General features: G+C 60.1%; 98 protein-coding genes and 3 pseudogenes (2 of these 101 cut by a window edge). 56 read left to right on the top strand and 45 right to left on the bottom strand.

Annotated features, from left to right (window positions below):
• The 6 genes from CKV89_RS01950 to modA form a co-directional block, all read right to left on the bottom strand.
• Window positions 1-437 carry the beginning of a DUF4031 domain-containing protein gene (locus CKV89_RS01950; RefSeq protein ID WP_084441041.1) on the bottom strand. It extends 496 nt beyond the left edge of the window, so 437 of the gene's 933 nt are visible here — the first part of the coding sequence; its start codon is at window positions 435-437; its stop codon lies off the left edge, out of view.
• The gene (locus CKV89_RS01945) at window positions 434-1,948 is read right to left on the bottom strand and encodes a gluconokinase (RefSeq protein WP_028327236.1); all 1,515 of its coding nucleotides are present in this window, start codon (window positions 1,946-1,948) and stop codon (window positions 434-436) included. Before CKV89_RS01945 ends, CKV89_RS01950 begins: the two co-directional genes overlap by 4 nt.
• Before the next feature lie 172 nt (window positions 1,949-2,120).
• Window positions 2,121-2,585: a V4R domain-containing protein gene (locus CKV89_RS01940; RefSeq protein ID WP_028327237.1), complete on the bottom strand. Its 465-nt coding sequence runs from the start codon at window positions 2,583-2,585 to the stop codon at window positions 2,121-2,123.
• Between the two features lie 403 nt (window positions 2,586-2,988).
• Window positions 2,989-4,068, bottom strand: coding sequence for an ABC transporter ATP-binding protein (locus CKV89_RS01935; RefSeq protein WP_197697065.1), 1,080 nt, complete (start codon window positions 4,066-4,068; stop codon window positions 2,989-2,991).
• The gene (locus CKV89_RS01930) at window positions 4,065-4,871 is read right to left on the bottom strand and encodes an ABC transporter permease (RefSeq protein WP_324603349.1); all 807 of its coding nucleotides are present in this window, start codon (window positions 4,869-4,871) and stop codon (window positions 4,065-4,067) included. The genes CKV89_RS01935 and CKV89_RS01930 overlap by 4 nt, the downstream gene beginning before the upstream one ends.
• A complete protein-coding gene (gene modA / locus CKV89_RS01925; protein WP_197697064.1) occupies window positions 4,868-5,629 on the bottom strand; it encodes a molybdate ABC transporter substrate-binding protein in 762 nt (253 codons plus the stop codon). Before modA ends, CKV89_RS01930 begins: the two co-directional genes overlap by 4 nt.
• Before the next feature lie 173 nt (window positions 5,630-5,802).
• Here modA and CKV89_RS01920 point away from each other — a divergent pair, with 173 nt between their 5' ends.
• From CKV89_RS01920 to CKV89_RS01860, 13 genes are all read left to right on the top strand, one after another.
• Window positions 5,803-6,807: a LacI family DNA-binding transcriptional regulator gene (locus CKV89_RS01920; RefSeq protein ID WP_034401179.1), complete on the top strand. Its 1,005-nt coding sequence runs from the start codon at window positions 5,803-5,805 to the stop codon at window positions 6,805-6,807.
• Between the two features lie 429 nt (window positions 6,808-7,236).
• Window positions 7,237-8,187: an Fpg/Nei family DNA glycosylase gene (locus CKV89_RS01915; RefSeq protein WP_051277533.1), complete on the top strand. Its 951-nt coding sequence runs from the start codon at window positions 7,237-7,239 to the stop codon at window positions 8,185-8,187.
• 157 nt (window positions 8,188-8,344) lie between these two features.
• Complete coding sequence (locus CKV89_RS01910) at window positions 8,345-9,790, top strand: alanine/glycine:cation symporter family protein (protein ID WP_034401182.1); 1,446 nt, start codon at window positions 8,345-8,347, stop codon at window positions 9,788-9,790.
• Between the two features lie 377 nt (window positions 9,791-10,167).
• Window positions 10,168-10,470 carry an urease subunit gamma gene (locus tag CKV89_RS01905; RefSeq protein ID WP_028327242.1) on the top strand — a complete coding sequence of 101 codons (303 nt, stop codon included), beginning with the start codon at window positions 10,168-10,170 and terminating at the stop codon, window positions 10,468-10,470.
• A 38-nt stretch (window positions 10,471-10,508) separates the two neighbouring features.
• Window positions 10,509-10,880 (top strand): urease subunit beta, encoded by a 372-nt coding sequence (locus CKV89_RS01900; RefSeq protein ID WP_084441046.1) that lies wholly within the window; start codon window positions 10,509-10,511, stop codon window positions 10,878-10,880.
• Complete coding sequence (gene ureC / locus CKV89_RS01895; protein WP_028327243.1) at window positions 10,877-12,589, top strand: urease subunit alpha; 1,713 nt, start codon at window positions 10,877-10,879, stop codon at window positions 12,587-12,589. The genes CKV89_RS01900 and ureC overlap by 4 nt, the downstream gene beginning before the upstream one ends.
• Complete coding sequence (locus CKV89_RS01890) at window positions 12,589-13,158, top strand: urease accessory protein UreE (protein ID WP_051277534.1); 570 nt, start codon at window positions 12,589-12,591, stop codon at window positions 13,156-13,158. Before ureC ends, CKV89_RS01890 begins: the two co-directional genes overlap by 1 nt.
• An 18-nt stretch (window positions 13,159-13,176) precedes the next feature.
• Window positions 13,177-13,926: an urease accessory protein UreF gene (locus CKV89_RS01885; protein ID WP_051277535.1), complete on the top strand. Its 750-nt coding sequence runs from the start codon at window positions 13,177-13,179 to the stop codon at window positions 13,924-13,926.
• Window positions 13,927-13,976: 50 nt separating this feature from the next.
• Window positions 13,977-14,624, top strand: a complete 648-nt coding sequence (ureG, locus tag CKV89_RS01880; protein ID WP_028327246.1) for an urease accessory protein UreG — start codon at window positions 13,977-13,979, stop codon at window positions 14,622-14,624.
• A gap of 86 nt (window positions 14,625-14,710) precedes the next feature.
• On the top strand, window positions 14,711-15,553 hold the full coding sequence (locus CKV89_RS01875; protein WP_051277536.1) for an urease accessory protein UreD: 843 nt from the start codon (window positions 14,711-14,713) through the stop codon (window positions 15,551-15,553).
• A gap of 47 nt (window positions 15,554-15,600) precedes the next feature.
• Window positions 15,601-16,542: an urea transporter gene (locus CKV89_RS01870; protein WP_034401184.1), complete on the top strand. Its 942-nt coding sequence runs from the start codon at window positions 15,601-15,603 to the stop codon at window positions 16,540-16,542.
• A gap of 34 nt (window positions 16,543-16,576) precedes the next feature.
• Window positions 16,577-16,987: a YbgC/FadM family acyl-CoA thioesterase gene (locus CKV89_RS01865; RefSeq protein ID WP_051277537.1), complete on the top strand. Its 411-nt coding sequence runs from the start codon at window positions 16,577-16,579 to the stop codon at window positions 16,985-16,987.
• Window positions 16,988-17,162: 175 nt separating this feature from the next.
• On the top strand, window positions 17,163-18,524 hold the full coding sequence (locus CKV89_RS01860; RefSeq protein WP_028327250.1) for a PAS domain-containing protein: 1,362 nt from the start codon (window positions 17,163-17,165) through the stop codon (window positions 18,522-18,524).
• Window positions 18,525-18,607: 83 nt separating this feature from the next.
• Here the strand turns inward: CKV89_RS01860 and CKV89_RS01855 are convergent, their stop codons facing one another.
• Entirely contained in the window at window positions 18,608-19,222 is a 615-nt protein-coding gene (locus CKV89_RS01855; RefSeq protein ID WP_084441048.1) for a hypothetical protein, read from the bottom strand.
• A gap of 324 nt (window positions 19,223-19,546) precedes the next feature.
• Here CKV89_RS01855 and CKV89_RS01850 point away from each other — a divergent pair, with 324 nt between their 5' ends.
• The 4 genes from CKV89_RS01850 to pflA all read left to right on the top strand — a co-directional run bounded on the left by CKV89_RS01850 (window position 19,547) and on the right by pflA (window position 25,280).
• A complete protein-coding gene (locus CKV89_RS01850; RefSeq protein ID WP_197697063.1) occupies window positions 19,547-21,664 on the top strand; it encodes a neutral/alkaline non-lysosomal ceramidase N-terminal domain-containing protein in 2,118 nt (705 codons plus the stop codon).
• Window positions 21,665-21,927: 263 nt separating this feature from the next.
• Window positions 21,928-24,033 (top strand): pyruvate formate lyase family protein, encoded by a 2,106-nt coding sequence (locus CKV89_RS01845; protein ID WP_028327252.1) that lies wholly within the window; start codon window positions 21,928-21,930, stop codon window positions 24,031-24,033.
• A gap of 41 nt (window positions 24,034-24,074) precedes the next feature.
• On the top strand, window positions 24,075-24,326 hold the full coding sequence (gene grcA2, locus CKV89_RS12475; RefSeq protein ID WP_028327253.1) for an autonomous glycyl radical cofactor GrcA2: 252 nt from the start codon (window positions 24,075-24,077) through the stop codon (window positions 24,324-24,326).
• Between the two features lie 90 nt (window positions 24,327-24,416).
• Entirely contained in the window at window positions 24,417-25,280 is an 864-nt protein-coding gene (pflA, locus tag CKV89_RS01835; protein ID WP_028327254.1) for a pyruvate formate-lyase-activating protein, read from the top strand.
• A gap of 76 nt (window positions 25,281-25,356) precedes the next feature.
• Here pflA and CKV89_RS01830 read toward each other — a convergent pair whose 3' ends face one another.
• Window positions 25,357-26,661, bottom strand: coding sequence for a glycoside hydrolase family 10 protein (locus CKV89_RS01830; RefSeq protein ID WP_084441050.1), 1,305 nt, complete (start codon window positions 26,659-26,661; stop codon window positions 25,357-25,359).
• Between the two features lie 258 nt (window positions 26,662-26,919).
• Here CKV89_RS01830 and CKV89_RS11625 point away from each other — a divergent pair, with 258 nt between their 5' ends.
• From CKV89_RS11625 to CKV89_RS01800, 7 genes and pseudogenes are all read left to right on the top strand, one after another.
• Window positions 26,920-28,020, top strand: coding sequence for a hypothetical protein (locus tag CKV89_RS11625; RefSeq protein WP_028327255.1), 1,101 nt, complete (start codon window positions 26,920-26,922; stop codon window positions 28,018-28,020).
• Window positions 27,915-28,328, top strand: a pseudogene (locus tag CKV89_RS12740) (hypothetical protein); the annotation flags it as partial. The gene CKV89_RS11625 and the pseudogene CKV89_RS12740, both read left to right, overlap by 106 nt.
• 13 nt (window positions 28,329-28,341) lie before the next feature.
• Window positions 28,342-30,831: pseudogene (locus tag CKV89_RS12675) on the top strand (DUF7507 domain-containing protein); the annotation flags it as partial.
• Window positions 30,806-31,438, top strand: coding sequence for a DUF7507 domain-containing protein (locus tag CKV89_RS12670; RefSeq protein ID WP_407919584.1), 633 nt, complete (start codon window positions 30,806-30,808; stop codon window positions 31,436-31,438). The pseudogene CKV89_RS12675 and the gene CKV89_RS12670, both read left to right, overlap by 26 nt.
• A complete protein-coding gene (locus CKV89_RS12000) occupies window positions 31,374-31,667 on the top strand; it encodes a DUF7507 domain-containing protein (RefSeq protein ID WP_456236322.1) in 294 nt (97 codons plus the stop codon). Before CKV89_RS12670 ends, CKV89_RS12000 begins: the two co-directional genes overlap by 65 nt.
• Window positions 31,664-32,254 carry a DUF7507 domain-containing protein gene (locus tag CKV89_RS12665; RefSeq protein ID WP_407919583.1) on the top strand — a complete coding sequence of 197 codons (591 nt, stop codon included), beginning with the start codon at window positions 31,664-31,666 and terminating at the stop codon, window positions 32,252-32,254. The genes CKV89_RS12000 and CKV89_RS12665 overlap by 4 nt, the downstream gene beginning before the upstream one ends.
• Entirely contained in the window at window positions 32,181-32,570 is a 390-nt protein-coding gene (locus CKV89_RS01800) for a hypothetical protein (RefSeq protein ID WP_028327259.1), read from the top strand. Before CKV89_RS12665 ends, CKV89_RS01800 begins: the two co-directional genes overlap by 74 nt.
• Before the next feature lie 54 nt (window positions 32,571-32,624).
• Here the strand turns inward: CKV89_RS01800 and CKV89_RS01795 are convergent, their stop codons facing one another.
• A complete protein-coding gene (locus CKV89_RS01795) occupies window positions 32,625-34,103 on the bottom strand; it encodes a M20/M25/M40 family metallo-hydrolase (RefSeq protein ID WP_028327260.1) in 1,479 nt (492 codons plus the stop codon).
• 349 nt (window positions 34,104-34,452) lie between these two features.
• Between CKV89_RS01795 and CKV89_RS01790 the strand changes: the two genes are divergently transcribed.
• Window positions 34,453-34,743, top strand: coding sequence for a YciI family protein (locus tag CKV89_RS01790; RefSeq protein ID WP_028327261.1), 291 nt, complete (start codon window positions 34,453-34,455; stop codon window positions 34,741-34,743).
• 10 nt (window positions 34,744-34,753) lie between these two features.
• On the opposite strand, the gene CKV89_RS01785 is transcribed toward CKV89_RS01790, so the two are convergent.
• The 4 genes from CKV89_RS01785 to CKV89_RS01770 form a co-directional block, all read right to left on the bottom strand.
• Window positions 34,754-35,296, bottom strand: coding sequence for a hypothetical protein (locus CKV89_RS01785; RefSeq protein WP_154657639.1), 543 nt, complete (start codon window positions 35,294-35,296; stop codon window positions 34,754-34,756).
• A 422-nt stretch (window positions 35,297-35,718) separates the two neighbouring features.
• Window positions 35,719-37,215 (bottom strand): M1 family metallopeptidase, encoded by a 1,497-nt coding sequence (locus CKV89_RS01780; RefSeq protein WP_157728067.1) that lies wholly within the window; start codon window positions 37,213-37,215, stop codon window positions 35,719-35,721.
• Window positions 37,216-37,433: 218 nt separating this feature from the next.
• A complete protein-coding gene (locus CKV89_RS01775) occupies window positions 37,434-38,417 on the bottom strand; it encodes an ATP-binding protein (protein ID WP_169714597.1) in 984 nt (327 codons plus the stop codon).
• 58 nt (window positions 38,418-38,475) lie between these two features.
• A complete protein-coding gene (locus CKV89_RS01770; RefSeq protein WP_197697062.1) occupies window positions 38,476-41,073 on the bottom strand; it encodes a VWA domain-containing protein in 2,598 nt (865 codons plus the stop codon).
• On the opposite strand from CKV89_RS01770, the pseudogene CKV89_RS12660 reads away from it, so the two are divergent.
• Window positions 41,009-41,491, top strand: a pseudogene (locus CKV89_RS12660) (DEAD/DEAH box helicase family protein); the annotation flags it as partial. The gene CKV89_RS01770 and the pseudogene CKV89_RS12660 overlap by 65 nt on opposite strands.
• Window positions 41,492-42,193: 702 nt before the next feature.
• Window positions 42,194-42,397 carry a hypothetical protein gene (locus CKV89_RS01755; protein ID WP_028327267.1) on the top strand — a complete coding sequence of 68 codons (204 nt, stop codon included), beginning with the start codon at window positions 42,194-42,196 and terminating at the stop codon, window positions 42,395-42,397.
• On the opposite strand, the gene CKV89_RS11610 is transcribed toward CKV89_RS01755, so the two are convergent.
• Window positions 42,394-42,858 (bottom strand): hypothetical protein, encoded by a 465-nt coding sequence (locus CKV89_RS11610; protein ID WP_154657641.1) that lies wholly within the window; start codon window positions 42,856-42,858, stop codon window positions 42,394-42,396. The two genes, CKV89_RS01755 and CKV89_RS11610, sit on opposite strands and share 4 nt — an antisense overlap.
• A 318-nt stretch (window positions 42,859-43,176) precedes the next feature.
• On the opposite strand from CKV89_RS11610, the gene CKV89_RS01740 reads away from it, so the two are divergent.
• Window positions 43,177-43,917 (top strand): polysaccharide deacetylase family protein, encoded by a 741-nt coding sequence (locus tag CKV89_RS01740; protein ID WP_084441057.1) that lies wholly within the window; start codon window positions 43,177-43,179, stop codon window positions 43,915-43,917.
• 80 nt (window positions 43,918-43,997) lie between these two features.
• Here the strand turns inward: CKV89_RS01740 and cobN are convergent, their stop codons facing one another.
• Complete coding sequence (gene cobN / locus CKV89_RS01735) at window positions 43,998-47,804, bottom strand: cobaltochelatase subunit CobN (protein ID WP_028327270.1); 3,807 nt, start codon at window positions 47,802-47,804, stop codon at window positions 43,998-44,000.
• Window positions 47,805-47,969: 165 nt separating this feature from the next.
• Here cobN and CKV89_RS01730 point away from each other — a divergent pair, with 165 nt between their 5' ends.
• The gene (locus CKV89_RS01730) at window positions 47,970-49,241 is read left to right on the top strand and encodes a glutaminase (protein WP_028327271.1); all 1,272 of its coding nucleotides are present in this window, start codon (window positions 47,970-47,972) and stop codon (window positions 49,239-49,241) included.
• Here the strand turns inward: CKV89_RS01730 and CKV89_RS01725 are convergent.
• From CKV89_RS01725 to CKV89_RS01715, 4 genes are all read right to left on the bottom strand, one after another.
• Window positions 49,238-50,245 (bottom strand): alpha/beta hydrolase, encoded by a 1,008-nt coding sequence (locus tag CKV89_RS01725; protein ID WP_051277543.1) that lies wholly within the window; start codon window positions 50,243-50,245, stop codon window positions 49,238-49,240. The genes CKV89_RS01730 and CKV89_RS01725 overlap by 4 nt on opposite strands.
• A complete protein-coding gene (locus CKV89_RS01720) occupies window positions 50,242-54,141 on the bottom strand; it encodes an MFS transporter (RefSeq protein WP_095068436.1) in 3,900 nt (1,299 codons plus the stop codon). The genes CKV89_RS01725 and CKV89_RS01720 overlap by 4 nt, the downstream gene beginning before the upstream one ends.
• 336 nt (window positions 54,142-54,477) lie before the next feature.
• Window positions 54,478-54,654: a hypothetical protein gene (locus CKV89_RS11605; RefSeq protein ID WP_154657644.1), complete on the bottom strand. Its 177-nt coding sequence runs from the start codon at window positions 54,652-54,654 to the stop codon at window positions 54,478-54,480.
• A 23-nt stretch (window positions 54,655-54,677) separates the two neighbouring features.
• A complete protein-coding gene (locus tag CKV89_RS01715) occupies window positions 54,678-55,484 on the bottom strand; it encodes a trypsin-like serine peptidase (protein ID WP_231935419.1) in 807 nt (268 codons plus the stop codon).
• A gap of 1,186 nt (window positions 55,485-56,670) precedes the next feature.
• Between CKV89_RS01715 and CKV89_RS01710 the strand changes: the two genes are divergently transcribed.
• From CKV89_RS01710 to CKV89_RS01685, 5 genes are all read left to right on the top strand, one after another.
• The gene (locus CKV89_RS01710) at window positions 56,671-57,609 is read left to right on the top strand and encodes a DUF808 domain-containing protein (RefSeq protein ID WP_028327275.1); all 939 of its coding nucleotides are present in this window, start codon (window positions 56,671-56,673) and stop codon (window positions 57,607-57,609) included.
• Window positions 57,610-57,677: 68 nt separating this feature from the next.
• Entirely contained in the window at window positions 57,678-58,442 is a 765-nt protein-coding gene (locus tag CKV89_RS01705; RefSeq protein WP_051277544.1) for an alpha/beta fold hydrolase, read from the top strand.
• Between the two features lie 484 nt (window positions 58,443-58,926).
• Window positions 58,927-59,442 carry an NUDIX hydrolase gene (locus tag CKV89_RS01695; protein ID WP_231935418.1) on the top strand — a complete coding sequence of 172 codons (516 nt, stop codon included), beginning with the start codon at window positions 58,927-58,929 and terminating at the stop codon, window positions 59,440-59,442.
• Window positions 59,443-59,656: 214 nt separating this feature from the next.
• On the top strand, window positions 59,657-60,826 hold the full coding sequence (locus tag CKV89_RS01690; RefSeq protein WP_028327277.1) for a peptidoglycan-binding domain-containing protein: 1,170 nt from the start codon (window positions 59,657-59,659) through the stop codon (window positions 60,824-60,826).
• Window positions 60,823-62,043: an ABC transporter permease gene (locus tag CKV89_RS01685; RefSeq protein ID WP_034401195.1), complete on the top strand. Its 1,221-nt coding sequence runs from the start codon at window positions 60,823-60,825 to the stop codon at window positions 62,041-62,043. The genes CKV89_RS01690 and CKV89_RS01685 overlap by 4 nt, the downstream gene beginning before the upstream one ends.
• 140 nt (window positions 62,044-62,183) lie before the next feature.
• Here the strand turns inward: CKV89_RS01685 and CKV89_RS01680 are convergent, their stop codons facing one another.
• On the bottom strand, window positions 62,184-64,010 hold the full coding sequence (locus tag CKV89_RS01680) for an ABC transporter ATP-binding protein (protein ID WP_084441136.1): 1,827 nt from the start codon (window positions 64,008-64,010) through the stop codon (window positions 62,184-62,186).
• A 148-nt stretch (window positions 64,011-64,158) separates the two neighbouring features.
• Here CKV89_RS01680 and CKV89_RS01675 point away from each other — a divergent pair, with 148 nt between their 5' ends.
• Both CKV89_RS01675 and CKV89_RS12655 read left to right on the top strand, forming a co-directional pair.
• Window positions 64,159-64,533 carry a FluC/FEX family fluoride channel gene (locus tag CKV89_RS01675; RefSeq protein ID WP_034401198.1) on the top strand — a complete coding sequence of 125 codons (375 nt, stop codon included), beginning with the start codon at window positions 64,159-64,161 and terminating at the stop codon, window positions 64,531-64,533.
• 87 nt (window positions 64,534-64,620) lie between these two features.
• Window positions 64,621-64,899 carry a fluoride efflux transporter FluC gene (locus CKV89_RS12655; RefSeq protein WP_084441137.1) on the top strand — a complete coding sequence of 93 codons (279 nt, stop codon included), beginning with the start codon at window positions 64,621-64,623 and terminating at the stop codon, window positions 64,897-64,899.
• Between the two features lie 23 nt (window positions 64,900-64,922).
• On the opposite strand, the gene CKV89_RS01665 is transcribed toward CKV89_RS12655, so the two are convergent.
• Together CKV89_RS01665 and CKV89_RS01660 are read right to left on the bottom strand one after the other, a co-directional pair.
• Entirely contained in the window at window positions 64,923-65,678 is a 756-nt protein-coding gene (locus tag CKV89_RS01665) for a DUF305 domain-containing protein (protein WP_084441059.1), read from the bottom strand.
• A gap of 149 nt (window positions 65,679-65,827) precedes the next feature.
• Window positions 65,828-67,018 carry a hypothetical protein gene (locus tag CKV89_RS01660; RefSeq protein ID WP_154657645.1) on the bottom strand — a complete coding sequence of 397 codons (1,191 nt, stop codon included), beginning with the start codon at window positions 67,016-67,018 and terminating at the stop codon, window positions 65,828-65,830.
• A gap of 445 nt (window positions 67,019-67,463) precedes the next feature.
• Here CKV89_RS01660 and CKV89_RS01655 point away from each other — a divergent pair, with 445 nt between their 5' ends.
• On the top strand, window positions 67,464-70,115 hold the full coding sequence (locus tag CKV89_RS01655) for an alpha/beta fold hydrolase (protein ID WP_028327285.1): 2,652 nt from the start codon (window positions 67,464-67,466) through the stop codon (window positions 70,113-70,115).
• On the opposite strand, the gene CKV89_RS12465 is transcribed toward CKV89_RS01655, so the two are convergent.
• On the bottom strand, window positions 70,091-71,173 hold the full coding sequence (locus CKV89_RS12465) for a DUF418 domain-containing protein (RefSeq protein WP_028327286.1): 1,083 nt from the start codon (window positions 71,171-71,173) through the stop codon (window positions 70,091-70,093). The two genes, CKV89_RS01655 and CKV89_RS12465, sit on opposite strands and share 25 nt — an antisense overlap.
• 12 nt (window positions 71,174-71,185) lie before the next feature.
• Between CKV89_RS12465 and CKV89_RS11600 the strand changes: the two genes are divergently transcribed.
• Window positions 71,186-72,046 carry a hypothetical protein gene (locus CKV89_RS11600; protein WP_154657646.1) on the top strand — a complete coding sequence of 287 codons (861 nt, stop codon included), beginning with the start codon at window positions 71,186-71,188 and terminating at the stop codon, window positions 72,044-72,046.
• Here CKV89_RS11600 and putP read toward each other — a convergent pair.
• A complete protein-coding gene (gene putP, locus CKV89_RS01635; RefSeq protein ID WP_051277545.1) occupies window positions 72,043-73,545 on the bottom strand; it encodes a sodium/proline symporter PutP in 1,503 nt (500 codons plus the stop codon). The genes CKV89_RS11600 and putP overlap by 4 nt on opposite strands.
• A gap of 22 nt (window positions 73,546-73,567) precedes the next feature.
• On the bottom strand, window positions 73,568-74,029 hold the full coding sequence (locus CKV89_RS01630; protein ID WP_028327289.1) for a PaaI family thioesterase: 462 nt from the start codon (window positions 74,027-74,029) through the stop codon (window positions 73,568-73,570).
• A gap of 385 nt (window positions 74,030-74,414) precedes the next feature.
• On the opposite strand from CKV89_RS01630, the gene CKV89_RS01625 reads away from it, so the two are divergent.
• Window positions 74,415-75,119: an IclR family transcriptional regulator gene (locus tag CKV89_RS01625; protein WP_231935417.1), complete on the top strand. Its 705-nt coding sequence runs from the start codon at window positions 74,415-74,417 to the stop codon at window positions 75,117-75,119.
• A 9-nt stretch (window positions 75,120-75,128) separates the two neighbouring features.
• Entirely contained in the window at window positions 75,129-78,524 is a 3,396-nt protein-coding gene (locus CKV89_RS12460; RefSeq protein ID WP_051277547.1) for a DEAD/DEAH box helicase, read from the top strand.
• Window positions 78,525-78,540: 16 nt separating this feature from the next.
• On the opposite strand, the gene CKV89_RS01615 is transcribed toward CKV89_RS12460, so the two are convergent.
• The 5 genes from CKV89_RS01615 to CKV89_RS01595 form a co-directional block, all read right to left on the bottom strand.
• Entirely contained in the window at window positions 78,541-79,578 is a 1,038-nt protein-coding gene (locus CKV89_RS01615; RefSeq protein ID WP_028327290.1) for a lactonase family protein, read from the bottom strand.
• An 82-nt stretch (window positions 79,579-79,660) separates the two neighbouring features.
• A complete protein-coding gene (locus tag CKV89_RS01610; protein WP_028327291.1) occupies window positions 79,661-80,197 on the bottom strand; it encodes a YdcF family protein in 537 nt (178 codons plus the stop codon).
• Between the two features lie 26 nt (window positions 80,198-80,223).
• Complete coding sequence (locus CKV89_RS01605) at window positions 80,224-80,577, bottom strand: VOC family protein (protein WP_028327292.1); 354 nt, start codon at window positions 80,575-80,577, stop codon at window positions 80,224-80,226.
• A gap of 149 nt (window positions 80,578-80,726) precedes the next feature.
• Window positions 80,727-81,569, bottom strand: a complete 843-nt coding sequence (locus CKV89_RS01600; protein ID WP_028327293.1) for an undecaprenyl-diphosphate phosphatase — start codon at window positions 81,567-81,569, stop codon at window positions 80,727-80,729.
• A gap of 120 nt (window positions 81,570-81,689) precedes the next feature.
• Entirely contained in the window at window positions 81,690-83,354 is a 1,665-nt protein-coding gene (locus tag CKV89_RS01595; RefSeq protein ID WP_028327294.1) for an FAD-binding dehydrogenase, read from the bottom strand.
• 242 nt (window positions 83,355-83,596) lie between these two features.
• Between CKV89_RS01595 and CKV89_RS01590 the strand changes: the two genes are divergently transcribed.
• From CKV89_RS01590 to CKV89_RS12135, 4 genes are all read left to right on the top strand, one after another.
• Complete coding sequence (locus CKV89_RS01590) at window positions 83,597-84,178, top strand: TetR/AcrR family transcriptional regulator (RefSeq protein ID WP_034401203.1); 582 nt, start codon at window positions 83,597-83,599, stop codon at window positions 84,176-84,178.
• The gene (locus CKV89_RS01585; protein WP_028327296.1) at window positions 84,178-85,332 is read left to right on the top strand and encodes an MFS transporter; all 1,155 of its coding nucleotides are present in this window, start codon (window positions 84,178-84,180) and stop codon (window positions 85,330-85,332) included. Before CKV89_RS01590 ends, CKV89_RS01585 begins: the two co-directional genes overlap by 1 nt.
• Window positions 85,329-86,834, top strand: a complete 1,506-nt coding sequence (locus tag CKV89_RS01580) for a PEP/pyruvate-binding domain-containing protein (RefSeq protein WP_051277549.1) — start codon at window positions 85,329-85,331, stop codon at window positions 86,832-86,834. Before CKV89_RS01585 ends, CKV89_RS01580 begins: the two co-directional genes overlap by 4 nt.
• Before the next feature lie 106 nt (window positions 86,835-86,940).
• Window positions 86,941-87,711, top strand: a complete 771-nt coding sequence (locus CKV89_RS12135; protein ID WP_231935416.1) for a PEP-utilizing enzyme — start codon at window positions 86,941-86,943, stop codon at window positions 87,709-87,711.
• Between the two features lie 22 nt (window positions 87,712-87,733).
• Here the strand turns inward: CKV89_RS12135 and CKV89_RS01570 are convergent, their stop codons facing one another.
• Window positions 87,734-88,282, bottom strand: a complete 549-nt coding sequence (locus tag CKV89_RS01570; protein WP_154657647.1) for a hypothetical protein — start codon at window positions 88,280-88,282, stop codon at window positions 87,734-87,736.
• A 133-nt stretch (window positions 88,283-88,415) separates the two neighbouring features.
• Here CKV89_RS01570 and CKV89_RS12455 point away from each other — a divergent pair, with 133 nt between their 5' ends.
• The 4 genes from CKV89_RS12455 to CKV89_RS01550 all read left to right on the top strand — a co-directional run bounded on the left by CKV89_RS12455 (window position 88,416) and on the right by CKV89_RS01550 (window position 90,475).
• Window positions 88,416-88,616 (top strand): ATP-binding cassette domain-containing protein, encoded by a 201-nt coding sequence (locus tag CKV89_RS12455; protein ID WP_051277550.1) that lies wholly within the window; start codon window positions 88,416-88,418, stop codon window positions 88,614-88,616.
• A gap of 7 nt (window positions 88,617-88,623) precedes the next feature.
• On the top strand, window positions 88,624-89,370 hold the full coding sequence (locus CKV89_RS01560; protein ID WP_157728066.1) for an ATP-binding cassette domain-containing protein: 747 nt from the start codon (window positions 88,624-88,626) through the stop codon (window positions 89,368-89,370).
• The gene (locus CKV89_RS01555) at window positions 89,360-89,755 is read left to right on the top strand and encodes an ABC transporter permease (protein ID WP_028327299.1); all 396 of its coding nucleotides are present in this window, start codon (window positions 89,360-89,362) and stop codon (window positions 89,753-89,755) included. The genes CKV89_RS01560 and CKV89_RS01555 overlap by 11 nt, the downstream gene beginning before the upstream one ends.
• A gap of 117 nt (window positions 89,756-89,872) precedes the next feature.
• Complete coding sequence (locus CKV89_RS01550; protein WP_154657648.1) at window positions 89,873-90,475, top strand: GNAT family N-acetyltransferase; 603 nt, start codon at window positions 89,873-89,875, stop codon at window positions 90,473-90,475.
• Here the strand turns inward: CKV89_RS01550 and CKV89_RS01545 are convergent, their stop codons facing one another.
• Window positions 90,476-91,744, bottom strand: a complete 1,269-nt coding sequence (locus CKV89_RS01545; protein WP_028327301.1) for a threonine/serine exporter family protein — start codon at window positions 91,742-91,744, stop codon at window positions 90,476-90,478.
• Between the two features lie 178 nt (window positions 91,745-91,922).
• A complete protein-coding gene (locus tag CKV89_RS01540; protein ID WP_028327302.1) occupies window positions 91,923-92,834 on the bottom strand; it encodes an N-acetylglucosamine kinase in 912 nt (303 codons plus the stop codon).
• A gap of 71 nt (window positions 92,835-92,905) precedes the next feature.
• Between CKV89_RS01540 and CKV89_RS12450 the strand changes: the two genes are divergently transcribed.
• Window positions 92,906-93,625 (top strand): FadR/GntR family transcriptional regulator, encoded by a 720-nt coding sequence (locus CKV89_RS12450; protein ID WP_028327303.1) that lies wholly within the window; start codon window positions 92,906-92,908, stop codon window positions 93,623-93,625.
• Window positions 93,626-93,637: 12 nt separating this feature from the next.
• On the opposite strand, the gene CKV89_RS01530 is transcribed toward CKV89_RS12450, so the two are convergent.
• The 4 genes from CKV89_RS01530 to CKV89_RS01515 form a co-directional block, all read right to left on the bottom strand.
• On the bottom strand, window positions 93,638-94,312 hold the full coding sequence (locus CKV89_RS01530; protein ID WP_231935415.1) for an N-acetylmannosamine-6-phosphate 2-epimerase: 675 nt from the start codon (window positions 94,310-94,312) through the stop codon (window positions 93,638-93,640).
• A 30-nt stretch (window positions 94,313-94,342) separates the two neighbouring features.
• Window positions 94,343-95,263: a dihydrodipicolinate synthase family protein gene (locus tag CKV89_RS01525; RefSeq protein WP_028327305.1), complete on the bottom strand. Its 921-nt coding sequence runs from the start codon at window positions 95,261-95,263 to the stop codon at window positions 94,343-94,345.
• Between the two features lie 43 nt (window positions 95,264-95,306).
• On the bottom strand, window positions 95,307-96,920 hold the full coding sequence (locus CKV89_RS01520; protein WP_028327306.1) for an MFS transporter: 1,614 nt from the start codon (window positions 96,918-96,920) through the stop codon (window positions 95,307-95,309).
• Between the two features lie 297 nt (window positions 96,921-97,217).
• Entirely contained in the window at window positions 97,218-97,961 is a 744-nt protein-coding gene (locus CKV89_RS01515; RefSeq protein WP_028327307.1) for a GntR family transcriptional regulator, read from the bottom strand.
• A 262-nt stretch (window positions 97,962-98,223) separates the two neighbouring features.
• Between CKV89_RS01515 and CKV89_RS01510 the strand changes: the two genes are divergently transcribed.
• The 3 genes from CKV89_RS01510 to CKV89_RS01500 are packed head-to-tail and all read left to right on the top strand — an operon-like array spanning window position 98,224 to window position 101,038.
• Entirely contained in the window at window positions 98,224-99,213 is a 990-nt protein-coding gene (locus CKV89_RS01510) for a substrate-binding domain-containing protein (protein ID WP_028327308.1), read from the top strand.
• Window positions 99,210-100,259, top strand: a complete 1,050-nt coding sequence (locus CKV89_RS01505; RefSeq protein WP_034401208.1) for an ABC transporter permease — start codon at window positions 99,210-99,212, stop codon at window positions 100,257-100,259. The genes CKV89_RS01510 and CKV89_RS01505 overlap by 4 nt, the downstream gene beginning before the upstream one ends.
• Window positions 100,256-101,038, top strand: coding sequence for an ATP-binding cassette domain-containing protein (locus CKV89_RS01500; protein ID WP_051277552.1), 783 nt, complete (start codon window positions 100,256-100,258; stop codon window positions 101,036-101,038). Before CKV89_RS01505 ends, CKV89_RS01500 begins: the two co-directional genes overlap by 4 nt.
• A 743-nt stretch (window positions 101,039-101,781) precedes the next feature.
• Here the strand turns inward: CKV89_RS01500 and CKV89_RS01495 are convergent.
• A complete protein-coding gene (locus tag CKV89_RS01495) occupies window positions 101,782-102,279 on the bottom strand; it encodes a hypothetical protein (protein ID WP_028327311.1) in 498 nt (165 codons plus the stop codon).
• 162 nt (window positions 102,280-102,441) lie between these two features.
• Here CKV89_RS01495 and CKV89_RS01490 point away from each other — a divergent pair, with 162 nt between their 5' ends.
• Window positions 102,442-103,059 carry an ATP-binding cassette domain-containing protein gene (locus CKV89_RS01490; RefSeq protein WP_084441064.1) on the top strand — a complete coding sequence of 206 codons (618 nt, stop codon included), beginning with the start codon at window positions 102,442-102,444 and terminating at the stop codon, window positions 103,057-103,059.
• Window positions 103,060-103,081: 22 nt separating this feature from the next.
• Here the strand turns inward: CKV89_RS01490 and CKV89_RS01485 are convergent, their stop codons facing one another.
• Entirely contained in the window at window positions 103,082-104,554 is a 1,473-nt protein-coding gene (locus CKV89_RS01485; RefSeq protein WP_028327313.1) for an NAD-dependent succinate-semialdehyde dehydrogenase, read from the bottom strand.
• 426 nt (window positions 104,555-104,980) lie between these two features.
• Here CKV89_RS01485 and CKV89_RS01480 point away from each other — a divergent pair, with 426 nt between their 5' ends.
• Window positions 104,981-106,687: a substrate-binding domain-containing protein gene (locus tag CKV89_RS01480; RefSeq protein ID WP_169714596.1), complete on the top strand. Its 1,707-nt coding sequence runs from the start codon at window positions 104,981-104,983 to the stop codon at window positions 106,685-106,687.
• A 37-nt stretch (window positions 106,688-106,724) separates the two neighbouring features.
• On the opposite strand, the gene nagA is transcribed toward CKV89_RS01480, so the two are convergent.
• Genes nagA through CKV89_RS01465 form a run of 3 tightly spaced genes read right to left on the bottom strand, consistent with a single transcriptional unit; the run spans window position 106,725 to window position 110,754 of the window.
• On the bottom strand, window positions 106,725-107,879 hold the full coding sequence (gene nagA / locus CKV89_RS01475) for an N-acetylglucosamine-6-phosphate deacetylase (RefSeq protein ID WP_034401278.1): 1,155 nt from the start codon (window positions 107,877-107,879) through the stop codon (window positions 106,725-106,727).
• Complete coding sequence (gene nagB, locus CKV89_RS01470) at window positions 107,879-108,664, bottom strand: glucosamine-6-phosphate deaminase (protein ID WP_028327316.1); 786 nt, start codon at window positions 108,662-108,664, stop codon at window positions 107,879-107,881. Before nagB ends, nagA begins: the two co-directional genes overlap by 1 nt.
• Window positions 108,665-108,684: 20 nt before the next feature.
• Window positions 108,685-110,754 (bottom strand): glucose PTS transporter subunit IIA, encoded by a 2,070-nt coding sequence (locus CKV89_RS01465; protein ID WP_028327317.1) that lies wholly within the window; start codon window positions 110,752-110,754, stop codon window positions 108,685-108,687.
• 175 nt (window positions 110,755-110,929) lie between these two features.
• Between CKV89_RS01465 and CKV89_RS01460 the strand changes: the two genes are divergently transcribed.
• Window positions 110,930-111,634, top strand: a complete 705-nt coding sequence (locus CKV89_RS01460; protein WP_231935414.1) for a GntR family transcriptional regulator — start codon at window positions 110,930-110,932, stop codon at window positions 111,632-111,634.
• 55 nt (window positions 111,635-111,689) lie between these two features.
• Here the strand turns inward: CKV89_RS01460 and ald are convergent, their stop codons facing one another.
• Window positions 111,690-112,805, bottom strand: a complete 1,116-nt coding sequence (ald, locus tag CKV89_RS01455; RefSeq protein ID WP_028327320.1) for an alanine dehydrogenase — start codon at window positions 112,803-112,805, stop codon at window positions 111,690-111,692.
• Window positions 112,806-112,997: 192 nt separating this feature from the next.
• Window positions 112,998-114,197 carry a globin domain-containing protein gene (locus CKV89_RS01445; RefSeq protein ID WP_028327321.1) on the bottom strand — a complete coding sequence of 400 codons (1,200 nt, stop codon included), beginning with the start codon at window positions 114,195-114,197 and terminating at the stop codon, window positions 112,998-113,000.
• A gap of 162 nt (window positions 114,198-114,359) precedes the next feature.
• Here CKV89_RS01445 and CKV89_RS01440 point away from each other — a divergent pair, with 162 nt between their 5' ends.
• Complete coding sequence (locus tag CKV89_RS01440) at window positions 114,360-115,004, top strand: HAD family hydrolase (protein WP_028327322.1); 645 nt, start codon at window positions 114,360-114,362, stop codon at window positions 115,002-115,004.
• Between the two features lie 20 nt (window positions 115,005-115,024).
• Here the strand turns inward: CKV89_RS01440 and CKV89_RS01435 are convergent, their stop codons facing one another.
• Window positions 115,025-115,343, bottom strand: partial view of a S41 family peptidase gene (locus tag CKV89_RS01435; protein WP_154657649.1) — the end only. Its footprint extends 671 nt past the window's final position; the window shows 319 of its 990 coding nt (coding positions 672-990); its start codon lies off the right edge, out of view; the stop codon is at window positions 115,025-115,027.

Raw genomic sequence — 115,343 nt, 5'->3', positions numbered from 1 at the left:
AAATGATCAAGGTCGTGATAATGCCGATGAGGCTCTGAGCACCGCTGCAAGACCTGCTCACCAAGAGAAAACCAGCGATCACGCCAATCCGACGAGCGTGAAAGTACCGGAACCACATCACCAAGCACAGCCCACCGCTGCCACAGATCCCGTTGCCGATATCGGAACCTCTCAATATCCCGACGATGCGCTGGCACCCGCAAACCAGAGGTAACCAGAGCGCGCAGCAGCTCCTTAGAAGAAACCTGCCTGGCTCCCGCAGCGATTAACCCCTCGATGCTCTCAGCAGCGACATCGTAGTGATCCAGATCAAAAGCACGCGGAGAAAGCGCATTGGCGCGAGCAAAAGCATGAAGCTCATCGACAGACGTATCGGAAATGAGATGCGCCCACAAAAATCCGTGCGCAGGCCACTGGGGCCAGTCAACAAGGATCACAAATTTACTCCTCCAACGTTCCGCACGATGGTGGCCTCATAAAGAACCTCAAAACGCCGCATCCGGTCTGCGTAGTACTGCTCGCGGTGCACAAACGGCTTAGCCGCAGTGTCAACAAAAACCTCACAACGAGGAACCTCAGGCGCTAACGACGCCAAGCCATACAAAGCAGCTCCATGCATAGTGGAGCGTTTAATGGCTACAGGCTCAACCGGCACCCCAGTTGCATCGGCAACAAGCTGCAGCAGAGCCGGAACACTGGTAGAGACGCGCCCTGCAGCGCGCAGCTGATCAGGTGCACCAACCACCTCAAAAAGCTGCCGCGCCAAACGCGCATACGTAAGAGCAACCCCTTCAAAACAGCCACGGTAAAGAGCTGCAGGAGTGTCGGTGTAACTCACATCGCGCAGCGCGCCCCGAGCATGGCCCGCCCACCCAGTAGAGCGTTCACCCGTCAGGAAAGGCAATACCAAGGGAGTCATGGCCGCAGGATCGGCCATGAGGATGTCGTGACAGGCCCTTGGGTCGGGTAACCGCAGAACATTTTCTAACCACGTATTCATACGGCCTACATCGTTGAGTGCACCACCAAGGATGCTGCGCTGTTGATCAACGCGGTAACACCACAGTCCAGAAGGAAGAACTGTAGGAGTGTTGCCGGTGATGACACGTATTGCTCCAGAAGTAGCGAATGACGCTAGAGGAGTGGCGGTGCTCGTGGCGTCAGCCCCAAGATTGGCGGCAAGACCATCAGGGATAACTGGGTACCAAGGAACCTGCGCCAGGGCTGGCCACCGGTTGGGCACATAAGAGGTGTTAGGGAAGCTGGGTTGGTCAGGGTCTGCAATGGCAGACAGGTGTTCCTCGACGATTCCTGCGGCCTCTAAAAGAGGAGCGTCCCACTGGCAAGTGTGACGGTTGAGCAGACCAGTCCAGGCAGCCGTGGAGGTTGCGATATTGGTGACTCCGAGCAGGTGGAGCCAGATGTATTCGCCGAGGGTCACCCAGCGGTGGACGCGGTGCGCGACCTGCGGGTCATTGTCATGCCACCAACGAATGGTCGCTGCCCAGTGAGCGGTGTGCAGGTGGGCTCCGCTGCGTTGAGTGATTTCGTGAGGATCAAGATCACGGCGCAGGGCAGTAGCTTGGCTGCTGGCGCGGGAATCGGCGTACGTAAGACAAGGGGTGATGGCGTAGTTATTGGTGTCGATGCCGATGAGAGTAGGGGCGAAAGTGTCCATAGCGACGCCAGCGATATGAGGTGCGATGTTACTGCTCGTGAGGGCGTCGATGATGTCGATGACTTCGTGAAGAGTGTGGTTGGGGTCCAGGGTGCAGTGTCCGTTGGGGGCGGTAGTGAAGGCGTGGCGGACTTTAATGCGGTGTTTATTGACGGGGCGTCCGGTTGCGTCGTAGATACAGCCACGGCTGCCAGTGGATCCGATATCGATGGCCAGGATGAGGGGAGTGGTTGCCTCAAGGGGCTGGACGCTGAAGCTCTCTTCCGCCATGGTGACTCAGTCTAGTGAGGAGTTGAGGTGCGGCTGGGTGGTGAGGATCTGATGTGTTGGCGCAGGCATGCGTGAACCGAGTGAGCACAGGAGGGCGGTCCGTGCTGACTCGGTTCAGCAGTTGTCGTGGTGGAGAGCAAATAAAAAGAGGGGGGAGGGGATTGAGGGTTTTTCAGTCCAGGGCGATGTGGCGCTTGATGCGGTAGACGCACTGTGAGTCGCCCATGGCCTCGCATTCGAGTTCTTTGCCGGTCATGGTTGCGCCGTAAAGACTGCCGATAGCGCCGACGAAAACACCGAGGGTGTAAGCGCACATTGGCTCGTCGGACTTACGGTCAAAAGAGCAGGCGCCTTCGTGGATGCGCACGGTGTAGGTGCCGTTGTCTTCGGTGATGTCATCGACAATGGCCAGACGGGTGCCGTCCAGGCCCAGAGCTTTCTGCAGGATGTCGGTGGCGTCATCAATAGAGGGGGAAGCGCCAGTTTTTCCCAAAAGCTCTACCAGTCCAGCGCCGCGCATACGGCCAGCGCCGAGGACGGGGCCTGGGCCAGCGAGGTCTTCGACGTGCAGACGCATCTGCTGGAGGCATTCGGCTGCGACAAACTTGCCAAGGGTGGGGCGTGTGTTGGTGGGCATGTAGGTAGTACCTCGTGATCTGCGTGTTGTGTCGTGTGAGGTGTTCCTGACACACGGATTGGCCCGGCAGGGCAGTGCACCCAGTCGGCGGGCCTGTTCACGGTTCAGACTAGAAGCGCAGCGGTGACCCACGGTGTGGGCTGCGTATACGTCCATGCTCTTTGAGTGGGTATTTCGTTGGAGCAGAAAGAATGTGAATCTGAACGGTTGTCCGGCCACGTGATATGCGCGTCTGCGTTAAGGCGAAGCAGAAAAGACAAACGCGCCGAGCTTGATAAGAAAAGCACGCTAAATCAGTGCCCTAGAAAATCAATATCTGCGCACGTGGTTACTGTCACAGAAAATTCCGTTAAATCCGTACGCCACAATCTGCTGGGCCGGTACACCACAGAAAAAAGACCTTTTAGACCTCTGGAAAATACACAGACACTTCTGTAGCTTTCACCGAAAGCCATACCTGCATGCCAGGAGATAATCCCAGTTCAACCAACGCAGCAGCAGTCACTTCAACCCGAACATCAGGCGGCCCAGCAACATGAAGCCGCACCCGCGCACCCACCATGTCGACCGTGAGCACTCGGCCACGCCACACATTCCGCGGCGAGCCCACCCCCGGACGCTCCCCAAACACCGACACCGACTCTGGCCGAACCGCAGCAAACACACGTGCCCCATCCGGAAAACTCACCCCGGCCGCCGCATGCAACATCCCACCCCCGGCAAGCCGTATCGCACCGTCCTGCCCCCAAACCCCCTCAAAGAGATTCACCCCCACCAGATCCGCCACAAACTCTGTTGCCGGATGCTCTGCTACCTGCACCGTGGGGCCGTACTGAACTACTCTGCCCTCCTCCACAACCATCACTGCATCGGCCATCACCATCGCCTCCACCGGATCATGAGTGACCAGCAAAACCGGCCCACGAAACTGCGCCACATGCTCGCGCACACATCCCTGTACCTCCCGCCGCGTAGCTGAATCCAATGCAGCAGTCGGTTCATCCAGCACCAGCACATCCGGTTCACAAGCCAACGCCCTTGCCAGCGCCACCCGCTGAGCCTGCCCTCCTGACAATTCCCCTGGACGCCTGCGCCCAAGATCCCCAATCCCCAACCGCTGCAGCCACTGCAACGCACGCGCCGTTGCCTCCCGCCCAGACACCCCTCGCATCCGCAGCCCAAAAGCAACATTGCCCACCACGCTCATATGCCCAAACAGCCGGTAATCCTGGAACATCACCCCCACATTCCGCTGCTGCGCAGACACAAACACGCCCGCTTGCGGATTATCTACCGTCACTGCACCTAGCCGCAGCTGCCCACTCTCCAGTACCTCCAGACCCGCCACTGCACGCAGCACACTGCTCTTGCCAGCACCATTGGGCCCCAATAACGCCAACACCTGCCCCGGAAACACCTCAAAAGAAGCTTCCACCACAAACCCACCACGACGAACCCGCCCATCAAAAAACAACTCTTTCACCGCCCCACCCCCGGCCACCAATACGAACGCAACCCCACCAACACAGACACGCACACCCCCAGCAACACCAGCGACAACGCAATCGCCGCCTGCGGATCTGACTGCATCGCCAAATACACCGCCAACGGCATCGTCTGCGTACTGCCTGGCAAACTGCCCGCAAACGTGACCGTGGCGCCAAACTCACCCAACGCCCGCGCCCAGCACAACACCGTTCCAGCCACCAACGATGGCGCCACCGACGGCAAAGACACAGACCAAAAAACCTGCCACCTCGAGGCCCCCAACGTCACCGCAGCCTCCTCTAACCCCCGATCCACCGCCGCAAACGCACCAGCCACGGTCACCACCAAAAACGGCATCGCAACAAACATTTCGGCCACCACCACCGCCACCATCGTGAAAGGAAGACTCACCTCCCACCACACATCCAGCCACCGCCCCACCAAACCTGCACGCCCATACGCCAACAACAACGCCACACCCCCCACCACCGGCGGTAGCACCAACGGCAACGTCACCAACGCACGCAAAACCCCCACACCACGGCGCTGCGACCGCGCCAACACCCACGCCAACGGCACCCCCACAACCAACGACAGCGCTGTCGCAACCGAGGCACTCACCAACGAAAGCCGCAGAGCCACTAAAACCGCCGGCGCAAACACCAACGAAAACAACTCTCCCCACGGCACCCGCGCCACCAATGCCACAACCGGAAGCAACAAAAACGCCGCCCCCACCAGCGCAACCCCACGCACTGGCCACGGCGTACCCCCCATCGGCGAACGACCGTTACTCACGGTGCACCAAACCCCGCCGACGTCAAGATCTTTTTACCCATTTCTCCCCGCACCGACTGCACAAATGCCTGCGCGGCAGGCCCATTCTGCGCCCGGCGTACCACTGCCAACGGATATGAAGTCCACGCATTCATCTGCTCGGGAATCTCCACACCTTTGATCTTTCCAGCAGCGGCAACTACATCCGTCCCGTACACCAACCCAGCATCCACCTCCCCCAAAATAACTTTCGTCACCACTGCCTTCACATCGACCTCACGCGTAACCGGCTGCACATCTACAGATGCCTTTTCCAACACCTTCGCCGCTAAAACCCCACACGGAACCGACTGTTCACACAGGGCAACCTTGACATCTGCGCGCCCAAGATCCTCCACCTTTCCCACCTGACCAGCGCTATCAACAGGAACAGCAATACGCAAAGAATTGCGCGCAAACGACACCGGCTCATCAACGAGGCCAGCCCCACGAACCTGTTCCATCGGAACTGGACTAGCCGAAGCAAAAACATCCGCAGGCGCCCCCGCTTCAATCTGCTGTGCCAAGCCAGAGCTAGGACCGAAATTGAACCGCACCTGCACCCCCGGATGCGTACGCGAGAACTCTTCACCGATATGCGTAAACGACTCCTTCAACGAGGCTGCAGCGAACACAGTCACCACCCCCGATGAACCATCCGACTCCACCACCGCCCCACCACACCCAGCCATGCACATCGCCACCACCACACCACCGATCAGCCAACGAGCTTTCACCACACAACCCACCCATCAACACAAACCAGCAAATACCTGCGACTTCACACCCCCATCAAACCGCAAACACACAACACAACACGCTCACACCAGCGCACACCAATACATCGCCTAGTCACGCCCTTGTCTTGTGGGGCGTAACCAGGCATCCCGCAGCCCCTTTAGGCTCATACTCGATGACCACTATTCGTGACGTGGCGGCACTAGCCGGAGTGTCCGTAGCAACCGTCTCCCGCGCACTGTCCGGCAGTGATCGAGTCACCCCTGCCACTCGTCAACGTGTCCAAGCCGCAGCCGCTGAGCTGCATTACCACCCCAACGCTGTTGCAGCAGCCATGCGCACAGGACGCACCGGCACCATCGGACTCGTTGTTGCCTCGCTAGCTAACCCCTTTATCACCCGCCTGGCTGCCAGCATTGAAGCCCAATGTCGTGCCCGAGGATGGACGCTGACCATCGCCACCGGCAGTGAAGACCCTGACGAGCAAGCTCGCGTGACTTCCATACTGCTCAGACAACAAGTTGACGGACTTTTCATCGTCCTAGCAGACAACAGCACCGGCAGCCTGGACCGCATTGCTCAATCAGGAACCCCCATCGTCGCCATCGACCGGCGCACCACCATCGAAGCCCACGCCAGCATCCTCAACGACCCCACCTGTGCGCTGGAAGACCTCGCCACCCACCTGTACGAACAGGGATACCAGCGCCCCGCAATCATCAGCGGCCCCACCTCCGTATCCACCGGTCACGGCCGCGCCCACATCGCCCTCCAAGCGTTAACCCGTGCTGGCTATAACGACTTTCCCATCCCTATCCACCACGGGGACTTCACCGCAGAGCACGGAACCCAAGCAACCACAAAACTCCTCGAATCCCCACAGCCACCAGATGTCATCGTGGCGCTATCGAACCTCGTCGCCCAAGGAGCCCTACACGAGCTTCAACGCCGCAACATCGACGTCGGCCCCCAAATCGGCCTCACCGCCTACGACGATGAACCCTGGTTCGAACTAACCAACCCGCCACTGACCTGCGTCACCCAGCCCGTGACCGAAATGGCACAAGCTGGCATCGAAACCCTCGCAGCCCTCATTGAGCACAAAGCCCGCCACATCGAACCCGCCCCGCTCACCGGATCCCGCCTCATCATTCGCCAATCAACCTGCCGCAGAACCTAACCGGAGCCAGGAACACCCAACCTGGACAATCGGCCAAAAAAATCAGCCAAAAGTTCAAGTCACCCGTCCGGAAACCGATAAGACACGTGACACGAAAGAACACCACTACACGGCAGCCGCAACAGCGAGGAAAAGACGAACGGGGGTCCGTCCACACCTTGGCTGAGGCACGACAACCGTGAAACCGGTGCACACGGCACCGACAACGCTTCACGACCAAGGCGGGTAATGAAGCGTCCCAGCAGGCCGAACGCGTTATCGGGGGATTCGCGACAGGCCACCGCCGACGGCTAACGGGAACCGACGGCGAACCGCAGGGGAACGGTGGCGGCGCACCAGTCACATGCGTCGCCACCCACCCACACACCTACCAACCGAGGCCCAGGCCTGGCCAGCATCAGCGCACCACTGAATCACTACAGTTAACCCATGCCCGAGGGACACGTCATTCACCGCATGGCCAGCGCCTACGACCGAGCATTCGCCGGCACCATTACCCGCTCCAGTAGTCCCCAAGGACGCTTCAGCGACGGCGCAGCCAGCATCGACGGCCTCGAACTCATCTGTGCTGAAGCAGTCGGTAAACACTTTTTCGCCCACTTCGGCCCACGCACCATCCACGTTCACCTCGGCATGGCCGGACGCATCAGCGTTCACCACACCACAGACGCCACCGAACGCCTCGGCGAAAAAATCACTCTCGACCTTCAAACCACCCCTGCCTTCTCTGGCGAAACGGACCGTCCCGTTCTCGGGGCGATTAGGTGGCGACTAGAAAACGACACTGCCTGGGCTGACCTATCCGGCCCCGCCATCTGCGAAATCCTCGATTCTGACGGATTCAACAAAGTTCTTAAACGCCTGGGCCCTGACCCACTGCGCGAGGACGCAGACCCCGATCGCGCCTGGAACCTAGTTCGCAAATCCAAACAACCCATTGCCCTGCTCCTCATGGACCAAAAAATCTTCGCCGGAGTCGGCAACATCTTCCGCGCTGAAGCTCTCTACCGGGCAGGCCTAGACCCCATGCTGCCGGGCCTGGCCCTTAAAAAGAGCGAATTCGACGACCTCTGGGCAGACCTGGTCCAGCTCATGCGTTATGCCGTCAACCATGGACAAATCGACACCGTCCGCCCAGAACACACCCCCGAAGCCATGAACCGGCCACCTCGAGAAGACCCCCACGGCGGCGAAGTCTATGTCTACCGCCGCGCCGAACAAGCCTGCTACATCTGTCACACCCAGGTGCGCAGCACTGTCATCGGCAACCGCAACCTCTTCTGGTGCCCCGTATGCCAGCCACTTTCTCGGCGCCGACCTGCCGTCGAAGCACGCAAAAAACTGCGTGAACAGTCTCTACTGGGACGTCTGGCGCACTGACTAAAACCCTGCAACGCAGACCCCCGACCAGCATCTCGCTCAAAGGACTACACCCAGCTCGAGATTCAAAGGGTGACAGGGTAAGCGCGTAATCATCACAACAACCTCAACACAGCAACACTGATTTGCCCACAACAACACAGGGACCCGCCGCCTCATGATTGACGCCCTCACCGCCTACCTTGGCGCCCTCAACGGCTTCGTATACACCTACTTCCTTGTCGCCCTCCTTATCGGCGGAGGCCTATATTTCACCTTGCGCACCCGTGCTGTGCAGATACGTCACTTTCCCCACCTACTGAGTCACTCGCTAGCTTCACGCAAAGGAGCCAACGGAGGGATCTCCTCATTTCAGGCATTCGCCATGGGCATGGCCACCCGTATCGGCATCGGCAACATCACCGGTGTGGCCTTGGCGCTCGTGCTCGGCGGCCCCGGAGCGATCTTCTGGATGTGGGTGATCGCCGCTGTTGGCATGGCCACCTCGTTCTTTGAAGCCACCCTGGCCCAGGTATTTAAAGTCTCCAACACAGACGGCACCTACCGTGGCGGCACCGCCTACTACCTCTCCTATGGCTTGCAATCTCGCTCATGGGGAGTAGGTATCGCGGCTGCACTCGTGTTCTGCATGGTCATCGCCATGCCCATGGTTCAAGGCAACACCATCGCCCTCGCTCTGGAAAACGCTCACGGTATTCCGGTATGGGCTACTGGCCTATTGCTCATGGCCCTAACAGCGCTCGTGGTTTTTGCAGGGGTGCGCGGCGTAGCCCGCACGACAGAAATCCTCAGCCCCTTGATGGCTATCGGATACGTATGTATCGCTGTGACAGTTGTTGTCATGAACATCGGCAGTGTTCCGGGGTTCCTATCTGACATCATCTCCGGTGCCTTTGGGATTCGACCTGGCCTGGCCGGGGTGGCAGGCGGTGTCACCGCAGCTGTGCTTAACGGCGCTCAACGCGGGCTTTTCACCAATGAAGCAGGTATGGCGACCAACCCCAACGCGGCTGCCACTGCCACGGTTGCTCATCCGGTGCAGCAGGGGTTCATTCAATCTCTCGGTGTTCTCGTCGACTCAATGATCATCTGCACTGCCACTGCGTTCATCATTTTGTCCAGCGGATCAAGCGTGTACGTGCCAGGTGTAGTGCCGGCTGCATCGGAAGCTGAAAATGCTGCCGCCAGCCTGACCGTTAACGCGGTTACTTCACAGCTGGGCAGCTGGGCAGTGTGGCCTATGTCGATCATGATTTTTTTCTTCGGATTCAGCTCGATTCTGGGCGCTTACGCGTATGCCTCCGTCAACGTCGACTTCTTGCGTGGTTACAACACGCGTAACCGCCTAGCTGCCGCCTTGGTGGTGTTGACCACCGGAGTCGGCTCTGTGCTGGCGTTGAAAACAGTGTGGGCGCTCATGGACACCGCGATGGCTTTGACAACGCTCATCAACATCATCGGTCTCATCGCGCTCTCGAAGTGGGTTGTTGGAGCGCTTCGTGACTACGAAGCTCAAAAGGCGGCTGGTATCGATGAGCCACGCTTCCGCGGTGAAGGTAACTCGAATTTGCCGCGTGATATCCCTACTGATGTCTGGAAATAGTCGCAAATACCACGCTTTTCAGTGAGGTGGCTGTGAATAGTTTTTATTGATGCTTCTTTAAGGAAGGAGTGGGCTGCATTGCAGCCCACTCCTTCCTTTTGTTTGAAGATCTGCAGAGGTTTGGTTGATAGGATCTTATTCGCGAAAAATCCAGCCAAATGAGTCTTTTGGTGATTTTTGAAGTGGATTCAATTTTCTGCTCTCACCGGGTTATTGGTGAATATCCCTAATATCTATTCCTGCATGTGGAACTACTGAGTCCTTGCTGAATAAATGCGCAAATATTGCGAAAATAATTTGCGCTTATTGCGTGCCATAGGTACCCCCCACCGGGTTTACGGTCTGAACGAACTACCGTCCCGCCCCATAGGAGCACCATGCGCCTGACCCCACGAGAGCAAGACAAACTGCTCATCGTCGTAGCCGCCGACCTCGCCCGCAGACGCCAAGCCCGCGGCCTCAAACTCAACTACCCCGAAGCCGTCGCCATCATCAGCTACGAACTCATCGAAGGGGCCCGCGATGGCCGCACCGTCGATGACCTCATGAGCTGGGGAACAACCATCCTCACCCGCGAAGACGTCATGGAAGGAGTGCCCGAAATGATCCATGACGTACAAATCGAAGCGACCTTCCCCGACGGCACCAAACTCGTCACCGTTCACGACCCCATCCGCTAAACCCCACCCGCCGTAACACACCCCCAGCAAGGACAACCATGACCCCTGGCGAAATCGTGGCCAGCGACGAAGAAATCGTTGCCAACCACGGCAGAGAAACAAAAACCATCGATGTCGTAAACATCGGCGACCGACCAGTCCAAGTCGGCTCCCACCACCACTTCTACGAAGTTAACCGCGCCCTGGAATTTGACCGCCCCGCTACTCGCGGCTTCCGCCTCAATATTCCTTCAGGCACCGCCGTGCGATTCGAACCCGGCGACCACAAAAATGTCGAACTCGTTGCCCTGGCAGGACTGCGCCGCGTCTACGGCTTCCGCAACCGCGTGAACGGCCCCCTCGACGCACCCGAAATCATCGAAGAACAAGCCTGGGCCCACCCAACCACCCTGAAAGGGGCAGAAAAATGACCCTCAGGATCCCCCGCCGCCAATACAACGACCTCTACGGCCCCACCACCGGCGACTCGGTCCGCCTCGCCGACACAGACCTGTTCGTCAAAGTCGAAAAAGACCTCACCGGATACGGAGACGAAGCCGTCTTCGGCGGCGGAAAAACCATCCGCGACGGCATGGGCCAAGACGGCAACGTCAACCGCGCCGAAATGATCCCCGACACCGTCATCACCGGTGCCCTCATCATCGACTACACCGGCATCTACAAAGCCGACATCGGCATCCGAGACGGACGCATTTGCGCCATCGGCAAAGCCGGAAACAACAACATCATGGACGACGTTGACATGACGATCGGCCCATCAACAGAAATCATCGCCGGCGAACACAAAATCCTCACCGCTGGCGGCATCGACACTCACATCCACTTCATCAGCCCAGAACAAGTCCCCACTGCGCTCGCCGGAGGAGTCACCACCTTCGTTGGCGGAGGCACCGGCCCCGCCGAAGGAACCAAAGCCACCACCATCACCCCCGGTGCCTGGCATATCGGCCGCATGCTGCAAGCCTTTGAAGGACTACCCATCAACGTGGGAATCCTCGGCAAAGGGCACGCCTCCATGACCTCCCCCTTGGCAGAACAAATCGTCATGGGCGCCTGCGGCCTAAAAATTCACGAAGACTGGGGAGCCACCCACGCCTCCATCGACAACTCCCTCAAAGTTGCTGATGAGTATGACGTCCAAGTAGCCATCCACACCGACACCCTCAACGAAGGTGGCTTTGTCGAAGACACCATTCGTGCCATCGATGGACGCGTCATTCACACCTTCCACACCGAAGGCGCAGGCGGTGGCCACGCCCCCGACATCATCACGATGGCCGGGCTGAAAAACGTGCTTCCCGCATCCACAAACCCCACAATGCCCTTCACACGTAACACCATCGACGAGCACATGGACATGCTCATGGTGTGCCACCACCTCTCCCGAGAAATCCCCGAAGACGTCGCATTCGCCGACTCTCGCATCCGCCCAGAAACCATCGCTGCCGAAGACGTCCTGCACGACATGGGCGTGTTCTCCATGATGAGCTCCGACAGCCAAGCCATGGGCCGCGTCGGTGAAGTCGTGCTTCGCACCTGGCAAGCCGCCGACCACATGCTCAAAACCCGCGGCCACCTGCCTGGAGACTGCGAATACAACGACAACAACCGCGTCAAGCGATACATCAGCAAGTACACGATCAACCCAGCTATCGCCCAAGGCATGTCCCGCCTCATCGGATCAGTTGAAGTCGGAAAATGGGCAGACCTAGTGCTCTGGGAACCCGCCTTCTTCGGCGTCAAACCCGACCTGGTTATTAAAGGCGGACTCATCCTTGGCGCCATGCAAGGCGACCCCAACGGATCCATCCCCACCCCCCAACCACAAACCTTCCGCCAACAATTCGCCAGCTACGGCGGCGCACTGGCCGAATCCTCCATTTCCTTCATGTCCATGGCAGCAGTCAACGCTGGCGTCGCCCGCAGACTCCGTCTCAAACGGCACGTCGCGCCCGTTGAAGACATCCGCCAGCTCACCAAAGCGGACATGAAATTCAACAACGCCACCCCCAGCATCGAAGTCGATGCACAAACATACGAAGTTCGAGTAGACGGCGAACGCATCACATCCACCCCCGCCACCACCCTGGCAGGCGCACAAAGGTATTGGCTCTTCTAATGACTGACACAACACCCAACACCCCAGCAGCGGAGAGCCAGGAATCACTACCCCCCATCCACTCAACCGCTGTCATCTTCAACATCACTGACGGCACACCTGAACACCTCATCCACACTCCCGGAGAGCATCACGGTCACCGAGAGCGCGAAACCATTCGCCTCCACAACGAAGCTCTCGCCAAACGAATCCAGCGACTACGCACTGACAAAGGCCGAGAAATATCCCTACGTCTGCCCTCCGGATCGCCAGCTCTACGCCCCGGAGATGTCATCGCCGTCACTGACACCAGCTTCATCACTATCGAAACCACCACCACACGAGTCATCGTTGTGCGGCCCAGCTGCATCCGTCAGATGGGAGAAGCCGCACACGCCCTGGGAAACCGGCACCGTCAAGTCCAGTTCTTCGACGACAGCACGCAATTCGGGGCACAGTTCGGCCAAGTCGTCTTCCTCACTCCCTACGACCACACCGTCACCGACCACCTCGAAAGCCTCCACGTCGACTACACCATCGAAGATGTCGAACTCGACACCCCCTTCCGCCACGCCGAACACCAACACTGACCGGAACCCATAAAACCCGTGATCACACCCACGACGAGGCGATCCCGACGCCATGCCCCCAGACTGACGCCCACTGCTATCCACCCCCACCTGGCCCTCATCCAACTCGCTGACTCCGCCCTGCCGGTAGGAACATTCGCGCACTCCTTCGGTATGGAGACAGCCCTGGCGGATGGAACAGTCACAGACGAGGTAGAGGTAGCGGCATGGCTGGCTTCCTTCCTGAAAACGCAAGTCCTAACCACTGACCTACTAGTCGTGCGAGAAACATTCGCTCTGGTTAAGGAAGGAAACGTCGATAAGCGAAAGCTTCTCGACCTGGATGCCACGATGACCGCCGTGTCCTTGGCATCCCAAGTACGAGAAGCATCCTGGTCAATGGGTGCACGACTGCTAGAGCTAGCCCTCGAGTGCTTCCCTACCCCCGCGCTCACCACATACGACGAGTTAGTTCGACAAAAACACGCGGACGGGCACTATGCCATCGCATACGCCCTAGCAGTCGCGGGTATGGGGGTCGGTCTTGCTGAAACACTGCACACCTACGCCACCTCCCTGAGCATCGGACTTGCGCAGAACGCAGTACGTGCGGTCCCGCTCGGGCAGGTGGCAGGCCAACGTGTCATTGCCTACCTTCACCCAGTAATCACCGCAGTATGCGAAGAAGCTCTCAATCTGCCCACCGATCTGCTGGGAGCTGCCTGCCCGCATCTGGAAATCGACCAAATGAGGCACGAACGCCAGCATGCTCGAATGTTCACCAGCTGACGGTGAGCAGCCACACCCGAGAACAACAACCACATGACGCAGGAAGACCTATGACAGACACACACACCGAACCTCTAGAACAAGACCCCATCATCATCGGTGTCGGCGGCCCCGTCGGAGCCGGGAAAACCCAGCTAGTAGAACGCCTCACCCGCGCGATGAGTCACCGCGTATCGATGGCAGCGGTCACCAACGACATTTACACCATCGAAGACGCGAAAATCCTCGCCCGTAACTCCGTTCTGCCCGAAGACCGCATCATCGGAGTGGAAACAGGAGGGTGCCCGCACACAGCAATCCGGGAAGACACCTCACTGAACACCGCCGCGATCGAAGAGCTACGGCGCCGACACCCTGACCTAGAAATCATTTTTGTTGAGTCCGGCGGCGACAACTTGTCTGCCACGTTCTCCCCCGAACTAGTGGACTTTTCTATCTATGTCATTGACGTAGCTCAAGGGGAAAAAATCCCCCGAAAAGCAGGGCAGGGAATGATCAAATCTGACCTGTTCGTCATCAACAAAACAGACCTGGCTCCCCACGTAGGCGCGAACTTGTCTGTCATGGAGGAAGACTCAGCAAAGTTCCGCGGTGATCGCCCCTTCTGCTTCACCAATCTGCGCACCGATGAAGGGCTAGAAAAAGTCATTGAGTGGATTGACCACGACATCCTCATGACCGACCTCACCGACGCATGACGCTCACATCTGACTCAGCACAGGCCTGCTTACTTTCACTAGCCCCAGCATCTGCGGAACCTGAAAAAACAACAGGCAGTCTTGACGTGACATTCGCGGTGCGAAACGAACGCACCATCCTGTCCCGCCAGCATCATCGGGGAGCGCTGAAAGTAATTCGCCCCTTCTATCTTTCCGATGGTGCTGCTGCCGCAGAAGCAACACTGACCGTGCTCAACCCTGGCGGCGGCTACGTCGGCGGAGATGTGTATCGGCAGCACATAACCCTCCAAGCCGGGGCCAAAGCAGTGATGACAACCCAGTCCGCGACTCGGGTCTACCGCACACCACACAGCGAAGTGACTCAAGACACCGATCTCATCGTGGAAGACAACGCCGTGTTGACCTACGTGCCAGATGAACTCATTGGTTATGCCGATGCCCGATATGTTCAGCGCACACGTGCCCAACTGGCCAAAACAGCAACATTATTCGCCAAAGATGTCGTCACTCCTGGATGGGCTCCAGATGGTCGACTCTTCCAATACCGAAAACTGCACACAATTTTCGACGTAGTTGGCATGCCTACGCCAGAGCACCATCGAGGCAAGCTGCTAGCTCGCGACAACCTTTTCTTGGCACCGGAGCGATTCGGGATTTCTCCTGAACACACAGCGCTCGCAGAAACCTTTACTCACGTGGGAAGTCTTCTTATCGTCTCGCCCCACGTGGATGCCGGGACCGTCGATGTGATTCGTGACGTTTTATCTATTCACGAAGGTAAGCATCTGCATTTGCGTACAGGGGTGAGCCGGATGCCTATCAACGGTGTGCTCATCCGTGCTTTGGGCGTCAACACGGCTGTGATTGATGGCGCTATTGGGGCGGTGATTGACCAGCTCCGCGCAGACTGGTTCGGATGGGGGCCGCTACCGCGGCGCAAATACTGACATTTTTGGCCGCGTGATACAGCGGCCGGGTAAGAAAGGTTTTCTTCATGTCTCTTCCGACGCAGGCTGCTCCTCGTCACGACTATGTGCGCTGGATACGGGCCGTGTTGCGCGGGCAGGGGCAGGTGTTTTTTATCGACAAACCGATAGCAGGTCTGCTCATGCTGATCGGTGTAGGCATAGCCGATGCGCAACTGGCCCTGTTTACGCTGCTCGGCATTCTCGTTGGTATGTCCACCGCATGGGTGATGGGCGTTGACCGTAATGAGATCGAGAACGGCTTATGGGGGTATTGCCCTGCACTGGTTGGCGCTGCCGCGTTCATGACCTGGGGTAGCGGAGTCAGTGGCATCGTTGCGGCCGTGCTGGGGTCAGTTGTGGTGGTGCCGGTCCAGGTTGGATTGGCTCGTCTGCTGCGGTCGGGCAAGTTGTCAGCGTATGGGCTACCGGTTCTGACAGCACCGTTCTGCATTGTCAGCGGCATCAGCGCGATTATTGCGCGCGGATTTCCGCACCCGCCAGCTTCACCGTTGCAGATGCTGGGGGTCAGTGGTGTTGTTGAGCTGGTAGAAGAAGCACTTGAAGGGATTGGGCAAGTCCATTTCGCTGATTCCTATGTAGCTGGGGCGTTGATTCTCCTGGGACTTTTCGTGGGGTCTTGGCGCGCTGCGGCCGGAGCAGTGGTGGGCGCGGTGGTCATGACATTGGTGTCGCCGATTTTCGGGATCGACCCGAACGTGGTGGCGCACGGGTTGAGCCAATATTCGGGTGTGCTGGTGGGGATTGCTGCGTTGGCGGTTTTCACCGCTGACCTCAGGCCTGCGTGGATTCCATGGGTACTGGCAGCAGTAGGAGCAGTGGTGACGTTGCCGCTGGAAGAGCTATTTGAAGCAGCGCATTTTCCGATGTACACCTGGCCGTTTGTCATCGTGACTTGGGTGATTGTTGCTGTACGTGCATATGTGGTGCAGCGGTCAGAAAGATCGTGAATTCTTGACTTCCAGCCCCCTTTAGGGTGTACGAATGGGAAGTCAATCCAACAAAATTCACGAAAGTGAGCGCAGCTCTGTCTTCTATAAGGTCTATTACGAGGACACAGATTGCCTCGGCATGGTCTACTACGCGAACTACTTTCGGTTTCTCGAACGTGGCCGCACTGAGTATCTCGCCGAACGGGGCTATGCGATTTCGTCACTCAACGAAGCGGGTATCGTCTTTGTGGTCGCTAAGGTTGAAGCTGACTTCAAAGCGTCTGCGCGCCTGGGAGACACCATAGAGGTGCTTTCTTCTCTCACTACCCCATCACCGTTCAAGATTCTCTTCCATCAGAAGATCTGCCTGGATGGAAAAGTCCTGGTCAAAGCTCTCACGACGTTGGCATGTATTGAGGAAGCAGGTTCCCTGCGCCGTATACCGGCAGAACTGAGGAGTTAGGGAAGGGCACCAAAAACCATGAAAGTGCGCTGCGTTAACCCACAGCGACGCGCAACTTTGGGGTGAAAACCCCTAACGTGGAGTACGTAGTAGGACACTCGTCCATGACCGGTGCATCTGGGGACACCGGGACGAGCCGCGCCGCGTGTAGCGGCGGGAAAGAGGGGAACACGGCATGGCGCATCATGAAGCACCGCAACCGACCAACGTTGGCGAGAGCGATTACTTCTTCTCCACCACTGATCGCAAGGGCATCATCGAACTCGCGAACGCCGTGTTCGTCCGTCTTTCGCAGTATGAACATGATCAGCTGCAAGGTTCGCCGCACAACATCGTTCGGCACCCCGATATGCCCGCCGGTGTGTTCAAGTCTATTTGGGGCCAGCTCAAAGCAGGCCGACCTGCGTGTGCCTACATGAAAAACATGGCTGCAGACGGCAGCACGTACTGGCTTATTTCTACGTTGATCCCGGTGGGGGAGACCTTCCTTTCGGTGCGCATGGGCACGCTTGTTCATGAGTCCAAGAAAGCTGCCGAAAAGCTGTACGCCGATATTCGTGCTGCTGAGCGTGAGGCTCGCGAAAACGGGGCTAGCGCTGATGAGGCAGCCACGATGGGGCTAGAGCTCATGACTGCTGAGCTATCGAAGACGGGTATTAGGTCCCCTGAAGACCTCGCATACCGCATTCTTCCCGCCGAAGTTGCAGCTCACGAGCAGGTGGGGCGCATTCCTCAGCGCCCTGAGGCAACTGGCTATGCGGCTGAAATGCTGCACCTTATGCATGAGATTGACGACATGACCGCTGGGTCTGTTGCACAGCTCGATGAGTACGCCTCACTCATTTCTGTCCTGGAAGCTTCTGCTGCGGATGCAGGCCCTGCCTCTGACCGGCTCACCATCATCGCTGATGCTGCACAAAACGGAGCAAACATTGAAGATGTTCCGGAGATGATCGCTACTTTCACCACGCGTCTGACGGAGAAAGTCGAATCGGCCATCGATAAACTCGCTGGGCTGGATGAAGCACTGACCGCCCTAGCTACCGATGTTGCGCGGCTTCGGTTCCGGATTGCACTGCTGCGCTTGCACAACCGCATGATCGGCAGCTTCTGCGTTGAGGTCATTGATAGCCAGGAATCTTTCGACGCTCTCCCCTCGCTGCGGATTCTCACCCAGGCCCTGGGAGAAGAGGCTGATGAGCTTGCTGCGGCAATCACCCAGGTGCGTGGGGCATTGGCAGCTGTTCCTGACCAAGTTCAGGACGCTGTGCGTGATGCTGACCGTACTTTGCGCCTTTCCACGAAATGGCGCGGTGAAGCTGTTGAAGCCGAGGGAGACGTTGCAGCTGCACTTGCTCCAGCCTTGGCCGCCCTCACGGAAAACTCGGCCTCCGGTTTCGCTGAGCTTGGCCGCTTCTACGATGTTGCAGCGCGTTGCTTCCATCTGCCCGACCGCCACGACGACGCTGGCCTTGCTGCCCTCATCGGCCGCATGCACTCCATCATCGATAACTTCAACGAGAGCGAAGCTGCCTAACGCCTCTGGCGTCAGCCGTTTCTTCAGCCCCAGAGCGTGGATGCTCTGGGGCTGAACTCTGTTAGTGATGCGATCACTGATCGTTAATTTGCGTCAATGATCGTTGTCGTTACTGACGTCATTGCAGGACGTGGGGGAGTGGACCCAAAACCAAAACGCACCGGGGGAGTCACCCGCTGCAACGAACCCAGATCTTGCCCCTGCCACGAAGCAATCGAATCGGTGATGGCATGCACATCACACGCCCCATAGAATTCTCGGCGCCCGCGACCGGCCGTACCTGCAGTACGCAACCCGACAAGACGAGCAGGCACGTCAGTTACACGACAAAATGCTGGACTCGTGGCGATGGAGGTGGGGATCAGATGCAGCAGCCACCCCAACGGAGTGCGTTCTCCCGTCGTCATCGACAGTTCCAAAGGCCCGGCCTTCAGGCTCCAATGCTCCACACCTGGTGAAACGGTGGTCACTTCACAGGAAACCGGCACTGTGACAACCTCGTCGAATGTGTAGGTGGCTGTCACAAAATCAGCCACTTCAGCTGAGGGAGCAAGCAACATTCGCCAACCATCGGCGCGCTCCACCATCACATCAGTGAACGTTCCTAAAGGAGAATCCACCCATCGGCCAACAACGAGCCGAGTGCCTTCTTGCGTGCCAACCCCAGCGATATGACCGCGAAAAACATGACGCCCCATATGCATGCCTTCCTTTCTTAGCTGCTCATGGGAGATGTTCGCCTCCTAGAACAATCACCCAAAAAATCTTATTTAAAAGAAAACTCACCCCCTCTTAATTTGTGAAATTTTTAAAACATTCACCAGAGATATGCGGGCATCCTTGAGTGCCTCTAACGCCAATTTCTCAGCTTGAAGCAAGAGCCTACGGCGAACTTCTTCTGCTTCCTGGCACATCAAAAAACCTGAATTCCTGTGGGGCACCACACAGCTCGAACCACACACCGGACGATGTATTCCCGATCTGAGATCGCCCTCATGCCCACAGGAATTGAAAGGCCCGCAATGACGCGACGTACTCGAAAAATCACCCTGTCAAAAATCATGGCTCCAGCAGTGGTCGTCGCGCTCGCCTTACCGGCAGGAACAGCTTTTGCTGCACAACCACATGTTGTGCACACGCCTGCGGTGAAGACTGATGGGTCAGGCGCCTATCTCGTTGGTTCAGGCATGTACGACATCACCGGTGCTGCCGCGGAAACAGGAATGTTTGGGTATGCGGCATCGCAAGAAGTCGATGGCCTGCATATGCGCTTGTACTCACGTGCTTTCGTTGTGGCTGACCAAAAATCAGGAAAACGAGTGGCGATGGTGACCACAGACATGGGGGCTATGTTCCCATCGATCACCTCTGCTGTGGTTGCCAAACTGCAGCAAAAGTTCGGGGACAAGTACACCTCTCAAAATGTCCTCATCGCAGCGACGCACACTCACGTAGGTAATTCAGGGATGTCCGGTGATCGGCTGTATCAGGTAGCTGGCGCCGACTCGACCTCGGCTGGCTACGACAAGAAAAACTTCGACACCGTAGTGAACGGCATTGTTGAGTCGATTAGTCGTGCGCACACGAGCCTGGCCCCGGGCACGGTGCAGCGCTCGGAAGGGGAGCTTAAAGGGGCCACGCGTAACCGCTCTCTTCCTGCACACCGAGCTAATAAAAACCCAGGTAGCGAAGTGGATTCGTCCATGACACAGCTGGAGTTTCGAAGGTCTAATGGACAAGCGGTTGGGGTGTTGAACTGGTTCGCGATCCACCCGACGAGCTTCAGCAGAAAATTCACCAAGCTCAGTGGCGACAACAAGGGCTATGCCTCGTACATGTTCGAGAAGCAGATGGGAGGCGACCCGAACAAAGCAGGATCGTTTGTGGCTGCGTTCGCCAACAGTGCGGTAGGCGATGTTGTTCCGGCGCAGGGCAATGCTCACTCGGCCCCCGGATACGGTGGTAGCTCCGATGAGTACCACAACACTCACGTTGCTGGAGAAGCACAGTTAGGGAAAGCACGTCAGCTGTGGGCAGCGCAGGGGCACGCGCAGGGTGGGCCAGTTGATTTCCGTTCCAGGCACATTGACCTGCGTAACTACATCGTGTATGCCAAATATGCTGGCGGTAAGTCTGTGCAGTTGTGCAAGGCCGCGCGGGGGTTCTCGTTTGCATCCGGTGGTGAGAATGGTCCATCGAAGATTCCGGGGATGTACGAGGGGATGACGCGTGACTCGTTCTCTATTTCCGACAAGATCAAGAAGGTTGATACCTCTGCGTTGGGTGGACTGACGAGGCTAGCGTTTGCCGGGATTTCAGCGCTGCATCAAGACAAGTGCCATGCAGAGAAACCTATTCTTTTGCCTACGGGGGCCTGGAAGATGGTGAGCTCGGTGGTGCAGGTGCAGCTAGTCCGGGTGGGGAACACAGCGGTTTTGGCATTGCCGGTCGAGCCGACCACGGTGGCTTCGCGCAGGTTGCAGGAGCGGGTTGCTGCTGAGCTAGCGGGAACAGGTGTCAATCGGGTGGTGATTGCAGGTGTGGCTAACGGTTATAACGGCTATTTGGCCACTCGTGAGGAGTATGCGGCGCAGCATTACGAAGGTGCTTCGACAGAGTTTGGTCCGTTTGAGTTTGCTGCTTTCGAGCAAGAGGCTGCTGGTTTGGCCTCGGCGATGAAGAAGGGCGCTGCGGTCAGTGATGCAGCTTCTCCGGCAGGAAGTTTCACGGCTAAGACTCCTGCTCGTCCGGGAGTGCTGTTTGACAGTAAGCCGGCAGGTCAGCAGTTTGGGCAGGTGTTGGAGCAGCCATCGCAGTCATATTCCGCTGGTCAGGTGGCTTCGGCGGTGTTCCGTGCGGGTCATCCAAAGAATGACTACCGAACGATGGGGTCGTTCTTGCAGGTTCAGCGTCAAGAAGGTGGTCAGTGGAAGACGGTGAGGACGGACCGGGATTGGGATACGACGTATGCGTGGAAGCGAGAAGGTGTTGCTTTTTCGCGGGCGACGGTGCAGTGGCGTATTCCGAAAGGAACTCCGGCGGGAACATATCGACTTGTTCAGACCGGTGATTGGAAGAATGCTCGCGGCGGGAAAGTGTCGCCGTATGTAGGAATGTCGCGGTCTTTTACGGTGCGTTAATTTTCAGTGATTTCTGTCACTTTGTTAGTGGGTTTTGTGGGGGTGGAAGGTGCGTCACGTCGCTGTGTCTGCCCCCACATGGCCTGCGTCACGGAAATGCGAGGGGTGTCACATACACACATAAGGGGTGTAAACGATTTCAGCACCGATGGCATTTCGTAGATTCAAAAGAAAGGGCGTGTCCGAGATAGGCACACCTGACACGAGGCCGATAAGACAGACAATCGACCTCTTGAAGCCGACCACTTTGGAGGGCACCCGACGTGACCGCGACAGCAGAGACCCCGACAACCACAGCGTGGGAAGGGTTCAAAACAGGCCCGTGGAGCGAAGGTATCGACGTCCGCGACTTCGTCCAACGCAACTACACGCCCTACACCGGTGACGCCTCCTTCCTAGCCGGCCCCACCGCTAAAACCTTGCGCGTATGGGAAACCCTCGAAAAGGAATACCTCAGCGTTGAACGCCGCAAACGCGTCTTCGACGTTGACACCCACACCCCCTCCGACATCGACGCCTTCCCCGCCGGATACATCAGCGAAGACGACGACGTCATCGTCGGTCTCCAAACAGACACCCCACTCAAACGTGCCATGATGCCCTCCGGCGGCTGGCGCATGGTCGAAACCGCCATCAAAGAAGCAGGTCTCGAGCCCGACGAAGACGTGAAGAAAATCTTCACGAAATACCGCAAAACCCACAACGACGCAGTATTCGACATCTACACCCCCCGCATCCGCGCCGCGCGCTCCTCACACGTCATCACCGGACTACCCGACGCCTACGGACGTGGCCGCATCATCGGTGACTACCGCCGAGTCGCCCTGTACGGTGTGGACGCCCTCATCGCCGAAAAAATGGCAGCCAAAGACGCCGTCACCGGCGCAGAGTTCTCCGAACACTGGGCCCGATACCGCGAAGAGCACGCCGAACAAATCAAAGCGCTCAAAAAACTCAAAGTGATGGCCGCCTCCTACGGCGTTGACATCTCCGGCCCCGCAACCAATGCCCACGAAGCCGTCCAATGGACCTACTTCGGCTACCTCGGCGCCATCAAGAGCCAAGACGGCGCAGCCATGAGCATCGGCCGCCTATCGCCCTTCTTCGACATCTACTTCGAACGCGACCTAGCCAACGGCACCCTCACCGAAGAACAAGCCCAAGAAATCATCGACTCGCTCGTGCTCAAACTGCGCATCGTGCGGTTCCTGCGCACGATCGACTACGACCAAATCTTCTCCGGTGACCCCTACTGGGCAACCTGGTCCGATGCCGGCTTCTCCGTCGACGGGCGCCCCCAGGTCACAAAAACCTCGTTCCGCCTGCTGCAGACACTGCGCAACCTCGGACCAGCCCCAGAACCCAACATCACCATCTTCTGGGACCCCGAACTACCCGAGGGGTACAAAGAATTCTGCGCCGCGATCTCAGTAGAGACCAGCTCCATCCAGTACGAATCCGACAAGCAAATCCGCGACAAATGGGGCGACGACGCCGCCATCGCATGCTGTGTTTCCCCCATGGCAGTCGGTAAGCAGATGCAGTTCTTCGGAGCCCGCGTCAACGCAGCCAAATCACTGCTCTACGCAATCAACGGCGGCCGCGACGAAGTATCCGGCAAACAGATCACCAGCCCCGAATACGGCTTCGAACCCGTCACAGGTGATGGCCCGCTGGACTTCGAAGACGTCTGGCACAAATACGAGCTCATGCTCGACTGGGTAGTCGGAACCTATGTTGAAGCGCTCAACATCATCCACTACTGCCACGACCGATACGCCTACGAAGCCATCGAAATGGCACTGCACGACTCCGACATCATCCGCACCCTCGGATGCGGTATCGCAGGCCTGTCGATTGTCGCCGACTCCCTCTCGGCCATCAAATACGCCAAGGTCTACCCAGTCCGCGACGAAACCGGACTCATCGTGGACTACCGCACCGAAGGAGAATTCCCGGTCTACGGCAACGACGACGACCGCGCCGATGACATCGCCGCCACCATCGTCCACACCGTAATGAGCAAGATCAAAGAACAACCGCTCTACCGCGATGCCATCCCCACCCAATCCGTGCTGACCATCACCAGCAACGTCGTCTACGGCAAAGCCACCGGATCCTTCCCGTCCGGACACAAAGCTGGCACCCCCTTCGCCCCAGGCGCCAACCCAGAAAACGGCATGGACAGCCACGGCATGGTCGCCTCCATGCTCTCCGTCGGAAAACTCGACTACAACGACGCCCTCGACGGCATCTCCCTGACCAACACGATCTCGCCAGCCGGCCTTGGCCGCACCAAAGACGAGCAGGTCAGCAACCTCGTCGGCATCCTCGACGCCGGTTTCATCATGGACCAGTGCCAGAGCTGAACCGACGATAAAAGTCACACGACAGTAAGGAGATTCAATCAATGAGCGCGAAAACCTTCGAAGAACGTCTTTCCTCCATGAAAGAAAACCGCAGCAAAAACAACATGGCCTCAGGCCTCTACCACGCCAACATCAACGTCCTCGACGAAGCCACCCTCACCGACGCGATGGACCACCCCGAGAAATACCCCAACCTCACGGTCCGCGTTTCGGGATACGCAGTGAACTTCGTCAAACTCACCGCTGAGCAGCAGCGCGACGTCATCTCCCGCACCTTCCACCAAGGCGCCTGAGACACCAATAGATAAAACCATCGAGCCCCGGCTGGAACACTCCAGCCGGGACTCGACATATCCAGCAACACACAGAGGACACCACCACACATGGCCGACGGAATCACCGGCACAGTCACCCTCGAACCCACCGACGGTGACCGCGTCCGCGGAATCGCCGCAGGAATCGGATACGACCGAATCGAACTTGGCCGACCCGAACTGCTCGAAGCCCGCCGCACCGGCGAAGTCGCACTCGTACACTCCTGGGAACTAGTCACCGCCGTAGACGGTCCCGGAACACGAATGACGCTATTCCTCACCGGCTGCCCGCTGCGCTGCCAGTACTGCCACAACCCCGACACGATGGCCATGAAAACCGGCACTGTCGAGCGGATCGAAGAAATCATCGCCAAAGTAAAGCGATACAAATCAGTCTTCCGCGCCTCTCACGGCGGACTAACCATCTCCGGCGGAGAACCCCTCCTCCAGATCGAATTCACCCGCCGCCTACTGCAAGCAATCCACGCCGAAGGCATTCACACCTGCATCGACACCTCCGGCTACCTCGGAGCACGCCTCAGCGACGAAGACCTCAGCAACATCGACCTTGTCCTCCTCGACGTCAAATCAGGCCTACCCGACCTGTACAAAACCGTCACCGGCCGCGACCTGGCCCCAACCATCGCATTCGGAGACCGGTTCCACGCCCTGGGCAAACCCACCTGGATCAGATTCGTCATGGTCCCAGGCCTGACCGACACACCAGAAAACGTCACCGCCGTCGCCGACATCGTTCAACGCTGGAAAGGCACCGTAGAACGCATCGAAGTGCTGCCCTTCCACAACATGGGCGTAGACAAATGGCGTGAACTAGGCATGCGCTACAACCTGGAAAACACCCAACCGCCCACGCCCGAAGCCATCGAAAAAGTACGAAACGTGTTCCGTGAACGCGGATTCCAGGTGCATTAAAAACACCCCACACCCGGGCTGGCGCTAAGAACAGGAAAACCAACACAAATGCCAGCAGCCAGCCCGGCAGAACCAATTATTTGAGCTTCTTCCACGGCATCGAAGGCACCGCAGCCTTAACGCGGAACGGACCATTACCGAACGTCCCAGCCACCAACGCACGCTGCGCCGAGACCCCAACCTGCGGATTGGGAATCGTCATAGTGCTGTAGGCATAACCAGCCCACCCCACACCGGCCCGCGCTGCCTCCTGATACTGCGCGATAGACTGCGCGATAGTGTTATTCCACATCGCATTACCGCTGACCATCGTGCGCCCATCACGCTTTTGCAAAGCAGCCATTCCCTGCACCCAACTCGTGAAATACCGGCGCTGAGTCGCATCAGAAGCCGACCGATAATTCATGACAAAAACGCTGTCCACGATCTTTTGATGGGTCCAGCGAGGAATGTCCTGAACCGTTTGCCGGAACCCATCCGTACGCGTCCAATTCGTTGAAGCCCCTGGTCCCTGACCGAACGCAATCGCATTCACAGACAATCGGTCCCTCTTATCCCGCCGCATCATCTGATCATGCACACCGCGAACAACAGCCGTGACCTGATCCCTGCGGAACCGATGCCACAACGGATCACCAGGAGCAGGCGTACCCGTGGTCTTAAAAGTTCGCCTAAACGCAGCTAAAGCAACCGGCGTATAACCCCAGTCATTATCCAACCGGCCTGAAGCCGTCTGATCGGGGTAACGGATGTAATCCAAATTCACACCATCAATGGCGTAATTCTTTTGAATCGAATCCACCGTGGCCACCACGTGCTTACGAGCAGCAGGATTCCCCAGATCCAAAAACGTCGTTCCATCAGCCGACACCGTGCCGTCATAACGGCGATCCGACCAACTATCTTTCGTGCCCGGGCCATGCACATTAAAAACATGCCGCGGATCCGAGGGCGCACTGGCGCCACTCCATATCTTGCCCACAACCACCCACGCATGCACCTGCAGCCCCGCCGCATGCCCCTTAGCAACCACATCCGCTAACGGATCAAACTGCGCCGCACCCGTACCCGCCGCCCGCGGAAGAATCGACTTATTACACAAGCAATCCGAACGGCGCACCGTCTGCACCACCAAAGTATTCACACCCATCTGCTTGGCCGTGGCCACTAACGAAGACACTTCCGCCCCCGAAAACAAGCCCGGCTCCCACGCATCCACCCACAACGCCCTCATCTGCTGAGGCACCCCAGCCGAAACCACCCCAGCCTCAGACGAAACCGGTGCCGCCGCCACCGGCGCAGCACCGCCCAGCCCCACAGCAGCCACCACAGCACCAGCAACAACCAACGACCCACACCGACGACGCATAACCAACCCCACAACCTTTCACCCGTCAGCAGGGCACGCCCCACCAGATATCGAACGGCGCTATGCACCGCCGCGCCACACAGCGCACTCACCCATAAAACCCCCGCCACCGCCACAACAGCGAGCCTGCTCGGACACAACAAAACCCGCCAATAAACAACAACAAAAACCCCTACACACCAGCACAAAACTGCCGATAAGAAACTGAATAAGGGCCCACGCCCGGCTCAAGCCTCGCCCCGTCGTGCGTCGAGAAAGCGGACCCCCTCCATGACCCAGCTGCTATCTAACCCCTCACTGCGGCGCACCCTTGCAAACATCACCGCCCTCAAAACAACCCTGGCCCTCATCACACTCACCGTTCTCTGCGGCATCCACGCCCCCACCCCAGCCGCACACGCAGCCCCCACCAACACCGGCACCTCCAGCGACAACGCCATCACCGTCACCACCACCGCCACCCCAGCAAGCATCCCCCCAGGCGGCTCCCAAGTCAGCATGGCCTACACCGTCACCAACAACACTGCTGAACGCGCCTACCTCGTCAGCATGCTCGACAACAAATGCCCCGCAGTCCGGCAAACCAGCGGCCTGAAAACCGACTCCATCCGCTGGTACATAGAACCAGGAAAAACCGCCAACTTCAGCTGCAACTTCTTCGCAGGCATCGCCCTGGACGCCACCATCACCGCAACTTTCACCACCTACAACACCACCAACACTTGGCACGAATCCAGCGCCCAAGCCACAACCACCGTCACCCTGGCCACCAACCAATGCGACACCCTCTGGTACTCATCCCTACTCAACAACAGCGACACCGGCCGCATCGGCACCCTCGGCACCCAACCCAACTCCGCCATGCAACCCCGCTGGACCATCTCCCAACTCACCAACAGCGTCTACGACTCCTCTGCAGCCCTAGACGTCAACCCCGTCAACCCCAACCACATCTACTTCATACCCAGCAAAGCAGGAAACAGCTACGGCGGACTCTGGCGCCTAGACACCAACACCGGAACCGCCACCCGCATCACCACCAACACCACCGCCACCACCAGCGTCCGCCTCGCCGCCGACCGAAACGGCACCCTATGGTCCTGGGCCACCAACGGCATCCTTTACTCCCTAGCCCCAGGAACCACCACCTGGACAGCCCACACCCTCACCGCAGCCAGCAGCACCGACGGAAGAACAACCCTCACCGCCGACCAAACCAAAAACCTCGGCGCTGGCGACCTCGTCACCAGCGGCAACGGCGACCTATGGCTACTTGCCGCCAACACCGGAACCAACACCACCTACCTACTGAGCATCAACGCCAACGAAAGCACCAAACCCACCCCACCCCCGTCATCGTCGGCCTCATGAACCGCCCCACCGACGGCGGCTTCTACACTGGCCTAGCCTTCAGCTCCACAGGAAAACTACTCGCCTCCGCCGGAGCCGCATCCTCCACCACCGCCACCAACACCCTCTACGAAGTCGACATCGCCACCGGCCAAGCCACCCGCATCTCCGCCGCTCCCAGCGCAGGCAACGGATCCATCGGCGACCTCGGCTCCTGTGCACAACCCCTGTCCCGACTCCACCTCATCAAACGCGCCGACACCCCAAACCCTGCCGTCAAACCCGGCGACACCATCACCTACGAAATCGAAGCCCGCAACCTCGGCGGCATGGCAGCAGTCGATGTACGACTCCAAGAAAGCATCCCCGCCGGAACCACCTACCTACCTACCCGGCAGCACCACCCTCAACGGCACCAAAATCGCCGACACCAACGGCACCATGCCTTACACCAACACCCGCGAAATCCACGCCAACAACACCACCCGCGCTGGCATCATCCCCGCCTTCTCCACCGCCACCATCAGATTCACCGTCACCGTCAACAACACCAGCCCCCAGACCACCAACATCACCAACCAAGCCACCCTCACCAGCACCACCTACACCAACGGCCTCCTCTCAGACGACCCCTCCGCCCCCGGCTCCACCGACCCCACCTCAGTACGCATCGCCCGACCCGCCATCACAATCGACAAAACCGCCAACACCCCCGCCATCACCGGCAGCGGACCCATCACCTACACCTACACAGTCGCCAACATCGGAGCCGAACCCCTAGCCGGAATCACCCTCACCGACAACGCCACTCGCGGCGCCACTCCCATCACCCCCTACGCCTGCACCAGCCCCACACTCACCAACGGTGACGCCAACAAAGACACCATCCTCGACATCTACGAAACCTGGACCTACACCTGCACCGACACCCTCACCTGGAGCACAACCGACACCGACAGCGGCACCACCATCACCAACACCGCCACCGTCACGGGAACCGGCGAAACCTCCGGAAGCACCGTCACCTCCACCTCCGCCCTCACCACCGCCCTAAAACCACAACCGGCCTACATCAACATCACCAAACAACCCGGAACCGTCGTCGGACCCGACTCCGACACCGGTGAAATGGTCGCCTCCTACTCCGTCCTCGTGAGCAACACCGGCCAAGCCAACGGCAGCTACAGCACCCTCACCGACACCCCAAACCCACCAGCCGGCATGAAAGTCACCGCAGTCGAATGGGTACGCCTCGACGGCGAAACCGTCACCGGCAGCGGCATCGCCCCCAGCGACGGCAACGGCGGCTACCTACTCAACACCACGCCGCGCCCCCTACCCGGCGGAGCCACCGAACGCTACCGCGTTCGCATACGACTCCTGTGGACAAACAGCACCATCCCACTCCTGACCTGCGACCAAGGCAGCGGCATCCGCAACACCGCCGCCCTGCCCACCGGAGAAGAAAACGCACCCACTAACGACAACACCACTTGCCTCGACGCACCCCACCCACCCCAACCAGCCATCGCACTAGTAAAAACCGGAACCCCACCAGCTGCCGCCACCGCCGGATCCACCATCCCCTACACCTTCACCGTCACCAACAACAGCCCCAACATCTTCCTCACCGACCTCACTATCACCGACCCCCTCATCAGCGACATCACCTGCGACAACAACCGCCTATCCGCCGGAACAACCACCACCTGCCGCGGCAACTACACCATCACCACCACCGACCTCAACGCCGGAAAAATCACCAACACCGCAACCGCCAGCGCCCTGCCCGCCGGATTCGACCCCACCAACCGCATCACCACCACCGCCACCAACACCCTGCCCGTCAACTCCACCGCCGCACTCACCCTGAACAAAACCGCCACCGCCCAAGACCCCAGCGCCCTGACCACCAACGCCGCCGTCGGCGACCGCATCACCTACACCTTCACCATCACCAACTCCGGCAACAAAACCCTGCACCAACCCACCATCGATGACCCCATCCTGGGAATCACCAACAAACCATGCGGCACCGGCGACCTGGCCATCGGCGACACAACCAGCTGCACCGCCACCTACGCCCTCACCAAAGCCGACATCGACCGAGGCCGACTCACCAACATCGCCACCGCCACCGCACTAGGCACCGCCGGCGGCACTGACGACCCCGCACCCATCACCGACTCAGCCACCGCAACCCTGACCGGAATCGCCGGAAAAACAGGACTCTGGCTCGAAAAATCCCAACTAGGCACCGTCATTGACGCCGACAACTCCGGCGACCACTCCGCCGGCGACACCCTCTGGTACACCTTCCGCGTACGCAACCTCACCACCGCCACCATCACCGGCATCACCGTCACCGACACCAAAGCCGGAAGCACCGTCACCTGCGACGAAACCACCCTCGAAGTCGGCGCATCCACCGCATGCCGCCTCAGCAACCCATACCGCATCACCACCGCCGACCTCACAGCCGGAAAAGTCATCAACGTCGCCACCGCCACCGCCGACGGTGGATTGACTTCCAACCAACCCAGCGTCACCACCCTCCTCACCTACAACCCCACCCTCACCCTCACCAAAATCGCCGGCGCCCTCACCGAAGCCACCATCACCCCCGACACCCCCGCAGGCCCCAGCAAAGGCGACACCATCACCTACTCCTTCACCGTCACCAACCCCACCGCCCTACCCATGACCAACCTCACCATCACCGACCCCCTCCTACCCTCCATCACCTGCACCAACCCCACCGGCGCCACAACCACCACCATCCAAGCCCGCGAAACCCTCACCTGCACTGCAGCAGCCCCATACACCATCACCCGACCCGACATCGACGCCCGCCACATCACCAACACCGCCACCGCCACCCCCGCACAAGGAACCCTCACCCCACCCACCGCCAGCACCACCACCCCCCCTCATCCCCCTACCACGCCTGAGCATCACCAAAACCCACACCGGCCCACCCAACGGCAGCATCAACCTCGGCGACACCATCACCTACACCATCACCCTGACCAACGAAGGCGCCGGAACCCTACGCAACCTCACCATCACCGACCCCATGCTTGGCCTCGACCACGCCTGGTGCCAAGAGGCCACCACCACCCTGGCCCCCGGAGCCAGCATCACCTGCACCACCCCCACTCACACCGTCACCCAACGCGAACTCGACCTACTCGGCGCCACCAACACCGCCATCGGACACGCCCTGTCCGGAAGCGACGACACCCCTGCCCTCCTCGAAGCCACCACCACCGACACCTTCACCACCATCACACCCATCGGAAAACTCACCGTCACCAAACACTTCGACCAACTCGACGACACCGACAACTCCACCACCCCCCACCCCAGGAGACCTGCTCCACTACCGATTCGTCGTCACCAACACCGGAAACGCCACCCTGCGCTTCCTCACCGTTGACGACGCCACCATCCAAATGAACTCCTACTCCTGCGGAAACATCGACATCGCCCCCGGCGCATCCACCACCTGCCTCGCCCCCGTCTACACCCTCACCAGCAGCGATATCACCAACAGCACCACCATCACTAACACCGCCACCGCCACCGCCATCACCTACCGAGGCGACATCATCACCGGACAAGACACAAACACCACAAACTTGGCAACCGCCCCCGCGCCTCCCTGACCCTGACTAAAACAGCCCAACTCGACCACGACCCCAACCACAACCACCTCGCCGACCCCAACGACACCGCCCGCTACACCTTCACCGCTACCAACACCGGCACCACCACCATCAACAACCTCAGCATCAACGACCCCATGCTGCAAGGCGCTAAAACCGCCGTTACCTGCGCCGAAACAGCCCTGCCACCCGCAGAGGCAACCACCTGCACCACCGACACCCCAATGACCATCAACCCAGAAAACATCACCCCATTCATCACCCCCGGAAACCACACCCTGCCCAACACAGCAGCAGCCCACGGCACCACCCCACCAGAACCAACCACCGGTAAACCAGCTATCGACGTGTTCTCACCCTCAGCCCGCGCCACCATCCCCCTCGTTGATGCCCTCATCGCCACACCCGCACCCCCCACTGACCCCGGCGCTCCCATCCCAACACCCACCGACCCTCCAGCCCCCACTCCTGCTCCCAATCAACCCACCCCTACCCCCCTCACCCATACCACCCTTGCCCGAAGACGGCCCCACAAACCCACCAAACAGCCCCGGACACCAATACCGCCCAAACCACCCCACCAATAACTCCACCAGCACAAACCCATCCCTCATCCCGCCACGAAACATCATCGATGTCCCTACACAACGATGGGGAAAAGGCAACGCAGAAGGCACCCCCAGCAGTGCCTGGCATCTCCCCACACCCGGCCCCACCTGGCGCACCGGCCACGTCAGCCCGCACACAGCAACTGTGCCCAACACCCCCACCTCAGCACACCACCAACCCACCGCAGAAACACGCCCAGAACCACCCATAGCTGCAACACTGCTGACCCTCATCGTGACCAGCAGCGCAATCGCCTACATACTGCGCAGCCGACGAAAACGCACCCGCCCATAAAAGAGCGGCTCTTGTGATCAGCAGATCACAAGAGCCGCTCGAAGCCGCCAGGTATCAGCGACCGTTAATGTCCTTTGTGCTGTTGGCCATCGTGAAAACAGTGTGCGCAATCGCGTCAGAAATCACATCCACCGCGTGCATATTCACGTTCGCCATCGAATCCTTAGGGGTGTGGTAGTTGCCGTCATACGGGGCACCTTCAACGCCACCAAACATCAAAACCTCACCTTTGGACTTCTTCCCATCAGCACCGGTGTCAATACCAGAAGCTGGGATGCCGTTCTCAATGAAGGCTTGATAATCAGAACGCCCATTGAACTCTGAATCAATCCACGGCTGCCCCACCGAGTCGAAATAGTCCGTGAAAATGCTCTCCGTTTGAATAGAGCCCTCAGGAACATTCACCGGTGCCTCATGGGTGGACTGGTCAGCGTCATACACACCGATGGAGTAGTTCGGCGAACCAACCATGTCGAAGTTCAGATACGCAGCGATCTTCTTCAGCGACTCAGGATCTTTCTTCTTCATGTCCTCCACATAGTGAGTCGACCCCAGTAGGCCAATCTCCTCGGCACCCCACCAAGCGAAACGCACCTTATTGGTGATGCCCTTCTGTTTAGCCATCTGCACAGCTACCTCAAGGATGCTGGCAGAACCCGAGGCATTATCATTAATGCCCGGACCTTGCGGGACGCTATCCAAATGTGCACCGACCAAAGCGACATTGTCTGCCCGACCAGCTTTAGTCTCGGCAAGAATGTTAAAAGTGCGTCGCTTCTCAGTGAGCTTGTCCAAAACAAGGGTGGCCTCAACCTGCGGGCCAGACTCTTTGATTAAGTCAGCGCCCACCGCTTTCGTGACGGTGATGGTAGGCACATGAGTTTGATCAACTTTGCCAAGAGTGCCGTTGAGCTCGCCATCACCATTGTTGTAGACAATCAGAGCAGCCGCTCCAGCCGCCCCTGCAGCGCTGGACTTAGCAGAGAAAGAACAACCCCCACGCTGCACAACAGCGATTTTTTCTTTCGCGTTGATCCCAGACCATGCTGCAGCATCACAGCCGGTAATTACCTTGGGTTGGACAAACTGACCAGTGATGCCCTCTTTAGCTGCTGGGCTATAACTCAGCACCTGATGCGCAACAGTCTTTCCTGCCACCGTGAGCTTTGAAGATTTCACCTCGTCATGCGTGTACTCGAAATGCTGGCGCTGAGTGCGATACCCGGCCTTACGAAGGACAGCTTCAACATAGCGAGCCGAATGCTCATACCCACTCGTGCCGACGGCACGGTTTCCATTGTTTTTATCGGCAATCTCCTGAAAAGCGCGTAGGTGAGCCTCAATATTTTCCGGCCGGACCTGTTTACGAATTTTCTGAGATGCCTGCGTGGGATTCTTTGGTGCTGGTGTAGCAGTAGGAGGTTCAGGCGGTGTGGGAGCCGCCGAAGCCATCAAACCTGCTGGCCCCAGCGTGGCAGCAGTTAATCCAATAACGGCCAAGGCAGCCGTCGCGGTGCGTCGATGAACTCGCACGACAATCCTCCTGAAACTATTCGGCTCATAGGCACTGGAGTGTGCTCAATCTGAACTGAAGCATGGAGGACCCTGATAGTCACGGAAGAGAAAAAAGCTGAGGTGCAAATATTTTTCAGAAACGTTCGGAATTAGGGGTATGAAGTGGGAAAGGATCCAATAAGTAAAAGTCAAGTAAAAAATTCGTGTCGCCCTAACGGCCATTAGTAAGGGAAGTGAAACCTCAACCCATCTTCAAAAAAATAAGTGAACCATCCTGCGGATACGGCCCAACCCACCGCACAACTACCTGCGGCGAGCACCAACGAACCCGCCCCATCACGGCCACAGACCTCGTAGTGTCAACAACATGCCGTACTACGCCGTCGAATATCACTACGACCCCGCTACCGCAGCACAACAAGACGAGCTACGCCCATCTCACCGAGCTCACCTGCAGCACCTCGCCGACAATGGCCTGCTCATCGCTTCTGGCCCCCTAAGTACCAGCCCGGCCTCTGCCCTGCTCATCTTCCGCGCCGAGAGCGAAAATCACATCCGAGAAGCCCTCGCAAACGACCCGTTCCAGGTGCACGGTTACGTCACCGACTGGACCATCACCCCCTGGGCACCAGTCATCGGCGTATTCGCCGAAAAATAATCCGCCTCTCTCACACAGAATCATCAGAGCCCACTGACGCCTGTTCCTGCGCGCGGCGCTTGTTCTCTAAAGCACGCAGCGCCGCCGCTACTTTGGCTCGCTCCTTCCGGCGTGCCATCGGAGTATCCGCAGCCCGCGCATCAAGCTGATCTAGCCACCTATGAAATCGCGTTTTCTCCAGCTCAGCATTCGGATCATCCGCAACGCCAGCCTCACGTTGCTTTCGCTGCTTACGCTGACGCCGCATCTCTCCAAGAGCCAACAACAGCCCAATCAATAACGGCTTGATGATTTCTTCATGCTCAGCTAGCCACCCAAGCACCACCTGCAGCCACCATGGCAACGTGATCTGCGGCCACGGAATCTGAATATCAGGCCACGGGATACGCGGAAGATGTATCTCAGGCCACGGGATCTGCGGCAAATGAATCTCTGGCCACGAGATACGTGGCATATGGTCAGCAATCCATTCAATCACCGGCGCCAAAAGCCACTTCACAAACGCCGTTACCCCAAGAAAAGCAATGAGGATTCCACCAGCTTTAAAAGCCACGTGCCGTAACGCAAACAACACCGGGTGCTTCCGACCCCATGACTGCGTTTTCTCTGCACGGCTCCCCACTGGAGCGTCAAAATCTAACTCAGCGTCACCATCATAGGCAGTGGCATCTTTTACCCTGCCTAAAAAGCTAAGGCGAACCCGAACTCGACAATCTCTACCAACGGTAATAGACCGGTTATCGGTACTGTTTTTCTTGTCGTAAATCTGCTTTCCATCAACACGCAACACAAGTCGTGCTTCCCTGCTCGGATACACATCAAGCTCGTACGAGACTCCCCGAAGCAGGCACGTCCACGTCTGCTTCACTGGACTATCGCCACTTGGCTCAAAAGTCTCTGTTGTATCCGATGACATAAGTAAAGTTAATCAGCCCGAGAGAGGCAACAGCCATCTCTCGGGCTGAATAACCGCTATCAGCGAATCATGGACTTCGGGAAGCCAAGATCAGCCGAAGGCTTTGGCTTACCCGGAGTGAACAACCACGCCTCAAAGAACGGGCGCAAATCCTGTGAGGTGTGTTTATTGGCGTACGCCATGAACTCCTGGACACTGCCATGCCCATGTCGGTGTGAAGCCACCCAGCCTCGAACAATCTTCCAGAAAGCTTCCTCGCCAACCTTGTTCCGCAATGCCTGCACAGTCATAGCGCCACGGTCATAGACAGCCCGGTTGAAAATCTGCTTCGGGCCAGGATCACCAATCTTGATCTTCCAGAAGGAAGAATCCTGCGCATAGTCTTTCCAGGCTTGAGCGAAAGCCTCATCAGCATTGGGGCCATCGTGCTTCTCGGCGTACAGCCACTCAGTCCACGTCGCGAAACCCTCATTGATCCAGATATCTTTCCAGTCCTGCACCGACGTGGAGTCACCAAACCACTGGTGAGACTGCTCATGGACAATGAGTGACAAGTCATGTCCCTTAGCCCAGAACTTGTTCGAGTACACCGGACGTGACTGGTTCTCCAATGCGAAACCCATGTCAGCGTTAGCTGCAATACCACCAGTCGTTGTAAACGGGTAAGGGCCGTACGTCTTCGACAGCCAATCAATCACCGATGGAGTCTTCGCCAAATCTTCCTTGGCGCGCTTCACCCACGGTTCTTTGCTCTGCGGCGTCGCCGTCAACCACGGGATCCCCGAGCTTGTCTTCCCGCGCAAAATGTCATAACGGCCAATCACGGCGAAAGCCAGATAAGGCGCCATCGGTGTGGACTCCTGCCACGACCACGTATCTGTACTTCCCTGGTTCGTTACCTTCTGCAATGAGCCATTACTCAAAGCCTTCAAGCCCTTAGGTACATTCAAAGAAATAGAGAAGGTTGCCTTATCTCGAGGGTGATCATTGCTCGGGAACCACCACGAAGCGATATACGGCTGACCAACAGCAACAGCCCCATCAGAAGTCGTTATCCACGGCTTCTCGCCATCAATCTCGATCTTCTCAGGAACGCCTTTATAGGTAACAACAATGTTCGTCTTCGCGCCCTTAGTCAAAGCCTGCGCCGGGCGAACTACCAGCTCATGAGCGTCCTGACGAGAAAAAGAAGCTGGCTTCCCATCCACTGACACCTTTTCAGGAGTTAAAGCCAAATCAAGATTAAACTGCGTGAGATTCTGCGTAGTCAAAGCAGTGATAGATGTTGTTCCTGTGACGGTTCGCGTCTTCGGCTCGTACGAAACGTTCACATCGTAATGCTGAACGTCATAACCGCCATTGCCATGATCAGGGAAATACGAATCACCAATACCAGGAGCACCCACAGTGCCATCCTTGCTCGGCACGGCAGCCGTATGAGCAGAAGAAGGCTGCGCCATGGCAGGAAGAGAAACTGCAGCCATCGCTGAACCCGACAAAGCGAGCGCGGCAGCTAACGACAGGGCAATAGGTCGACGGAAAGAAAAATTCGTCATGATGGTCCTCGACGGTGCGAAGGGATCGGACGCGACCAGCATCCTCCTACGCAAAGCCCCCCATCGTGACCAAAAAAGACGAAAAGCATTACCTAAGTAAGAGACACATCAACAAAATGGCAGGGAGAAGGGACTGTTAGAGCCGCGAAACACCTCGCCAGAAACACTCCTGCATTCGGGCGTGTCGCCACCACTGGACTGCCCCTACCCCTGACAGCTCACCCAGTCACGCTCTCAAACGGGCGCCGCCGCATCCGGTGCGGCAACACAAAACCTGCAGCACGGTCCACATCCGCAACAGAAGACTCCAACCTGCCCTCCCACGCAGCCAAAGCACTGGCCGCCCGAAGCATCATCAAATCCGCCCGATGCCCATCCACCCCCACCGACAAACTCGTATTCGCGATGTGCAACATCACCTCCCGAGAAGTAGTGACTTTCGGCAACAAATCCATCGCAGCCGTCACCCGAGCAGCCAAATCCGCATCCGAAGGCGCATACTCCGCAGCGAACCCCACCGGATCACTCTCGAAAGCAAAACGCCGCTCCATCACCTCAATCCGCTCCTGCGGATCATGAGAACCCTCCACCGTGACAACCATCCCGAAACGATCAAGCAACTGCGGACGCAACTCACCCTCCTCAGGGTTCATCGTCCCCACAAGAGAAAAACGCGCCGGATGAGCCAATGAAACCCCTTCACGCTCAACCGTGTTCACACCCATCGCGGCTGAGTCAAGAAGCAAATCCACCACATGGTCATCAAGCAAATTCACCTCATCCACATACAAAATTCCCCGGTTCGCCGCAGCCAACAAACCCGGCTCAAAATGCCGCTCACCCTCCCGAAGTGCCCGCTCCAAATCAAGCGTGCCCGCCACCCGATCCTCCGTCGCACCCACCGGCAACTCCACCACCGGCACCGGCGAAAACACCACCTGCTCATCACCCGTACACGACAAACCCAACTCACGACACAACCCACCCTGCTCACCAGGAGCCAAACGGAACGGACATCCAGCCACCACCTCCTGCTCAGGCAAAATCGAAGCTAACGCCCGCACCGCCGTCGACTTAGCAGTGCCCTTCTCACCACGAATCAACACACCAGAAAGAGCAGGATTAACGATGGCGAGAATAAGACCAAGCTTCATATCCTCCTGACCCACAATTGCAGTAAAAGGAAAAGCAGGGCGGCTCATCGACAAACCTTTCGTACAGAAAGAAAACGCAAAAACCCACAAAAAATTAGCAAGACGATCACAAACGATCCCTCACAAGAGAAACAAGCTCCTCAGCGCGCAAATCCTCGACACTGTGACACGTAGCCCCCAACGCATCAGCCAAACGCGAAGCCAAACCAAGACGAATACCGCGACGCCCCCGCGATGCCTCACTGGGCTCAGTATCAACAACTATCCACTCAACACGTGAATCCTGCCCCAACTCACGCGCAACCCGCTCAGCCTCGCCCAACCCATTACCCCTACTGCCATCAAGACGCACATTCCCGCGACCATCAGAAATAAGCAACACAAGAGGCCGCAAATTAGGTTCCTTAATCAGCAAAGGCCGCAAAACCTCCCCAGCTGCCACAAGACCGGACGCCAACGGAGTACGACCCCCCGTAGGCATCTCCTCCAAAAGATCCGCAGCACGCTCCACCGAAGCAGTCGGCGGCAAAAGAACCTGCGCACCCTGCCCACGAAAAGACACCAACGCGACCTTGTCCCGCTTCTGATACGCATCCATCAACAGCGACAACACCGCACCCTTAGTGGCACTCATACGCCCACGCGCACCCATAGAACCCGACGCATCAACAAGAAAAAGAAGACACGTCCCCACCTGACGCTCACGAACCTTCACCTGCCAATCACTACGGCGAATAAACACCCCAGACCCCACCCCAGCAGCCTCACGACGCGAACGCTGATAAGGAGCCGCCGCCCGCAACGTGGCATCCACCGCCACATCCAAACCCACACCACTGACATCACGATCCATCGCTGGGCGCGCACGCACATACCGCCCCTGACGACCCGCACTACGCGTCCGCATCCGCCGCCCAGACCCCTTACGCGCCAACCTATCCTGCGTCGGCGCCAACGGCTTTACCCGCAACGAAGCCCCCACTGGCGCCACCATCGGAGCAACCTGCCCACCAGCCTCACCAGCCTCACCAGCCTCACCAGCCTCACCAGCCTCAGCCCCTCCACCATCAACACCCGCCCCCGAAGACGACGAAGAAGAATCCTCCACACCCTCATCAGCAGAAGACGGCGAACCTTGCGACTGCGGAACATCCTGAGACTGCTGCAAATCAGGCTGCGAACCCGGTTGCGAATCCGACTGCGAACCCCCCTCCTGCTCAGCAGACGCACTAGGAGGCGGCCCCACCTCACGCCGACGATGCACCAACACCATCTCCGCCACCACATCAACATCACCCACCGACACCACCGAACGCCCCTCCAACGCCGCCAACGCCCGCGCCGCATCAGCCATCACCACATCAGCCCGATGCCCCGCCACACACGCCTGCTGCGACAACCCCACAATGTGCGACTCCACATCCCGCGGAACCACCACCCCATCAAACGCCACCCGCGCCGCAGCCACCCGCGCCGCCAACAACTCCTCCTCCTGCGCAAAACCAGCACAAAAACCCACCGGATCGGCATCAAACGCCGCCCGCGCCACCATCAAATCCACCCGACGCTGCGGATCCCGCTCCGCCTGCACCTCCACACACAAACCAAACCGATCCAACACCTGAGGACGCAACGCCCCCTCCTCAGGATTCATCGTCCCCACCAACGCAAAACGACTCGGGTGAGACAACGACAACCCCTCGCGCTCAACCCGATTCACGCCACTGGCGGCAGCATCCAACACCAAATCCGCCACATGATCATCAAGCAGATTCACCTCATCCACATACAAAACCCCACCATCAACCTCAGCCAACAACCCCGGCTGCAACGACGGCACCCCCGTCCGCATCGTCACCTCCGAATCCAAACCACCCACCACCCGATCCTCCGTAACCCCCAACGGCAACGTCCTCATCGGAGCAACCCCACCATCCACACCAGGCAACAACGACGCCAACGACCGCACCGCCGTCGACTTCGCAGTCCCCTTCTCACCCCGCAACAACACCCCACCCAGCCGCGGAGCCACCGCCACCAACAACAACGCCGTACACATCCGCTCCTGCCCCACCAACGCAGAAAACGGAAACACACCACCGACACCGCCACCAACAACCCCAGACACACCCCCATCCTCCCACCCAACACCCGTCCACGACACCCAACCAAACCCCCAACAAACACACGAATTCACTTGAAAAAACGCCCCAACCCGCCGATGAGACACCACAAGCACCACAACACAAACACTCGTACGACCAAGACACCACCGCGGCCCCCTCACCGCACCCACCAAGGAGGCGAGACCCATCGCGGGCAAAAACGGAAAAAACAGGGCCGACGCCGCCACCCAAGTACAAGCCCTCGCAGTAGCCGTCATCGACATCGCCGCGGCCGTCTCCGACCTGCAACAACGCATCGCCGCACTCCAAGCCACCCTCAACAAACCCCCCACCGACGAAACCCCAGATCTACGCCTAGTCCCGCCCCACACCGAAACCCGAGAAAACCGCGCCCGCGTCCGCGCCAACCATCCCTCCAACACCCCACCCACTCTCACCCGCGCCGCCCAAGCCCAAGCCACCGACGCCCAACGCGCCACCAACGCCACCCTCACCAAAAACACCACACCCCCCATCCCCAACCTCCTCGCCCGCGTACTGGCCAACACCGAAACCACCACCACCGACGAAACCACCACCGAAACCACCCCCCCACCAACCCAACCCACCTACCAACCCGCCGCAACCAACACCCCCACTCTCCCCAACCCCCACCTCAAACCCTGGCAACACACCGCCATCACCGCCTGGAACAACGCCGGACACATCGGCGTCATCGAAACCGTCGACACCGACCGCACCCCCCTAGCCCTCGCCGCCATCACCGACGCCCTACGCGAAGGCCTACGCACCGTCCTCATCACCCCCAGCGACGCCCTCGCCAACCAATGGCACCAACGCATCCACCACGCCTACCCCCAACTCACCCTCGGCGACACCACCACCCCCAACGCCCACGTCACCATCACCACCGCCACCAACCTCGCCACACACAACCCCCTCAACCCCAACGAAGCCGCCCTCCTCATCGCCGACGAAGTCCACCGATACGCCACCGACGACACCACCCCCGCCCTCACCCCCCAATACATCCGACGCCTCGGCCTCACCGCCGAATACAAACGCGGCGATACCGGCGACGCCCAACACCTCTGGCCCTACTTCCGCCACGTCGTCCACCGCCTGGGCTACCGCGACGCCCTCAACAACAACCTCATCACCCCCTATCGCATCGCCCGCATCGGCATCCACCTCACCCCCGAAGAACACACTCAATACACCCACGCCATCCAACAACTCCACACCACCACAACCGACCTCATCACCCACCACGGCGCCCGCCCCAATACCAACCTCCACGCCTACGCCACCACCCTGACCACACAACCCGACCACCCCGGACACGCCAGCGCCACCACATACCTCAACACCCTCACCAACATTCGCACCACCCTGACCACAGCCCAAGCAAAACTCGACGTCATCACCGCCCTTGCCCCCATCATCACCAGCCAAGACGACCTCATCATCTTCACCGAAGGCACCGAAACCACCCCCCGCATCACCCAAGCCCTCACCACCATCCACCCCCACAGCCTGGCCATCCACACCGCCAACCCAGGCGACTCCAACATCCAACGCACCACACTGCATGCACCCCCCGAGGCCAACACCACAACCGAAACCATCTACGAAGGCATCACCTCCCCCACCGCAAACATCGGCATCGTCCTGAGCCCCACCCGCAGCAAACGACAAATGACCAGACGCCTCGCCTGCCTAGTCACCCCCAACACCAATCAACGCACCGCTCGCGGCATCGTCCTCTACGCCCTCGAGACCATCGAAGACACCCCCCAGCAACACGCCGTCTACAACGAAATGCTCCGCAACGCCCAAGCCACCGAACAATTCACCTTTCCTGCAGGACTGGCCGCCGCCCGCGAATTCCTCACCCCCTAAACCTCACCAACCACCGTCACAGACCACCCCGTCAACCCCGCCAACGACGCACCCACCTCACCCAACGCCGCCTGCCGCTGCGGCACCAACGCCATCAATACCACCGCCAACGGCAACCCCCGCAACGGCCGACACGCATCCACCAGCCTCGAAGAGGCCAACACATCCTTACCCTGATCCAACTGCGCCCGACTCACCAACGACTTACCCACCTCATCAGCCCCCCGCACACCCCCCAACGCCAAAGCCACCCCCAACAACAACACTCCCGACTCCGTGGCACCAAAAGCTGGCCGCAATGACCACGACGGATGCGCCACTGGCCCCTCACCCCGCGGCGCATCAGCAACACACCGAAACGTCCACCCACCTGGAGTCAGCAACTGACCCAGCACATCCGCATGATGCGGCAACGACCCCACCCGATCCCGAGGACCAGCAACCAACGAACACGCAAGCACGCGAAAACCTCCACATCGACAGGGCATTGGGCAACCAACACGCCCAGACCCCCATCGACCCACCCCCAACGCCCCAACAGCACATATCGAAAAAAGAGACAGAAGCTCCCACAAAACGAAAAATCACTGTCCATACTTCGGATCAGAAGGGGATTGTGAGTCAAATGTGAGACCCCCTGAACAAGAGGCCCTTTTTCATCACCCCACCCACCCCACGGTGAGGCATTCATCACCGATGTCCCACATAAAAGCCCTCTGGCCTGCGTGGACAAAGAACTCCACTTGTCCCACACCAGTGAACGATAGATAGTTCTAAACATGCGTACATCAGGGGGACGCCGCAAAGCGATTACCGCAGCGGCAATAACAGGACTGGTCGTCGCCAGCATCGGGACGGCTACTACAAGCCAAGCAGCTCCAAAAGAAACACGTAAACCAACTGCCACCACATCGGCCGCGGCCGCAAAGCCAGTAGCCAAGCCCAGCAGCAAAACGAAAAAGAACAGCAAAGTCGTCTACCTCACATTTGACGACGGCCCCAGCCCCAAATACACACCCCAGGTTCTGAACCTGCTCAAACAGCACAATGCCAAAGCCACCTTCTTCGTGCTCGGCGGCAACGCGAAAAACAACCCGAGCCTGATCAAACAGATCCGAGCTGGCGGCCACGCCATCGGCAACCACACCTACACACACCCATGGCTGACAAAAATCGCACCAAATCGCATTGCCAACGAACTCACCAGCACCGATGCCGCGATTGGTAGCCGCACCAGCTGCATGCGCCCCCCAGGCGGATTCGTTAACCAAACAGTCCGTAACGCCGTTGCTAAGCAAGGTAAAAAGGTGGTCATGTGGACTGTTGACGCCTCCGACTGGTCCCGCCCAGGCGTCAACACCATCGTCAACCGCGTCATGAAAAACACCCGCAACGGAAGCATCGTGCTCATGCACGACGGTGGCGGCCCGCGCAGCCAATCCGTCGCCGCCCTCGGGCAGGTCTTGCCGAAGCTAGCCAAAGCTGGCTACCGGTTTGAGACTTTGCCTCAGTGCCGCTGAGACACCCCGTCAGATAGGGCTCTGCCCGGGAACGTTTACGTAAACGTTCCCGGGCAGAGCCCTATCTCTAGCTCGTCTACCTAGCTTTGAGAATCCTCTAGGTCTCCCTCAACATCCATGTACACCTCGAGCAGCTGATCCATCAGATCCGAGTCCGGGTTCTCCCATAGCCCTCTATCTGCAGCCTCTTTCAGCCGTTCAACAATGCCGTGCAGCGCCCATGGGTTCGCGTGTTTCAAGAATTCCTGGTTCTTCTCATCTAGCACGTAGGACTCTGCGAGTTTCTCGTACATCCAGTCCTCAACCACGCCAGCGGTGGCATCGAATCCGAACATGTAGTCCACGGTGGCGGCCATCTCAAAGGCACCTTTGTAGCCGTGCCGCTGCATCGCGCCGATCCATCGTGGATTGACTACACGGGCGCGGAAAACACGAGCAGTTTCTTCTGCCAAGGAACGGGTACGCACCGCATCAGGAGTTGTTGAGTCACCGACGTAACTCTTCGGTGAGCTACCTGTTAGCGCACGCACCGTGGCGATCATTCCGCCGTGGTACTGGAAATAGTCATCAGAGTCGGCGATGTCATGTTCACGAGTATCGACATTTTTCGCAGCTACCGTGATGCGTCGATAAGCACGTTCCATATCGCCACGTGCAGGCACGCCATCGAGTTCACGGCCATAGGCATATCCACCCCACGTGGCGTACACCTCGGCCAGATCGGCATCGCTGCGCCAGTTACCTGACTCAAGCAGAGGCAACAGCCCTGCCCCATAGGTGCCAGGCTTGGAGCCGAAAATGCGGCTTGTGGCGCGGCGTTTTTCGGTGCCTTCGGCTACATCGGCGTGTACATGCGCACGAACATAGTTCTGATCAGCAGGTTCTTCTAGCTCTGCCACTAAGGAGATGGCGTCATCGAGCATGGTGACGACATAGGGGAAGGCATCACGGAAGAAGCCACTGATACGAACGGTGACGTCAATGCGCGGACGACCGAGTTCCTCCAAAGGAATCGGTTCAACGCCGGTGACGCGGCGGGAAGCTTCGTCCCACACAGGGCGCACACCAATCAGCGCGAGTACCTCGGCGATGTCGTCACCGCTGGTACGCATGGCTGAGGTTCCCCACATGGACAGGCCGACGCTCGGCGGGTATTCGCCAGTTTCGGCCAGGTAACGCTCGAGAAGAGTGTCTGCGAGCTGGCGGCCGGTTTCCCATGCCAGGCGCGAAGGGATAGCGCGCGGGTCGACTGCGTAGAAGTTACGCCCGGTTGGCAAGACGTTGATAAGGCCACGCAGCGGGGAACCGGATGGTCCCGCTTTGATGAATCCACCATCGAGGGCGTGCATGACCGCCTCGATCTCCTCTGCAGTGCCTGCGAGGCGGGGAACGACTTCGGTGCATGCGAATACCAAGGAGGCACGGACTGCGTCGATGTCGATGGGGGAGTCATTGGCGCTGATGTCGAGAACGCTAGTGATTGCCTCGTCGATAGCGGTGATGCCCCAGTTGGCGTCTTCGAGTGCTTGGACGAGGGCACGTGCTTGTTTTTCGATGGTGTCAACGCAGCTGCGGGCGCCGCCGCGGTCTGCGCCTTCATCGAGGCCGAGGGCGACTCGTAGGCCGGGGATAGCGCCGATGGTACCGCCGAACATTTGGTTGGCGCGCAGGATTGCTAGGACGAGGTTGACGCGTGCTTCGCCGGTGGGGGCTTGGCCGAGGGTGTGGAGTCCGTCGCGGATTTGGGCGTCTTTGATTTCGCAGAGCCAGCCGTCGACGTGCAGGAGCATGTCGTCGAATTCGTCTTCGCTGGGGCGCGATTCCAGGCCAAGGTCGCGGTCCATTTTGGCTGCTTGGAGCAGGGTCCAGATCTCGCCTTGGAGGGCGGGTGCTTTGGCCGGGTCCATGACTGACACGGAGCTGTATTCGTCGAGGAGTTGTTCGAGCCGGGCGATGTCGCCGTAGGTTTCGGCGCGTGCCATCGGGGGGACGAGGTGGTCGATGAGGGTGGCGTGGGCGCGGCGTTTGGCTTGGGTTCCTTCACCGGGGTCGTTGACGAGGAAAGGGTAGATGAGTGGCATGGAGCCGAGGGCGGCGTCGGGACCTGCGGTGGCATCTAGAGCCAGGGATTTACCGGAGAGCCATTCGAGGTTTCCGTGTTTGCCGACGTGGACGACGGCGTGGGCGCCGAAGATTTCGTCAATCCAGCGGTATACAGCCAGGTAGTGGTGCGTGGGGGGCAGATCGGGATCGTGGTAGATGGCGATGGGGTTTTCCCCGAAGCCGCGTGGTGGTTGGACGAGCAGGACGACGTTGCCGGCGCGTAGCGCGGCGCCGACGATTTCGCCGTCGGGGTCTTGGCAGTTGGGGTTGTTGTGGTCGACGTAGATTTTTCCGGGTGCTTCTCCCCAGTGCTGGGTCATGTCGTTTTGGAGTGGTTCGGGCAGGTTTGCGAACCATTGCCGGTACGTGGCGGCTGGGATGCGAATGGGCTGTCCGGAGAGTTGTTCGGCGGTGAGCCAGTCTGGGTCTTGTCCGCCTGCGTCGATGAGGGCGTGTATGAGGGCGTTTCCGCTGGTCGTTTCTGGGTTTTCGTGTTCGGGGGCGGCTGCGAGTTCGGTGTCGGTGGGGGGTTGGATGCCGGGGATGTCGCCGGGGTTCCCGACGTTGTATCCGGCTTGGGCCATGCGTCGTAGTAGTCGTACGACGGACACGGGGGTGTCGAGGCCGACGGCGTTGCCGATGCGGGAGTGTTTGGTGGGGTAGGCGGATAGGACGATGGCGATGCGGCGTTCGTGGGGTGGGATGTGGCGTAGGAGGCCGTGGCGGACGGCGATGCCGGCGACGCGGGCGCAGCGTTCTGGGTCGGGTACGTAGTGGGGGAGGCCGTCGTTGTCTATTTCTTTGAAAGAGAACGCGGTGCTGATGAGGCGGCCATCGAATTCGGGGATGGCGACTTGGGTGGCGACGTCGAGGGGGCTCATGCCGTCATCGCTGTTTTCCCAGCTGTTGCGGCTCCAGGTGAGGCAGAGGCCCTGGATGATGGGTAGGTCTAGGCGGGCGAGGGCTTCGACGTTCCAGGCTTCGTCGTCGCCGCCGGCGGTGACGTTGGCGGTGTTGGTTGCTGCTCCGCCGGAGGCTAGGACGGTGGTGATGAGGGTGTCGTAGGTGCTTAGGTGTTCGAGGAGGTCTTCGGGGGCTTCGCGTAGGGAGGCGGCGAAGATGGGGGTTCCGATGCCGCCTGCGTTGTCGATGGCGTCGGCGAGGGCATGGACGTAGGTGGTGTTTCCAGCGGTGTATTGGGCTCGGTAGAAGATGATGCCGATGCGAGGGCGTGGGTGTCCATCGGAGCGGGGTGTGGTGGGTTGGGTGCGCGGGAGAGTTCCCCAGAAGGGTTGTTGTGTGGGGGGTTCGAAGGCGTCGCCGGTGAGTAGGACGGTGTCGGCGAGGAAGGCGTGGAGGTTGGTGAGGTTTTCTGGGCCGCCTTGGGCTAGGTAGATGTGTGCTTGGGCGGCGACTCCGGTGGGGACGGTCGAGTAGGCCATGAGGGAGGCGTCGGGGGCTTGTTCTCCGCCGAGGACGATGAGGGGGGTGTTGGTGTGGTTGAGGTGGTTTTGGAGGTGGGTGAAGTGTTCGGGCATGCCGGCTGCGGAGCCGAGGTATCGGTAGATGACGAGGTCGGCGTCGTTGGTGAGTTGGTGGAGTTGTTGGGTGATGTGGTTGGTGGCTTTGCGGGTGTCTTCGTGGTGGTTGCCGCTGCCTTCTCCGATGTGGTGCCAGGCTTCGCGTTCAAGGCGACTGGGGTTGGCGTAGATGTAGTTGGCTCCGCTGCCACGGGCGGCGAGGAGGTCGGTGTCGGAGGTAGAGAGTAGGGCGATGCGGGTCACGAAGGCTCCTCGCTTGGGGGTGTTGCTGTGGGGTGCAACGCGGTTCTGACCATCTTAGTGAGGTAGGTGGTGGTGCGGTTTGGTTGTTTGGGTGGTGTTGGTGGGTGGTGGGTTTGGGGGTGTCGAGGTGGGGTTGTTTGTGGTTGGTGGGGTCAGGATGGGGGGATGAGGTCAATGATTCCGGATTACGTTCGGCAGATTTGTGAGACGTGTTCGGATGCGTGGTTGGCGGGTGAGAACGCGCATTACATTCCGGAGTTGGCTAAGCAGGATCCGTCGTTGTTTGGGGTGGCTTTGTCGACGGTGGATGGGCAGGTGTATGCGGTGGGGGATACGGAGGTGGAGTTCACGATTCAGTCGATTTCGAAGCCGTTTGTGTATGCGATGGCGTTGGTGGATCGGGGGTTGCCGGAGTTGGCTGCGTATATCGGGGTGGAGCCTTCGGGGGAGGCTTTTAATGAGTTGTCGTTGGATTTGGGGTCTAAGCGGCCGTTGAATCCGATGATTAATGCGGGAGCGTTGACTGCTCATGCGTTGGTGGGTGGGGTTGGTGATGGGGCGGATGCGCGTTTTGAGCGGATTCGTGCGGGGATGAGTGCTTTTGCTGGGCGGGAGTTGTCGTTGGATCAGGCTGTGTTTGAGTCTGAGTTGCAGACGGCGTATCGCAATCGTGCGTTGGCGAATATGTTGCGGGGGTATGAGGTTCTCCCGGATGAGCCGGAGGATGTGGTGCGTGGGTACACGATGCAGTGTGCGTTGCGGGTGACGGTGCGTGATTTGGCGTTGATGGCGGCGACGTTGGCCAATGGTGGTGTGCCGCCGTTGACGGGGGAGCAGGTGGTGTTGGCTCCGGTGGTGCGTCAGGTGATGTCGGTGATGTTTGCGTGTGGCATGTATGACGAGGCGGGGGAGTGGATTACGTCGGTGGGGATTCCGGCTAAGTCAGGTGTGGGTGGGGGGATTATTGGGGCGTTGCCGGGGCAGTTGGGGGTGGCGACGTTGTCTCCGCCGTTGGATGCGCATGGGAACAGTGTGCGTGGGGTGGAGGTGTTTCAGCGGTTGTCTGGCGATATGGGGATGCATTTGATGGAGGTGCCGCCGCCGGCGATGTCGGTGGTGAGGTTTGCTGGGCCGGTGCGGGTCGTTGGTGGGGTGGTGTTTGTGTATGACTTGCAAGGGGCGCTTCGGTTTGCTGCGGTGGAGCGGGTGGTACGGATGGTTTCTGAAGCGGGCCCCTCGGAGCGGACGGTGGTGTTTGACCTTATTGATGTGCCGCAGCTGGATGATGTTGCGCGGCGGATGTTGTTGGAGTTGGCGCGGCGGATGACGTTGGAGGGGTATGACGTGTGGTGGGTGGGGTGGCGTGGTCCGGTGCCGTGGCCGGGGGAAGGGGGCTCGTTGCGGTTGGCGGACAGTTTGGATGAGGTGGTGCTTTAGCGGTTCGTGGGGGTGGTGAAGTGGTGTTTGAGGAAGGTGATGATGTGTGCGCGTATTTCGGGGGTGGTGTAGAAGGTGGGGTCGGCGTGACCGGCGTCGATGAGGTGGACCTCGGTGTTGACTTGGTTGTTGCGTAGGGCCGTGGCGGCGCGTTCGGATTGGGCTTGGGGGACGATGCAGTCGTGGGTGCCGTGGAGGAAGAGGGTGGGGGCAGAGTTGCGTGAGGTTTGGGTGATGGGGCTGGCGGCGTCTGCGGCGTCAGCATTGGCTGCATCGGCAGGGTCTTTACCGCCGATGAGTTTTCCTTCGGGGGAGTCTGGGCCGTGGTCGCCAGGGCCGCATCCGGCGTCGACGCGGTGTTTGACGAGGGTGATCAGGTCAGAGACGCCGTAGAGGCTCACTACTGCGGCGACGCTGCTGGAGGCTTTGGAGATGCCGATGGTGCCTTCGGCTGAGGGGTTTCCGCGGGTGGTTCCCAGGAGTTGGGCGAGGTGTCCGCCGGCGGATTCACCGATGACGGCGATGCGTTGGGGGTCTAGTCCGTAGCGTCCGGCGTGGGCGTGGAGCCAACGGGTGGCAGCCTTGACGTCGTGGAGTTGGGCGGGCATCACAGCTTCGGGGGTGAGCCGATAGCCGATGGACGCGGTCGCCCATCCTTGTGCCAGCAGGGCTGATCGTAGGGCAGCGAAGTTAGCGTTTTTGGAAGATTCGAAGCTGCGAGGGTCACCGCCGGACCAGGCGCCGCCGTGGATGAACATGACGACGGGAATGCGTCCTTTTTGTCCTGGGGGGACGGTCAGGTCGAGTCGTTGCCGGGGATCACCTTTGGCTACGTAGGGCTGATCAAGGAGGTGTTGGGGGGTGATAGGGGTGGGTTGGGCGGTGACTGTTGGGTGCTGGGAGGCGTACTCCTGCGGGGTGAGCGGCACCGCGCAGGCACTGGTGAGCAGGATGCCTGCCAGAGCAGCAACGGCACGGACCCGGCGGGGCGGGGCCGTGCTCACCGCAGGCTCCGCGGGTTGGCTGGCATGAGTAGCACGGCAAGAGTGCCTAGCAGCGCGATACCTGAGAACACGTAGAAACCCCATGGGTGCCCCAGCCCTGCAGATAGCAGGGTGCCGGTGATGGCTGGTCCGGTGATGGCGCCGATACGGCCGATACCGCTGGCCAAGCCCAGGGCGGTGCCTCGTTTGCTGGGGATGATGAGGTGGGCGATGTGGGCGTAGATGAGTCCTTGGGCGCTGAACACGAAGAGTCCAGTGATGAACATGAGGATGTGCAGGATGAATTCGTTCTCCCAGTGGATGGACAGGAGAGCGAGGAATACCGCGGAGGCTGCGAACCAGATGGCGGTGGAGCGTTTGATTCCGCCGCGGTCGGCGACGATGCCTGCGATGGCCAGACCAGTGATGGCTCCTGCATTCATGATGAACAGCAAAGACAGGGAAGCATCCAGTGAGTAGCCTGCGCTGCGCATCAGTTGAGGTAGCCAAATGTTGAGGCCATAGACGAGCAGCAGACTCAGGAAGGAAGCTACCCAGGAGCCAAGGATGGCGCCTTTGTGGTTGCTGAGTAAGTCACCGAAAGTGCTGCGGTTGTGGCGAGGCACGAGCACGGTGTGCGAGTCGTGGAAGAACAGCCACACGAGCGGGATGAGTGGTAGCCCTGCAGCACCACCGATGTAGAACAGCAGTTGCCAGTGCGGAAGCACTGTCATAGCGACGATGGAGATCAGCACGGCCCCGACGTGATAGCCGGTCATGGTCATTGTGGTTGATGAGGCCTTGCGATCGTGACGGCCGCTTTCGGTGGCGGTTGCGATCGCGATCGGCATGCTGGCGCCTAGGCCAATACCGGCCAGGAATCTGGCTGCGGCGAAGAAGGGGATGCTGGGGGCTAAGGGCACAGCGATAGTGGAGAAGCTGAAAAGGGCGATGGCTGCCATGAGCCCTCCTCGTCGCCCGAATTTGTCGGTGAGTGGTCCACCCAGGATGGATCCGATTGCTACACCGATCAAGGAGACAGTGGCGATGAGGGTGGCATCGCCAGGGGTCATGCCGAGGTATTTGTTCTCGAAGAGAGTGGGGATGGCTGCACCAAAAGCAACCAAGTCGAACCCTTCAAGAGCGATGGTCAACCAGCACAGCAGCACAGTGAGTTTGTGTGAGGCACGGCCAGCGAGTATGCGGGGGCCGCGGCTGGTGTATTCCTCGTAACTGTCATTGTCGTAGTCCTCCTCGTAGTCATCGCGGGCATTACGAGGCTGGGGTTCTTGGTACTGACGAAGCCGCCTGCTGGTGATCCCATGAGGTTCGGGACGTTCTGGCCGGACCTGGATAGCTTGGGTTTTTGCTTGGTCCAAGCGTGCACGGATCGCTTCGGTGCGGGCTTCGTGAGGGTTGAACGGCTGCTCGCGCTCGCGGCTACGTTCGCGAGATCGGTCGCGGTCGTCATGGTGGGTTTGACGGTTGCGGTTATCTCGGGGGGCTACCTGTGTTTGTAGCGCCTGGGTACGTGCTTGGTCTGGTGGCTCTTCTTCGTCGTCAGGGTCTTCGTCCCAGTAGTTGTGAGGTAGTTCCCGTTCGTGGGTGCGGGCGCGTTCGCGTTCGTCGTTTTCTCCCCAGTGGGGGTGGCGTGGGTTGCCGGTGGGGCCCCACTCTTCGGGGCGGCGTGGGCGTCGTCGTTGTGCCCAGTTGTCGTCGTCGCTGCTGGGGATGCGGGTGGTGCGTGCAGAATCGTCGTGCTCGTACTCGTGTTCGTTGCGGCGGGAGTGGGGTTGCTCTTGGCGTTGGCGAGGGTCGGGTTCGTTGTGGTGTTGGTCCCAGGAGCTCTGGCGCGGGGGTTGACGGTTTTCTTGGCCCCAACGGTCACGGCTGTTGGGGGCGTCCCAGTCGTCGTGGGTGTTGTCGGTGTCGCGGGCGTTGCGGCGTGCAGGGATGGGTGGGGTGGCCGGTTCGGTCCACTGTTCTTTTTCGGTGTGGTGGGGGCGTGCCTCAGGGGCGGGTTTTTCTTTGGCTGGTGCTGGTGCTGGTGCTGGTGCTGGTGCTGGGGTGTGTTCTTCGGACTTTTTCTTGATGGTCCCGAATGCGGAGCTGGATGGCCATCCCCAGTTCGCCCCTGGGCGCGAAGTTTCGGGGGTTTCTTCTGGGGGTGCTGCTTCGGTGGGAGTGCTGGTGATGCCGCGGGCACGGTCCCAGGCTTCTTGAGCACTGGTGGCGCGGCTTTCGGGGCGTGGGGTGGAGGGGGTGTGTTGTTTTTGGGGTTGTGGGTCTGGGGTTTGGGTATGTTGTGGCGCTGGGCGCTGGGGGGTTTGGGTGCGCTGGCTGGGGGAGGGGGTTACCGGACCAAAGTCGGATCGGGAAGGCCATCCCCAGTTAGCGCCGGGGCGAGGAGAGCTGCTGGTGGTTTCGGGTTGGTTCCAGCTGTTGTTACTGCTGGACCATCCCTCGCTACTGCTACTGCTACTGCTACTGCTACTGCCGTTGCTACCGCCGCTGCTGCTGGACCAGTTGTTGTTTTTGTTGGTTTCGGGGGTGCTGGTTTTTCCCCAGGTGTCGGTGGTGCTGGTGGAGCTGGTGGGTTGGTCCCAGTTCCAGTTCCAGTTCCAGTTCTCGGCTGGTGGTGTGCTGGTGCGTTGTTCGGCGGCGCGTTGTTCGCGGCGGCTGCGGCGACTGGGAGTTTCGGGGGTGCTGCTGGGTGATGCCCATGCATCACTGCTGGTGGTGGACCAGCCATTGCTGCCACTAGTGCTGGTGGTAGACCAACCGTTGGTACTGCCGTTGGCGCTGCCGCTGGTGGAGGGTGCGTTACTGCTGCTGGTTTTTCCCCAGGTGTCGGTGGTGCTGGTGGAGCTGGTGGGTTGGTCCCAGTTCCAGTTCTCGGCTGGTGGTGTGCTGGTGCGTTGTTCGGCGGCGCGTTGTTCGCGGCGGCTGCGGCGACTGGGAGTTTCGGGGGTGCTGCTGGTGCTGCTGGGTGATGCCCATGCATCACTGCTGGTGGTGGACCAGCCATTGCTGCCACTAGTGCTGGTGGTAGACCAACCGTTGGTACTGCCGTTGGCGCTGCCGCTGGTGGAGGGTGCGTTACTGCTGCTGGTTTTTCCCCAGGTGTCGGTGGTGTTCGAGTTGTTGGTGGAGGTTGAGTCCCACTGTTCGGCGGCGCGTTGTTCGCGGCGGCTGCGGCGACTGGGAGTTTCGGGGGTGCTGGTTTTTCCCCAGGCGTCGGTGGTGCTGGTAGAGCTGGTGGGTTGGTCCCAGTTCCAGTTCTCGGCTGGTGGTGTGCTGGTGCGTTGTTCGGCGGCGCGTTGTTCGCGGCGGCTGCGGCGACTGGGAGTTTCAGGTGGGGATGATGCGTTTGAGGTCGAAGCAGTACCCCCGTTGGGGGCAGAACTGCTCCAGCTACTGCCAGAAGTTCCGTACGAGCTGGAAGAGGTACGTGACTCCCAGCTGTTTGAGGTGTTTTCCCACCCGTTTGAGGTGCTACCTGTTCCCCATGTTGAAGAAGTAGAGGTGCCGCTATTCCAGGAAGAGGCGGCACCGGGAGTCGATGATTGGGAGCCGGATACTTCTTTGTTGTTGGCCAGTGCGGCGTTCCACGCATCTGCAGCTGAAGCGTACCCACCAGAAGTAGACGAGGAAGACGAGGGAGAGGACCAATCGCTCGATGGTGCTGCGTGCCTAGCAGGTGTGGCTTGATCCCATTGAGCGTTCTGTTGTTCGCGGCGGCTGCGGCGGGTGGGAAGGTCAGATTGGGTAGCCGATGTGTGCTGCTGTTGGCTATCTGCGAGGTTGCGTTGCTCGCGGCGGCTGCGGCGGCTAGGAAGTTCGGGACGCTCGCCCTGATTGCGCTGCCGTTCGCCCCGTGGAGGCACGGGGATCGGTCCGGTAGGTGCTTTGTACATGGCAAGTCTCCCGAGGGGTTTCTCTCGTGATGAGTTCGGGGGAGACGGACATCGTTGCAGGTTGTGACCTGCACCGATGTGACCGAGTAGTGCGGCGTGTGCGCGGATCACCTTCCCCCGATAGGTGTGACCGCCACGTCGAGGCTACGGAAAATGAGCGTGTGGCGTCGGTGACCACGTGCCGATAAGGGGCCGTGGAGGTGGTGGACCGGGGGAGAGACTGTCGTTTAACCCAGTGATTCTCTCTCCAGGTCCCGACGCATTTGTGTGAATACGCCGCCGCCTCGCCCGCCGGGAATTGGCGGGCGAGGCGGGGGTCATTCTGCTGTGTTGCCGTTACGGGCGCTGTTCGGTCTTTTCAGATGAATGCTCGTCAGCATCATCTGGAAGATCCTGTAGCAGCGGGGCCGGCTCGGCTGCAGCTTGACGGGCAGCGGTGAAGTATTCACGAGTGCCCTGAGCTTCGGCCATTTCCCCCATGGAGGTCTGGTGGTCTTTTTCGGGGCTGCTCATGGTTACTCCTTATCGCTGGGTTGTCACTTCTTGTTGGTGTTGTTGTCCGCAGAAGCGTCTTCGTAGGCCTGCTGGATTTCTTTACCCCAGTACGGGCCGTACATGTCGGTGCCGGTGTTCTTGTAACCGTAGGAGTTCACGGAGTTCTGCACGGACTTGGCCGGGTCGTAGCCGTTGCCGACGAACCAGGGGCCACCGGAGGAGCCACCGGTCATGTCGCAGGGGATGCCCTGCGAGGTGCGCTTGCTGTTGTGGCGGTCATCCTGGGCCTTGCCGTGGCAGGACTTCAGGGTCTGGCCGTCGAAGGGCTTGGCTGCCGGGTAGCCGAATGCGGAGTACTCCTGGCCGCGGGGCTGGTTGAAGGCGACACCGGTAGCGCCGACCTTGTCAGCCAGCTTGCTGCCGTCTTCAGCCGGAGCGATGACCACGAACGCGGTGTCCATGTTCATTTCGCCACGCTGCACCCAGTCGGTGGGGGTGTAGGCGCGAACGCCGACCCACTCGCCGAGGGGGGCTTTGCCGTTCTCGTAGGCCGGGACGAACATGAAGCTGTCCGCGTACTGGCCCTTGTCGTTGGCGCAGTGGCCAGCGGTGGCCACAACGGACTTGTTCTTGGACTGCACGGAGTTCGCGGAGCAGACGTAGTCCTTGCCGCGCATCTTGAAGAAGACCTTGCCGATGGTGGGGCGGGGAGCCTCAGCGGCGGCGCGGGGAACCGTGGTGCCAGCGTAGGACATCGGCTGAGCGTTCTGCTGCTTCGGCGGGTCGGTCGGCTTAGCCGTGGGAGCAGCTGTTGGGCTGTTCTGGTCAGAGTTGAAGTCCTGCGTCATGTCGATCGCAGCCTTCATGCGCTCCGGGGTCCAGTAGTCCGTGACAGCTTTCTTCTGCTGCGTGAACTCGTGGGTGATGAACGGCTTGCTCGGGTCCTGGTGGCCCGTGGGGGTGGACGCGCCCGGGCCGGCCGGTGCGCTGGCCGAAGGCTGGTTCTGGTCACCGGGGTTTGCGCTGGCCGTGAAGGCAAGCGCAGGGGTGGCGAGAGTCGTGAGGGCGATTGCGGCGGCGATCAGGGGACGCCGTGCTGCTCTTGTGGTGAAAGACTTCATCAACCTACTCGTACTTTCTGCTGGAGAAGGGTTGGGCGTACCCCCTGGTGAAAGGGGGTTGACGGTCCAGTCGCGTGCAGGGGGGAGGACGTGTTGCGGATGTCCTATGCGTGCGCTGGTGTCAGTCGCCAGGCGGAGAGATCCGACCAGTGGGGACAGTAGTCGTTCGCGACAGCAAATGAGATGCGTAGTAACGGTTTGATAACGGTGTGTTTGCTTGTCGGCGTGTCAGATTCAGCTGGCATTCACGTATATATGAATTGAACTGGACAGGTGTTGGTGGTGTGGGTGAGGTCCCTGAAGAACCGCTGCTTCTGGCAAGTTGTTGGGCGTATTGGGTGACATTGAGCTCACTCAAAAAGTTAAGTTCCGATGATCTCGCAAACTGAGACAAAACTGTGACAATCCGCAAACAAACCTCCATTCGCCGCCTGCGGGTCCCTAAGTCAGATGTGTCCCCCCTCGCTGGTGCAGTGCAGTCGGATAGCTGCGGGCGATCTACTGTGCCCAAGCAAGGGTGGTCTGCAGCTGCTGTGAAGCCAGCAAGGGTAGGGGTGGGTGCCTGTGCTCCAGAAGGGGAAGGGTGAGGGGGGGTGCTAGGCCACCAAAACGCGTAAGCACTACTTCACTCATGGGCTCTGTATAGAAACCCTGTGGTTTTCAATGAAGATTTTGTCAGCAAGCCCCCAAAGGACAGGAGGGGGTGATCCAGCGGTGGCAAACGCTAATTCAGGAATCTTTTCCTAGAACGCCAAGAATCTGAGTGCTTAGTGCCCGGGTCTGGGTGTGTCTACAAGCCCGCTGTAGTCACAGCAACATTCCGTTAGTGCGATCGGTACGGTAGGACAGCGGTGGTAAATTCCCCGCTTCATCGGGCAGCGCTTCGGTGCCTGCCGCATGCTCAGGAGGTTTCATGGCTGGTGGTCTGGTTGCTTTGCTCGATGATGTCGCTATGCTCGCCAAGCTTGCTGCCGCTTCCGTTGATGATGTAGCCGCTGCCGCAGGTAAAGCCAGCATCAAAGCTGCCGGAGTCGTTGTTGATGACACCGCAGTGACACCCCGATATGTCACCGGATTCACTCCAGACCGGGAACTTCCAGCTATCTGGCGAATTGCCAAAGGATCCCTGGTAAACAAAATTGTTTTTATTCTCCCAGCAATCCTTATTCTGAGTCAGTTTGCACCGTTCCTGCTCACCCCACTGCTCATGCTTGGTGGGTTATATCTGTCATTCGAAGGCGCAGAAAAAATTTGGGCCAAAGTGACAGGTTGCGAGGAAGAAAAAGAAGAATCTCCCGCAGTTCTGCAAGGCCCAGAAATGGAGGATAAGATGGTGAAAAGTGCAATCCGCACAGATTTCATCCTCTCGGCAGAAATCATGGTGATCTCCCTCAATGAAGTCGTTCACCAAACATTCTGGGAAAGAGCGATCATCCTCATAGTCGTAGCTCTGCTCATCACTGCAGGCGTATATGGATTCGTCGGCCTACTCGTGAAAATGGACGACATCGGCATCGCCATGACCACTCAACGATCCGCAGCGGCGCAAACACTCGGCCGCGCCCTGGTCACCGGAATGCCTAAAGTGCTCGCCGCGCTGGGCGCCGTAGGTACCGTCGCCATGCTGTGGGTTGGTGGTCACATTCTGCTCTCCGGAGCCGCTGAGCTCGGACTGACAGCACCCTACGCAGTGGTGCACCACCTCGAAGAAGCCGTCACTGCAGCAACCGGCCCACTAGGCGGACTGCTCGGATGGGCAACTAACACAGCTTTCTCTGCCCTCGCTGGACTAATCGTTGGGGTGCTCGTTGCGCTCATCACGCACTTCATCCCCGGCAAAACCGCTCACTAATCCGCGCTCGGCGGCGTGTGTCGATAGCAGAGTCGCCACACGCCGGGAGCGCCTGAGATCATGAAACCGTGAGCGATCTTCCCGGCAACTTCCCAGGCGACCTCCCCGACAACGAAGCCCTCGAAGCGATGTTCGCTGCCGAGTCTGCCCCCGACCCCCAAGCACGCCCCTGGGATGGCCGCGCCCGCCACCTCACCTTCCTCCACGGCCTCGGCGGGTCACCCCTGACCTGGGAAAACCAAGTCGCAAAACTCCCACCCGTAGGAGTCCGTGCTCAGGCGCCCTGGCTACGCGGAATGCGCCCAGCCGCCAACGAAAACTTCGACTTCTCCGCAGCCGCCGGAGATCTCCTCATGAACCTCCAACTCGAAGGGGCACCCCGCACCGCCGTCATCGGACACACCCTTGGCGGCATGGTCGGCATGCAAATGGCCGTCGATTCCCCCGAAACCATCTCCCACCTCGTCCTCATCGGCGCGCAAATCCGCCCACCCGCCGCAGCCCTCAAAGCACAAAAAATGGCCCTCAAAATGACCCCACGCTCCCGCTTCGAAGCGATGGGGGTCTCCAAAAACCGGGTCGCCTCCGCCCTGGACATGATCGCCACCTTCGAAGCAGGCGACCACCTCGATGCAATCACCGCAAAAACACTGCTCGTTGCCGGTGAACGAGACCGAGCAGGACGCGCCGCTGCCGAACACATCGCATCCAACATCGCGCAAGCCGACGTCTTCATCGTCCCCGGCGCTAGCACTGAACCCATGAACGAAAATGTCGAAGAGTTCAATACCCGCCTATGGGACTTCCTCGGCGTTGAACCGCACACCTACTAAATACAAAGCCGGGAAGCCCACCAAGTACGGAACAGGCAACCCACCGACATGGTTGACACACCTATGACCTCCCCAAGCCGGTCACACCAAGCAGGGCAACTGCGCCGCACAAACCACAAAGAAACAAAACACAGCCCTGCCTCAGAACAGGGGCAGAACGCGCACACCCCCGACCATCCCGAGGGCACAAACCCTTTCCGCATGGTGATAGATCAGCCAACCAGCGCTGAACCCCCACCCACCTGCGGCCCTCACGGCTGCTCACCCACCACAGGCACATAGCGCCGTGTCCCACACTGCCAGCACCCCACAAATCCCCACCTGGCTCACGCGCGCCAGCATCCAAATCACCACCGAAAAACCTGCCTGGTTCACGCAATTCACGCCACCGCCACAGCCGCAACGAAGAGCATCTGTGCTGATGCTCTTCGGTCCCGCCCCACACACAACTGGCGAGCCACACGACCCGGCAAACATCGAAATCGTGCTGACGGAACGCGCGCACTCAATGCGCTCACATGCCGCACAAGTTGCCTTCCCAGGCGGCCATGAAGAATCAACCGACAACGGACCAATCGCAGCCGCACTGCGAGAAGCCCACGAAGAAGTAGGAATACAACCAGCATCCGTAGAGATCATCTCAACGCTACCGGCACTATTCATGCGGCCACGACGCAACTGCGTCACCCCAGTAATAGGCTGGTGGCACACCCCACACCACCTAGAGGCACGCGACCCCCGCGAAGTCGCCCGCGTTGAACGAATAGCAATAGCTGACCTGGTCAACCCGGCAAACCGATTCTCGGTCATATCACCAAGTGGCCACCGCGGCCCAGGATTCACAGCTCAGGGATTATTCATCTGGGGATTCACTGCCATGCTGCTCGATGCAATGATCACCGCTGCAGGCCTAACCCTGCCCTACGACCACAGCATCGTGCGCCCTCTACCCGAAGCGCAACTAGCTGCTAGGCGCCGCGCAACACCCCCAGAAAAGTGATCTGCGCCACATTATGCGTGTGAGTGAATGCATAAACACACACACCCGGCCACAAACCCGGCATCCACAGGTTGCACGATGACCACGTGCCCGACAAGCATGCTCAAACCAGAGCAACCAACCCAGCCTAAAAAGCCAGCGACGTTGCGCCCCAATTAACCTCCCCCGAACACCCCGCTGCACCCACCCTCAACGCCGGCGAAACCACCCCCACGTGAGGACCACCAAAATCAAAAAACTACCTTCCCCGCTAACGAGCCTATCCCTCATCCTCGTAGCCGGACTCAGCACCGCCTTCGCCACCGGCTACCTCACCATCGGCACCCCCACCCCAGCCGACCCCGAAGACACCCCACCCCCCACCGCCAAAATCGGCAAAGGATCAGTCGCCCAACTCGCCGACGTCCCCCTCACCCAAGTCAGCGAATGGACCACCAACGCCGAAGCACCCATCGAAGCATCCCGCCGCGTCATCACCCGCCTCACCCTCCGCGAAGGTGCCCACACCCCCCGCTGCACCTCACCCATCTCCGTCAACGACGTCCCCGTCCTCCTCATCCCCGGACAACGCCCCTTCTTCCGCGACCTCGCCCCCGGCGCCACCGGCAGCGACGTCGCCGCCCTCCAACGCGGACTCACCGCCTGCGGCCACCGCGTCACCGACCCCCCAGGCAAATTCGGCAAATCCACAGCAGCCGCATGGGCCGCCATCATGCGCCCCTACAAACCCATCCCCGAGACCATCCACTGGCGACAACTGGTCCCCGTACCCGACAAAGTCAAAAAACTCCGAATCGCTAAACTCGGCGCCACCCTCGGCCAAGTCCTGCCCGAAGGCGCACCCCTGATGAAACTCGACGGCGGCCCCCTCACCGCCATCGGCGGACTCGAACCTGCCCTCGCCAACGAACTCCACATGGGCCAAAGCATCAAAGTCACCATGGCATCAGGAAAAAACATCGTCGCCTCCGTCGCCGCCGTCACCATGCCCACCCATACCAACCCAGCCGCAGGAAACTCACCCATCCAAGGCCTACCCAACCCACCCGGCGGCAACGAAAATCCCGAAGCAACTCGACTAGAACCAGGCAACATCAAACCCGGCTTCTACAAGCTACAACTCACCCTGCCCTCCAGCGACGACCCCAACGACAAACCCATCAAAGCCGCCATCAAACTCAACGCATCCCCAGCCGACAGCCTCCACGTCCCCCTTGCCGCCATCACCACCTGCAACGGCAAACCGTGCATCCGCCTGGCCAAAAATACCCAAAACCGCGACATCCCCGTCCAAACAGGCATCTCAGACGGAAACCTCGTCACCATCACCCCCCTCGAAGGACGCCTCTCAGTAGGTGATGAAGTCCTGGTGAGCGAGAAGTGAACACCCCCCACACCGCACCCCCCAGCCGCCGCGAACGCCGACGCCACACCAACGGCCACCGCACCAACATCCTGCGCACCATCACCACAGAAGCCCTACGACCTATCCGCCACAATCCCCTCAGTGCCCTCATACCCGCCCTCACCATCGCCATCGCAAGCGCCGCATTCATCCTCTCCACAGGCATGCAAGGCATCAACGACGCCGCCGCCGCGCACCGCCTGGACTCAATGCTCACCAACCACGTCACCGTCTCCATCAACACCGAAGAACTCCCCCCGGCCCTGGCCCAACCCGCCAACATCACCCAAGCCAGCGCCCGCATCGGCCTACGAGAACCACTCATCACCTGGCAAATACACGACGCCAAAACCACCCGAAACATGCCCAACGGCACCCAAACCACCCACACCTGGCCCATCGCCGCAGCCACCGAACACATCGCCCAACGCAGCGACATCCACGCCCGTCACGCCCTCGCCCCCATGTTCTCCACCGACGGCGCCGCAGCCGTAGGAAAAACTCTGGCCACCACCGAAAAACTCCGCGTAGGCGACCACATCAGCATCAACAACCATCCCATCACCATCACCGACATCATCGAAGACGCAGGAAAACGCCCCGAACTCCTACGCTCCATCCTCGTCTCAGACAAAACAGCAGTAACCCTCGGCGGCAACCCCACCCACATGAACCTCACCGGCTTCACCCCACCAGCCGGAGCAACCACCTACGCCAAACTGCTCCCACATGCCATCGCCCCCGGCTACGAAAACTCCATCCACCCCACCACCGCCACCACCAACCACCCCACCGATTCCCCCATCACCCCCGAACTACTCACCCCCACCCACTACCTCACTATCACCGCAGCCCTCCTCGGCGCACTCCTCATCGGCATCATCCAATACGCAGCCGTTGCAGAACACCTCAACGAATACGCACTCAAAAAAGCACTCGGCGCCCGCGGCAAACACCTCTTCCTCGAACTGCTCCTACGCTCCAGCACCATCGGCCTAGTCGGCGGAACACTCGGCCTCATCATCGGCATGATCACCCTGGCCATCACCGCCGTACTCATCGACCAACCCGCCTACATCACCCCCTGGGCACTTCCCACAGCCCTAGCCGCTACAACCATCCTCGGCGGACTCGGCGGAACCGCAGCAGCAACCCGAGCAGCCCGCATCAGCCCCACCACCGTCATCCACCCCTAACCCCACACCACTAGAGGGCCTACGAGATACCCGACCCCCTCCAGTCGTGCCTCTCGTAGGCCCTCCCACATCACACTAAGCGCACATACAGCCCAACTCACCCCCAAAACCACCAACACCACCCACCCCCACACCATCACCTACCCCACAGCACCTCCACCATCACCAGCAACAAGAGCCGCATACGCACCCCCCAATGCCATCAACTCCGCATGCGAACCCCGCTCCACCACCCGCCCAGCATCCAGAACCACAATCACATCAGCATCCCGAATCGTGGAAAGACGATGCGCAATCACCAACGTCGTCCGCCCCGCCATCATCCCATCCAACGCCACCTGCAACTCACGCTCAGTCGTGTTATCCAACGCACTCGTCGCCTCATCCAGCACCAACACCCGCGGATCCCGCAACACCGTCCGCGCCACCGCAATACGCTGCTGCTCCCCACCAGAAAACCGATAACCCCGCGCACCCACAACCGTGTCCAACCCCAACGGCAACCCCCGCACCACATCCGCGATCTGCGCCACCTCCAACGCCGCCCACAACTCACCCTCACTCGCATCCGGACGCGCCAACAACAAATTCGCCCGAATTGAGTCATGCACCAAATACGTCTCCTGCAAAACAATCCCCACCAAAGCAGCCAAATTCTCCTCAGCAATATCCCGCACATCCACCCCATCAATCATCACCCGCCCCTGCGAAGGATCCACCAACCTGCGCACCAACGACGCCACCGTCGACTTACCCGACCCCGTAGCCCCCACCAACGCAACCGTCCCACCCGCAGGAATAAACAAATCCACCCCAGAAACCGCATCACGATCACTACCCGGATACCGCAACGACACCCCCTCCAAACACACCTCACCCCGCGCCGCCACCGGATCAACAAACACCGGACTCACCGGCTCCGGAACATCAGACTCCACATCCACATACGCAAAAATCCGACCAAACAACGCCATCGAACTAATCCACTCCGCCGACACATTCAAAATGCTCATCAACGGACGAAAAAGCCCCGCCTGCAACCCCGTAAACGCAATCAACGTCCCAATCGTCATCCCCCCAGACGTCGCCGGTAAACCCGCCACCAAATACACCAACGCCGGAATCACCGCAAAAACAATCTGCATCACCGCCAACCGCCACCGCCCCGCCAACTGCGACCGCACCTCAAGATCCACCAAAGCACCAGAAGTCACCCCAAAAAGCTCAGACCGAGCCCGCGAAGCCCCCAACGTACGGATAAGCCGCATCCCCGACAACGACAAACCCTCCTCGATCTGCGTATGCAAATCAGCCATCGTCTCCTGACGACGATCCACAAGAGCCCGCCGCGCCAACGCCACCTTGCGCGTAATCCACACCGCCGGAGGAACCACCAAAAGACTCAACAACGACAAACGCCAACTCAACGCAACCATCGCCACCACTGTCGCAATCGTCGTCGTCGCATTAGCCGCAATCGACGTCGCCGTATTCGTCACCACCGACTGCATCCCACCCACATCATTCACCAGACGCGACTGCGCCTCCCCCGTACGCGTACGCGTAAAAAAAGCCAACGACTGACGCTGCAAATTCTCAAACACCGCAACCCGCAAGTCATGCATCACCCGCTGGCCAACCATCGTCGCCCACAACGTCTGCAAAACACCCAGCAACTGCGTCACCACCGTCGCCGCAACCATCCCACCCACCAACACCAACAACAACGGAACCCGCTGCAACGGAATCGCCACATCCACCACCTCCCGCACCAAAAACGGCTGCACCACCCCCACCAACGAACTAGCCACAATCACCGCCATCACAGCCAACAAACGCCCCCGATACGGCGCAAACAACATCAACACCCGCCGCAACGGCACCGGATGACGACGCAACTGCTCCCGCTCAGCCTCATCCGCAGCCCGCACCAAACCCGCCGGTCCGCCCCACGCCCGCTTCACCATGCACGCCCTCTCCGCCAGAAAAACCCAACGTGACCCAGTCTCCGACAACCCACCCCCAACACCCCCAACACAACACCAACACCCCCAAACACAGAACCACCCCCACCCCGAACTACCGTGAACACGTGAACAGCACCACCCCACCGCAATCACCGCCACCATCGGCGCAGGAGGCGCACTAGGCGCCCTCATCCGCTGGACACTCACCACCACCTGGCCCACCACCCCCGGAACCCTGCCCACCACCACCCTGCTCATCAACACCACCGGATGCCTCCTCATGGGAGCCCTCACCGGCACCCTCACCCACCGCGTCACCTCCCCCTACCTACGCCCCTTCCTCGGCACCGGCCTCCTCGGCGGCTACACCACCTTCTCTACCTACGCCCACGAAAACACCCATCTCCTCACCACCCCCACCACCTGGCCCACCGCCGCCCTCTACCTCATCCTCACCCCCACCCTGGCCATCAGCGCCGCAGCACTCGGACACCACCTCACCACCAAAAAACCCACCCCATGAACGCCCTCCTCGTCGCCATCGGAGGCGCAATAGGCGCCATCACCCGACACCTCATCACCACCCACACCCCACACCTTCCCCTGGGGAATCCTCACCGCCAACACCCTCGGCTCACTCCTGATCAACCTCATCACCACCATCACCACCCAACACACCCTCACCCCCCTGACCCCAACCCAATGGCAACTCCTCCTCACCACCGGCTACTGCGGCGCACTCACCACCTACTCCACCTTCGCCGCAGACACCACCAGCCAGCTACGCCATCACCGCTACGCCACCGCCTGCATCAACACCGCCGCCAACCTCACCTGCGCCCTTGCCGCAGCAGCCATCGGCACAGCACTAGGCACCAGCCTCAGCTGAATGACACCAACCTGCCACACCACTCAACGCTTGCCCTTAGCGCCACGAGAATCATCCGGACCACCAGTCAACAACGCCCGCAGCTGCCGCACCTCCTGAGTGTGCTGCTTAGCCGCCTGCAACGCGAACTCACGCAACTCCGGATTCTCCGTGGTCTCCGCAGCATTCTCCGCCAAATCAATATGCGTCGTATCCAGATCAATCATGTGCTGCAGCCACAACGCATCAAACTGCGTACCCGAGGCCGCCGCCAGCCCCTCCAAATCATCCGGATCAGCGCCATCCCTCTCCTCATCACCCATGTCTTCATCCGAAGACAACTGCGAGGAACTCGCTGAGGCAGCCCCATGGCGCCCAGCAGATGGCTTACCCGGACTCTTCGCAGGATCAGTCGCCTTCGTCGGTGCCGCAGTCTGCTCAGCATTCTGCGTCCACTCATCACGCCAACTCGTCAACATCGCCGCACGCACCTCAGCCGTACGCCGAATCTGCGTCGCCGCGGCCTGCACCTTCGCGCTGGCCCGATGCCGCGGATCCAACGCCAAACGCGCCGCCTCAACAATTTCGTCATTCAACGGAATCGTTGCAGCCACATACCCCAAATCCTCTGCATCACCCGTCGAATCAGCCGTTGCCGCCCCCGAAGTAGCAGCAGAAGCATGTGACGATGCAGGCCGACTCGTGTTAGCGGGCGACGGCGAGGGCGCAGACTTACCGCAGCCAGCCAGCGCCAAGGCACACGTCAGCGACACGGCGGCAGCAAAGCGATGATGTGTCACGGTGACTCCCCACGAATCGAGTCAAAACAGTGATCTCATCCTAGAACCGCTGAAGACCCAAAGAATTCACCGTGGAGGGTGAAACCACCCAACCACACGGCCAAGCCGGGTGCGCCCCAACAACAGACGCCCCGACTCCAGCCATAACCTCACCCCCGATAACGCTGCAAAACCAGATCCTCACCATCACCAGTGACCGCCCACGCAGCACTGCCAACCAACGATCCCGCCATCGCGTAAACACCCCCACCAAGATCCCCAGACAACTGCACCTCAGTGTCCTCACCCGAGGCAGGGCGCTGAGTAAAAGACCCCGTCACCACGCGTCCATCAGCCAACAACGCTGCCTTACCCGAACCCGCCGTCGACGTACAGGACACCCCCGAACCAGCCGCAGTATCCCCGTTCCACCCATTGCAATACGGCTTCAACTCACCGCGAGGAAAAGACGCCAACCCCAACGTGATATGCCGATCTGCCTTAGGCGTCAACCATGTAAAACTCCGCACCCCACCACCAGCAAAAAAGTGAGCTGCCTCATACCGGGAAACCCACGCATCCTTGCCCATCTCAAACACAGTGAACGGCAAGTATCCATTCACCTCAGTGCTGTCCATACCGAACAACGTCCCCCCGGCGTAGTTCAGCTTGTGAAACGTATACGTTTCCCCAGGATGATCAGGCCGAGACGCCACCGGCAAACGCCGCCACCCCACACCACAATCGCGCACCACCGCCCGATACACCTGACCACCCTTATCGCCACCCAACGAAACAAAAGCCCCAGGGCCAGGCACATCCTTAACCGCCTGCGTAGTCCTCATTCCTTCAGGCAGCTTCACTGACGTGAAACGATGCCCATCAAAATGATGTAGCTGCGACCCCGTAGTCACCCACACATCTTCAGGAGAACTCGCATCAACCACACCTGTATTCGTGCGCCCCGGCTGATAGTCACCCAAACGCCACATCGAAATACACGGTTTCCCATCCTCTTTCGTCACGATTCGCTGCACCACGGCCTGACCATCTACGGCATACAAAACAAACACAGTTTGCTCATCAGGACTGGCCGCAGAGATCGCTCGCCCCAGCTCAGCAGAAGACCCAAGCGTGACCAGCGGAGTAAACCCACCCACCTCCTGCGAACGCCTCACCCCCGCTGAAGCTGTGCCACCTACCTGACTACCCCGACCGCCAGCCTGAGCCAACGCACTGACCTGCCGGGCGGCGAAAACATCAGACCCAGCAGCAGGTGGCGCCGCCACGGCGGGAGCTACAAACGAATACAAACCCACCCCCACGGCAATGAACGCAGATACACCACTACGACTGATCACAGATATGTTGTTCCCCTTATGGGTAGAAGCGTGTGTCAATAAGCGGCCAACGCCCTCACCCCTGCAGGGCCGCTACGCGCGCGGCCCTGCCACCCCCCCAACAAGTACCGTCACGTGAGCCGGTCTTCGAGACCGGCAAAATAATTGGATCACTCCATCTAGTGCGTTTGTCAGCTGACAGCGATAACGATTCGGCCACGAACTCCCCCCATCCCAGCCACCCCACTCTGATGTCGACACCCACCCACCCAACACGCCGCATCAACCCAACAAGGCCACAACCACATTCACAACACACCCATTTCTCCTATCTGTGGAAGCACGCCCACACCCCGACTCACCCCTAACCCCGTTGGACATACTCGCTCGTGCCGAACTAAGCGGCCTTGAAAAAACAGGGGAACCGGTGGGGACACCACAACCACCGCGGGGGAGAGGTCCAATAATGAAAAACACGCTGCGGAATATCCCGGCACTCACCAGCGAAGACGCAGAACGCGGTGTCATCGCACGCATCGCCACAATCGTCAAAGCCGCACCAGAAGCACTGGCCATCACCGACGCCACCCGCAACGTCACCTACAATACCCTGGCCGCCGAAGCAGCCAGCATCCGCGCCCTTATCGAAACCAACCTCGGACCACTAGCCAACGCCATCGATGACACCGGACGCCCAGTCCCCGTGGCCGTCCTCCAAGGCCACACCGCCCGCGCCGTCGCCACCATCCTCGGCGTCATCGGCTCCGGACACCCCGTTGTCGTCCTAGACTCCCGCACCCCAGCCCCCCGCCTAGCCGACCAGATCGAACGCACCGGAGCCCGCTGCGTCCTACACGCCGACGGACTCGCCAAAGTCGCCGCCGACCTCGGCACCACCACCATCGACGTCACCACCCTCCCCAACGCCCGCGCACGCCACCTCTGGCGCAACCCCACCGACCCCGCCCTTCCTGCCGTTCTCGCCCTGACCTCTGGCTCCACCGGCACCCCCAAAATCGTGGTCAACGACCAGCGCATGTTGGTCATGGATGCCTGGGACAACTCCCTAGCTACCGGCTGCTACGACGCCAACGACGTCATCGCCCACAACCTCCCCATGGCATTCCACGCCGGCCTCATGGCCACCATCGCCGGCATCACGGTCGGAGCCATCACCCGACTCTTCGATACCCGCGAACACGGCATCGCCCCCCTGGCAGCCTGGCTACACAAGAACAAATGCACCGTCATGCAGGCCAGCCCAGCCATCTGTCGCGCATTCGCCGCCACCGGGCCCGACCCAGCGCTGCTAGAACGTCTTCGCTCAGTAACAATCGCAGGAGAGGCAGCCCAAGGCTGCGACGTAGAGCGAATCCGGGCGCTGCTATCACCCGAATGCGTAGTGCGGAACCGATACGGATCCTCCGAGACCGGCCTCATCGCTGAATACGTTGTTGCTGCAGACCACCCCACGCTCGAAGGTGCGCTGCCAGTAGGGCGCCCGGTCGGTTTCACCCGTGTGGAACTCGTGGACGCAGCAACAGCTGCACATATCACTGGCGGCCAAGACGAGCTACCTCCACTGGCGCCAGGCACAGGATTAGTGGCTGTTCACCGCAAATACGTGGCGAGTGGGTATTGGGGAGACGAATCAGCCTCGGCGGCTGCGTTCGGCCATGACGCGATCGGAGACGCATGGTTCCTCAGTCGGGATATCGGCACGTTCGACGAATCCGGCAACCTACGGCTGTTGGGACGGCGAGACCACTCAGTGAAAGTGCGTGGCTACCTCGTCGAGCCCGGTGAAGTTGATGCGGTGTTGTCCACGCTACCCGAGGTCATCGAGTCGGTAACTGTGGGCATGCCTCGACCAGAAGGCAACGGCCAGTACCGGCTGGTGTCCTACGTGGTGAGCTCTGCAGAGCGCCCCGGGGCCGCCGCAGTACGTGCTCAGCTGCGCACACGCCTTTCGAACCACCTTGTTCCCGAAGCTGTCGTGTTCGTCGATGCGTTGCCGCGCACAGAGCGTGGCAAGCTTGATCGTGCCGCTTTGCCACCGGTTCCGGCTCCAGCGGTGGGAGAAGCACCCAAGACAGAGTGGGAACGGTTAGTTGCTGGCATCTGGGAAGAAATACTTGGCACTGACCAGATTGGGCGCGATAGTGACTTCTTTGAACTCGGTGGTGACTCACTAGCAGCGGAGGAGCTGCTGACCCGAGTTATCGAGGACCTGAGTATTCGGCCTGATCAGGTGACATCACGAACATTGGTGGAGGCGCCGACGTTGGCGCAGTATGCGCGGCAGCTTCGGCGCCGTCCGCAGCGGCGTCACCAGATTGTCAGCGAATTACGTACCACTGGTGACCAAGAGCCGATTTTCTTCATCGCTGGTGGCGGTGGCTTGGGTGTGGGGTTTGTGCCGGTGGTGCGTCATCTGCCGCAAGGACGCCCGGTATATGCATTGCAATCCCATGCGTTGGAAGTGCGTGGGCTGCCGGACTGGTCGGTGGAGGCGGTAGCGCGTCGTGATGTGCGTGCGATTCGCAGCATCCAGCCACACGGCCCGTATTTCATCGCGGGACACAGCTTTGGTGGCTTGGTGGCCCTGGAAGTTGCTAAGCAATTGGAAGCCGCGGGGGAGAAAGTGGCCACGTTGATGGTGCTGGATTCTTTTCCCCCGGACCCGCAGTGGCAGCCGGAAACTCCGCAGAAGTCGTTGAAGCGGCGGGCCCGTGACTTGGTGGGGCTGGCTGTGACTGGTTTGGTACCTACGCCAGGGCTGGGTCAGTACTGGCGTTTCCACGCTCAGAGCCAAGTATTAACTGCACGGTATCGGACGGACCCGTATGCGGGGCGGGCGTTAGTGGTGGTGGCGGATAGTCCTGAGCAGGCTATGCGTCGTCATTGGTCGGACTTTTTGTCCGGTTCGTGGAAGTTGGTGGAGACCGGGGGTGATCACATGACGATGTTGCGTGATCCGAATGCGCAGGGGTTGGCGCAGCTGATCGCTGCGGAGGTTGATCAGGCTGCGCAGGCATGTGGCCCGCTAGAGCGTGAGGTGTTGCGTGAGGCGAGTTCTGTTGGCCAGCAGGATCAGTCGCGGGGAACGCCTGCGTAGATGAGGCGTCGTGTTACCCATTCGGCCGGGCCGGGAATTCCGGCTCGGCCGAAGATGGTGGCGATAAATGCCGTGATGAGCCAGATGATCACGGCGATGGTGGCGGCGTGGATTTCGGTGACAGGAGCGCTGTTAGCGGGCAGTAGCAGGGCGAACAGCGCGCTTTGGAGCAGGTAGCAGGTCATAGAACGTTTGCCGATGGCGGTGAGGATGCTGCGGGGGCTGTAGCCGCTGGTGGTGGGCTGGTGTGTGGGGTTGGTGTAGCTGAGGATCAGGGCGATAAGAGCGAGCCAGCCTAGGCCGCCGAAGTAGCTGCCCAGGGTGTCGAGGGCGATAGCCCAGGGGGCCAGTGGGCTGATGGTGATGCCGATGTAAGTCAGGGTCAGGGGGAGGGCGGTGACTGCGCCGATGAGCAGTCCGGTGGCTGCGCTCGCAGCTAGGAGACGCCGGTGGCGGTGGGGGTGGCTCAGGAGGGTGGTGCGTTGGATGAATATGCCGATGATGACGCAGGGGATGACGGCGGTGGTGGGTATCGAGGAGATGGTTTTCCCGATCCATTCGAGCAGGTAAGGGCCGTTGGATTCGGGATTTTGGTCGGTGGGGTTGAAGCCGATGATGGTGGTGGTGGTCAGCGCGAGGGCGGTGAAGCCAAAGGCGGTGATGGTCAGTGCGGTGGTGTTGGGGTGTTTGGTGGCGATGAGGGGGGTGAGTAGGGCGATGGTGAGGCCGTAGGCGGCTAGGACGTCTCCGGAGAAGAGGAAGCTGTGGAGCAGGCCAATGAGGGCAAGGACGGCGGCGCGGCGGTAGAGGGTGGCGCTGGTGGTGGTTGCTCGGCTGGCGATGGTGGCGATACCGAATCCGACGAGGATGGAGAAGAGGGGGTAGGCGCGTGCATCGATGAGGAGTCCGCGGATGAGGACCCATAGTTCGTTGGGGCCGATGGTGGGGGTGGTGTTGGTGGGGATCCGGGGGGCCCAGCTGGTGGCGTTGGCTAAGGCGATGAGTAGGAGCATGGCGCCGCGGGCGATGTCGGGTGTGGGCAGTCGGCGTGGCGTCATGAGGAAAGGGTAATGAGGGAGTTTGGCTCAGGGTTGGGGTGGGGGTGCCGACGTGATGTCGGTCTGCCGTTGGTGGGCTGTGTTGTGTTGGGTGTCTCCGTTGGGGGCGTGAGTTGGGAGCGGGTTGTTTTGGTCAGTAGTGAGGTTGTGGCGCGGCGGAGTTCGGTGGTGCGGTTGCCGTCGGTGCGGGGGATGCGTGTGGTGAGTGAGGGTGTGTATGGGGTGGCGTTGGAGTCGGTGATCTCGTCGTTGGTTTCTGGTCCGCGGGTGGCGGGGCGTGCGGGGCGGGTGGGTGTGACGGCGTGGTTGGTGGCGTTGGAGGGCCGTGGTGGTGTGGTGGTTGAGGTTGATGGTGTGGTGGTGGGGGAGTTGCCGCCGGGGCAGGCGCCGTTGTGGCGGGGGACGTTGTTGCGGGCTCAGCAGGAGGGGGTGCGGGTTTCGTGTGAGGGGGTGGTGACCTTTGGTGAGGGGCCTGGTTTTGTGCCGGTGTTGTCGTTGCGGGTGGTGGAGCCGGAGCATTTGCGGTTGATGTTGGGGGTTCCTGAGGGTGTGGAGCCGTTGGTGCCGGAGTGTGTGGTGACAGTTCCGGCGCGGTCGATGAGTGCTGATGCGGTGGCTCGGGTGGCGCGTGAGGTGGTGGAGTGGGTGACGTTGCATCCGACGACGTTGAGTTGTAGTCGGCATGTGGGGGAGCCGGGTGTTGAGGTGCGGGTTGCTGGGGAGCGGGTGGGTGAGTTTTCGTCGTTGTCGAGTGCCCGGTACCGCCCGGTGGTGGATGCGTTGGTGCAGGTGGAGAAGACGCCGTTGGCGCGTGCTCGCCTCCGGGACGGTACCGGTGAGTTGGAGGTGTTGTTGCCTCGGGTTGGGGGTTAGGTGGTGGGTTGGGCCGGTTGGGTGAAGTTGTTTGCCCGGCGTTTGTGTTCGTCGAATTCGGTGTCGATGGTGGGGTTGGGTTTGTGGGTGGCCAGGCTGACGGCGTAAGCGATGAGTAGGTGTCCGAGGAAGCCGGGGATGATCTCGTAGATGTCGAAGATTCCGCCGCTGAGGGGGCGCCAGATGGCTACGAGGGTGGCGCCGGTGATCATGCCGGCGAGGGCTCCTGCGGTGGTGAGTTTTCGCCAGTAGAGGGACAACAGGATGGTGGGGCCGAAGGCGGCGCCGAATCCGGCCCAGGCGAAGGCGACGAGTTCGAGGATGGTGGATTTGGGGTCGAGGGCTAGGAGTGCGGCGATGATGGATACGGCTAGGACGGCGAGGCGTCCGAGGCGTACGTAGTGGGTGTCGTGGTGGGGTGTTTTTCCGAGGGCTTTGTAGATGTCTTCGATGAGTGCTGAGGAGGTGACGATGAGTTGGCTGGCGATGGTGCTCATGATGGCGGCTAGGACTGCGGCGAGCATGAACCCGGCGATGAGGGGGTGGAAGAGGAGTTGGCCTAGGCGGATGAAGACGGTTTCGGGGTTGGTGATGGCTAGGTCGGGGTTGCGGCTGAAGTAGGCGATGCCGACGAGGCCGGTGATGATTGCGCCGCCGACGGAGAAGAGCATCCAGCCGATGCCGATGCGGCGTCCGGCGATGGCTTCGGCGGGGCTGCGTAGGGCCATGAAGCGGGTGACGATGTGGGGTTGTCCGAAGTAGCCCAGGCCCCAGGCTAGTGAGGAGATGACGCCGATGGTGGTGGCGCCGTGGGTGAAGGACAGGGCGGTGGGGTTGGCTGCGTTGATTTCGGTGGTGAAGTTGCCGGTGCCGATGGCGATGAGGGCGGCGACGGGGACGGCGATGAGGGCCAGGACCATCATGAGGCCTTGGACGAAGTCGGTGTAGGAGACGGCGAGGAAGCCGCCGAAGAGGGAGTAGGTGACGGTGACGGCGGCGATGATGAGCATGCCGGTGAGGTAGTCGGTGCCGAAGGAGCTTTCCATGAAGGTGCCGCCGGCGACCATTCCGGAGGAGACGTAGAAGGTGAAGAAGATGAGGATGATCAGGCCTGAGGCTATGCGTAGGGCGTGGCTGTGGTCGCGGAGGCGGTTTTCCAGGAAGCTGGGGACGGTGATGGAGTCTCCGGAGACTTCGGTGTAGGCGCGTAGTCGTGGGGCGATGAGTTTCCAGTTGATCCAGGCGCCGAGGGTCAGGCCGACGGCGATCCAGGCTTCGACGAGGCCTTTGAGGTAGATGGCTCCGGGTAGGCCCATGAGGAGCCATCCGGACATGTCGGCGGCGCCGGCGGATAGGGCTGCGACGGCGGGGTGGAGGTCGCGCCCGCCGAGCATGTAGTCGCCGAGGTCGTTGGTGCGGTGGTAGGAGTACCAGCCGATGCCTAGCATTGCTGCCAGGTAGATCACCATGGCGACGATTTGGAACGCGGTGTCGGTCATTGCGTCAAAGTAGCTCAGGTGATTATCGGTTTTGGTGTGGTTTGGGTGTTGAGTTACGCAGATTTGTGAGCAACGTCGCAGTGCAGATGAGGTTTTGGTCTTCGTCTGTGATGCTGATGTGGCAGGTAGCGGTGTTGCGGCTGTAAGCGATTGGTGTTGCTGTTGCGGTGATGTTGCCGTGGGTGGCGGCGCGGTGGTGTGTTGCGTTGATATTGATTCCCACAGCGATGCGGTTGGGGCCAGCTAGGTGCATGGCCAGGGCGGAGCCGACGGTTTCGGCCAGGGTGGCTGATGCTCCGCCGTGGAGGAGCCCGTAGGGCTGAGTGTTGCCTTCGACGGGCATGGTGGCGGTGAAGCGGGTGGGGGTTGCTTCGGTGAAGGTGATGCCCATGCGGTGGCAGAGGGCTCCTGAGCGACCGTTGAGGGTGGCTAGGTCGAGGGGGTTGAAGCTGTCGGGGTTGGTGGGTGTGTCGGTGTGTGACATGGGCTCACGGTACGTGGGGTGGCGGGGTGGTTGAGGTTTCCGCTGAGCGGAAGGTTTGTGCGTGTGGATGAACGTGGGCCGCATAGTTGTATCGCCATGATCAGGTTGGACGTGGATGTGTCTGCATGTGCGGACGGGTTGGGTATTCACCGGACACCTGATAAACGTGAGCCACGTCACAGTCGACATTGATCCCGTTGTGTTACAGGTGAATTCATAGCGACTTCGGGGCGTGAACGCATCCGGGTAGCCGGGGCAAGCCTCGGAAACCACCCACCGGCCTTGTCGGGAAAACACAGAAAGAGTTCGGTTGTCGTTTATGGCGTATCTGGAGTCCGTAGACAATTCGCTTCGCTTACTGGCACTGCTCAGCGATGGTCGGAGTGTGACGGTCACCGCGGTAGCCCACGAACTCGGCGTGGCACCGTCGACTGCACACCGACTCTTATCAACACTCATGTACCGACAATTCGCAGTCCAAGCCCCCGACCGCACCTACATGGCAGGCCCAGCCATGTTCCGCATGGGCGGAATGGTAGGAAACAGAGCAAGCCTGCTACGCCTAGCCCGACCCATCGTGCGCGAAGTCGCCCACGCCCTTGAAGAATCAGCCTTCCTAGGCATCCTCGTCGAACGAAACCTTCACGTCCTCATCTCCGAATCAGCAACACCCACCCGCGTCGAAAAACCACTCCTAACCGCACACGAAAGCGCCGGCGGAAAAGCACTCCTCGCCGGCATGAACAGCACCGATCTCGAAAACCTCTACCCCCACACCGGGCTACCAGACCTCAACATCACCCCCACCGACATCCACCGCCTCAAAGAAGAACTCGAATCCACCCGACGCCGCGGCTACGCCCTCCACCGATTCAACGAAAACCCACCCACCATCTCCATCGCCATGCCCGTACTCGGCGCCGACCGCACCGCCCTCGGATCACTCATCGTTGCCATGCCCATGTCCCACTACTCCACCGGCCGCCTAGCCCCCACCCTCACCCACATGCGCCACGGCGCCGAACGCATCACCGAATCCCTACGCACCCTACGAACCCCCGAACCAAACCCCGTCACCATCCGCCGCTAGTTTGTCCCCATGGCGACGCGTCGAAACCACCACCCCCACACCTTCGACCGCACCGACCTGCAATGGCTAGACCACTGGGACGACACCCACCTACGCAACCGCTACGGAACCACCACCCTCCAACGCGCACACTCCTACGCCCACCTCAACAAAGTCACCGACCTATGGACCGACGGCCACACCACCATCGGCGCCCTCGTCACCGGAAACCGCCCAGAACCCTACGAAACACACATCCGCCACCACACCCACGACACCACCACCTGGCTCACCTGCACCTGCACCTGCCCCCTACGCAAAGACTGCAAACACACCCTCGCCACCATCATCACCGCCCGCAACACCCGCACCCGCCCCGGCAACGAAAACATCAACCTCGGCAGAACAACCACCCCCACCCCACCCGAACCACCCCACACCACCACCCCCGAATGGGAACAACTCCTCCACCCCCTCACCACCACCCACCACACCCCCACCCCCACCAACCACACCCCCGCAGCCCTACGCTTCACCCAAGCCCGCCCCACCTACAAACGCTTCGGCGCCACCACTCCCACCACCACCCCAGACATCACCATCCGACCCATGAAAAAAGGCCCCTCAGGCCGCTGGGTCAAAACCGGCATCACCTGGGAAAACCTCGACAACCACCGCAACACCCTCATCCCTGCCCACTACAACGCCCTCATGGCCATCCGCCGCCTACGCCTAACCAACCGCTACTCCTACCAAAACATCCCCGACGAACTCCCCCTAGCCACCCTCAGCGAAAACATCTGGCCCGCACTCACCGCCGCCACCAACGCAGGCATCAACCTCATCGGCCACGACCTACCCACCCCCCACATCCTCACCACCCCCGCCACCGTGCACATGCACGCCACCCCCGCCCAACCCACCACCCCCACCGACATCCTCCTCAACCTGCGCATACACCACCACGAACTCAACCTCAACGAAAACCTCCCCGGCGCCCTCACCACCCCCACCCCACCCACCACATACCCCTGGCTCATCGGCACATCCCCCCACGGAATGGCCCTATGGGCCGACACCCAACTCCTCCTAGCCCCCCTCACCACACAACTCACCCCCACCATCGGCCAACTCGCCACCGGCCCCCTACCCATCCGCATCCCCGCCACCGACATCCCCCGATTCACCACCCACTTCCTACCCGCCCTACGCCAACACATCACCCTCACCACCGACACCACCATCAACCTGCCCCACAACGAACACCCCACCCTGCACATCCACGCCCGCTTCACCACCAACCACCGCGTCACCCTGACCACCACCATCACCTACGGAAACACCCCCGCCACCACCTACCCCCACCGTGACACCACCGCCGAACAACACCTCATCAACACCATCCCCACCACCAAAACACCCCCAGGATTCATCACCAACACCGCAGGACACCCCACAATCACCCCCACCCAGTCCTACAGCGGCACTGACCTCATCACCGTCGCCACCCAACTCCTACCCACCCTCACCACCCTGCCCAACATCCACATCACCACCGAAGGAAACCCACCCGAATACCACCCCAACCCCACCACCCCCACCATCGAATTCCGCATAGACGACCACCTCGGCACCACCACCAACCCCACCCGCGGCGCCCAACGCCTCAAACACACCGACTGGTTCAACCTCGGCATCACCGTCCGCGTCGAAAACCACACCATCACCTTCACCGAACTATTCCGCGCCCTCGCCACCGGCGAAACCCACATGATGCTCCCTAACGGCGCTTGGTTCCCCCTCGACCTACCCGAACTCACACAACTGCGCACACTCATCGACGAATCCCGCCACCTCATCGACCCCGGCCGCACCACCCTGCACATCACCCCAGCCCACATAGGCCTCTATGAACACCTCACCGCCCTCGGCATCATCACCCACGAAGCAACCACTTGGCGCGAACGCATCAACACCCTCACCACCACCCAACCCACACCCCCACTACCAGCCACCCTCCACGCCAACCTACGCCCCTACCAAATCCACGGATACACCTGGATGCGCCGCCTCTGGAACGCCAAACTCGGAGGCATCCTCGCCGACGACATGGGACTAGGAAAAACCCTCCAAGTCCTCGCCGTCGCCGCAGCCGCCCACGACAACGGCGAACTCGACCACAACCCCCTCCTGGTCATCGCCCCCACCAGCGTCGTCAACACCTGGGTACACGAAGCAACCACCTTCACCCCCGACCTACGCATCACCACCCTGACTAGCACCACCGGAAAATCCAAACACACCATCACCGACCGCATCGCCGGCGCACACCTAGTCATCACCACCTACACAATCGCCCGCATCGACGACAAAGAATTCGCCCAGATCCCCTGGAGCGGCATGATCCTCGACGAAGCCCACATCGCGAAAAACCACCAATCCAAAACCTACAGCGCACTACGCCACATCAAAGCCCCCATCCGATTCGCCATCACCGGCACCCCAGTCGAAAACTCCCTCATGGACCTATGGGCACTACTGTCCATCACCTCACCAGGCCTCCTACCCGACCCAGCAACCTTCACCGACACATACCGCCGACCCATCGAAGAAGGCACCGACCCCACCCGCGCAGAACACCTCCTCAAACGCATCGGCCCCATGCTGCTACGCCGCACCAAAGAAGACGTCGCCGCCGACCTACCACCCAAACAAGAACAAACCGTGCGCGTAGCGCTCGCACCAGCACACCGCCGCGCTTACGACACCCGCCTAGCCCGCGAACGCCGCCGTGTCCTCAAACTCAGCGAAGACCTGGCCCGCAACAAAGTAGCGATCTTCTCGTCATTGACGATGCTGCGTCAGCTCGCCCTCGCACCAGCATTAGTCGCCCCCGAAGACCCAGCTATGACGTCAATATCCTCAACAAAGATCGACGTACTGGTGGACCTGCTTCGCGAAGTCATCGACGGAGGTCACCGGGCCCTGGTGTTCAGCCAGTTCACCCGATACCTGCACATGGTGCAGACACGGCTGCGCGAGGAAAAAATCACAACAACATACCTAGATGGAGCAACCCGAAACCGCGCCGCAGTCATCGAAGAATTCCGTGAGGGCGATGCGCCCGTGTTCCTCATCAGCCTCAAAGCAGGCGGAGTCGGACTCACCCTCACCGAAGCCGATTACGTGTTCTTAATGGACCCCTGGTGGAACCCAGCCGCTGAGCAACAAGCGATCGACCGCACGCACCGTATCGGCCAACACCGTCAAGTGATGGTGTACCGACTGGTCGCCACAGACACCATTGAGGACAAAGTGATCGCCCTGGGAGAACACAAACGCCACATCGCAGACACAATCCTCAACGATCCAGCTTCACTCGGCGGCGCACTCACCGCCGAAGACCTACGCAACCTCCTCGACTGAAACGACCAACAACAGATCAGGCATCGACGAAACTGACCCAGTTCGCGCCAGCCCCGACCGGCACAGACCCAATATCGAGCAGCGATCCTTCTTCACTCACGCGGTACAGCCGCGCCGTCGTCGATTTTTCTCCCACTGCCACCACAAACCGGCCATCTGGCGTCACACCGAAACCACGAGGCTGCTTCTCGGTGGTCACTATGTCCACCACCTCACCCAAAACGCCCTGCTCATCCCGGCTGATCACCGCCAACGTCGAGGCATTCCGCTCCGATGCCAACAGCCAACGACCCGCAACATGCACATCTGCACCCCACACCAGCCCCTCTGCCAACGGATCGGCCCCAAACCGGCTGTGCCGCAACCCCGAATCAGGGCGCACCTGCAACGTCGCCTCCCCTGGCGACAGCGCACCATCTACCCCCACCGAAAGGCGCATCACTTCACCCGAAAACTCCGTCACCACATACGCGTTCGCCCCGTCAACTACCAGATGGCGAGGCCCGCTACCGAAAGGCAGCACCACGGTTTCCCCACCCAAAGCCACCAGCGACCCATTGGGCAACAACTGATACTGCGCCACCAAATCATCACCCAACGCAACGAAATACACTCGGTCACCCACTACCCGGCTGCAGTGCACATTCGCGAACTCCACCCGGGAGGTCTGCTCACCAATCACCCCATCACGTACTCGCCACACGGCACCAAAACCACCGTGATAGCTCGCACCTACGAGAAACTCACCATCATCAGACAGATCCAGATATGCCAAACCTGCATCAACATCGAACCGGTGCAATTCAGTCAGTGCGCCGCAGGAACGGTCCAGCCCAAGCACCGCAATACCAGCCTGGTCCTTGTCTGTAGCGGGCTTATAAGTTGTGTACACCAAGTTACGACGCGCATCGACCGCGATAGTCGAGTTGCCTTTACCGCCTGGGCTTGTCGCAAGCACATCCATCGCCGCGGCAGAACCATCCTCACTTGGAGTCAGTCGCAAAGTCGAGATGGTGCCATCACCAGCATTGGCTACGAGAACCAGGTATGTCATGCAACCAGGCTATGCCGCCCCAGCAACTCTTTGTGCTCATCCAACATCTGATGATGCAAGAGCAGAACGAGATTGAAGCTGATCAGCAGCTCCAATAGGTCAGCATCTTGGCCCAGCCGCCCATATGGTGCAGTACCTCATGGGCGCCCACACGGTCTTGGGCGACAAGAACATCAACCTTGCCGTCAAAACACCGATTCACAAGAGTGCGTACCCGATTCGCGTGTGGCCAGAACGTGATCACCTGCACCGAATGCCAGTTATTTCGCTGCGCCATCTGCGAGAAGTTCTGCGCCTCACCGCGCGTGGTGTAAGGCGAAGGAACAAAGCATTCAACCGGGTAAGGCTGCTTCTGGTTGCAGATGGTTACGCCTTGACGACGTTCTTGACCAGCAAAAGTCGCCACAACCAGGGTGCGGGCTTTCCCTTCACGCATGAGCTTGTCAGCTAAAGCAACTCGTCCCGGAAACGGGGGGCCTACGACGAGGATCGCATCCGATGTTGCGGGCTCATCAGCAACAGGAAAGAAAACAAGGCCAGCAGGGACAGCCACGATGAGGGCCAGCGCAGCAGCGACAGCGGCCGCGATGATGCGTTTGATGCGCAGGCGAGGTGGCATCAGGGCGCTTCTCCTTTGCTCGCAGATCAGGCCGGGGGTGGCTCGGGGTCTTCGGTGATGCCGATGACGTTACCGGCAGGATCAGAGACCCTGGCAATGAGACGTCCACCACCCACATCGAACGGCGTAGTCAAAACGGTTCCGCCGTTGTCGGCGAGGACGCGCAGCAGGTTGGTGATGTTTTCGGTGGACCAGTAGGGGGTGATCCCTTTAGGGGAGGGGGTGCCGTGAGGGTCAAGGCCAAGGTGCATGTTTTCGATTTGGAAGCCGACATATTCATCGTTGGTGACTACGGGGTCGGTTCCGGTCAGAGCGGTGTAGAAGGCACGGGAGGCAGCTAGGTCAGGGGCAGGGACGATAGTCACGTGGAAGCCGAGCATGGTGGTCCTTCCTTCTCGCTGCCGCGGGGCGTGTTATTCATTCCTCATCGGGCAGGTGACGGTGGATCGCTGGAGTTTGGGTTCCCTTTGCTGGGGCATGGGTGTTTACCCGCGCAGCGGGGTAGAAGGGGCCAGGCCTCCGGGGGAGGTCAGGATTGGCTGGTTCCGGGGTCGATGGCGGGGATTGTGCCGGTGCTCAGGGCGATGATGAGGCCGATGGCCAAGGCGATGCGATAGATAACGAAGGGGGTGAAGTTGTGGGTGGAGACGTAACGCAGCAGCCATGCGATGACGGCGTATCCGATGAAGAAAGACACGGCTGTGGCGCCCATGATGGGGCCCCAGGCTGGTGGGGTTGGGTCAGAGCTGATGTCGAACAGCTGTTGGAACCCTGAGGCCAGAACGGCGGGGACGGCGAGGAGGAACGAGTAGCGAGTGGCTGCTTCGCGGCTGTATCCCATGAGTAGTCCGCCGGAGATGGTGCCGCCGGAGCGGGAGACGCCGGGGATGAGTGCGCAGGCTTGCCAGAGTCCGTAGCGCAGTCCGTCGCTGATGGTGAGGTTGGTGAGGTCTTTGGTTTGGCGTGCGTTGCGGTCAGCGAACCAAATGACAGCGGAGAAGACGATCAGCATGGTTGCGGTGACCCAAAGGCTGCGGAAGGGGCCTTTGATCAGGTCAGACAGGACGATGCCTAGGGCGCCGATTGGGATGGAGCCGACGATGACGAGCCAACCCATGCGGGCGTCGGGGTCGGAGTGGGGGATTTTTCCGGTGACGGCTTTGCACCAGCGTTTGGCGATACGGCCGATGTCTTTACGGAAGTAGAGGAGGACGGCGGCTTCGGTGCCTAGCTGGGTGATGGCGGTGAATGCTGCGCCGGGGTCTTTGCCGAAGAAGCGGCCAGCGAGGGACACGTGTGCGCTGGAGGAGATGGGGAGGAATTCGGTGAGTCCTTGTACAACGCCGAGAGAGAGCGCTTGGCCCCAGTCCATACGTGTCCTTACGGGTTGGGTGTTCGGTGGGTGTTGGCGGCGCCCGTGAGGTGTTGTTTCGGGGCGCCGCCTGTGCAGGATGCTAACAATCGTGCCGGTGGGGGACGGTTGGTGGTGGTGTTAGGCCAGGGCTTGGGCCATCGCTTTTCCTGCTTGCCGGCCGGAGAATAGGCACCCGCCCAGGAAGGTGCCTTCGAGGGCGTTGTATCCCATCATGCCGCCGCCGCCGAATCCGCTGACTTCGCCGGCTGCGTAGAGGCCGGGTACTGCTGTTCCGTCGTGGCGTAGGCAGCGTCCTTGGAGGTCGGTTTCGAGTCCGCCGAGGGTTTTGCGGGTGAGGATGTGCAGGCGCACGGCGATGAGGGGGCCGTTGGCTGGGTTGCTGAAGGCGTGGGGGACGGCGGTGCGTAGGACGTGGTCTCCCCAGCCGCGGCGGTGTTCGCGGATGAAGGTGAGTTGGGTGTCTTTGGTGACTTCGTTGTTGAGTTCTCGGTCGCGGCAGGTGATGAGGTGGGTGAGGGCTTCTTCGTCGATGAGGCCGGTGCCGTTAGGGCCTGGTTCGAGGGTGTTCATACCGGTGACGAGGTCATGGATGGTGTCGGCGACGATGAAGTCGGCTCCGTGTTTTTTGAAGGCTTCGACGGGGCCGGGGGCGCCGCGGCTGGCGATGCGGGAGAGCATGAGCCCGATTTTTTGGTTGGTGAGGTCAGGGTTTTGTTCGGATCCGGAGAGGGCGAATTCTTTTTCGATGACTTTTTGGGTGAGGACGAACCAGCTGTGGTCGTGTCCGGTGGCGCGTAGGTGGCGCAGGGTTCCGAGTGTGTCGAAGCCGGGGAAGTAGGGGGCGGGGAGTCGGTTTCCGGTGGCGTCGAGCCAGAGGCTGGAAGGGCCGGGGAGGATACGGATTCCGTGGTTGGGCCAGATGGAGTCCCAGTTTTGCAGGCCCTCGGTGTAGTGCCACATGCGGTCGGGGTTGATGATGCGTCCGCCGCTGCGTTCGGCGATGGCGAGCATGCGTCCGTCGACGTGCGCGGGAACACCGGTGACCATGTGTTCTGGTGGGGTTCCGAGGCGCTGTGGCCAGGCGCGGCGGACGAGGTCGTGGTTGCCGCCGATGCCGCCAGAAGAGACGAGGACGGCCGGTGCGTGGAATTCGGTTTCGCCGGTGATGTCGCGGTTGGTGGCGGCGCCGCGGAGGGCGTCGTCGGGGGCGAGGATGGCGCAGCGGACGCCGGTGACGGCTCCGTTGGTGGTGATGAGTTCGTCGACGCGGTGGCGGAAGGCGAAGCGGATGCGGTCGTTTTTGGCGTGTTTGCGGATGCGGCGTTCGAAGATTTTGACCAGGGCGGGGCCGGTGCCTCGGGTGATGTGGAAGCGGGGGACGGAGTTTCCGTGGCCTTCGGCGCGGCCGTCGCCGCGTTCGGCCCATCCGACGATGGGGAAGATGCGGTGTCCAAGGGAGCGGAGCCAGGCGCGTTTTTCACCTGCGGCGAAGTCGAGGTAGGCGTTGGCCCATTGGCGTGGCCAGTAGTCCTCTTCGCGGTCGAATTGTGCACTGCCGAACCAGTCTTGGGTTGCTAGTTCGTGTGAGTCGTTGATGCCCATGCGGCGTTGTTCGGGTGAGTCGATGAAGAACAGTCCGCCGAGGGACCAGAAGGCTTGTCCGCCGAGGTTTTGTTCGCCTTCTTGGTCGATGATCAGGACGCGTCGGCCGGCATCTGCTGCTTCTGTTGCGGCTACGAGGCCGGCTAGTCCGGCTCCTACGACGATGATGTCCGCGTCCACGTTGTTATCTACCTCTCGCCCAAATGTATTCGCTGCCTTTTCAGGCAGTTTCTGTCTGTTGGAACAGTAACCCCGTGGTTGGGTGCTGCTGGGCGCGGGTGTGGTGGCTGGTGGGCGTTGTGGGGAGCCGTTGATGTCTTCACTGCAGACCCGGCATGCATGAACGGTGCACAACATCGGCGGTTGATTGACTCACCTACATCAATATTGACCGCGGTCATAAATAGAGTAACCATAATATTATGGTTACGAGCGCGCGGGTAGCGCGGCGCAAAGAGTCCACACGACAACGAATCGTCGAAGCAGCGATGACCCTGTTCCTAGCCCAAGGATTCGAACGGACATCCGTGGCACAGATCTCCGAGGCAGCCGACATCGGCAAGGGAACCTTCTTCACATACTTCGCGACCAAACAAGACGTGCTGTCCTTCCTGGGAGAACAGGTCCTCGACACAATGAAAGCCGCGGATCGACCCGAGGCATCGGCGCCCGAGCGACTGCGGTCCATCTTCACCGCTGCCGCCAACTGGTTCGCAGCAAACGAGGAGCCAGCTCGGCAGATGTGCATCGCGCGCCTGTCCACACTGGCCAATCGAGACGTGACATCCTCTCGCGAACCCCTCCTGCACCTGCTCGCCACGATCCTTAACGACGGAATGGCCGCCAATGAGCTCCGCCCCGTCGACCTCGACTCCGCAGTGATGCTGGTCGCCTCTGCCTACTTCGCCCCGGTCGCCGCCTGGGCCTGGAACCAGAGCAACCGCCCCCTGACAGACCAGTTATCGGCGCAGCTGGAATTAGCGCTGTCGGCGCTGGCGGTCTAATGACCACCCCATCCCTGCACCCGAAGGCCGCCTTGACGACGGCCCTGTTAGGGATGGTGGCCTCCACACTGCAACAAACCCTGCTGGCAACCGCGACACCAACGATCGTCACCGAACTCGGTCACACCGCCTGTTACGCCTGGGTGACCAGCGCCTATCTACTGACATCCACTCTCGTCCTGCCGGTCGCCGGAGTCTTCACCGATCGCCTGGGAGCTCGGCGAATGTACGCCTGGGGACTGGCAGTCTTCGGCATGGGCACATGCGGAGTCATGGCATCCACATCAATGGGCTCCCTCATCGCATGCCGTGCAGTACAGGGCTTCGGAGCTGGCATGATCATCCCCGCAGCGCTCGCAGTCATGGGGCTGTTCAAGCAGGACCAGGCTCGTGGACGTGCGTTCGGGGTGATGGGCGCAGCTCAAGCGCTCGCGAATATCGCCGGACCTCTCGTGGGTGGCTGGTTCACCAGCGGGCCCGGGTGGCGTTGGATGATGGCGGCGACGATGCCATTCATCCTCACCGGATGGGTACTCGCCGGGAGCTCGATGCCTACCGCCGCCCCTGATGCGCGCCGCGGGCGGTTCCGCTGGAGAAATATGCGCGCCACAGCGGAAACGGGGTCGTTGATCTCCCTCCTATGCATGTCGTTTCTCGTGGGTGGAATGACGGTCGCCGTCGTGACCTACCTGCCGTGGGCCTTGGCGACTGTGCACCACAGCGATGCCGAATCGATCGGTCGCAGCCTGGTGCCAGTTCTTCTCGCGGCCGCAGCAGGCAGCGCTGCCGGTGGGGTGCTGGCCAGCCGTAGATGCGCGCTGACCTGGTGTTGGGTCGTCGTTGGGGCATCGTTGCTGTTGGCGTTTGGAGCGGGGCAGACATGGCTCATCGCCGCAGGGGTGGGGGTCGGCTTCGGCTGCGGTGCAGCCCTTCCTCTGGTGTTGACGCAGGTCCAGGTTATGGCCGATGAGAGCCGTCTCGCCTCGACATCGTCCCTCGTCCAACTGGCACGGCACGGTGGCGCGGCCATCGTGGTACTCCTCATCGGGCTCTGGCCCGCCAATATTTCAGGCCCCGCCGCGAGCAGAGGCGTGCTCGCTTCCCTTCTACTAGTTGCGGCGTGCGGACTGCTTGTCTCCTGGAGGACCGCATGATCATCGGTTTTGACAACGCCACCCTGGCGACCGCAGGCGGCAAAGCCGCGAACCTCGGTGAGCTGTACCGCGCGGGGTTTCCCGTGCCAGAAGGCTTCGTGATCGCCGCGGCCACGTATCGCGACGTGGTGCGGAACCTCGACGTGGCCCGGTTGCTCACCGATGGCGTGCCTGCCGTGCGGCAGGCCGTTGAAGCGCAGTCCGTTCCCGACGGGTTTCGTGAGGTGGTCAGCACACTTCTCGATGCCTGGGGTAAGCAGGTCGCGGTGGCGGTGCGCTCCTCCGCGACGGCCGAAGATCTCCCCGAGGCTTCCTTTGCGGGACAGCAGGAGACCGTTCTCGGTGTCATCGGCGTTGATGCGGTCATTGACGCCGTGCGACGGTGCTGGGGGTCGATGTGGACCGAGCGGGCCGTGGATTACCGGCAACGCAGCGGTTTCGACCACGCCGAGGTTGCGTTGGCCGTGGTGGTGCAGCGCCTCGTTGATGCTCAGACCTCCGGGGTGATGTTCACTCGAAACCCTGTCACCGGCGCCGATGAGGCCTTGATCGATGCCTCGTGGGGGTTGGGTGAGAGTGTCGTATCCGGCGCTGTGACGCCCGACGAGTTCCGCGTCGCCGACGGCACGATTCTCGAACGCCGCGTCGGCGCTAAGCAGACTCGCATCGATCGTGACGGCGCGGCCACACGCACGACCGACGTTTCTGTGGCCGACCGTGAGCGCGCGTGCCTGACGGAAGAGCAGGTTCTGCGTCTCGCCTCGCTCGGGCGGCAGGTGGAAGAGCACTTCGGGATGCCGATGGATGTCGAATGGGCATTTGTCGATGACAAACTGTGGGTTCTGCAGGCTCGCCCGATCACGACTGCTCCAGCGCAGGGCGAGACATTCGAGGCTGCGACGGTGACTGCGCTCACGAGGACGGTGAGCGGGCGTCGTATCGGCAGGCTCTCCCGGGGCTTCCACCAAGATCTCATCGAGCACTACCCTGGCCCGTACCCGTTAGATGTCGCCGCGATCGTCCCCGTACACCGGCAGCTGCAGGCCGGGATGGCCACGATCGGCATCAGATCCACTCCGATCGAGCAGCTCGTGAACGTCGCCGCCGACGGAACAGTCACGGTCGCTCACCCCGATGTGCGCGTCGGGTGGGGCGTACTCCGACTCCTGCGCTACCAGGCGCCAGATCCCTCCGACTGGCCCGCTGTCGAGGAGGCCTTCCGGGGGCGGCTGCGTGCTGTGCTGCCCGCCGATCTGACAACGACTGCTGACACGGGACTGGCCGAACATCTTCAAGCAGTGTTGGGAATCGTCGACGACATCGCCCGCGTCCGATTCCTTGACTACGTCGGTCCTGCCCAACTGACCGGAGTGCGTCTGGGCTGGTACCTGCGTCTCGCTCGCCGGGCCGACCTGGACGCCCATGACCTACTCGGTGACCTCGACTTCACCACGGCTGTCATCGACCGCGAACTGCGACGTCTAGCGCTCCTTGACCCTTGATCCGGTGTACCGCCGCGCCGTTGAGGCGTTCCTCGCCGCCTACGGTGCACGCACGACCAAGCTGTATCTGCCCTTCTCGAACCGCTCGTGGCGAGAAGAGCCGACTGTGCTCGAGGCCACCGTCGCCGCGATGAGGCGGGCCGACCTCGGCGGAAACCTGGCGAAATCTGGGCCGCAGCACGAGAACCTCGTCGCCGAAGTCCGTCGACGTCTACCTCGCCTGATGCGCCGCGGGTTTGACCGCGCGGTGACGGACTGGCGACACGGCCACGTCGCGCGGGAGGCATCCGTCTACCTCATCGAGGAGGCCTACCTCCTTGCGCGTCGCGTCACCGACGAGATGGCAGAACGCCTCCGCACCCGGGGTGTGCTGGAGCGGATCGATGACGTCAAGTACTTGATGCTGGAGGAGATCGCCGCAGGTCTACGGGGTGAGCTGCCGATCGAGCAGATCCGCCAGGTCATTGCGGCGCGAACGGCTGCCAGACCGCGGGCAGCCGCAGCCTGGTGGGCCTCGGGCGCTGACGCGAGCAAAGAAGCGATCACCGGCACACCCGGGAGCCCCGGAACCGCCACCGGACCGGTACGACTCATCACTGGACCGGAAACATTTGACCGCCTCCAACCCGGTGACGTCTTGGTCTGCCAGTACAACGACCCGTCATGGACACCGCTGTTCGCGTTGGCCTCCGCTGTCGTCGCGGACACTGGTGGTCGCTTGTCTCACGCGGCGATCGTCGCCCGCGAGTACGGCATCCCCGCGGTCATGGGCGCCGGTAACGCCACCACGACGCTGCGGGACGACGACGTCGTTACTGTCGACGGCAGCTCCGGCACCGTCGCACTAGCCGAGCGTTCTCATTCGGGCTGTCGTTGATGCTCGGTCATTGACGGACTCTTCACAGTTGAGCATGGGTGAGGGCGGTGAGGTCTTCTTCCAGGAGGGTGAGGAGGATTTCGTGTTGGGTGAGGGTGAATCCTTCGGGGGCGTCGGTGGGTGTGGTGCCTTCTTCTTCGAGGAGGGCTTGTGCGTGGTGGGCGAGGTCGGGCAGGTGGGTTTCGAGGCTGGTGGTGATGGTGGTCCACCAGTCCAGGGTGGTGGCGGGTAGGGATTGGAGTTGGGGGTTGTCGCGGGTGGTGATGTGGAGGTTGTCGCCGATGGTGGTGATGGTGGCGTCGGGGGTGTCGAGCAGGGTTTGTGTGGGTGGTGTGGAGGGGTGCCAGGTGTAGGTGTGCCAGATGCCCAGGGGGCCGTCGGGGTCTAGGACGTGTAGGCCGGGTAGGGCTTGTGCTGCCTGGTGGTAAGTGGGGTCGATATGGGTGAGTTGTTCGGGGGTGAGGTGTGGCAGGGGGATGACGATGTCGGGCCAGGTGCGGGCGAGGTGCTGTAGGCGTGTGTTGAGTGTGGTGTAGGGGGTGGGGTCTGCGAATGTTGTGGTGGGATTCATGGCGCTGGCGTTCATGTTCGTTAACTCACGGTCTTTTCACAGTTGAGCGTGGGTGAGGGCGGTGAGGTCTTCTTCGAGGAAGATGAGGAGGATTACCAACCCGCCCTAACAGCTCTTTCACCACATACACATCATGAGCAGCCCGAATCCCAGTGAGGCAGAGGTCGTCAAGGTGAGGGGCGCGGTCAAGCGATACGACGGCGTTCCAGTGTTAGACGGACTAGATGTGACGGTCCACGACGGCGAAACCTTTGGGATCCTCGGAGTCAACGGCGCCGGGAAAACCACTCTCATGGAGTCCATCGTGGGGGGCGCGGCAGCTAGATTCGGGTGAGATCTGGGTGTGCGGCCACTCGCCATGCCGGGATCGTCTCGCAGTCGCGAGGCAGCTCTCTTTACAGCCGCAGTCGTCGGCTCTGTACAAGCACTTGACGGTGCGAGAGTCGGTCCAGATGTGGGCTAGCTTCTACCCCGATCCCGTGGATCCTGACGTGGCGATCAACGACGTCGGACTTCTTGACGAGGCCAAGAAAACGGTCGGCAAGCTCTCGGGAGGGCAACTTCAGAGGCTGCGTCTGGCGCATGCGCTTGTCGGCAATACCGAGGTGGTTCTCTTCGATGAGCCAACAGTCGGGCTGGATCCCCTGGTCCGGGAGCAGGTATGGGAGATCATCCTCAATCGCGCCGGCCGAGGGGCAGTGCTGCTCGCGACGCAGATGATGGACGAGGCAGAGGCCCTGTGTGATCGCGTCGCCATCCTTCACCGCGGCAAGCTGCTAGCTCAGGGAACCATCGAAGAATTACTTACCTCCTACGCGTTCGAAGGCAGCATCTCCTTCAAAACGAGCAGCACTGTGAGCAAGGAGATGCTGAATGCCCTACCCGGCGTGGTGTGGAGCAGCGTCGTCGAGCATCGTGGCCTGAGCACGGTCCGCCTCATTACACGGGACAAAGAGGCGAGCCTGCGCGCGCTACGCAGCACACGCATTATTCGTCCCGATTCCGTGCGCACACGCCCACCCAGCCTCACCGATGTCTTCTTGTCCACCGCAGGGGCAACGTCACCGATCAACGAGGATGAAGAATGAAAGCCTTCCGCGCGCTGAGTTCCGCGAGCCTGAAGGAGCTGCTCCGCAACCCGCTGACGACGTTCCTGTCGCTGGTCTTTCCCATGACGGGCTGCTCCTGGGCGCACGTTCCAATAACCCTGCATTGATCGGCACGCTTGCCGGCTTTGTGAGCCCGGGCCTTCTTTTCCTTTGTGGTGTCTTCTTGCCCTACCGAATGATGCCTGGCTGGGTTGAGGCCATCGGGCTTGCCCTTCCGTTCACTTACATCGCCGACATGCTGCGCTTCGGGCTCACCGGAATCAGCCCTTCCTACTCGTTTCTCACCGATGTCTTGGTGTCGTTGGTGTGGGCAGTCGCTATGTTCGTGGCCGCTTTCGTGATCTTCCGCTGGGATGGGAGGTAGCAGTCTCTATGTTTGAGTTTTTCTGAACAGGACGTTAGGCCCTGGAAGCCATGGTCTTGACCACATGCGGTGTTGGTTTGGTTCGCGGGGAGTGGGGGTGTCGCGGAAGATCGGGGTATGGCCGATTCCGTCATCGAGATCCGATCTGCCCGTGCTGATGAGATGCCTATCGTGGCTGCCGTGTTGGCGAGGGCGTTCGCCGATGATCCTGTGACGAGGGGGATGCTCGGCGGCGCGAAAAATCAGGAGCCGCTGTTCAGCGCGTGGATGGAGCGCCTGTTGCCGCAGCATCACCTGAGGCGAGGGGCTGTCGACGTCGCTGTCGAGGACGGGACGGTTGTGGGGGCGGCGGCGTGGTTGGCGCCGGGTGAACTCGACCTGTCTGTGCGGGAGCGGGCCCGGATTTATGGTCCTCTCGTGCCGGTGTTGGGGTGGCGCATCGGCACTATCTTCCTTCAGGAGGTCCGCGATGCCCGGACGCACCCGAGCGCCCCGCACTGGTATCTGCACTTCATGGGAGTGAGCGCGCCCGGTAAGGGGATCGGGGGCATGCTTCTCGATCACGGCATCGACCGTGCAAGCCAGATGCCCTGTTACCTGGAGGCCACGACCCCCGGCAGTGTGCGCTTGTACGCCCGTAAGGGGTTCGTCGACATCGGTACCTCTCCGGCAGCTGGTGGTGCCGAGGCGCAGGTCCGCATGTGGCGCAGTGCGGGCTGATCAGCAGGTCTGGGCTGATCGGCGTCGTTTCGCGGCGTGGCGGCGCCGTTGGGCGATGGTGATGCCGCGGGCGGCGGTGGAGCCGAGCATGATGCCCAGCGCGATGGAGGAAAAGATCTCCGCGGACATCAGGAGTGTCGCGCCAGCAGAGGCGGGGGCTAGCCCGAGTTGTGCCACCGACACCAGGCCCAGAGAACCGGGCACGAGCAGCCAGAAAGCGGGCAGGAAGATGACGAGGCGGGGAAGTTGTGGCCGGTAAAGCTCGATGACGGCGGCGCCGAAGCTGGCGACCATCGCGCCGAGCAGGGCACCGAACCAGGGTGCTCCTGAAAGGTTTTGGCCGATCATCTGGGCAGTCAAGGTGATTGTCAGCATGAAGGCGATCCAGCCGATGAGGCGCGGCGGGACGGATTCCATCGCGCTGATGCCGACAGTCAGGAGCAGCACACCGACGAATGGTGCCCACAGGCCGAGGTCGCCGCGGATGCTCGTGTCGAGTAGCGATGGTGGGATGTGCAGGATCCACGCCGCCCCCGCGATGCCCAGGGAGAAGAGAAGGAGCTGGCCCGCGCCGAACACGAGGCGGGAGGTGCCGGCTGTCATGGCGCCGCTGGCGAGTTCGGAGATGCCGGTGGTGATGAGCGCGCCGGGCAGGAGAACGGCGATTGGTGGCAGAAGACTGCGGACGGGGTTGTCGATGAGGCCGGCCATTGCGGCTGCGAAGGCGCCGGTAGCGACGATGAACGCGACGAGGAAGGGGAGCATGGTTCCCAGGGCGGGGCGCCCACGGGATGCGCGCATGAGGGTGGCGGTGACTTGGCCTGCGAGGACGGCGAAGATGATGCTTGGCCAGGCGGGTTGGAGGATGAGGGCAATGCCGGCGCCGACGCAGAGCATGCCGCCGTTGAATTCGCCGAAGCCGTATCGGTGGGGCATGGCGCGCAGGCGGGAGAGGCGTTCGAGGGCTTGGCTGGGGGTGAGGTCGCCGCGCATGAGTCCGGCTCGGATGTCGTGGACGTCGGCGCTCTGGTCCAGGCGCAGGGTGCCTTCGACGGTTTCGAATGTGGCAGGTGTGCCTCTGCCGAGGGAGAGGATGATGCCGGTGGGTGAGGCTGTCACTTGGACGCCGTCGTGTCCGAGTCGTTTTGCGAGGCGGCGGATGTCGGTTTCCACCTCGTGGACGGGTTGGCCGCCGGCGACGGCGGCAGCGGCGAGGTAGGTGAGGAGTCGGCGCAGCTCGGTGTCGGCAAGGGTGGCGGGCGGCTGCATTGGGTCCTCTCCTGGCGGGGGCTCTAAGGGGTGGCTGGTCATGGCCGGGTCGAGCTGGTGTTGGTGTTGTTCCAGGGTAGGGAGGTGGGGGCAGTGGAGGCGATGTGGTTGGTGTACGAACGGTGAGGGGTGTGGTGTGGCCGTGTTCTGTGCGTGGGGGAGTTTCGGGAGGAGAGTGTTACCGGCTGGCGGTGCAGATGTGTGTGAACAGCACTGATGTGGCATCTAATGTGCCGAGCATGGCGGCGCCTTCCAGAGAGCTCCCGGCGCAGGTGGTGATGCGTGCCTGGGGGAAGCGGTCTCGGATTTGGGTTTCCACGCTGGCGCGGATGAGGTTGCTGGTGAATACGTTGCCTGTGGTGCATACGGCAGGGTCGGCGCGGTTGTCTTCTCCTACGCGGTGCAGCGCAGTGATAGTTGAGTGCGCTAGCTGTGTGGCTGCTTCTTCACAGATGGTGTGGCACACCGCATCTGTTGCGGCTAGGTCTGCTGTGGTTTTCGCCCACGCGGCGATGCGTCGTACTCGATCGGGGTCGGACTGGAGCTGTACGTATGCGCTGCTTAGGTCAGGAAACGTGTCCTGCACGAGGGGGGTTAGGGCAGTGTGTGGGCCACGCCCGTCAAAGTCACGCAGTACGGCTTCAAGGGCGGCGCGGCCTATCCAGTAGCCGGATCCGGCGTCGCCGAGCAGGTGCCCCCACCCGTCGACGCGGGCGAGGCCGTGGCGTCCGGCTGCGATTGTGACTACTCCTGTGCCTGCAGCGGTGACTACTCCTGTGGTGTTTCCTATTGCGCCCAGGTAGCTGGTGATTGAGTCATGCGCGAGCCGGACCTCTACTACGGCAGCAGGTAACAGTGTCAGTAGGTGTTCGGCGGTGTCATTGGTGCTGATTCCAGAGGCGCCCACTAATACCCGGGTTGGGCTGGTTAGTGGCAGTGAGGAGATGATTGCGGCGATCTGGGGTAGTGCTGGTGTTGAAGAGGTGATGCCGGGCCGTTCATGTTGGGTGATTAAGTCTTCAGGGCTGGCTAGGCGGCAGCGCGTCCCGGACTGTCCTACGTCAAGTGCCACGGTGGTGGTGACGGTCATGAGTGGCTCTCCTTGTTGATTGTGGTTGCGGTAAGAGCAATATGTGTTCGCTCCTCTGGGAGGATTTCCCCATGTGTTCTACTCTTCCCCAGGCGGTAGGCGCGAACTTGAACCCTGCTGCCCGCGCGATCTTCGACTGGATCTTGGCCTCCGATCTGGTTCAGGGGGATTTGCTGCCGGTGGAGCAGGAACTAGCTGAGCAGTTCACGATGGCGCGCGGCACGGTACGTGAAGCGATTCGGGAGCTGCGGGCTTTGGGGATTGTTGAAGTTCGTCGTGGTTTGGGCACGTATGTGGGCACCGCATCGATTGACGCGATCCGGCCGAGTCTGGTGTTCCGGTCATTGAAGTCACCTACTGGTGGGGATAGGTTTCGCGACTTGGCAGGTATGCGGGAGCTGATTGAAGTGCGGGCATTGCTCGAATGCTCACTGGTGGCAGAAGTGACGGGGACGTTGTCGCCGCAGACGGGGCAGCGGCTTATGGAGTTGGCCTCCCGGATGGATGGGGCGTCCTCTCACGCTGAAGATGATCGTTCTTTTCACCAGTTGCTTTACTCCGGTGTCTCGAATGCCTTAGCTACGGAGTTGATTGACGTGTTTTGGGATGCGTTCCATTGCGCGCAGGACCGCATCCCGTCTGCTCCTGCGGTCAGTGCGACGAGTCAGCAGCATCTACTGATTGCTCAGTGCGTCATGGGGGATGATCCGAACGCTTCTCGGCAGGCGATGTGGCATCACTTCGATGACATTCGTTCCCGGTTGGCGTTGGCTCACCGCGCCGCGCGGTGAGCTGTGTGTTTTTCACTGTTGCTGTAAGGCGTTCACGAACCATCCGGTGATGCTGGTGGGGTGGGTGATCGCTGTTCCTACCACCACGCTGTGTGCACCTAGGTCGAGTGCTTGTCGTGCTTGGGCGGGGGTGTGTATCCGTCCTTCAGCCACTACTGGTCGTGCACCATCGAGGTGGTGCACGAGTTGTTCGATTGTTTCTAGGTCAGGTCCGTCGCTGCGGGGGCGTTCACCGGTGTATCCGCACAAGGTGGTGCCGATCAGGTCTGCCCCGGCTTCGGCTGCGGCTAGACCATCGGCGAGGCAGCCGCAGTCGGCCATGACGGGAAGGTCGAATTCTTCTTTGAACCGGGTGATTGTTTCGGCCAGGGTGAGTCCGTCGGGGCGGGGCCGTCGGGTTCCGTCTAGGGCGATCACGTCGGCGCCAGCCAGTGCGACAGCTCGGGCGTGGCGCAGGGTTGGGGTGATGAAAACTCCCTGTTCACCGGCTTTCCAAATCCCGATAACGGGGACTGTGGTGCGTCCTTTGACTGCTGCCACATCAGCGATTCCTTGGGCACGCACAGCGACAGCGCCACCGTGTTCAACAGCTGCGGCCATTTGGGCCATAGTTTCGGGGTGGCGTAGGGGTTCACCTGGGTAGGCCTGGCAGGACACCACGAGTCCGCCGCGCATTTGTTCAATCATCGTGACTTCTTTCCGCATGGGGGGAGGGGGTTACTGGAGCATGCCGACGCGGCGCAGCACGGCGGCTATGCGTTTCACGTTTTCCCCGGTGAGGGTGGGTGTGGGCACGCTCATCGTGTTGCTGGCGATGACGCCGAGTAGGTGCATCGCTGTTTTGAAGGCGCCGACCCCGGCTGCTGGGCCAGTGACACCGACCGGTGCGAACACGATCTCGAACAGGGCCGCGGCTGTGTCTTGTTCGGCGCGCACTGCGGCCCAATCGCCTTCACGGTAGGCCTTGTACATAGCGACGTAGGGGCGGGCATCAACATTGGCTAAGCCGGGAACAACACCGTCGGCCCCGGACATGAACGCCCCGTCAACGACTACTTCATGACCAGTCAGCACGGATAGAGGTGACCCGGCGGCTTTGTTGGCTGTGACGAGACGGCGGAAGGAGACGTCGTCACCGGAAGAATCTTTCACTCCGGCTATGGCGCCTTCTCGTCCTAGCTCGACAAGGAGGTCTACGGGCAGTTTTACGTGCACGCACACGGGCAGGTCGTAGGCGAAGATAGGCAGCTCGGTGGCCTGATGGAGCGCCCTGAAGTGGTTACTGATTTCGGTGGGTCCGGTGATGGCGTAGAACGGCGCGGTAGCGACGACAGCGTCGACTCCGATGTGTTCGGCGCGGCGAATGTGGCTCATCACCCGCCGAGTTTCGGTGTCGATTACGCCGGCCAGGATGGGGACGCGTCCGGCGGTGATGCGTACTGCTTCTCGTAGAACGTGGTCGCGCATGTCATCTTCGAAGAACGCCACTTCGGAGGTTGATCCGAGAATGAATAGGCCGTCAACGCCGTGTGTGAGGAGACGGTTGATCACTTTCTCGAAAGAGGCAACGTCGAGTTCTCCCTGTTCGGTCAAGGGGGTGACTACTGGGGGGATGACGCCAGTGAAAGCAGTGTTCATGGGGTGCTGTTCCGTTTCTGGCTTGGTTGGTGGTTGAACGTGTTCAGGCGTGTGCGGGCGGTTTTTCGTTAACGACCTCGGGGGAGATCAGCACGTTTTCTTGCGCTGTTTCGAAATCTGCGCGGTCGGTGGGGCGTATCGCCTCGGGGGCGAAGAGTTTTTGCAGCTGGTAGGGGAAGTTGAAGGCGATCATGACGATGACGATTGCGGTGAATGTGAAGGACAGGATGCATAGCGTCCAGCCCAGTCCCCATGTGGCGGGCAGTAAACCTCCGGAGCCGGTTTTCGGATCGCCAGCTAGGGCGATGCCGAGAACAGGTGCGATTGCTCCGCCGAGGGCACCGACGTTGTAGGAGAACCCGAGTCCTGCGGCACGTTTGTCAACAGAGAAATAGTTGGCAATGAACTTGGGTAGTAGCCCAGCGATTCCTTGCCCGAACATTTGCTGCACGAAGATGAACACGCCCAGCAGCACGATCCACCAGAACGAGGAGTGCGCCATGTCTCGGCTGATCAGGAACACGGGCAGGATCAACACTTCGGAGAACAGCAGCGAGCACCAGTAGGCCTTGCGGGTGCCGAACCGGTCTCCGAGGAATCCGGCCATGATGCAGCCTGCTGCGGCGCCGAAAGATGTGGCTGTGACCAGGTTTGATGCCACTTCTGTGCTCATTCCCAGGGCTTGTTTGTAGTAGGTGGGCAGTAGAGCTTGTAGGGGCCAGGAGTACATGAATGCGGCGAAAACGGTGAGCATCACGCCTACTCCGACCGGCCAGCGGCGCCCTTCGAACTGCACCATGTAGCTGACCATCACTGCTGCTACGAGTATCCAGAGCAGTATTTGGATTCCGCCGGAAACGTTGTCTTTGAACAGGTAGAGCACTACGAGTGAGGAGAACGCTACGAGCGCTGCTGCGACGTTGGTGATGGTGCGGGCGGTGGTGCGGGCGAACAGGATCGAGACCATGTCGGTGCGTTGAATTGTGTGGCCGGCTGCTTCGAGGCGTTCTTGTTCGGCGCGCATCTGGGCGTAGTCGCCAGCTTCGGGTAGTGCGCGGCGTAGCCACAGCGCTAAACCAATCGGGATGATCCCCAGGGCGAATAGGATGCGCCAGGCGTATGGTTCGGCGGCGGTTCCGCTGCATAGGTGCTCGATAAGGGCGTATACCTGCGCGGTGATTCCGGCGCCGATGGAGAACCCGGAGATGAGGAATCCGGAGGCTTTGTTACGTAGGTGGGTGGGCCAGGATTCGATCACGTAGGTGGCGCTGGAGCCGTATTCGCCGGCCATGCCCATGCCGATGCAGACGCGGGCAGCGAATATCACCCAGAACCAGGGGGCGATTGCGCAGAGGAGTGATCCTCCTGCGTAGAGCAGGATCGAGATGACCATGGCTTCTTTGCGGCCGAAACGGTCACCGACTGCTCCTAGTAGGAGTCCACCGAACCATCGGGCTATGAAGGCTGCTGATACGAGGGTTGCGGTCATTGCGGCGCTGACCTGGAATGTTGCGCCGATTTCTGTCAGGACCAGGGTGATCATGACGAAGTCGAATCCGTCGAGGAGGTATCCGACCCAGGCAGCCCAGAACGATTTCCATTGGGTGGGTGTGAGTTGAGTGCGCCACGAAGTGCTGGGCGCCGTTGCCGTAGTCATGTGGCTCCTATCTCGGTGAAGTAGAAGGAACGGGAGGGTGGGGTTCGCCGGGTGCGTGCTGGGGGTGGTCGGGTGGTTTCTTTGCCCTGGGTGGTGGCACTTCACACCCTAGAGATAGGACGTCCAATGTCTGGTGTGAAGTGTTTATGAGTGCGTGTTGTCACACGGGTTAATCCAGATCCGGTGATCCACCACTACCGAATAGCTTGAGGTGTTAGCTTTTCAAGGGGTTCTGTTTGGGTGTGGCGCAATTCATGCTGCTCACACTAGGAAACGCCTTGGGCCTGACTGGGTGGGTTAGCTTTCGTGGACGGTTTGACCGAATGTGTATCGGTCAGCGCGGTAGCGGTGCTCCCCGTATTCCAGTGGGGTGCCGGTGGCGTCGAAACCGGTGCGGGCCATGGTTAAAACCGGGATGTGGGGGTCTTCTAGGCGTAGGTGGCGGCGTTCGTGTGCGGTCGCGGCGCGTGCGCCGATGGTTTGTTGGGCTACGCAAGGGCGTTGCCCGTGGCTGCGCAGCCACGCGTAGAGGCTGCCGTGGTCGATTTCGGTAGCGGTGACCTCAGCGAAAGCCGGCGGGAGCCAGTTGCACAGGATCGCTAGGGGTTTGTCGTTCATGTAGCGCAGGCGTTCGATTTTCACTAGCCCGGTGTGCGGGGGCAGGTGGAGTGCTTCTGCGGCGGGTGGGTAGGTGGAGTCGGTGTCCAGGGTGAGCAGTTCGGTGCGGGGTTCGTGTCCGGCTTGGAGGAGATCGTCGTAGAGGCTGGTGAGTTCGCCGCGCCGGTGCGTGACCTGGTGGGCGACGGTGGTGCCGATGCCGCGGCGACGTATGAGCAGGCCGCGAGTGACCATTTCGCAGATGGCTTGACGGACGGTGGGTCGGGAGAGGTCTAGGCGGTGGGCGAGGTCGATTTCTTTTTCGATGGGGTCCCCGGGCCTGAGGGTGCCGTTGTGGATGGCGGCGGTGAGTTGGGTGGCGAGTTGTTGGTAGAGGGGGACGGTGCTGCTCCGGTCGATGTCAACGGGCAGTTCGCGGGTCACGTCTTCCAGGATAAGGGGGCGTTGAGCGGGGGAGCGTGATGAACCAGGCCTGCCCACCAAGCTAGGTATATATGTCTGGACATAATCATCAGAACAGGTTGCTTGTGAGGTGATAGATCCCGTGTTCTTGGGTGAAATCGCAGCAGAATCAGTGACGTGTTGACTTTCATGTCAATACTTGAAGATTGGTACAGTCGCGGTGGTGCCGTTCGGTACCTACACATAACGGCCGCGTACAGGTCACGAAAAGAGGGGGACGGGCGTGCAGCGTTCACGACGTGTCATGCGCTCGCTGGGCGCGTTACTGGCGGTGACCTTCGCTGTGGCGGGTTGTTCAGCCACCGGTGGGCGCCCCAACGCCGAACGCAACGCCCAAGCTTTGGGCGCCGCTCCCAAGTTCATGACGGTCGCGTTCATCACGCACGCCGCTGCGGGGGACACGTTCTGGGATGTGGTGCGTAAAGGCGCTGAAGACGCAGCCGCTAAAGACGGTGTCGTTTTGGAGTACACCTCAGATCCCAACGGCGCTAACCAAGCCAACCTGATGCGGCAGGCCATCGATAAGAAAGTCGACGGCATCGCTGTCACTTTGGCGAAACCAGATGCGTTGAGCGCCCAAGTGAAAGCAGCCCGCGAGGCAGGGATCAACGTGGTTGCACTCAACGGCGGTCAGGAGGCGTGGAAATCGGTAGGGGCGTTGTCGTTTTTTGGGCAGGATGACCGGGTCGCCGGTAAAGCAGCAGGTGAGCGTCTCGTAGCTGAGGGCGCGCAGAAAGCTCTATGCGTCATCCACGAGCAAGGCAATGTTGGCCATGAGGCGCGCTGCGCAGGTGTGGCAGATGCTTTCCCCACCACTGAAAAGCTGTATGTCGACGGTAGTGACATGGCTGATGTGCAAACCAAAATCACTGCCAAGCTGCAGGAAGACCCAGCTGTTACTCATGTGGTGGCGTTGGGGGCCCCGTTCGCGATCACCGCATCGAAAGCGGCGCAGGCTGCGGGTAGTTCGGCAGCCACAGTGACTTTCGACCTTTCTAAAGAAGTAGTCCCGCATATCAAGGATGGCTCTATCCGCTGGGCTGTTGATCAACAGCCGTACGTGCAGGGCTACTTGGCTGTGGACGCGTTGTGGTTGAACAAAACGAACGGGAACGTCACTGGTGGTGGCCAGCCAGTGTTCACGGGCCCAGCGTTCGTGGACGCGAAGAACATTGACTCAGTTTCTCGCTATGTCGAGGCAGGTAAACGATGAGCGCTGGCGTGGTTTCTGTGGTTGAGGGGACCCGTGAGGACCGTGTCCGTGAACGGGGCGTGTTCCGGGTTGTGATGGCACGGCCAGAGGTTGGTTCGTTTTTCGGGCTGGCTGCGGTGTTTGTGCTGTTTTTCGCAGTGTCGCCAGCGTTCCGGAACATCGCGAATGTGGGCACCGTGCTTTACGCAGCTTCCACGATCGGGGTGGTTGCTGTGGGGGTGGCGTTCCTCATGATCGGTGGCGAGTTTGATTTGTCGACGGGGGTGGCTGCTACCACCTCGGGCCTGTCGGCGTCGTTGGGGGCGTGGTATTTCGGGTTGAACGTGTGGGTGGGGGTGGTGTTCGCGCTGCTTGTTTCTGTGGGGGTTGGTTTTCTCAATGGGTGGTTACTCACACGCACCGAGTTACCGAGTTTCTTGGTGACGTTAGGGACTTTCTTCGCTTTGCAGGGCGTGAACCTTGGTGTCACTCGCTGGGTGACAGGTTCTGTTGCTTCTCCGACGATCTCTGACATGCAGGGCTGGGACAGCGCACATGCCGTGTTTGCTAGCAGCGTGCAGGTGGGGCCGGTGACGGTCCGCGCGATCGTGGTGTATTGGGTGGTGTTGACGGCGGTGGCTTCGTGGGTGTTGCTGCGCACGCGGGTGGGGAACTGGGTTTTCGCGGTGGGGGGTGACCCTGATGCTGCGCGGGCGCTGGGGGTGCCGGTGCGGGCTGTGCAGGTGGGGCTGTTCATGTTTGTTGGTTTTTGTTCCTGGCTGCTCGGTATGCATTTGTTGTTTGAGTACCAGGTGGTGCAGTCCGGTGAGGGCGTTGGTAAGGAGTTCGTGTTCATCATTGCCGCGGTGGTGGGAGGCTGTTTGATGACGGGTGGGTATGGGTCTGTGGTGGGAGCGTTCACGGGGGCGCTGATTTTCGGTATGACCCAGCTAGGCATCAACTATGCGGGATGGAACCCTGACTGGTTCTCCAGTTTCCTTGGGGTGATGTTGCTTTTGGCGTGTGTGGTGAATTTGTACATTCGGCGGAGGGTGGTTGGGCGATGAGTGAGGTCACTGCTGGTGCGCCGCTGTTGCGGTTGAGCGGGGTTGGTAAGTCGTACGGCAATGTTGATGCTCTTCGCGGCGTGGATCTGACTGTCCGGGCAGGGGAGGTGACGTGTGTGCTAGGCGATAACGGTGCCGGTAAGTCCACGTTGATCAAGATCATTGCGGGCCTGCATTCGCACACGTCGGGCACGTTTGAGGTGCATGGGGTTCCGACGGTGTTTTCTTCGCCTCGTCAGGCTCATGCGGCTGGTATCGCGACTGTGTATCAGGATTTGGCGTTGGCGCCGTTGTTGAGTGTGTGGCGGAATTTTTTCCTTGGCCATGAGATGACGCGCGGTTTTGGTCGTCTTGATGTCGCGGCGATGAAGGAGGTGGCGGGGCGTGAGTTGAGCAGGATCGGGATCGATGTGCCTGATGTGGATCGTCCGGTGGGGGCGCTTTCTGGTGGGCAGCGGCAATGTATCGCTATCGCGCGGGCGGTGTTTTTCGGCGCGAAGGTGGTGGTGTTGGATGAGCCGACGGCTGCGTTGGGGGTGAAGCAGTCTGGTGTGGTGTTGCGGTATATCGACCGGATGCGCAGGGACGGTATTGGGGTGGTGTTTATTACGCATAACCCGCAGCACGCTTATTTGGTGGGTGATCATTTCGTGGTGCTCACGCTGGGCAGGGTTGCGTTGGCAGCTGACCGCGCCGATATCACCGTTGATGAGCTCACCACGCACATGGCGGGCGGGACCGAATTAGCTGACCTCGCAGCCGAACTCTCCCGCCCCTAACAGAAATCCGTCACAGTCTCTTATTTCAGCCACGCAAAAATAAGAAAAATTTGAATATTCAATTGCATCGATTTGCTTGGTTGAAAGTTCTGCATTTTCCAGTTCCCAAAGCCGATTTTTTAAAAGCATTCCTATTAGGTTTCTAAATTTGCGCCCCTGGAAGTTTATGCGCACCGGTATGCATATGGATAAGCAGGGGACACTTACTGAAAGAAAAATATCTAGTCTTAATGTGAGTAATGATAGGGCTAGGGTAAGTAAGGGAAGCCACGCGGGCAGGAGAAGCGGGTGAAATAAAAAGAAAAGCCGTGGCCTTCGGTTTTTTTTGGATAAATTCACAGATTCCATGGGCAACTAAAATGGTGGCAAAAGCTGAATATAGCAGAATTGAGACGGTCACTAACCCTAAAGGAATTAGTATAGCGGGTGAACTTTTGAATATAACCAGTGCCATAAAAGCGCTAAGTGTAAAGTATGAGAGTGCGGTCAGGGTAAGGGTGATCCAGGGGAGATCTTTCCAACCATAAGACACTTTCGGGCGAGGGGTGGTATAAGGTTTTCCGGAGAAGGTGGCAGGGGCCCCCAGGTATGCTTCTGTGTTCTTTCTAAGATTCTTTATGCCATCTATGCGGGCTAGGCTATGCAGCCTTTTGGATGCACTGGATTCTTTCAATAGTCCCATCATTGTGCTGCAAGTAATTACACAAAATGCCGGAATTCCTAGCCTCAGTTGGAGAGGTATGTCACTTTTCCCAGGAGTGTAGATTAAGTAGCCAGCATAAAGATTGACATAACAGGAGTCCCCAGAATACAAATTTATCTAGGACTATTTCGCGCACTTCTTTTAGTTCCTGCATTACATCCCGTGGATTGCTTTTCCTGTCACTCAGAGTGTGGGCAATGAATAAGGATACGGCGATGGCAGTCACGGCGAGAGAGAGGGAGAGGGTGTCAGCTCCTTCTTTTCTGCCATTTATGGATTCAGAAGCGGTTTTAAGTATGAGGTCATATAGTTCTACTTCAATATCGAAGGGGCTTTGAGGGGCGGTGGGGAATTTTAACTTGGGTATGAAAGTGAATAATGAGCCTGCCATAAAAGAGGCGATAATGTAGCATGAAGACGCCTTGCATAAATCCATAATCCTTGTTTGCAGGATCAGTAGGTGGTTATTTGAATGCTGGGTAGCAACCGTGAGGAGGCCATTATTTCCGAAAATAATTTTCTCGAACTTGGAAGGCATTCGATTAGAGTGAGGTGCACTATTGGATACCATAGTTCTATTGAACTTTCTTTCTAGTTACGGTGGGAGAAATAATTAAGGTCATATTACAAATATGTATTTGGTTGTAGTGAAAAAGAACAGCAGAGCTTGCTCGTCTGCGGTTAACCGCAGACGTATCACATGCGAAGAAAATTAGTGCCGACAGTCCAAGATAAAATCCGGCTGACCGGTGACTGTGGCGATCTCTTTGGCTTACATGGGGTGATAGTTGTTCCTGGTGGGTTTAGGGGGACAACATTCTGCCTATCCGCAGGTGACTCGTTTCTCATAGAGGGAGGTAACGGGGCTGGGAAAGGCACACTTCTCGACGTTCTCTGCGGAAACGTGAAACCCTCGCAAGGAACAATATCGATCCCCACTGCGGCTCGTGTTGCTCTCCTAACCCAAGAGGTCCACCTTCCCAGCAGTAGCTCCGCTGCCAGGAAAACCTACATCGATGCCGTAGGTGAAGAAACAGCAGAAAAAACACCACTAGAACACTTCGGGCCACTGCCTGGGTTCTGTCTGGACAAAAAAGTCACAGAGATGAGCATCGGTCAGCAAAGAAGAATCGCTCTCGCTATCTGCCTGGCAAACCCTCCCGACCTACTACTCCTCGACGAGCTCACAAACCACTTTTCCCTCGCCCTTGTTTCCGAACTTGAAAAATCTCTCGAAACATTCGAAGGAACACTCATCGTTGCTTCACATGACCGGTGGCTCAGAGAACGCTGGAATAACCAAAAAATACGTCTCTGAGCACACCGTCAGAAAAACCGATTCAGCCCGCGTGCGGATCATTCAGCGACAAATAAATAGTCTCCAAATACTCCTCAATCCCCTCACCACCACCCTCCCGGCCCAAACCAGCCTGCTTGACCCCACCAAACGGTGCCGCCGCATCAGAAAGCACACCCCGGTTAACGCCAATCATCCCCACCTCCAACAGATCACCCATCCGCAGCACCCGATCCATATCCCGGGTAAACACATACCCGGCCAACCCCACCTCAGAACGGTTCGCGATCTCCAACGCCTCCGCCTCATCCGAGAACGACACCACCGGAGCCACCGGGCCAAAAATCTCCTCACTCAAAATCGCCGCATCCTTACCCACCCCCGACAACACCGTCGGCGCATAAAACCAGCCAGCACCCTCCACCTGCTTGCCACCAGTCAACACCGACGCACCATCAGAAACAGCGCCCTCCACCAAGGACGCCACACCCGCACGCGCGCCCTCAGAAACTAACGGCCCCACATCAGTGCCATCAGCTAACCCATCACCCACCCGCAACTGACTAAACGCCTCCGCCAACCGGGACGCGAACTCATCAGCCACCGACTCATGCACGATGAACCGGTTCGCTGCCGTGCACGCCTCACCCATATTGCGCAGCTTGGCCGCTTTAGCGCCCTCCACCGCTACATCCAGATCAGCATCCTCAAACACAATGAACGGCGCATTTCCACCCAACTCCATCGACGTCCGCAACACCCCCTGCGCCGCCTGCTTCAACAACGTCCGCCCCACACCCGTCGAACCCGTAAAGGACAACTTCCGCAACCGAGGATCAGTGATCAACGCATCCGTCACATCGTGATCCACGCTCGTCACAACATTCACCACCCCCGCAGGCAACCCACAATCAGCCAGCACCTTCGCAAACAACAACGTCGTCAACGGCGTCAACGTCGCCGGACGCAACACCACCGTGCACCCCGCCGCCAACGCCGGCGCCACCTTCCTCGTCGCCATCGCCAGCGGGAAATTCCACGGAGTGATCAACAAACACGGACCCACAGGACGCTTCGTCACTAAATGACGCATCGCCCCACTAGGAGAAGGACGATACGACCCCGCCACCCGCGGCGCCTCCTCAGAAAACCACCGCAAAAACTCCGCCCCATACGCAACCTCACCCCGGGCCTCCGCCAGCGGCTTGCCCATCTCCAACGTCATCAACCGCGCGAAATCATCAGCCCGAGCAGTTACCGCCTCAAACGCCCGCCGCAACAACTCACCACGTTCCCGAGGCGAGGTCCGCGCCCACGCAGCCGCCGCATCCACTGCCGCATCCAATGCTTCAACACCCTGTGCCACATCACAGTTGGCTACCTGCGCCAGCACTTCACCCGTCGCTGGGTTTTCTACATCCACCACACCCCGGGCACCCTCACGCCACGAACCACCCACAAAAATGCCACGAGGTAGATCTGCAGGAAGAGAACGATCAACCAACTGAGTAGACATACGCGTAACGCCTCCGAGACGGTGGCGGACGAAAACCTGGTTACGGGCGTCGTCGCTCGTCCGCGCTCGACGAGGCCCACCCTTCCCCGCGAGCGTAGCCACTGAACCCCCTAAAGAACGACTGAACCGCCCACGCCCCAAAGAAAAACACCTGGCCAGCAGATTTGTGTCTCTCGTGGTTGAAATACCCACACCTGACATGCAAGGCACAATGTCACGACGACCAGGCGAAGGGCAGCTACCTGGCCCGGCAGCAGATCGCACAAAGGACTAACTGTGGAAAACGACGGGACCGCTCCAGAGGGCACGGCTAAACAGACACGTGCCTCAAGAAGGCGCGCCAGCGGAGATGCACCCAGCCGCAGCAAACGCCGACGAACCCGTCACAACGAGGCCTCAGCTGCGCGCGCAGCAACCGAACCGGTAGTGAAAACCCCGACGAACAGCGCCAAAGCACGCCTGTGGCTGCCATTGACTGCTTTCGTTGTCGCGCTTTGTCTTCTCGCTGGCCTGTCCACCTTCATCACTCTCAGAAGCGAATCGAACACTGCTGCTTTCGCTTCTTCGAAACCCGGGTGTGCCCGGCCACCAGCAGTTAAGGTGAGTGTTCCTCCCACCCTTGAACCCATCGTGCAGGCCGCGATCGATGAGGTCACCCCCAAAACCTGCGCCAAATTTGAACTCACCGCCGAAACTGACGACGTCGTCCTGGCCTCTATCAAAGACCCAGGAAAACGGCCAGCGCTGTGGCTCTCTGCAGCAGACACCCAAGTTGAACGCGCCCGTAGCCAAAACCCCAGCATCAACATGAACGCCTCGGACGTGCTCTACACCTCACCCATCATTGTCGCTACCCCCAAAGAACGCGCCGCCCAGACCAAAAACGAAATCACCTGGAAAGCACTATTCGAGCACCCTAAAGAACTCGCGCTGCCCAACCCTGAATCCAACGCCGCTGGCCTCCTAGGCTTGCTGTCCGCAGCTGCTTCTATCGGCATCCAGCCTCTGGAACACCCCACCACTGGTCCACGCACGATCGCTCTCTTCCAGGCATCACAGCCCGGCAACGTGCACTCCGCCGAACTGCCCACCAAAGCCCCTGAATGGGGACAAGGACTTTTCGTCACTTCAGAGCAGGCTTTCGCTGCCTACGCCAAAGAACACGCCGATTCCCCACTCGTTGCGCTGGCACCCGAGGGAGGCTCGGTCTTCCTCAGCTACCGTGCTGTCACCATGCCCACCACCGACCCCAACACTGCTCACGCAACAGATGCCCTCATCCAAGCGCTCAGTAGCGAGGCCGGGCAGAAGCGCGCCACCGACGCTGGCTTCCGTAACGAAGAAGGCAAAGAAGCTCCAGAGGTTCCTGCACCCGATGGCCCCACCCGACTCAAAACTGACCGGATGGATCAGCCCTCTACCGAACACATCCGCAGCATCCTTACCCAGTGGATGTCCGTCGCCCACGGGATGCGCTTGATCACCCTCGTGGACACTTCTCAGTCAATGGGAACTGTTGACGGCACCGCCGCAGCCGGTGGCGCCCCTGGCGCGGGCCCAGGTAACCGCATTACCCACGCTGCCGGGTCAGCGGCCAATGGTCTGGCTGGTCTGCCAAGCAACAACGACGTCGGTTTGTGGGAGTTCTCCCAGAATCCAGCCAAGCCAGGTAACTGGCGAGAAGTTGTTCCCTTTGGTCCGCTTGGTGATGAAAAAAGTGATCAGCGAGGCAAACTCAAAGCAGCCGCGCAAAGCGTCCCTGGAGCAGTAGGCGGCAACACCCCACTCTTCGACACGCTGCTCGATGCCGTCCTGAAGCTGCAAGAGGGCTACGACCCCAAACGCATGAATGTGGTCCTGGTACTCACTGACGGAAAAAACGACTCACCAGATTCGATGAACCTTTCTGGTCTGTCCAAAACGTTGCAGCGCATGACCAACAACGGACGTCGTATTTCGGTGGCCGCAGTAGGGATCGGTAAGGACGTCGATCAAGGATCTTTGAAGAAGATCGCCGAAGTCACCAATGGAGCGTTCTACTACGCCGAAAAACCCGAGGACGTTGACCCGATGGTGGCCAAAGCCCTCCTAGACTTCTCACCGACCGCGAAAGCAGGTAACCCGCTGCCCTGACCAGCAACGGGCACATGCTCTCAGTGCATGCGGGTGCTCAGCTCGACAGCCACGCACCCGCATGCATGACATCGATAACGGTCCACTGCTCATCCAGCGCAACTAGGTCAGCGCGGTCGCCCACGCGTAGCGCTGCCACCTCGACACCGTGCGCCTGCGCCGGGGTCACGGCAGTCTGCTGCACCGCAGCAACTAACGCCTCATCTTCTTGCAAACCGCCATGAGTGATAGCAAATCGGAACAAACTATCCATCGTGGCGGTGCTACCGGCAATTGTTTCGGTGCCAGCGACTTTCGCTACCCCATCCACCACATCAACATCGAGCGTTCCCAGCCCATACCTGCCATCAGGCATACCCGCTGCGGCCATCGCATCAGTGACCAACGCGACCCGGTGCGCGCCCACAGAACGAACCACATCCGTGTACACGGCAGGGTGTACGTGTACCCCATCGGTAATGAGCTCCACCGTTACCCGAGGATCGCCCATCAACGCAATCACCGGCCCCGGCTCCCGGTGATGCACACCCCGCATCGCATTAAACAGATGCGTCCCCACCCTGGCGCCAGACTCAATCGCTGCACACGTCACGTCATACGTTGCGTCTGTATGCCCCACCGCCACCGCAACGCCGTCCTGCGCGAAACGACGCACTGCATCGAATCCACCTGGCAGCTCTGGAGCAAGCGTCACCATCGCGATGGTGCCATTCGCCGCCTCAAGTAGCGCGTCAATCTCTTCAATGCCGGGGTGACGAACCGCTGTGGGGTCATGGGCTCCTAGCCGACACGGTGACATCCACGGACCCTCCAAATGGATGCCCAAGAGCCGGCCAGCCTCCACATGCGGCCGCAACGCAACCACCTGATTCAGCAACGCTTCCGGTGACGCTGACACCAGCGACGCCATCATCCGTGTCGTCCCGTGTGCGCGGTGACAAGTCAAAGCAGATAAAACTGCCGGGTCATCTTCTGCAGCAGTCGCATCTGTGAAAGCTCCACCGCCACCGCCGTGGCAATGCGTATCTACGAAACCTGGAACGATAACGGCAGACGGGAAATCCTGATCAGCTGGCCGTGGAGGCGTCCCTGCGCCTACCGCAACCACACGATCGGTCTCTACTTCAACCCACCCCGGACGCAACACATCCGTGCCAGAGACAACCGCTCTGGCAGAAATCACACACGACATCAGATCCCCTGCCACGAAGGCTTGTTTGTCCACGTTTGCCGGTAATAGTCCGCCCGATCCAGCAGACTTGCCGCTGCCTCATCCAAAAGCACTGTCACATGAGGGTGATGCTGAAGAACAGTGGCTGGCCACGAGGCACTCACTGCTCCTTCAACCATGTGATGCACAGCCTCAGCTTTGCCACATCCCGAAGCCACCAAAATGATGTGCCGTGCCTGCATGATGGTGCCCAAACCTTGGGTGACACAGTGTGTCGGGACCGCGTCCACATCATCGTTGAAAAACCGCGCATTATCGATGCGGGTCTGCTTCGTCAATGTTTTGATGCGTGTGCGTGAAGCCAAAGAGGATCCGGGCTCGTTGAACCCGATGTGACCGTCGGTGCCGATCCCGAGGAACTGCAGATCAATACCCCCAGCTTGCTCGATCGCATGCTCGTAAGCGAGGCACGCAGCAGGGATATCGCTGGCTAGCCCATCAGGACCGGCAACCGCGTCGGTGGCGAAATCGACTCGTCCGGTAAACACGTCCTCGATCACCGTGCGATACCGCTGTGGATGATCGACAGGCAGGCCGACATATTCGTCCAGCGTGAACGCTCGCGCATGAGCGAAACTGACCGCGCCGGCCTGGAAACGAGTCACGATCTCGTCATAGATGGGTTGGGGGGAACTTCCCGTAGCCAGCCCGAAAACAGCTGTAGGAGAACGGTCTAGTAGTGCTTGTGCAGCATCTGCTGCTACCTGGCCGATCTGCTCGGCGCTCTCCAGGATGACAACTTCCATACCGTTCTCCTCAGCTGTGTTTAGCGCACCGTGTATAGGGGGTCTGCGCCTTCGACCTGTCCGGTCGCTGGCTTAGCGATTGCTTCCGGGCTGGTCTCCAGAGCCATGACTGGTACAACGACATTGCGGCCGGATTTAGCGACAGCAGCGACGTCGTAGTCGATGAGAAGTTGCCCGGCTTCCACGGTGTCGCCAGCGTTCGCGTGCTTGGTGAAACCTTTGCCTTTGAGGCCGACTGTTTCGATGCCTAGGTGCGTGAGGATCTTGCGGCCTGATGGCGTCTTGATGACGAAGGCATGCGGCCACATCTGCACTAGCTCACCTGAGACCGGTGCAGTGACCGGAATCTTTGTTTTCTCTTCCGGCTCGATGGCTAGACCGTTGCCGAGAAGACCGTCAGAGAATGTCTCGTCGGGAACTTCGCTCAGCGGGACGACCCGTCCAGTGATTGGCGCGAAAATGATCAGTTCATCCGTAGCCGTGTCCTTCTCGCCTGAGTCAGGGGTGGCATCAGACTTTTTGTTGCTGGGCGCTGCGTCGTGGCTGGAGGTGTTTTCTTTCTCACTGACAGGAGTTTCTTCGCCGGTGAGAACCTGACGCATGTCATGTTTGAGCGATTCGGCGCGCGGTCCGAACACGGCCTGGATGTTGTTGCCGACTTCGAGAACACCGGCTGCGCCGAGTTCACGTAGGCGTTCTTTGTTGACGAGGCTGGTGTTTTCTACCTCGATGCGTAGGCGTGTGATGCACGCGTCGACATAGAGCAGATTTTCACGACCGCCGAAAGCCTCAACGAGTTGGGTAGCCATTTCGTTGCGGTCGGTCGAGGCGGAGTTCTGCTCTTCTTTTTCGCTGTCGCCGCTGGTGGTGTCTTCGCGGCCTGGGGTGCGCAGGTTCCACGCGGTGATCGCGAACCGGAACACCACGTAGTAGAGGACGAAGAACCCGACGCCGAGTCCAACCAGCAGCGGGATGTTATGGGCTGCCTTGGAGTTTCCGTAGAGAAGCAGGTCAATCAGGCCAGCAGAGAAGGAGAATCCGAGGTGGATGTCCAGGGTGTATGCCGCGGCCAAGGACAAACCGGTCAGGATTGCGTGCAACACGTAGAGCGGGAACGCGGCGAACATGAACGCGAACTCGAGTGGTTCGGTGATGCCGGTGAGGAATGCAGTCAAGCCTGCAGCTCCGAAGATACCTGCGGCGAATTTCTTCTGGTTGGGGCGGGCGCAATGCATCATCGCTAGGGCGGCGCCAGGCAGGCCGAACATGAGGATCGGGTAGAAGCCGGAGGTGAGGATACCTGCGGTGGGGTCACCGGAGGCGAAGCGGGTCAGCTCGCCGTGGAGCGCACCATCTGGGGTGGCGAAGCTGCCGTACTGGAACCAAATGTAGATGTTGATGATGTGGTGCAGCCCGAAGGGAATGAGCAGACGGTTGAAAAGACCGTAGAGGAATGCGCCGACGGCTCCTGCGCTGGCGATACCGGTTGCCAGAGTGGTCAGGCCTGCGTTGAACAGCGGGTAGCAGTAGGACATCGCGAAGCCGACGATGAGCACCGTGAACGAGACGACGATCGGCACGAACCTGCGGCCACCGAAGAAACCTAGGTAGGTCGGTAGCTCGATGTCATGGAAGCGGTCGAAGAGCTTTGCAGTGATAAGGCCGACGACGATACCGCCAAGAACACCGTAGTTAATGGTCAAAGGTTCACCGGCGATGTCGACCTTTCCGGCGAGGACCACCGGGGACATTGCCTTAAAAACGCTTTCGATGACGATGTACCCGGCTACGGCAGCCAGGGCCGTGGAACCGTCAGCTTTTTTGGCCATGCCGATGGCGATACCGACGGCGAAGAGAATGGCAAGCTGTTTGAAGATTGAATCTCCAGCAGCGGTCATCGCGTCGAAGAAGGGGCTGACTACGGGAGTTTCGATCCAGCCGAGGACGTCTTCTTGCCCGAAGCGCAAAAGTAGGCCCGCGGCGGGCAGTAGCGCGATCGGTAGCATCAAAGACTTGGCGAAGCGTTGTAGACCGCTGAAGCGCCCCTTACGTGGGGCCCGTGACGGGGCCGTATCGGTGGTGGTACTCATGGGATCCTTCCTCGGCCCGTAGGCCCTTACCTTCATTGGTCTAGACCAGAATATGGGTGTGGTGTGGGTGGGCTGTGGTCGAGGGTGGCATGGCTTGGCTTCAGCTGGAAGAGAACGAGAGACGGTGGTTGTGCGTTGCTTCTCTGACTGGATTAATGGAGGGGTGGTTTAGCTCGTGAAGGTGCCCAAGTACTACTGGGTTAAGACAGAGATCATCGAGTACATGCGTGAGCTGGTCGCAGGAGATGCGATACCAGGTGAAAGAGAGCTAGCGCAGCTGTTCGGAACATCACGTACGACGGTGCGGCAGGCGATTGCTGAGCTTGTGGTTGAAGGTCGGTTGCAGCGCAGGCAGGGGCGGGGAACGTTTGTGTCTCCGCCGAAAGTGATGCGGGTGCGGCAGTTGACGTCGTTTTCAGAGGATCTGCGTTCGGAAGGGTCGATGCCCGGGGCGGTCATTGTTGCCGTGGGAGAGGTTGCTGCTCAGGGGGAGGTGTGTGAGCAGCTTGGGGTGGCGTCAGGGGCGCCTGTGATGAGGGTGGAGCGGGTACGGACTGCAGCTGGTCAGCCGTTAGCGCATGAGACGGCGTTTTTACCGGGGCCGTTACCTGGTTTGGGTGAGGCATTGGAGGGGGGTGGGTCGTTGTATTTGACGTTGGAGGAGAGGTTTAGTCGGGTGATTGCGACGGTGGAGGATGTGGTTGAAACCTCGTTTGCAAGTCCGCGGGAAGCGGATTTATTGACTGTGGAGACGGGGTCGCCGCTGTTGTTGGTGCATCGCACGGGGTGGGGCGCTGATGGTGCTCCGGTGGAGTGGACGCGTTCGGTGTTCCGTGGTGATCGGTTTCGTTATGTGGCGCGCCAGCAGGTGAGTTTGTAGATGAGGTAAGGGTGTTGGGCCGGTCGCGGTGGTTCCGTGACCGGCCCGGGGTGTTTTAGAGGGTGGCGATGAAGTCTTCGAAGGCGAGGTCGTCGAAGGCGGCTGCTACGCCGCGGTGGGTGATTTTCCCGGCGTGGGTGTTTAGGCCTAGGGCTAGGGCGTGGTCGGTGCGGCAGGCGGCTTCCCAGCCGGCGTCGGCGAGTTTGAGTACGTAGGGCAGGGTTGAGTTGGTTAGTGCGTAGGTGGAGGTGTTGGGGACTGCGCCGGGCATGTTTGCTACGCAGTAGAACACGGAGTTGTGCACGGTGAAGGTGGGGTCTGCGTGGGTGGTGGGGTGTGAGTCTTCGAAGCATCCGCCTTGGTCGATGGCGACGTCGACGAGCGCAGATCCGGGTTTCATGTGGGAGACCATCTCGTTGGTGACGAGTTTGGGTGCTTTGGCTCCGGGGATGAGGACAGTGCCGATGACTAGGTCGGCGTTGAGTACTTGTTCGCGGACGGTAAGGGGGTTTGAGGCTAGCCCTTGGACACGGCCGTTGTACTGCCAGTGGACGGTGCGGAGTTTGTTCAGGTCTGTGTCGAGGATGGTGACGTTGGCGCCCATGCCTACGGCGATTTGGGCGGCGTTTTGTCCGGCGGTTCCGGCGCCGAGGATGACGACGTTACCCATGGAGACTCCGGCAACTCCGCCTAGGAGGATGCCCATACCGCCTTGGGATTTCATGAGGGCTAGGGCGCCCATTTGGGGGGCGAGACATCCGGCTACTTCGGACATGGGGTGTAGCAGGGGTAGGGAGCGGTCGGGAAGTTGGACTGTTTCGTAGGCGATGGCGGTGGTGCCTGCGGTGAGGAGGGCTTCGGTTTGGGGGCGGTCTGCGGCTAGGTGCAGGTATGTGAATAGGAGCAGGTCATCGCGTAGTAGGGGATATTCGGAGGCGATGGGTTCTTTTACTTTGAGGACCATTTCTCCGGCGGCCCAGGTGGTTTCGGCGTCTTTGGTGATGGTTGCGCCGGCCGAGATGTAGTCCTGGTCTTGGATGAGGGAGCCGACGCCTGCGCCTGCTTGGACGAATACTTCGTGTCCGTTGTGGGTGAGTGCGGCTACTCCGGCGGGAGTGATGGCGACGCGGTTTTCGTTGTTTTTGACCTCGGTGGGCACGGCGATTTTCATGTCAGGCTCCCTTGCCTTGTTCGCGGTGGTTGCGCGTGCGGCGGTGTGTGCCGTTGCGCTGGAGCGTTGGTGGCTCCTGATGGGTTAAGCCTGGCACTGCTATGGCTGGGTTTGGCGAGTTTGTTTGAGTATGTGAGGTGTTGGTGTCGCACCGGCCACTGTTGGTGGGGCTTGTCAGTGGCCGGTGGGTGGTTAGGCAGCGTTGTTGGGGTTTTGGGTCCACATGTCGGGGCCGAATACTTCGTAAGAGATGTTGCTGGTGGAGATGCCTTTGGTGGTGAGTTGGGTGTGAATGTTGTGCATGAATGGCAGGGGGCCGCACATAAAGACGTGGGTGTTGGTGGGGAGGTCGATGGCGCTTAGGTCCATGTGTCCGGTGTGGGTGTCGGTGTTGTCAGGGTTTTCGTACCAGCAATGACTGGTGATGTTGGGCATGGTGGCGGTGCTGGTGGCGATTGTTGTGCGCAGCGGGTGCAGAGCGGGGCAGTGGTCGGCGTGGAGAAGGTAGATGTCGCGTTCGGGTTGTCGTTGGGCGAGGTCTTCGAGGATGGCGGCCATGGGGGTGATGCCTACGCCGGCGGAGATGAGAGCCAGGGGAGTGTTGGTGTTGTCGAGAGTGATGTTGCCGCAGGGTTGGGAGACTTGGAGATGAGTGCCTGGGTGGGCATTGGCGGCCAGCCAGGTGGAGACGGCTCCGGCGGGGCTTTCGTTGTGGCTGTTGATTTTTTTGATGGTGATGCGGAAGGTGTTTTCGTCGGGTTGTCCGGAGATGGTGTATTGGCGGGGTTGGGTGTGGCCGGGGGCGATTTCGATGTTGAGGGTGATGTATTGGCCGGGTTGCCGGGTGGGCAGTGTTCCGGTGGTGGGGCGTAGGTGCAGGGAGAAGGTGGTGTCGGTTTCGTGGATGCGGTTGGTGACGGTGTAGTCGCGCCAGGGGGTGTTGGGGTCGGTGCCGGCGAGGGCGTAGAGCTTTGCTTCTTCGGCGATGAGTTGGGTGGCGAATAGCCAGTAGACCTCGTTCCAGGCGGCGGCGATGTCGGGGGTGAGGGCCTCGCCGAGGGTTTTGCCGATGGCTTGCATGAGGTAGTGGCCGACGATGGTGTATTGGGGTGCGGTGATTCCTAGGGAGACGTGTTTGTGCGCGATGCGGCGCAGTACGGGGGCGAAGTCGGGGGCGTCGGGGGAGATGAGGTGGGTTGCGTAGGCGACGACGCTGGCTGCTAGTGCTTTGGGTTGTTCTCCGATGGCTTGGTTGGCCATGTTGAAGATGTTTGTGAGTTCGGGGTGGTCGTGAAACATGTCGCTGTAGAACTGGGTGGTGATGTGGGTGCTGTGTTCGGCGACGAGGGCGGCGGTTGCTTTGACGATGGTTGCTGATGGGGCGGAGAGCATGGGTGTCCTTGGTGTTGGGTGCGTGGTGGGGTGGCACAGCCCCTTTTTGCACGGTTAAATCCTGATTTAATCCTGGGTGGTGTTTCGTGTGCCACGCCCACACGAGATGAGTTCCACGGTGATTGAACGCATTCGGGTGCTCCGATGGCGTTCTATGGAGGTATGACTTCTGCTGCGGAATTGATTGCTCCTTGTCGGGCTCTCCTGATGGACATGGACGGCACTTTGGTGAACTCGAATGCCGCTGTTGAGCGTGCATGGGCGGCATGGGCCCAGGCTGTGGGGGCTGACCCGCAGGAAGTGTTGAGTTTTTGTCATGGGCAACCGGTGCCGGTGACTATGCGGCGTTTCGCTCCGCAGTGGAGTGAGGAACGGATTGTTGAAGAAGTGGAACGTCACATTGCTCGTGAGGTTGAAGATGTCGCGGATGTCACACTTATGCCGGGGGCGCTTGAGCTGACTCAGTGGCTGGATGAGCAAGACATGCCATGGGCGGTGGTGACGAATTCACCGGGGGAGCTGGCTCGTCGGCGGCTAGCGGCGGCGGGGTTGCAGCCGCCAGTGCTGGTGACGGCTAGTGATGTGACGGCGCCTAAGCCGGCGCCGGATCCGTACGAGTATGCGGCGGAGTTGTTGGCGGTTTTGCCTAGTGAGGCTTTGGCTGTTGAGGACTCTCCTGCTGGGTTAGCGGCTGGGCGTGAAGCCGGTTGTGTCACGGTCGCCGTGATGGGGGCTTGTGATGCGGATCTAGTTCTGGCAGATCCGGATGAGTTGTTGATGCTGCTGCGTGAGGTGCATGAGCAGTAGAGCTGGTGGCTGGGGGCGCGTCAGCGGCATTGGCTTGTGAGCCAGGCGCGGGCGCGTTCCTCAGTGTGGTCGGTGGGGGTGGGGCTGTCGGGGGTGATTGAGCCGATAGCTGGGGCTCCGTGGATGCTGGTGGCTTGGTGGGTGGGCAGAGTGAGGCGGGAGCCGTCGTAGAGCTGCCAGGTTTTGTTCATGGTGGCGTTTCCGCTGGTGGGGGCGCCGAATGTGCGTGTGTTGGGGCGGCCTGTGAGGGCGACTGTGGCGATCTCTCCGGGGCCTGAGGTTCGGGGGCTGAGCAGGACGGCTACGGGGGCATGTGTTTTGGGGTAGGCGCGGTAGGTG

This window comes from Dermatophilus congolensis, from assembly GCF_900187045.1.
GTDB lineage: Bacteria > Actinomycetota > Actinomycetes > Actinomycetales > Dermatophilaceae > Dermatophilus > Dermatophilus congolensis.
This window is presented reverse-complemented; position numbering and strand designations above follow the sequence as displayed.

What these genes read in the sequence shown, in the direction of transcription:
- CKV89_RS01610 (WP_028327291.1), bottom strand. Translation starts at nt 80,197, where the DNA reads ATGCCACCTCGCCTGCGCATCAAACGCATCATCGCGGCCGCTGTCGCT.
- CKV89_RS01655 (WP_028327285.1), top strand. Translation starts at nt 67,464, where the DNA reads ATGAAAAACACGCTGCGGAATATCCCGGCACTCACCAGCGAAGACGCA.
- ureG (WP_028327246.1), top strand. Translation starts at nt 13,977, where the DNA reads ATGACAGACACACACACCGAACCTCTAGAACAAGACCCCATCATCATC.
- CKV89_RS11625 (WP_028327255.1), top strand. Translation starts at nt 26,920, where the DNA reads ATGACCCAGCTGCTATCTAACCCCTCACTGCGGCGCACCCTTGCAAAC.
- CKV89_RS01555 (WP_028327299.1), top strand. Translation starts at nt 89,360, where the DNA reads ATGAAGAATGAAAGCCTTCCGCGCGCTGAGTTCCGCGAGCCTGAAGGA.
- CKV89_RS01500 (WP_051277552.1), top strand. Translation starts at nt 100,256, where the DNA reads ATGAGTGAGGTCACTGCTGGTGCGCCGCTGTTGCGGTTGAGCGGGGTT.
- CKV89_RS01615 (WP_028327290.1), bottom strand. Translation starts at nt 79,578, where the DNA reads ATGACATACCTGGTTCTCGTAGCCAATGCTGGTGATGGCACCATCTCG.
- CKV89_RS01505 (WP_034401208.1), top strand. Translation starts at nt 99,210, where the DNA reads ATGAGCGCTGGCGTGGTTTCTGTGGTTGAGGGGACCCGTGAGGACCGT.
- CKV89_RS11605 (WP_154657644.1), bottom strand. Translation starts at nt 54,654, where the DNA reads ATGAGCAGCCCCGAAAAAGACCACCAGACCTCCATGGGGGAAATGGCC.
- pflA (WP_028327254.1), top strand. Translation starts at nt 24,417, where the DNA reads ATGGCCGACGGAATCACCGGCACAGTCACCCTCGAACCCACCGACGGT.
- putP (WP_051277545.1), bottom strand. Translation starts at nt 73,545, where the DNA reads ATGACCGACACCGCGTTCCAAATCGTCGCCATGGTGATCTACCTGGCA.
- CKV89_RS01570 (WP_154657647.1), bottom strand. Translation starts at nt 88,282, where the DNA reads ATGAATCCCACCACAACATTCGCAGACCCCACCCCCTACACCACACTC.
- CKV89_RS01485 (WP_028327313.1), bottom strand. Translation starts at nt 104,554, where the DNA reads ATGTCTACTCAGTTGGTTGATCGTTCTCTTCCTGCAGATCTACCTCGT.
- CKV89_RS01605 (WP_028327292.1), bottom strand. Translation starts at nt 80,577, where the DNA reads ATGCTCGGCTTCCACGTGACTATCGTCCCTGCCCCTGACCTAGCTGCC.
- CKV89_RS01780 (WP_157728067.1), bottom strand. Translation starts at nt 37,215, where the DNA reads ATGACGAATTTTTCTTTCCGTCGACCTATTGCCCTGTCGTTAGCTGCC.
- CKV89_RS01860 (WP_028327250.1), top strand. Translation starts at nt 17,163, where the DNA reads ATGGCGCATCATGAAGCACCGCAACCGACCAACGTTGGCGAGAGCGAT.
- CKV89_RS01525 (WP_028327305.1), bottom strand. Translation starts at nt 95,263, where the DNA reads ATGAACACTGCTTTCACTGGCGTCATCCCCCCAGTAGTCACCCCCTTG.
- CKV89_RS01910 (WP_034401182.1), top strand. Translation starts at nt 8,345, where the DNA reads ATGATTGACGCCCTCACCGCCTACCTTGGCGCCCTCAACGGCTTCGTA.
- CKV89_RS01600 (WP_028327293.1), bottom strand. Translation starts at nt 81,569, where the DNA reads ATGGACTGGGGCCAAGCGCTCTCTCTCGGCGTTGTACAAGGACTCACC.
- CKV89_RS01855 (WP_084441048.1), bottom strand. Translation starts at nt 19,222, where the DNA reads ATGGGGCGTCATGTTTTTCGCGGTCATATCGCTGGGGTTGGCACGCAA.
- CKV89_RS01920 (WP_034401179.1), top strand. Translation starts at nt 5,803, where the DNA reads ATGACCACTATTCGTGACGTGGCGGCACTAGCCGGAGTGTCCGTAGCA.
- CKV89_RS01790 (WP_028327261.1), top strand. Translation starts at nt 34,453, where the DNA reads ATGCCGTACTACGCCGTCGAATATCACTACGACCCCGCTACCGCAGCA.
- CKV89_RS01730 (WP_028327271.1), top strand. Translation starts at nt 47,970, where the DNA reads ATGAGGTCAATGATTCCGGATTACGTTCGGCAGATTTGTGAGACGTGT.
- CKV89_RS01530 (WP_231935415.1), bottom strand. Translation starts at nt 94,312, where the DNA reads ATGATTGAACAAATGCGCGGCGGACTCGTGGTGTCCTGCCAGGCCTAC.
- CKV89_RS01585 (WP_028327296.1), top strand. Translation starts at nt 84,178, where the DNA reads ATGACCACCCCATCCCTGCACCCGAAGGCCGCCTTGACGACGGCCCTG.
- CKV89_RS01710 (WP_028327275.1), top strand. Translation starts at nt 56,671, where the DNA reads ATGGCTGGTGGTCTGGTTGCTTTGCTCGATGATGTCGCTATGCTCGCC.
- CKV89_RS12450 (WP_028327303.1), top strand. Translation starts at nt 92,906, where the DNA reads ATGTGTTCTACTCTTCCCCAGGCGGTAGGCGCGAACTTGAACCCTGCT.
- CKV89_RS01905 (WP_028327242.1), top strand. Translation starts at nt 10,168, where the DNA reads ATGCGCCTGACCCCACGAGAGCAAGACAAACTGCTCATCGTCGTAGCC.
- nagA (WP_034401278.1), bottom strand. Translation starts at nt 107,879, where the DNA reads ATGTCGTGTGTGATTTCTGCCAGAGCGGTTGTCTCTGGCACGGATGTG.
- CKV89_RS01720 (WP_095068436.1), bottom strand. Translation starts at nt 54,141, where the DNA reads ATGTACAAAGCACCTACCGGACCGATCCCCGTGCCTCCACGGGGCGAA.
- CKV89_RS01890 (WP_051277534.1), top strand. Translation starts at nt 12,589, where the DNA reads ATGACTGACACAACACCCAACACCCCAGCAGCGGAGAGCCAGGAATCA.
- CKV89_RS01520 (WP_028327306.1), bottom strand. Translation starts at nt 96,920, where the DNA reads ATGACTACGGCAACGGCGCCCAGCACTTCGTGGCGCACTCAACTCACA.
- CKV89_RS01740 (WP_084441057.1), top strand. Translation starts at nt 43,177, where the DNA reads ATGCGTACATCAGGGGGACGCCGCAAAGCGATTACCGCAGCGGCAATA.
- CKV89_RS01680 (WP_084441136.1), bottom strand. Translation starts at nt 64,010, where the DNA reads ATGGTGAAGCGGGCGTGGGGCGGACCGGCGGGTTTGGTGCGGGCTGCG.
- CKV89_RS01900 (WP_084441046.1), top strand. Translation starts at nt 10,509, where the DNA reads ATGACCCCTGGCGAAATCGTGGCCAGCGACGAAGAAATCGTTGCCAAC.
- nagB (WP_028327316.1), bottom strand. Translation starts at nt 108,664, where the DNA reads ATGGAAGTTGTCATCCTGGAGAGCGCCGAGCAGATCGGCCAGGTAGCA.
- CKV89_RS01915 (WP_051277533.1), top strand. Translation starts at nt 7,237, where the DNA reads ATGCCCGAGGGACACGTCATTCACCGCATGGCCAGCGCCTACGACCGA.
- CKV89_RS01775 (WP_169714597.1), bottom strand. Translation starts at nt 38,417, where the DNA reads ATGAGCCGCCCTGCTTTTCCTTTTACTGCAATTGTGGGTCAGGAGGAT.
- CKV89_RS01755 (WP_028327267.1), top strand. Translation starts at nt 42,194, where the DNA reads ATGACCAGACGCCTCGCCTGCCTAGTCACCCCCAACACCAATCAACGC.
- CKV89_RS12465 (WP_028327286.1), bottom strand. Translation starts at nt 71,173, where the DNA reads ATGACGCCACGCCGACTGCCCACACCCGACATCGCCCGCGGCGCCATG.
- CKV89_RS01540 (WP_028327302.1), bottom strand. Translation starts at nt 92,834, where the DNA reads ATGACCGTCACCACCACCGTGGCACTTGACGTAGGACAGTCCGGGACG.
- CKV89_RS01445 (WP_028327321.1), bottom strand. Translation starts at nt 114,197, where the DNA reads ATGCTCTCCGCCCCATCAGCAACCATCGTCAAAGCAACCGCCGCCCTC.
- CKV89_RS11600 (WP_154657646.1), top strand. Translation starts at nt 71,186, where the DNA reads ATGAGGGAGTTTGGCTCAGGGTTGGGGTGGGGGTGCCGACGTGATGTC.
- CKV89_RS01940 (WP_028327237.1), bottom strand. Translation starts at nt 2,585, where the DNA reads ATGCCCACCAACACACGCCCCACCCTTGGCAAGTTTGTCGCAGCCGAA.
- CKV89_RS01715 (WP_231935419.1), bottom strand. Translation starts at nt 55,484, where the DNA reads ATGACGCAGGACTTCAACTCTGACCAGAACAGCCCAACAGCTGCTCCC.
- CKV89_RS01630 (WP_028327289.1), bottom strand. Translation starts at nt 74,029, where the DNA reads ATGTCACACACCGACACACCCACCAACCCCGACAGCTTCAACCCCCTC.
- CKV89_RS01490 (WP_084441064.1), top strand. Translation starts at nt 102,442, where the DNA reads ATGCGAAGAAAATTAGTGCCGACAGTCCAAGATAAAATCCGGCTGACC.
- CKV89_RS01465 (WP_028327317.1), bottom strand. Translation starts at nt 110,754, where the DNA reads ATGAGTACCACCACCGATACGGCCCCGTCACGGGCCCCACGTAAGGGG.
- CKV89_RS01865 (WP_051277537.1), top strand. Translation starts at nt 16,577, where the DNA reads ATGGGAAGTCAATCCAACAAAATTCACGAAAGTGAGCGCAGCTCTGTC.
- CKV89_RS01850 (WP_197697063.1), top strand. Translation starts at nt 19,547, where the DNA reads ATGACGCGACGTACTCGAAAAATCACCCTGTCAAAAATCATGGCTCCA.
- grcA2 (WP_028327253.1), top strand. Translation starts at nt 24,075, where the DNA reads ATGAGCGCGAAAACCTTCGAAGAACGTCTTTCCTCCATGAAAGAAAAC.
- CKV89_RS01495 (WP_028327311.1), bottom strand. Translation starts at nt 102,279, where the DNA reads ATGCCTTCCAAGTTCGAGAAAATTATTTTCGGAAATAATGGCCTCCTC.
- ald (WP_028327320.1), bottom strand. Translation starts at nt 112,805, where the DNA reads ATGAAAATCGCCGTGCCCACCGAGGTCAAAAACAACGAAAACCGCGTC.
- CKV89_RS01580 (WP_051277549.1), top strand. Translation starts at nt 85,329, where the DNA reads ATGATCATCGGTTTTGACAACGCCACCCTGGCGACCGCAGGCGGCAAA.
- CKV89_RS01440 (WP_028327322.1), top strand. Translation starts at nt 114,360, where the DNA reads ATGACTTCTGCTGCGGAATTGATTGCTCCTTGTCGGGCTCTCCTGATG.
- CKV89_RS01590 (WP_034401203.1), top strand. Translation starts at nt 83,597, where the DNA reads ATGGTTACGAGCGCGCGGGTAGCGCGGCGCAAAGAGTCCACACGACAA.
- CKV89_RS01550 (WP_154657648.1), top strand. Translation starts at nt 89,873, where the DNA reads ATGGCCGATTCCGTCATCGAGATCCGATCTGCCCGTGCTGATGAGATG.
- CKV89_RS01545 (WP_028327301.1), bottom strand. Translation starts at nt 91,744, where the DNA reads ATGCAGCCGCCCGCCACCCTTGCCGACACCGAGCTGCGCCGACTCCTC.
- CKV89_RS01870 (WP_034401184.1), top strand. Translation starts at nt 15,601, where the DNA reads ATGTCTCTTCCGACGCAGGCTGCTCCTCGTCACGACTATGTGCGCTGG.
- ureC (WP_028327243.1), top strand. Translation starts at nt 10,877, where the DNA reads ATGACCCTCAGGATCCCCCGCCGCCAATACAACGACCTCTACGGCCCC.
- CKV89_RS12460 (WP_051277547.1), top strand. Translation starts at nt 75,129, where the DNA reads ATGGCGACGCGTCGAAACCACCACCCCCACACCTTCGACCGCACCGAC.
- CKV89_RS01945 (WP_028327236.1), bottom strand. Translation starts at nt 1,948, where the DNA reads ATGGCGGAAGAGAGCTTCAGCGTCCAGCCCCTTGAGGCAACCACTCCC.
- CKV89_RS12455 (WP_051277550.1), top strand. Translation starts at nt 88,416, where the DNA reads ATGAGCAGCCCGAATCCCAGTGAGGCAGAGGTCGTCAAGGTGAGGGGC.